Source organism: Nocardia aurantia (assembly GCF_009604425.1).
GTDB classification, from domain to species: Bacteria; Actinomycetota; Actinomycetes; order Mycobacteriales; family Mycobacteriaceae; genus Nocardia; species Nocardia aurantia.
Map to the genome: position 1 here is coordinate 402,387 of NZ_WEGI01000005.1, position 114,295 is coordinate 516,681.

Genomic DNA, 114,295 nt, shown 5'->3' on the forward strand with positions numbered 1-114,295 from the left:
GGTGCGCGACAACGCCGGGTCGGCGCCCGCCGCCCGCAATCGTTCAGGGCTGCTGAGCAATTCGGCCAGCAGGGTCCGCGGGGTGAGGATAGGCCACAGCTCGTCGAGCATCGCCTGGTACGCCTCGTCGCCCTCGAGTTCCGTGCGCAGATCCGTGCGCAGCCGCTCCCAGTCCTCCTTGTCGTCCCGCGTCAGCCAGCCGCGACCGACCCGTGCGGCGGTCCGCTCGGTGAGCACATACGCGATGATGTCGGCGAACACCGTGCGGGCCTCGTTGTGCGGCAATCCGCTCGCCCGCGCCTCCTCCCGGGCCCATGTCGCGATCTCGGCGTCGATCCGCGCCGGGACATCGGACAACTCGATCGTCACCGGTTGCCCGGGCAGCCGCTGCCGGTCGGCGACGGCCGCGGCGAGCACGTCCAGGATCCGCAGTGAACCCTTCAGCCGGGCGGCCTCCGGGGTGTCCTCCGCGGTGACGTGCAGGCCCGGTACCAGGTCGCCGGTGGTCGCGAACACCACATTCGACTCGCCCAGCGACGGCAGCACCCGGCCGATGTGATGCAGGAAGGCCGGATTCGGCCCGACCACCAGCACCCCGTCACGTTCCATCCGCTCCCGCTGGGTGTAGAGCAGATAGGCGACGCGATGCAGCGCCACCACCGTCTTCCCGGTGCCCGGTCCGCCCTCGATCACGAGGACACCCGGATGCTCCAGCCGGATGATCTCGTCCTGTTCGGCCTGGATCGTCGCGACGATATCGCGCATACCCTCCCCACGCGGCGCGTTCACCGCCGCGAGCAGCGCCGCGTCACCCCGGTCGCTGTCGCCGGGCCGGCCGAACACCTCGTCGGTGAAATCGACGACCCGACGGCCGCGGGAGTGGAACTGGCGCCTGCGCCGCATCCCCTCCGGGCTGGCGGCGGTCGCGACATAGAACGGGCGCGCCGCGGGCGCCCGCCAATCCAGCAGCAACGGCTCGAACTCGTTCGCCGCGTCGAACAGGCCGATCCGCCCGATGTACGACGGCTCACCCGTCACGGTGTCCAGGCGGCCGAAACACAGCCCGTTGTCCGCCACATCCAGCCGCTTCACCTCGCGGGCCAGCGCCCGCACCTCGGCGTCCCGATCCACCAGGGATCCGTCGTTCGCGCGCAGCGCCGCCCGGTACCGCTGGTTCGCACCCGCCCGCTCGGTGTCGAGCCGCGCGTACAGCCCGGCCACGTAATCGCCCTCCGACCGCAGTTCGTCCTGGTACTCGTGCACCGACATACCCCTCCCATATTCGCAGGTTCCGGCGTCGACCAGCGATTATGCGGGGTACACGGGGCCTTGCGGCAAGCCCCGGGTGGCGATATATGGTGGAAGGGGAAGGGGGCTCCGGAATCCCTCGCCGATCATGGCGAGCGTCTCGCCGACAGTCTGCGCAACCAGCGTGCCCGCCGCCGCGACATCCCGGCTTTCGGCCGGTGTTTCCCCACTCCTCTGTCGCGTTCCTGACGTGTGCCGGGTCGGCACCGCCGGAATGCCGTGGCCGTGCTGTCGCCATCGTTGCGGCACACCGCACTGTTGCCGTCGCGGGTGCCCGTGGCACGTCGGGTACGCATCGGCACCGTCATGCTGGGACGGCATGAATCGTTGCACCGCAACAGGTATCGACCGCGACCTGTCGAAAAGTGCTGCGGTCAAACGCCATCGGGGCGACGGTGGTGCAGAGTGGCGGCGCGGAGGGTGAGGTGGTCGCGTTCGGCGAGATTGGTCGCCTGTGCGGCGGCCCGGACATAGAGTTCGGCCGCGGTCCCGATGTCACCGGCCTGCTCGTGCAGGTAGGCGGCGGAAGCGGTGTAGCGCGGCAGTGCCGGATCGAGCTCGGCGAGTGCGGCGAGTCCCGCCCGCGGACCGTCCGCCGCACCGACCGCGACCGCGCGGTTCAACCGCGCGATCGGGCTGTCGGTGATCCGGACCAACTCGTCGTACCACTCGACGATCTGCACCCAGTCGGTCTCCTCGGCGGTCTGCGCGTCGGCGTGCAGCGCCGCGATCGCGGCTTGGGCCTGATACTCCCCGAGCCGATCCCGGGCCAGCGCCGCCTGCAATATGCCGACCCCCTCGGCGATCAGATCGACCCGCCACCGCCTGCGATCCTGCTCGGCCAGCGGCACCAGACTCCCATCGGCGCGGGTGCGCGCGTCGCGCCGCGCATGATGCAGCAGGAACAACGCGAGCAGCCCCGCGACCTCCGGATCGTCGGTCATCGCCGCCAACTGCCGGGCCAGCCGGATCGCCTCCGCGGCCAGATCGATATCCCCGCCGTATCCCTCGTTGAACACCAGATACAGCACCCGCAACACGGTGTGCGGATCCCCGGGCCGATCCAGCCGGACCTCGCTCACCGTGCGTTTGGCCCGGCTGATCCGCTGCGCCATCGTCGCCTCGGGCACGAGGTACGCCTGCGCGATCTGCCGGGTGGTGAGCCCGCCGACGGCCCGCAACGTCAGCGCCACCGCCGACGCCGACGACAACCGCGGATGCGCACACAGGAAATAGAGCCGCAGCGTCTCGTCCACCGCGACGGCCGGTCCCGGCGGCCGCTCATCCGCGACGAGCGACTCCCGCCGCCGGCGCGCGACATCCGCACGGGCGAGATCGAGAAAACACCGCCACGCCGTCGTGATCAGCCAGCCCTTCGGATCGGCCGGTGGCCGCGCCGGCCACGTCTCGACGGCCCGGATCAACGCCTCCTGCACGGCATCCTCCGCCGTCGCGAAGTCCGCCCCGCGGTGGACGAGGGCCGTCAGCACGCCCGGGATCAACTCCCGCAGCCGGCCCGCGTCCACCGCGTCGGCGGCCGTCATTCGGTGACGGTCGGCGGAGCGGTCAGGAACGGCCGGAGCTCCAGCCACTCGTGGATCGGCTCCCCGCCCGGACCCGGCGCCGCGGACAACTCCCCGGCGAGCTCCAGGGCCCGCTCGTACGAATCGACGTCGATGACCATCCACCCCGCGATCAGATCCTTGGTCTCCGCGAACGGCCCGTCCGTGACCGGCGGCTTACCCTCCCCGCCGTACTGGACCCACACACCCTCCGGCGCCAGCGCCTGGGCGTCGACGAATTCGCCGGTGCCCTCCAGCCGCTTCGCGAAATCGTGCATGAACCCGATGTGGGCCGCCACCTCGTCGGGCGTCCACTGATCCATCGGCGCGCAGTTCAGCGGTTCCAGCGCGCCACGGTAGTGCTTGAGCAGCAGGTACTTGGCCATGATGTTCTCCTGTCGAAGGTGCGATCCGGTCGATCGCTCACCCCTGGAACGGAGCCGTCACCGCATTCTCGACATCCCCGCCGAACTTTTCCGAACTTTTTTCTCGAGGGCTCGCCGGGTCGTCTTCCGAAGCAGCGGAGGCGTGGCGCGCTCGAAACCGTACCGCCGCGTCCGCACCCTGTCACCCTCGTGGCGCCCTTGACTTCAAGCGCTTCAAGTTTGTTTGACTTGCTGTATGGCAGGTCTCACCATCCGAGCCGTGTCCCGTCGCAGTGGGCTGAGCGAGCCCACGTTGCGCTACTACGAACAGGTCGGACTCCTCGGCCCGGTCGAGCGCGATCCGAGCAGCGGACACCGCCGCTACCGCGAGGACGACCTCGACACCGCGCAGGTCTTGGCGTGCCTGCGCGCGGCGGGCATGAGCATCGACGATATGCGCACCTATCAGGCCAACCGGGCGCGTGGACACGAAGCGGCGGGCGAGCAGCGCGATCTGCTGCTGCGACATGCCGAGAAGATCGAGGACCGGATCGCGGCGCTGCGTGTCCATCTCGAATACCTGCACGCCAAGGCGGCGCTGTGGGATGCCCGCGACCACGGCGACGCGGTCGCGGAAGACGAAGCGAATCAACGGGTGCAGAGGATGTATCCCCGGCTGGAAGAGGTGATCCTGGGATGAACCGGGTACTGGTGACCGGCGCGTCCGGTCTGTTGGGCACACACCTGACCGCCGCGCTGCTGCGGGAGGGGCGTCGGGTACGCGCACAGGTGCGTTCCCCGCAACGCGAGGCCGATGTGCGTGCGGCGGTGCGGCGCGGCGGCGCGGACGACGCCGCACTGGAAGTCGTCGCCGCCGAACTGACCACCGACGCGGGCTGGGCGGCCGCGGTGGCCGGCTGCGAGGAGATCCACCACACCGCCTCCCCGATGATCGAGAGCGACGACCCCGAGCAGGTACTCGTGCCCGCCCGCGACGGCACGGTCCGGGTGCTACGAGCCGCCCGCGACGCCGGCGCCCGGCGAGTCGTACTGACCTCCTCCTTCGCGGCGATCGGCTACACGCCCAAACCCGGTGGGGAGTACGACGAATCCGATTGGACCGACCCGGACATGCCCGGCCTGCCGCTCTATCCCCGGTCCAAGGTCGTCGCCGAGCGGGCCGCCTGGGACTTCATCGAAAGCGAGGGCGGCACAACCGAACTCGTCGTCGTCAACCCCACCTTCATCCTCGGCCCGACCCTGACCGCCTCCGTGCGTTCCTCGCTGGCCCTGATCAAGGCGATGCTCGACGGCGACATGCCCGTCGTCCGCCGCCAGCGCTTCGGCATCGCCGACGTACGCGACGTGGCCGACCTGCACCTCCGCGCGATGGCCACCCCCGAGGCAGCGGGCAACCGCTACCTCGCCCTGGCCGACGGCCCGACCCTCACCTTCCTGGAACTGGCCGGGATACTCCGCGACCGCCTGGGCCCGGCCGCCGAACGCGTCCCTACCGAGGAGGCCCCCGGTCCCGAACCGGCCCGCCTCGTCATCCACAACGACCGTGCCCGAGAGGAACTCGCCTGGAAACCCCGCGCCGCCGAGACCACGATCATCGATACCGCAGAGAATCTCCGCGATCTCGGCCTGCTGCGCTGAGACCGCGGGCTACCCCCGAGCCATATCGACGAACCGGCTCAGGTGCAGCTGGTGGGCGACGGTGATGGTCGCGGTCGGGCCGTTACGGTGTTTGCCGAGGATGAGGTCGGCCTCGCCGCCGCGGGGATCGTCCCGCTCGAACGCGTCGGGGCGGTGCAGCAGGATGACCATGTCGGCGTCCTGTTCCAGCGAGCCGGATTCGCGGAGGTCGGAGACCATGGGCCGCTTGTCGGTTCGCTGTTCCGGACCACGGTTCAGCTGACTGATCGCGACCACCGGGACCTCGAGCTCCTTGGCCAGCAGCTTGAGGCTTCGGGAGAATTCCGAGACTTCCTGCTGGCGGGATTCGACCTTCTTGCCGGAGGTCATCAGCTGGAGGTAGTCGACCACCACCAGCCGCAGGTCGGCGCGCTGCTTGAGCCGCCGCGCCTTCGCCCGGATCTCCATCATGGTCATGTTCGGCGAATCGTCCACGAACAGTGGGGCTTCGCTGATCTCGCTCATCCGCCGCGCCAGCTTGGTCCAGTCGTCGTCGCTCATCCGTCCGGCCCGCATGTCACCGAGCTTGATCTTCGCCTCCGCCGACAGCAGACGCATCACGATCTCGGTGCGGCTCATTTCCAGCGAGAAGATGACACTCGCCAGCCCGTGCTTGATCGAGCAACTCCGCATGAAATCCATTCCCAGCGTGGAGTTGTGGGTCGGGATCATGGCGCGACCGGCCAAGTACAGATGGTCGGGGTTGTCGACCTCGACGCAGCGCACGGGCACGCTCTCGACGCGTCGTACGTCGACCACGTACCGGGAGCCGGATCGCGCGGTGCTGCGTGTGGCGCGACGCTCCTTGTGCAGCAGGTGTTTCCGATGCAATCCGAAGACCTGGTCGTCGGTGGCGAAGGTCAGTGTGTACGCGGTCGACGACGCTTCGGATCGTCCTCGGACCCGTTTGGTCGTTCGGTGGCAGCGGTAGCCGAGACCGACGATCAACTCCTCGACGTCTCGTGCCAGCCGACGATTGGTGATGGTGAATTGCACGGAGCCACCGTGGGTCACGGTTCCGTCGGTGTCCAGTAGTCCGGCCAGCAAGGCCCTGCGTTGGCGCTCCGAGGACCGGAGATAGTGGATCGGAATGTGCTTGGCGCTCAGCACGCCCAGAGTTCGTAAGCGAGCTTGCACGGATCCCACAGCGTTCCGGCATCTCTGGCACAGCCGCAGCCCGATCGAGGCTTCGCCGCACTGCGGGCAGGTCGGAGCCGGAACCGGGGCCGATACGAATCGGGCCTTGCCGCCGCAACTTCGGCCGCAGGTCCGGATCTCGCTGGTGAAGGGAACGAATTCGGCACCGCAGACCACGCAGGATCGTGGGGCGACGGGTTCGTCGTCCGGTAATCGCAGGGAGTACCGCAAGGCGGTGGTTTCCGATGGGGCGGCGACTATGCCCTCGGCCTCGATGCGGGCCACGACCTCGGGGTCCGCCGTGGTCAGTTGGGCGGCGGCCGAGGTGCCGTCGCCCAGCCAGGCGCCGAGGGTGTACGGCGGTACGAGAAGGTGCTGATCCGGGAGTTGCAGGGGGGCGGTGTTCGCCACCGAATGGTTGAGGCGGCGGTCGGCCGTGGCACAGCGCAGTGTGGCGGCGATCTCGGCGGTGGTGCGGACCGCTGCGAACGTGCGCTGGGTGCGGTATCGGTGGTATCCGCTCGCGGCCTGCTGGGCCGATCGCCGTGATGCGCGGGTCTCGGTCAGCCATTGGTGCTGCTCGTCCGCGACGATGACTGTGCCGTCGGAGAATTCGACCTCGTAGCAGGGGCGGTCGAGGAGGACCTCGGTGGCGGCCACGACGCGGGTCGGGCGGCCGTGGGCATCGAGGAGCCGATCGCCCACGGCGACTTCGCCCATCGTGGTCCAGCCGGTGGGGGTGGGCAGGGGAGTGTCGAGGGCGAGGGCCTTGCCGACGCCGGGGCGGGCCGCGACGATGATCATCTGGCCGGGGTGGAGGCCGTTGGTGATCTCGTCGAGTTCGGTGAAGCCGGTGGGGACGCCGAGGGACATGCCGCCGCGGCTGGCGATGGAGTCGATCTCGTCCATCGTGGGTTGCAGCAGTTCTTCCAGGGGGCTGTAGTCCTCGCTGGAGCGGCGCTCGGTGACCTCGTAGATCTCGGCCTGGGCGCGGTCGACGACCTCGGCCACGTCCTGGCCGTCGGCGCCGGCGTAGCCGTATTGCACGATGCGGGTGCCGGCTTCGACGAGGCGGCGCAGGATCGCCTTCTCCGCAACGATTTCCGCGTAGTAGGAGGCGTTGGCGGCGGTGGGGACGGTCTGGGTGAGGGTGACCAGGTAGGGCGGGCCGCCGATGCGTTTGAGTTCGTTGCGGCGGTCGAGGGAGGCGGCCACGGTGACCGGGTCGGCCGGCTCGCCGCGGCCGTACAGGTCGAGGATCGAGTCGTAGACGGCCTGATGCGCGGGACGGTAGAAGTCGCCGGGGCGCAACACTTCCACGACGTCGGCGATGGCGTCCTTGCTGAGCAGCATGCCACCCAGCACCGACTGCTCGGCCGCCATGTCGTGCGGTGGTTGCCGGCCGAAATCCTCTCCGGGAGCATCCGAGTACTCCGAGTGCCCGCGATCATCGACGACTGCCACCAGACTCGACCGTCCTCTCTCCCCACGCCCGGCTTGCGGACCTTCCGATGCCATCGGCGATGAACGTTCGACGATGACCTCCGACGATGATGTTGTACGCCTGGGCACTGACATTCGCGGCGGTGCACCCCGCGTCACCTCGGCCGTTGCCGCATTCTCGCAGGGCGGTCGCAGCAAACCGAGGGTGCGCGGTGCGGGGCCGATCGAATGGGCTGTTCCGAGCGTCCGATCATCGCACCGGGGAAGAACCTAGGGGACCGGGCTGGGGACTACAAACGCTTGTGTGTGCAGACTTGTGGATAAACTGGGCACAGTTCACCTGCCGTTGTGCACCCCCTGTGTACTACTTGGGGACAACCGGATTCGATCCCGCACGAGCGGCAGGTAGATCTGTGTTCTGCGGGTTGCGCACTTGTGGATCAAATTCCCTACGGCGTGTCGTTCGAGGTGAACGGCCGGGCGTGTTGGGTTAACAAGTGTGCGCGCGCTGTGTGACCGGTGACACAATGCGATCGGTCGGTTCTCGAGTTGTCCACATATCCGCAGGACCTGCGGATAAATGCGGTATCGATGCGGCGTGGATCACAATTCGCCGGGCGTCGATCCGTGACCGATCACCTGCGAATCGCTGGCTAACTATTCGCAAATATCGAGAGCGCGCAGGAGAAAGCCACCCCCGTACCGAAATACGGAGGTGGCCTGTCCAGTGGGCTACGGCAGACGCCGCGGCGGCGGGCGGTACCCGGACGAGTACCGCCGCAGCATCACTCGGCGCCGAGAACCTGCAGGTCGAACTTCGCGACCACGTCGGGGTGCAGGTGCACCGCGACGGTGTGCTTGCCGGTGCTCTTGATGTGCGCCTTCGGCAGCTCGATGCTGCGCTTGTCGACGACCGGGCCGCCGGCCGACTTGAGCGCGGCGGCGACGTCGGACGGGGTGACCGAGCCGAACAGCTTGCCGGTACCCGCGGTCTTGACCGTCAGGGAGACCGAATCCAGGCCCTGGATGGCCTGCTTCAGCTCGTTGGCGTGGTCGAGGTCGCGCACGCGACGGGCCTCCTGGGCCCGGCGGATGCCCGCCACCTGCTTCTCCGCGCCCCGGGTGGCGGTGATCGCCAGGCCGCGCGGCAGCAGGTAGTTACGGCCGTAACCGTCCTTGACCTCCACGGTGTCGCCGGGCGCACCGAGGTTGTCCACATCAGCGGTCAGAATGAGCTTCATCGTGTGCCTCCCTCTCAGCGAGCCGTGGACACGTACGGCAGCAGCGCCACTTCGCGGCTGTTCTTGACCGCGATGGCGATGTCCCGCTGGTGCTGCACGCAGTTGCCGGTGACCCGACGGGCACGGATCTTGCCGCGGTCGCTGACGTACTTGCGCAGCAGTGCCGTGTCCTTGTAGTCGATCTCGACGACCTTGCCTTTGCCTTCTTTGCAGAAGGTGCAGGCCTTCTTCTTCAGCACCTTTTCGCGCGCCGGTGCTTTGGCCATTTTTCTTACTCCGTAATGTCTGGGAGCCGCATTCGCGGACCCGAGCGTGAGCCGTCTAGAACGGCGGTTCGTCGTCCATCTGGCCGCCCCCGAAGGAGCCGGCCGCGGGAGCGCTGCCCCACGGGTCGTCGCCGGCACTCTGGCCGCGACCACCACCGGAGCCGCTGAAGCCCCCACCTCCGCCACCGGAATTGGAGTTGGAGTTGCCGCCGCCGCCGAAGCCGCCGCCGCCACCACCTCCGCCGCCCCGCGTGGTCTTGTTGACCTTCGCGGTGGCATAACGCAGGGAAGGACCCACCTCGTCGACCTCGAGCTCGACGACCGAGCGCTTCTCACCCTCGCGGGTCTCGTACGAGCGCTGCTTCAGCCGTCCGCTGACGATGACGCGGGAGCCGCGAGTGAGGCTCTCGGCGACGTTCTCCGCCGCCTCGCGCCAGATGTTGCAGCGCAGGAACAGCGCCTCGCCGTCTTTCCACTCGTTGCTCTGCCGGTCGAACACGCGCGGGGTCGAGGCGACGGTGAAATTGGCCACCGCCGCGCCCGCGGGCGTGAATCGAAGCTCCGGGTCCGCCGTCAAATTGCCGATGACGGTGATGACCGTATCGCCTGCCATGGGTTCCTCCTGCTTTCCGGTGCAGTCCGCGTGCACTCGTCGGTTGCGCTAGAGCCTAGAGACAGGCTCGGACGTATACCGGCACGGTCACGCGAACACAGGGGATTTACTTGCCGTGGCGCAGGACCTTGGTGCGCAGCACGGTCTCGTTCAGCCCCAGCTGGCGGTCGAGCTCGCTCACGGTGGCCGGCTCGGCGGTCAGATCGACGACCGCGTAGATGCCTTCGCTCTGCTTGGCGATCTCGTAGGCCAGACGACGCCGGCCCCAGATGTCGACCTTGTCGATCTTGCCGCCTTGTTGCGGGACCACGGAGAGCAGCTTGTCCAGGTTCGGACCGACAGTGCGCTCGTCCAGGGTCGGATCGAGGATGACCATCACTTCATAATGACGCACGGGAACCCATCACCTCCTGTGGACTGGAAACGGCCACGGACGGTCCGTGGCAGGAGGGGTCGTTGCGTCAGCAACCCGACAAGGCTACCCGACCGCAGGTCCGTCCCCGAAATCGATCCCGCGGGAAATGAGAATGCGGCGCTGATCGGGTAGTCCACCTATCGTGGTGCCCATGTCGAGTCGACCTGCCGCCGGCGGTACCGTCCGCGCGGTGGGCCGGGGGCTCGCGGTGACCGCGGTCCTGCTCTGCGCGGTCACCCTGATATTCGCGTATCTGAACAAGGCTCGTTGTGCGGGAGCGCCTTTCACGGCCGACGGTCGCAGCCTGCTGTTCGACCGGTTCAAGGATTCCGAGGTCTGCTACTCGGACATCCAGTTCCTCTGGCTCGGCCGCGACATCAATATGCACGTCTTCCCGTATGTGAACGGCGACATCACGCCCGACGGCACGCTGATCGGCGGGGCCGTGGAGTATCCGGTGCTCAGCGGGCTGCTCATGTGGCTCGGCGCGGCGGGTGCGGACAACGACGCCGATTTCCTGTTGCACTCGGCGCTGCTGCTGGCGCCGTTCGCGCTGCTCATCGCCTGGATGCTGGGCCGGTTGTCGGGTTCGGCGGCGTTCCTGTGGGCGGTCGGGCCGCCGCTGGTGCTCTACGCCTTCCACAATTGGGAGTTGCCGGTGGTGTGCACGGCGGTCGGGGCGGTGTACGTGCTCGCGACGCTGACCCGATATTCGCTGCGGACCCGGGGGATCATCGCGGCTGTGTTGCTCGGGATCGGATTCTGTCTCAAGCTCTATCCGGGCATCTTCGTGCTGCCGCTGCTGGCCTATGTCCTGACCGGGGGCGAAGAGTTCGACGGTCCCGGCGACGGGCGCGGGCGGCGCTACGACCTCGGATCCGCCGCGGCGGTGGTGCTGGCCGCGGTGACGACGGTCGTGCTGATCAATCTGCCGTTCGCGCTGGCCGGGTATCACGGCTGGCGGGCCTCCATCACCTTTCAGCAGATGCGGCAGGCCGATATCACCACCAATTCCATCTGGTACTGGGGAGTGCGGCCGATGTTCGGCGATCTGCCGGGTAGCGAGCAGTCCTTCCAGGAAGTGGTGTCGGCGGCCTCGCCGGCGTTGATCCTGGTGTCGTTCGTGCTGGCGATGTGGTTGGGGTGGCGGCGTTTCCGGACCACCGGCGTCTTTCCGTGGGTCGGGGTGAGCGGGGCGATGCTGTGTGGATTCCTGCTTTTCCACAAGGTGCACTCGCCGCAGTACACGCTCTGGCTGCTGCCGTTCATGATCCTGCTGGACGTGCCCTGGACGGCGATCGGCCTGTATCTGCTGGCGGACCTGGCTATCGGCATCGGTGTATTCCGCTATTTCCATTCGCTCGGCACGACGGGCGAGGCGGATGTCGAGCAGAACGTCGTCCTGTTCGGGGTGTGGGGACGCGCGATCCTGCTGGTGTTCTTCTTCTTCGCCTTCATCCGGGCGCGGCCGCGCCACGGCGAACCGGAACCGCCGGCGGTCGGCCGTCCGGCGAGCGAACTCGTGGCGGTCGGTCACTGAGTGCGGCGCCGATCACGCTCCGTGCCGCTGCCGGAACGCCGCGCTCTTGGCCCGGTTGCCGCAACCGGCCATATCGCACCAGCGGCGTGAGCCGCCGCGCGAGGTGTCGACGTACAACCGGGTGCAGGTGTCCCGGCCGCACTGTTTGACGCGGGACCGGTCCGGGCTGCCGAGCAGTTCGATCGCCGACCGGGCGATCGCGGCGAGCGCGGCGTCGACGGTGCCGGTGCGCCGGACGACCCCGTCGGCGACCAGTTCCACCCGAGGCGGGCAGCCGCGGGCGACCTCGTTGAGCAGCGCCGAATCCGCGGGGTCGAACGGTTCGCCGTGCAGGGCGCCGACGCCGAGCCGGTAGATCGCCTCGCGGAGCTCCACGGCCGGTCGCAGCGCCTCGGCGTCGCCCGCCGGGACGGCATCGAGCAGTCCGGCGGCGACCAGCCAGTCCGCCAGATCGGCGGCGGTGACCAGCCGGTCGCGGTACTCCGTGGTGCGCGCCTCGACGGTACCGGCGTAGTCCAGGGCGAGATTCCCGCTGACGAAGGTGAACACCTCTCCGATCATAACCGCCTTGACAGGTTACTGTGGGCGATGTGACAGTAGTAACCAGTCAAGGTGGTTACTTTGGGAGGATCGATGCACACTCGGGCATTGACGGTGGCGGCGCCGACGGCCTTCGTCCTCATGTGGAGCAGCGCGTTCATCGCGGGAGTCGTCGGAGTCGGCGCGGCGCCTCCGATGTTGTTGCTGTTCGGCCGATTCGGCCTGGCCGGTCTGGCGCTCGCGGCGTATGCCGTTGTGGCGCATGCCGAATGGCCGCGCGGACGGCAGCTGGCCCATGCAATCGTGGCGGGTCTGCTGATGCAGATCGTCCAGTTCGGCGCCTTCTACACGGCCATGGCCGAACATGTCTCTGCGGCAGTGGTTTCCCTGGTGCAGGGCCTCAACCCGGTGGTGATCGCGCTGTTCGCCGGCCGGGTGCTGGGGGAGCGGGTGTCCCGCCGGCAGTGGCTGGGTTTCGCCGTTGGTGGCGTCGGCGTCGCGCTGGCGGTCGCCGATCAGTCGGCGTTGTCGATGGCCGGCCTGCTGCTCTGCGTCGTCGGCCTGCTGGGCCTGAGTCTGGGGACGGTGTACCAGAAACGATTCACTCCGGAGATCGACTCCCGATCGGCCACCGCGGTACACGCGCTGGCCAGCGCCCCGGTCGCGGGCCTGCTCGCCCTGGCCCACCACGATTTCCACGTGGCGGATCCCGCGCGCTTCGCGGGCGCCCTGGCGTGGATGGTGCTGGTGAATGCGATGGGCGCGTTCCTGTTGCTGAACGCCATGTTGCGCCGCTGGGACACCACCCGAGTCGGCAGACTGTTCTTCGCCACCCCGGCCGTCACCGCGCTGCTGGCCTGGCTGGTGGTGGGCCAGCCGCTGCACCCGCTGACCGTCGCGGGACTGGCCGTCGGTGTCGTCGGTCTGGTGCTGGCCGCTCGTCGCACCGCACCGTTTACCGAATCGGTTGTCTCCCAGCCTGTTCCGCTGGCGGCATCCGAGCCGCGCGCGCTCGCCACGCCCCGGCACGTCCGCGCGGCGAGCTGACCGCGTCGATGCAGTGTCGGCCCGCCCCTGCGGGGCAGGCCGACCATGCTGTCGTCACAGCCGGGGCGGTCGGCCACTCGACCGCGAGTGCCGAGACGCCGGTGCGCACTCATCGCTGAAATTGTTGGTACGCAAGCGGTTCCGCGCCCGTCGCGCGGAGCCGGGAAAGCCCGTCGGTTCGGCCGGTCGGCGGTCGCCCGTCCGCCGCGCCCTCACGCTGCGACGGGAACCCGCAGCATCGAGGTGAATTCGGGGCAGTCCACCAGCAGCGCGTGATCACAGGTAGCGGCGTGGTCCAGGGCGTCGCGCATCCGGATCAGCCGGGCGATGTCCTCGTCGACCTCGCGCGCCTTCGCCGAGAGTCGTTCGCGCAGTGCCGTATCGCCCGGTGTGGCGCGCAGGACCCGCTCGATCTCGGCGATGGTGAATCCCGCGCGGCGGGCGCAGGAGATCAACGCCAGGCGGGTGACCACCTCGGGGGCGTAACTGCGGCGCAGCCCGTTGCGGCCGGCGGGGACGATCAGGCCCTTCTTCTCGTAGAAGCGCAGGGCCGAGGGTGCGAGCCCGGATCGCGCCGCCACCTCGGCGATGTCGAGCAGATCGGAATCCATCGCGGCTCCTTGACTTGAAGTGCAGTTCAAGTCACAGACTAGCCGACATGACGATTCATCACCTCAACTGCGGATCCGTCCGGCGGATCGAAGCGACCTATTCCGGCCCGGAGCCCGCCGCGGCCGTCAACCACTGCCTGCTGGTCGAGACCGGCGACGGCCTGGTCCTGGTGGAGACGGGAATGGGCCTCGACGATGTGCGCGACCCGGACGGCACCCTCGGCGCGGAATGGGTGGCGATGGCGGGCCCGGTCCTGGACGAGGCCGAGACGGCGATCCAGCAGATCCGGCGGCTCGGCCACGACCCCGCGGACGTGCGGCACATCCTGCTGACCCACCTCGACGTCGACCACTGCGGCGGGCTACCGGACTTCCCGCAGGCCGACGTGCACGTGCTGACGGCCGAACTCGACGCCGCGCTGGCCGAGGCGCCGTCGCGGCGCTACCGACCGGCGCACTGGGCACACGGACCCAGGTGGGTCACCCACACCGCGCGGCGCGATCGTGACTGGTTCGGCTTCGACGCGATCGAACCGGCCGGCCTACCGCCGGAGTTCCTGTTGGTCCCACTGGGCGGGCACACCGCCGGACATACCGGTATCGCGGTGCGCGACGGCGACCGATGGCTGCTGCACTGCGGGGATGCCTACTACTACCACCGCGAACTGGACGAGGAGCACCATCCGCATCCGATCCTGGACATGGTCCAGACCGGCTTCGAGGTGCACCGGGACCTACGGCTCGGCACACAGGCGCGGCTGCGCGAACTGGTCCGGCGGCACGGCGACGAGGTGACCACGATCAGTGCCCATGATCCGTGGGAATGGCAACGGCTGGTTCGGGATTCGGTAGCGGCCTGAGCGATGGCGGGGTGGGTTGCGGTTGCAGGGCGAGCGGCAGCCAGGGCAGCAGCGGGTCGACCGCGTGGTCCAGGATGCCGCCCCCCGGATCGTCGACCCCGCCCCGTCGCACGGGATCGGTTGCGGGCCGGTAGATCTCCCGGATGATCAGGGCACACAGCCCGACGACGGCCAGATCCCGCAGCGCCACCGTGCCGGTGAACCACTGCTCCGGCACGCCCTTGCGGTCGGTGCCCAGGTAGTAGTACATCCGGGGGAACCACACCAGGGCGTCGATCGTCATCCACGCCAACAGGATTCGCCGATGCGGCAGCGCCAGCACGGCCAGCGGGACCAGCCACAGCGAATACTGCGGGCTCCACACCTTGTTGGTGATCAGGAAGGCCGCCACCACCAGGAATGCCAACTGCGCCAACCGCGGCCGGCGCGGCGCGGTGAGCCCGATGTAGGCGATGACCGCGCAGGCGACCAGGAACAGCAGCAGCGACACGGCATTCAGCAGGGTCGGTGTGTGCTCCGGATTCAGCGGACCGTCGAAACCCTGCCAGCCGGTGAACGAGGTCACCACGTTGTAGATCGAATCCGGGTCGGCGTGCCGTTCGGTGTTGAGTCGGAAGAACTCCCACCAGCCGCCCCGGAACGGCAGGGCGATGGGCAGATTCACCGCCAGCCACGCGACCGCGGCCCCGGCGACGGTCAGACCCGCGGCGCGCAACGGACGGATCCGCGCGCCGGCCAGATATTCGCGGATCGCATCGCCGGTGTCGATCCCGCGGTGCCACAACAGGTCTCGCAGGCCGGGCAGTCGTTGCCGACTGTCGGTGCGCAGGCACAGCAGCACGATCGGGCCGAGCAGCAGCAGCGGATACAGCTTCGCCGCCCCGCCCAGTCCGAGCAGGATCCCGGCCAGTACCGGCCGCCGGCGCGCCCAGGCCAGCATCCCGCCGGCCGCGAACGCCGTGGCCAGCGCGTCGAAATTGGTGAAGATGTGCACCAGGACCAGCGGCGAGAGCGCGACCAGCGCGGCATCCCACACCCGCCGCCCGGCCAGCTGCGACGAGGCCCACACGGTCACCAGCCAGGCCATCGCCAGACCCAGTGCGGCGGTGTCGAAGTACAGCACCACCGGCAGCGCCTTGGGCGTCAGCCGGATCCGGCTCCAGGCGTACGAGACCTCCGCGGCGCCGTACTGATAGAGCCCGGACAACACCGGATATTCCATGTACCGGGTGTGCGGGCGGCCGTCGCCGTCGAAGTCGGTCCACTGTTTGCGGTACGGGAACGCGAGTTCGTTGAGATGTTCGGCGCCGTAGAGCGGGACGGTGTCCGAATAGCACATCGCCACGTACTGCCGGCCGTTGGACCAGTCCAGCGTGAGCTGGCCGGAACTGTCCGTGGTCTGCTGGATGCAGGCGGCCTTGCCGGCCCAGCCCAGCGCCAGGAACACCAGGGCGAAGGCCAGCAGGACGCGCAGCGGCGTCCAGAACCGGACCCGGCCGATGAGGGCGTGCTCACCGACCGGCCCGCCCACGATCGGGGACAGTTGCGCGGCCAGCGTGTCGGTGCGACTCGGCTTGTCCCGGCGGTCCACCGACCGCAGGTTCGCCGCCAGCGGCACCGGCGACGTCTCCCCCGACACCGGCGCGTCGCTCACGGCCGGTGTCCGCACCAGTTGCTGCTCGGTCACGGGACCAGAGGCTACCGTTGCCGAGTCGGATAGGTCCCGGTCCCGGCGCCGCCCTGGGAGTATCCGCCGCCGCCACCACCGCTGGTGGTCGGCGCCGCGCCCTCCGAGGTGGCCATCGGCTGACCGGGCAACGGGCCCGGCCCCGACTCCTGCTGCTCGTCCGGTTGCTGCTGTTGCTGCGGCTGCTGCCGCGGGTTGGGCGCGAGCCCGGGGACCGGGATCTTCACGCCGGGCAGGATCTCCACCTGCGACGGGGTGACCACCACCGGCGGCTCGAACGGCGCACGCGGGGTCGTCGACGCCGGCGTGTACGGCGCGGACCAGGACGGCACACCGGCCTGGCCGCCGATCGCGGCGGGCTTCGGGAAGTCCTCGTTCGGCGTGCCCTTCAGCGCGCCGTCCATGGTGTCCTTCCAGATGTTGGACGGCAGGTTGGAGCCGTACATGATCGCGCCGCCCGGTGTCTTCAATGCGACACCCTGTTCGGTACCGGCCCAGACGGCGGTCGCGAGCGAGGGGGTGAAGCCGATCATCCAGGCGTCGCGGTTCTGGCCGGTGTCGCCGAGCTGGGTGGTACCGGTCTTGGCGCCGGACTTACGCCCCCCGGCGAGGTTGTGGTTGAGCGACCAGCCGGCGATCGGCTCCATCGCGGCGACCACGTTGTCGGCCACCGCGGCCGCGACCCGCTGCTCGCCGGGCACCTGGCCGCGGTCGAGCAGGACGGTGCCGTCCGCGGCCACGACCTTCTGCACGAAGTGCGGCTTGTGGTAGACGCCGGAGGCGGCGATCGTCGCGTACGCCGACGCCATGTCCAGCGGGCGGACCTGGTACTGGCCCAGGATGATGCCGTTGTTGGGGCCGTTGCCGTCGGGCTCGGTCAGGGTCTTGCCGACGCCCTGGATGGTGTCCGGGATGCCGAGCTTGTGCGCCATCGCGGCGATCTTCTCCGGGCCGTTCGGCATGTCCAGCTCCATGCGGTAGAAGCTGGTGTTCAGCGAGCGCTTGAGGGCCTCGGCGATGGTGCAGGTGCCACAGGTCTCGCCCTCGGCGTTGGTGATCTTGATGCCGTTCACGGTGAGATCCGCGCTGTCGTACATCGTCGACAGCGGCTTGCCCAGCTCCAGATTCTCCGCCAGGCCGAACACCTTGAACGTCGAACCGGACATCAGGCCGGCGTTGGCGAAGTCGAAGCCCTGACCGTTGTCGCCGCCGTAGTACGCCTTCACGGCGCCCGTCTTCGGGTCGATCGACACCGCGGCGGTACGCACCTCGGGCCGCTGGCCGTCCATGTTCTTGTTCACCGCGTCGATCATGGCCTGCTGAGCCTTGGCGTCGATGGTGGTGGTGATGGTCAGGCCCTGCGTGTTGAGCTGGTGCTCGTTGATGCCGGCGGCGGACAGCTCGTCCAGCACCTGGGTCTTGATCAGGCCCTCCGGGCCGCTGCCCAGGCCGCCGTCGTTCTCGCGCTGAGCGGCCGTGACGACCTGCGGGTACTCCAGCTTCTGCCGGTCGGGCGCGGCCAGGTTGCCCCCGGCGACCATGCCGTCCAGCACGTAGTTCCAGCGGGCCTGCGCACCCTTCGGGTTCTTCTCCGGATCGAGGTTGGACGGCTGCTGGATGGTGGCCGCCAGCACCGCGCCCTCGGCGACCGTCAGGTCCTGCACCTTCTTGTCGAAGTACGCCTTGGACGCCGCGTCGATGCCGTACGCGCCACGGCCGAAGTAGATGGTGTTCAGGTACGCGGTGAGGATCTGGTCCTTGCTCCACTGCTGCGCCATCTTGGACGAGATCACCAGCTCGCGCACCTTGCGGGAGAGCGAATGCTCGTTACCGACCATGGCATTCTTGACGTACTGCTGGGTGATCGTGGAACCACCGCCGGCGTCGTCCTGGCCGGTGGCGTTGCGGTACAGCGCGCGACCGAAGCCGGAGATGGAGAAGCCCGGGTTGGTGTAGAAGGTGCGGTCCTCGGCCGCGATCACCGCGTTACGCACGTGCGGCGGGATCTGGTCGATGGTGACATCGGTGCGGTTGCCCTGCGGCGGCACCACTTTACCGAGCACACTCGTGCCGTCGGCGGCGAAGATGGTCGCCACCTGGTTGGTCTTCAGATCGTCCGGCTGCGGCACCTTCACCGTGCTGTACGACAGCAGGAACATCGCGCTGGGCGCGATGAACATCAGCGCGATGAAGACGTAACACACTCGGCGGACGATCCGCCAGGTCGAGCGGCGTCTGCCCGGGGGTCTGCCACCCGGGCCGCGGCCACCGCGGCCCGGACCGCTCGGCGGGGCGCCGGAACCGGCCGGGCGCATCGCGCGCTGCACCCGCCGGGTGGGGCTGTCGAGCGCGTCCTTCGGGATCTTCTGGGTGGCCTGGGATTCGTTCGGGACCCCGGGCCGCCCGGGTGGTTCGGTCCGGCGGTTCGGGCCGGTCGGCGGGCGGTTCGGATCGCGCGGGGGCTGCCCCCCGCGCGGCGGCTGCCCGTTGGGCCCGCGCGGTGGCTCGTTCGGGCCGCGCGGCGGCGGGGGACGCCGGGGATCGCCGTCGGCGGGGCCGCGGCGGATCGTCGGATCACCGGGCTGCGGCGGCCGGCCGGGGGCGCGCGGCGGCTGACCGCCCTGGGGCCCGGGACCCTGCCCTGGACGAACCGGCGGCAGCGGACGTCCCGGCGGCGGCCCGGCCGGCCGGGGCGGCGGATAGCCCCCCGGGCCCGGTTGTGGGCCCCGCGGGGGGCGTCCGCCTTGCGGTCCATCGTCGTAGGGCGAAGTCACAGGCTGGATCTCCATTACTCGAAGTCGGTCCGGGTGGCGCTGGGTACGGGCACGCAGGTGCCCCCCGTCTCAGCCGAAGGTCCCCATCATTCGGCGGCGGTCCGACGATTGCCGGCCCGGCGACGAGTCGACGTCGGAGCGCGACCGAGGAGGTAGGACTGCACCAGATGGTTCCAGCTACAGGTCCGACACACCTCGACGACATGCACCGAAAACTCCTCGCGGGTTTCGGCCATCCGGGCCAACTCCTCGGGGGTTCGCGCGGAGCCGGCCATCGGACCCAGTCCGTCGCCGTAGACCCACGATACGAGGGTCAGTTGCTCCTTGCGGCAGATGGGACAAGTGGAGTCACTCGGCCGGCCGTGAAACTTCGCCGCTCGCAACAGATACGGATTCGCGTCGCAGACCTCGGCCATGGCGACGCGGCCCGCATAGACATCGGACAGCAGCAACCGGCGCCGGAGCGCGTAGTCGACCACCTGCCGCTGGATTTGCACGCCACCCAGAGTAGCCGCCCGCGCTGAGGCCGGGTGTGGCGCTTTGAGGCCGCTGGGCGGTGGTCTCGAACACCCTGCGCGAAGATGTATCGCTCCGATATAGTGGGTAATCGCATCGACGGTTAGGTCTGTACAACAGTCAGGAGGTGAGGCCCGATGCTCGAACTGGCGATTCTCGGGCTGCTCCTGGAGTCGCCCATGCACGGCTACGAGCTGCGCAAGCGGCTCACCGGCCTGCTGGGGCCGTTCCGGGCCTTCTCCTACGGATCGCTGTATCCGACCCTGCGACGTATGCAGGAGGACGGACTACTCGCCGAGGAGAGCCCGGTCGGGGCGATCACCCGCCGCGCCCGCCGGGTCTATCAACTGACCGAGCTCGGCCGGGAGCGGTTCGGTGAACTGCTCGCCGACACCGGCCCGCAGAACTACACGGACGACGGCTTCGGCGTCCACCTCGCCTTCTTCAACCGCACGCCCGCCGAGGCGCGCATGCGGATTCTCGAGGGCAGGCGACGGCAGGTCGAGGAGCGCCGGGAGGGACTGCGCGAGGCGATCAAACGGGCCAGCGGAACCCTGGATCGCTATACCCGCCAGCTCCACCAACTCGGCCTCGAATCGAGCGAGCGCGAAGTGCGCTGGCTCAACGAGTTGATTGCAGCAGAGCAATCACTGAACGCGGCACCACAGAAAGAGGGAAATATCGGCCATGAGTGATGTCAACACGGCTGAACACGCGAACCAGATTCGCGTCGCCATCGTAGGTGTGGGTAACTGCGCGTCGTCGCTGATCCAGGGCGTCCAGTACTACAAGGACGCGGACGAGACCTCGACCGTGCCCGGCCTCATGCACGTCAAGTTCGGCCCCTACCACGTCCGCGATGTGAAGTTCGTCGCCGCGTTCGACGTCGACGCCAAGAAGGTCGGTTTCGACCTGTCGGACGCGATCTTCGCCAGCGAGAACAACACCATCAAGATCTCCGACGTGCCGCCCACCGGCGTGACCGTGCTGCGCGGCCCGACGCTGGACGGTATCGGCAAGTACTACGCGGAGACCATCGAGCTGTCCGAGGCCGACCCCGCCGACGTGGTGCAGACGCTGAAGGACGCGAAGGTCGACGTGATGGTGTCCTACCTGCCGGTGGGCTCCGAGGAGGCCGACAAGTTCTACGCGCAGTGCGCGATCGACGCGGGCGTCGCGTTCGTCAACGCGCTGCCGGTGTTCATCGCCTCCGACCCGGTGTGGGCGCAGAAGTTCGCCGACGCCGGTGTCCCGATCGTCGGCGACGACATCAAGAGCCAGGTCGGCGCGACCATCACCCACCGGGTGATGGCGAAGCTGTTCGAGGATCGCGGCGTCCAGCTCGATCGCACCATGCAGCTGAACGTCGGCGGCAACATGGACTTCAAGAACATGCTCGAGCGCGAGCGGCTGGAGTCCAAGAAGATCTCCAAGACCCAGGCTGTCACCAGCAACCTGAAGAAGGAGATGAGCGCCAACGACGTGCACATCGGCCCGTCCGATCACGTCGGCTGGCTGGACGACCGCAAGTGGGCCTACGTGCGGCTCGAGGGCCGCGCCTTCGGCGACGTGCCGCTGAACCTGGAGTACAAGCTCGAGGTGTGGGATTCGCCGAACTCGGCGGGCATCATCATCGACGCGATCCGCGCCGCGAAGATTGCCAAGGACCGCGGCCTCGGCGGCCCGATCCTGCCGGCCTCGGCCTACCTGATGAAGTCGCCCCCGAAGCAGCTGGCCGACGACGTCGCCCGCACCCAGCTCGAGGCGTTCATCATAGGCGCTTGACCGCCTCTCCGCGATTCAGGCCATACCGCCTCTCCGCGATTCAGGCCATGTCGTAGGTGCCTCGGGAGTTGGTTCCAGGTCCCACCCGGGCGCCGCTCGGGTGGGAGTTTCCCGGGGAGTTACCCATGTCCTCGCCAGATCAGCCGGTCACCCCTGCACTCTCGGCGCTGAGCCGAGAGTGCAGGGGTGCTTCGTCTCAGTCCAGGGAGACGTAGACCTCGACCGAGGCCGGGCCGGTGTACCGCTCGATCTCGGCGGTGTGCGAGCGGGTGATGGTGCCCGCGTTCTCGGCGCGCGCCACCGCGGCCCAGGCCGTGCGCAGCAGGTCGTACGGCTTGTCGGTGACCACGAAGCGGGCGTAGCGGCCGGCCGGGATGCGGGTCAGCACGTCGCCGGTGTCCAGATCGTCGAGGCCGGCCAGCTCGTAGCCGAGGACGGCGACGGCATGGTCGTTCTGGCCGATGTAGGCGGCGACGCGGGGCGCGTCCTTCTGCCGGGCCAGGTACCGGTCCCAGGTGAAGTTCACCAGATCCAGATCGCGTGCGGTGACCTCACGGCCGGCCAGGGGGACCGTGAGCCCGCCGACCAGGCTCTCCGCCAATCGCACGATTTCGAAATCCACGCGTACCCCTCTACCTGTTCCCGGTCGCGGTCTCGTCGGCCAGGGCGACGAACACCTCGACGGTGTGCGAATCCGGATAGTGCTCGAAATCACCGGTGTACGACCGCACCAGCGTGCCGGCGGCCTCGAGATCCCACACCGCCCGCCAGATCGACACGATGATGTCGCCCAGATTGTCGCCGGTGCTCTGGAAGCGGGCGAAACGTCCGGCGGGGACCCGCGCGAGCACGTCGCCGGGCTGCAACTCGGCGAGGCTCTCACAGCGGTAGCCGACGATATGGGTGAGGTACGAGCCGATCTCCGGCGCGTGGTCCACGTACGCGGTGGCCGGTGGGCCGGGGAGGGTGCGGGCGAGATTTCGTTTCCACGCCTCCTCCACCTTCAGCCGGCGCGGTCCCTCGACCGCCAGGGCCGGGCTGCGCAGCACCGTCCCGGCTACCAGCGTCTCGTGGCGCTCAACGACATTGAAGTCCATCGGTGTCGCCCCTATGTCTCGTGCTGTATGGAATCCCACCCGGCTCCCTGGTCCATCACTTTCGCGCACATCCTTCCGCATCCTGCCACCGTCGCGCCGTATCGGCCCATCGCAGCGCGCGGCGGCCGCCTCGGAGTAGCACCGAGAATCCCAGGCGCACCGCGCTTCACGCTTCCCACCCTATCGGCGCGCCGGGCGCGATGGTCGGATACCGGATTCGCGCTGTGCCTACCTTAGGCCGGGGACGTGGAGTCCGGGGAAGATCTCCCCGGGGAACGGCTCGGGTTGCGGCTCCGGCGCGGGCGCCGGTTCCGGGGCGGGCGGGAAGCTGATCACCGGCGGCGGCGAACTCGGCGGCGCCAGCACGTCGAACGGGCCCTGACCGGGTGCGGAGGACGAACTCGGCGCGGGCGCTCCGGAGACCGCGGGCGCGCTGGGGGTCGCGGGCGCGATCGACCAGAACGGCCCGGACGCGATCGACGGTTCGGGCGGCGCCGGGAACTCCTCGACCGGGGTGCCGCGCAGCGCGCCGTCCATCGTGTGCTTCCAGATGTCGGCGGGCACGGTGGACCCCCAGATCGCCGCGCCGTGGGCCCGGATGGCCTCGGACTGCGCGGTGCCGATCCACACCGCCGTCGACAGCGAGGGGGTGAAGCCGATCATCCAGGCGTCCTTGTTGGCACCGGTGTCGCCGAGCTGGGTGGTGCCGGTCTTGGCGGCGACCGGCCGCCCGCCGGCGAGCACATGCCCGTTGGAGTATCCGGCGATCGGCAGCATCGCCTGGATGGTGGTGTCGGCGATGGTCCGCGGCAGCCGCTGCTGGCCCGGCGGCAGTACGCCCTTCGCGCCCTCGGTGCCACGATCCAGCAGAACCCGGCCGTCGCCCGCGACGACCTGCTGCACGAAGTACGGCTTGTGATAGATGCCGTCCGCGGCGATCGTGGCGTACGCCGACGCCATATCGATCGGCCGCACCGAATACGAACCCAGCACGATCGAGGGCGTGGGCATGCCGTCCGGTTCGGTCAGGGTGCGGCCGGGCACGCCCGGAATCTGTTCCGGGATACCGGCCATATGGGCCGCGTCGGCGACCGCCTTCGGTCCGACCGCCTCGGTGAGCCGGTAGAAGCTGGTGTTCAGCGAGCGCTTGAAGGCCTCGGCCATGGAGCACACCCCGCAGGAGTCGCCCTCGGCGTTGGTGACCTTGGTGTCGTTGACGGTGACCGGTGAGCTGTCCAGCTGATACGACAGCGGCATGCCCTGCTGCAGTGCGGCGATCACCGCGAAGGTCTTGAACGCGGAACCGGTCTGCAACGGCGCCTGCGCGAAATCGAAGCCGACTCCGTCCTCGCCGCCGTAATACGCGCGGACCGCGCCGGTGTGCGGATCGATCGACACCACCGCGCTGCGCAGATCGGCGGACTGGCCGTCGAGCGAGTTGTGCACGGCGTCGAGGGCGGCCTGCTGGGCGCGGGCGTCGATCGTGGTGACGATCCGCAGCGCGCCCGTGTCGACCTCCTGGTCGCTGATGCCCGCGTCCTTCAACTCGCGCAGCACCGCGGTGCGGATCAGGCCCGCCGGTCCCTGGGCGCCGTCGTCGGCGGGCGGCGCGATCGGCGCGATGGGCGGGAACACCAGGGCGTCGCGATTGCCGGGCGCGAGCCAGTTCATCTCCACCATGCCGTCGAGCACATAGGCCCAGCGCGCCTTCAACTGGTTGAGGTGGGTCTCCGGATCCAGCAGCGCCGGCGTGCGGACGACTGCGGCCAGCACTGCGCCCTCGGCGAGGGTCAGTTCCGGCACCGACTTGCCGAAGTACGCGCGCGCGGCGGCCGCGATGCCGTACGCGCCGCGGCCGTAGTAGATGGTGTTGAAGTAGGCGGCGAGGATGTCGTCCTTGTTCCACTGCCGGGCCATCTTGGCGGAGATGATCAGCTCGCGCATCTTGCGTGACAGGGTGCGATCCGAGGTGAGGAACGCGTTCTTCACGTACTGCTGGGTGATGGTGGAACCGCCCCCGGCGTCGTCGTGACCGAACAGGTTGTCCCGCGCGGCACGCAGATAGGCGCTGGTGTCGTAGCCGGGATTGGTGTAGAAATGCCGGTCCTCGGCCGAGAGCATCGCGTAGCGGACCGGCTGCGGCACATCGGACAGCGGGACCGGGGTGCGGTTGCCCTTCGGCGGCACCACCGTCGCCAGCACGGTACTGCCGTCGGCGGTGAGGACGGTAGCGATCTGGTTGCTGCGGACCGCCGACGGATCCGGGATCTCCGCACTCCAATAGGCCAGGGCCAGCAGCAGCGACGGGATCACCACGAAGAGGAGGAACACGGCCGCCACCGCTCGCAGAATGCGCTGGTTGCGGGTCCGTTTCGGCCGTGGCGCCGAGGGATCCCGGGGCGACGGCCGGAGGCGGCGCTGCAACGGGGTGCGGGCACGACGGGCGGCGGCCGCCCGGCGGCGCGCGGTGACGGATTCGATCTCTTTCCAGCCGGCGATCGTCGAGACGACCGGTGGCTCGGCCGGCGGCGGCTGTTCCCCGGCCGGTATGGCATCACCGGATGCACCCTCCGAAAGCCGAGAACCCTCCGACCGTGCGCGCGAGTCTTCGCGATCCTGCGGGCCGGGGCGGCGCCGCTTGCGATTCGAGCTCACGGTCATCTCCTCCCGGAGAAATCGGTGAACCTGTACGAGCTACCGGTGGAATAGCACCACGAACGAAGAATAACCCAGCCTTCATGCCCGCGACCGGGCACACAACCCCACCGCGCCAAGATGATTCGTGATCGTAGCAGCGGGGTCCGACAGCGAGCCGGGCTCAGCTCTTGACGCCGCCCGCGGTCAGACCGGCGATGATGCGACGCTGGAAGATCAGCACCATGATCACCAGCGGCACCGTGACCAGGGTGCCCGCCGCCATGATCTCCACGTACGGCGGCACCTTCGGATCGTTGCCGGAGAACCGGGAGATGGCGACGGTGACCGGCTCGGTCTTGTCCGACGACAGCAGTCGCGCCAGCAGGTACTCGTTGACCGCGGCGATGAACGCCAGGATGGCCGTGGTGAACACGGCGGGTGCGGCCAGCGGCAGCATCACCAGCCGGAAGGCCTGGAACCGGCCGGCGCCGTCGATGCGGGCCGCCTCCTCCAGTTCCCAGGGCAGTTCGGTGAAGAACGACGCCAGCGTGTACACCGTCATCGGCAGCACGAAGGAGATGTTCGGGATGATCATCGCCTGGTAGTGGCCGATCCAGCCCAGATCGGTGAACAGCTGGAACAGCGGCGTCACCAGCACCACGACCGGGAACATCGAGGCCGACAGGATCAGTCCGGACACCACGCCCTTGCCGCGGAAGTTCACCCGGGCGAGCGTGTACGCGGCGAGCATGCCGAGCAGCAGCGCGATCACCATGGTGGCCGCGCCGATGATGACGCTGTTGATCAGCGCCCGGCCGAAGTCGTTACCGCGGGTGGTGTCGAACACGTGCTGGAAGTTGGCCAGCGTGACGTGGGTGGGCCACGGGGTGCTGTCGAAGGTGTACGCCGGATCCCGGAACGCGGTGACCGCCATCCAGTAGAACGGGCCCAGCCCCCAGACGAGCACGATCAGCGCGGCGACGTAGATCCGCGCGGATTTCAGGCGTTTCGTCATCAGTGCGCCTTCCGCTGGTCTTCCTGAGTGGCGACGGCATTCGCGCCGAGCACCTTCACCAGCAGGAACGCGACCGCGAAGATCATCAGGAAGGTGATGACCGACAGTGCCGAGGCGCTGTTGGGACCCTGGCGCACCTGGTCGACGACCAGCATCGAGATCGTCCGGGTGGACGGATTGCCACCCATCATGATCGCGGGCAGGTCGTACAGCCGCAGTGCGTCCATGGTCCGGAACAGCACGGCCACCAGCAGCGCGGGTTTCAGCAACGGCAGCGTGATCTTGGTGAACCGCTGCCAGGCCGAGGCGCCGTCGACCCGGGCCGCCTCGTAGACGTCACCGGGGATCACCTGGAGTCCGGCCAGCAGCAGCAGCGCCATGAACGGGGTGGTCTTCCAGACGTCGGCGATGATCACGGCGAACCGTGACGGCCACGGATCGGTCTTCCACAGGATGTGGGTGCCGAACAGGTGGTTCACCACGCCGTCGTACTGGAACATGTACTCCCACAACCGGGCCGTCACCGCGGTCGGGATCGCCCACGGGATCAGCACCGCGGCGCGCAGCACCGCGCGGCCGCGGAAGGTCTTGCCCATCACCGCCGCCATGCCGAGCCCGAGCGCGGTCTCCAGCAGGACGGTCACCACGGTGAACAGCAGGGTGATGCCGATCGCCGCCCAGAACTGCGAACCGAGGTTGCCGGTCGGGCAGGTTTCGATGCTGCCGCCGGGCAACTGACACTGCTGCAGCAGCCAGTGTGTGTAGTTGTCGAAGCCCGCGCCGCCGCCCTGGACGAACATGCCGCTGGCGGCGTCGAGCCCGGAGTCCTTCTGGAAGGACATCACCACCGCCCGGACCACCGGGTAGCCGATGACCACGGCCAGCGCCAGCAGCACGGGCGCGACGAACACCCAGGCCCGGCCCGAACCGGGAAGCAGGCTGCGGCCGGCGCGTGCCGGTTTCGCGGGCGCGGCCGACTCGGTGGTTCCCGAAGGATCTGACACCGTGACTCTCTCCTACGGGAACGACTCGACGGGATCGGGGACGGCGGTTACGAACCGGCGGCCTCGATGCCCTTCTGCATGCCGGTGATCGCGTCGTCGACCGACTTGGTCCCGGTCAGGGCAGCATATGCGTTCTCCGAGATGGCCTTCGACACCGCCGGGTAGAACGGGGTGACCGGCCGCGGCACCGCGCTGGCGATGGAATCCTTCAGCGCGGGCAGGTACGGCATCTTCGCGATCAGCGCCGGATCGTCGTACAGCGAGGCCCGCACCGACGGCAGGGCGCCGTCGGCCACGATGTGCTGGGCGTCCTCACTGATCAGGAAGCGCAGGAAGTCCAGCGCGGTCGCCTTGTTCTTGGAGTAGGCGCTGATCGCCGCGTTGTAGCCACCGAGGGTGGAGGCGCCGATGCCGTCCTTACCGGGCAGCGGCGCGACCCCGGTGTTGCCCTTGGTCGCGGCGGAGTCGGCGTTGGCCGGACCGTAGAAGCTCGGCCAGGTGCGCAGGAACAGCAGTTTGCCCTGGGCGAAGGCGTTCTGGCTCTCGGTCTCGGTGAAGGAGGTGGACTCCTTCGGGATGTCGCCGTCCTTGAACGAGTCGACGAGCACCTGCAGGCCGGCGCGCGACTGCGGGCTGTTGACGGTGGGGGTCTTGCCGTCCGGGCCGACGAAGGTGCCGCCGTAGGCGTTGATCACCTCGGCCGCGTTCACGGTGAGACCTTCGTAGTTCTTGAACTGCCCGGTGTAGCAGTCGATCCCGTGCGACTTGGCGACATTGCAGTCGGCCAGCAGCTCGGACCAGGTCTTGGGCGGGCTCTGGATCAGGTCCTTGCGGTAGAACAGCAGGCCGCCGTTGGTGTTGCGCGGCGCGGCGTACAGCGTGCCCTTGTAGGTGGCGCTGGCGACCGTCGGCGACAGCAGCGTCGACGTGTCGATCGAGAACGAGTCCTTCAGCGGCTGGATCCAGCCCTTGGCCGCGAATTCGGCGGTCCACGGGACGTCCAGCGCCATCACGTCGTAGTCCGGCTGCTTGGCGCCGAGGTGCTGGGCCAGGTCGTCGTACTGCGCGGAGGCGTCGTTGGACTGTTCCTTGAAGGTGACCTTCTCGTCCGCGTGCGCGGCGTTCCAGCGCTCGACCAGCTGCTTCACCACGCCCGTCTCGGTGGTGTCCTTGCCCTCCACGTAGGTGATGGGCCCACGGCCGGACAGGTTCTCGCTCAGCGGATTGCTGCTGCCGGAACTGGAACAGGCGCTGGTGAACGCCGCGGTCAGCAGAGCGGCCGACGCTGCCGCCAGCGCGGCTCGGGACACGAGAGATCGACGCCGGGGCGCCATCTTGTTCAAAGCCATCGCGGATACTCCAGGGTCGAGACGTGAGCGCCAGCACACTCAGCCGGTTGCCCTTGGGAAGATACATGGTCGTCACTTCTCCTGCCCGAGGAGTGTCGGTCCGTTCTCGTATCCTGGCCGCCATGTCCACCCAGACCGGCGCCCCGACCCAGGACAAGCTGCTGACCCGAATCGGCGGCCTGTTGCGGCAGGCCGAGTCGACCGACAACGAGCACGAGGCCGAGGCCTTCCTCGCCGCCGCACAACGCCTGGCCACGCGTTCCTCGATCGATCTGGCGGTGGCGCGGGCACATGTGGCCGGGCGCGAGCGGCGCGCCACCCCGGTCCAGCGGATGATCCCGATCGGTGAGCCCGGCAAGCGCGGTTTACGCACCTATGTGCAACTTTTCGTGGCGATAGCCGCCGCCAACGACGTTCGTTGTGATGTGGCACGAACCTCCACCCAGGTCTACGCCTACGGATTCGACACCGACATCGCCACCTGCGAGGCGCTGTACGCGAGCCTGCTGGTGCAGATGGTGCGGGCCTCCGACCAGTACATCAAGTCGGGCGCGTACAAGACGGCGACCGTGGAGAAGATCGTGGTCGAATCCCGCTGGGGCCGTAAGGTGCAGCGCCGCGTACAGGCCCCGGTCGCCGCGGTGACGGCCCGGCTGAACTTCCAGATGGCGTTCGCTGCCCGCGTCGGCCGGCGGCTGGCGACGGTGCAGGCCGACGTCCGGGAAGAGATCCTGCGCGAGGAGGATTCGGCCCCGGGCACCGCGATCGCCCTGCGCGACAAGGACGTGGAGCTGACCGACTTCTATTCCCGCACGTCACAGGCGCGCGGGGCCTGGCGTGGCCCGCAGGAGTCGGCGAGCTATTCGCCCGCCGCCCGCCGCGCCGGCGACCGCGCGGGCCGCGCCGCCCGCCTGGGCACCGCCCCCGAATTGGGCGCCGCCCGGGGGCAGTTGGACGAGAGCCGGTGAACATCGGCTGTCCCGGATACGCCACCGGCATTCGTGTGCGGCGGTGCGAGCGGGTATCCGGTACGAGTGGTCGGCGGAACGGACGTACCGGCCGCAGGGGTCGACCGTTGATGCCCGCCCAGCTGTGCGGCGGGCCGATGACCGGGCCGGTGCGAACCCGATGAGCGGCGGGCGCGACGGTCAACGGTCGCGGGTGTACGACGCGGAAGGGTTGGTGCGCAGGATCTTCGACCGCGCCGACGAGCACGGCGCCCGCGCGGTGGAACTGCACGGCTCGCACCTGACCCTGCCGATCGAGCGGAAATTCGCCTCGGTGGACTCGGTGCAGACCTACGCCGACAAGGTGCTGTCCCTGAATTGGGTTCGCGCGCAATGGGACCGCGCCGCCGCACCGATCAGGGTGCGGTCCCGCGCCGGAGCCGCCGCGGCGCACTACGAATTCGAGAACGCGGTCCTCGCGGTCCCGTTGCACACCGGCGAAACCGCCTGGGCCCTGCGCGAATTGGTGATCCTGCACGAACTGGCCCACCATCTGGAGCCGTCCGGCGCGGACCTGGCCCCGCACGGTCCCGAATTCTGCTCCCGCTACGTCGATCTGGTCGACGGCATCGTCGGCCCGGAAGCCGCCCTGGTTTTGCGCACCACCTTGCTGGGCTGCGGTGTCCGGCTGGGCTGACCTCGGCACGTGACGGCGAGTGGCATCGGCCCGAGGATCGCGCCGCCGAAACCATGGTGTTGCCGACCTGCCGGGGCGTCCGGGACGGGAAGCCGGATTCGGCGACCTCTCGGTGAACCGGGCATCTCGGTTCAGGGCAGCAGTAGCCGCACCCGCTCCAGCCGGGTGCGCCACCATTCCACGCGGTCCGGATCCGGATGCCGGAAGCGTTGCAGCCGTGCGGGATCCGGAGCCGGTGGGGTGTTGAGAACCGGGAGATGGCCGTCGACCGGCCGGAGCGAGTCGGCCACCACATCCCCCTCGAACAGGTTCACGGTCCCCAGGCCGCAGGCGAAATCGAGTTCCGGCAGCGCGCCGGCCAGCGCGAGCTGGGCCGAGAGGCCGATGCTGGTCTCCAGTGCGGAGGACACCACGCACGGCAGCCCGACCGCCTCGGCGACCCGCAGGGCGCGCCGCACCCCACCGAGCGGGGTGCATTTCAGCACGGCGATGTCGGCGGCCTCGGTGACGGCCGCGCGGAGCGGATCCGCCGCGCGGCGGATGGATTCGTCGGCGGCGATCCGGACATCGATGCGGCGTCGGACGGCCGCCAGTTCCTCGACATCGCGGCAGGGCTGTTCGACGTATTCCAGTCCGCCGGCGGCCTTCTCGATGAGCTGGATGTGGTGGACCGCGGTCTCGATGTCCCAGATCGCGTTGGCGTCCACCCGGATCGCGCCGCCGGGCCCGAGCGCGTCCCGGACCGCCTCCACCCGGGCCAGATCCTCGGGCAGCGAGCCGGGATGATCGGCGATCTTCACTTTGGCTGTCCGGCAACCGGATTCGGTCACGATCGCGTGCGCACGGACCGGATCCACCGCCGGCACGATGCAATTCACCGGAATCCGGTCGCGCACGGGAGCGGGCCAGCCGACGGTGATCTGCTCCACCGTGGTGGCCAGCCAGCCGGCGGCCTCCCGATCGTCGTATTCGGCGAACGGGCAGAACTCGCCCCACCCGTGCGGGCCCTCGATCAGGACGCCCTCCCGGACGGTGATCCCCCGGAACCGGGTGCGCAGCGGGATCGCATAGACGAACGCGGCCCGGGGATCCAGCAGATCGTTCATGAAGTCAGAGTAGATCTCGAGCGGTCCGGCCGACCCGAGAGGAGACCCCGTCGATGTACCCCACCGGCACGCCTCCGCAACCGGGCGCCGTAACGCGCGTGTCTCCCGCTTACCGCCGCAGCCACGGTGCCACGGCTTGCGCGATCGGTGCTACCCGCCTGCCGTGTACTCGGTATCGAGGCAGCGGGTGCGGCCGGTTATGTGTGTCGCGGCGAATTCGCCGGCACCGCTGCCGAGGCGGCCGGGACGCGTCCGACCCAGCGCGTCAGCGCCGTTTCCAGCCCGGAGAGGTCGCCGGACGCGGCCGCCCACGCGACGAAGCCGTCGGGACGAATCAGCAACGCGTCCGATCCGGCGCCGGCCGAGCGGCCCTGGATCAGGTCCAGGTCTCCGGGGTAGGCGGCGGCCAGGGCCGGCAATCGGGCGTCGCCCGCGAGGTCGACCAGCAAGGTGCGGCCGGAGCGGGCGTGCTCGGTCAGGCGGGTGCCGTCGTCCAGCCGGAGTTCGGGCATCGTCATCCCGACCAGTGGATGGCCGCCGCCGAGCTCGTACCGCTGCCCCAGCCCGGAGACCTGCTGCGCGTAGTAGGTGGATCCGTCCCGGGTGCCGAGGAAATCGGTGACCACGTGGCGTAGCGCGCGGCTGTCGGCGTCGCCGCGCATGACGGCGACCTGCGCGCGCGTCCAGTCGAGCACCCGGGCGCCGACCGGATGCCGTTCGGCGGTATAGGTGTCGAGCAGGCCCTCGGGCGCTCCGCCCCGAACCGTGGCGGCGAGCTTCCAGCCCAGGTTGACGGCGTCGCCGATGCCGAGGTTCAGGCCCTGACCGCTGAACGGCGAATGCACGTGCGCGGCGTCCCCGCACAGCAGAACGCGACCGCGGCGGTAGGTCGTCGCCTGCCTGGCGTTGTCGGTGAAACGCGTGCCGCCGTGGATCTCGCTGACGTGGACGTCGGCCCCGCTGACCCGCCGCAGGCTCGCCTCGATCTCGGCGGCGGTGACCGGTGCGTCGCGATCCGCCGGCGGACCGTCGAATTCGACGGTCCGGACCCGGCCCGGCATCGGTCCGTGCACGTACACCCCGGTCGGCGTGTGCTGCCAGCCCGCCCCCAGACCTTCGGCCCCGGTCATGACCACGACCGCCTGCCGGCCGGTGATCCCGGGATCGGTGCCGGTGAATTCGAAACCGCCCAGCCGCCGGACCGTACTGCGGCCGCCGTCGCATCCGACCAGCCAGGCCGCGCGCACATCGCCGTCGTCCAACTGCACCGTGACGCCGTCCTCGTCCGCCCGGAATCCGCGCAGTTCGACCCCGCGCCGCACCTCGGCGCCGAGTTCCACCGCGCGTGCGCCGAGAACCCGTTCCACCTCGAGCTGTGGGATCTCCATGAACCAGCCGTTCGCGCCGCGACCGCGGAGGACGGGATCGTCGCGATCCACCGGATCCGCGGGCACGAGGATCCCGCCGAAATGACCGGCGAAGGCGGGTCGCCGCGCCGCCGCCGGCGCCAGGGCGGACAGCTGTCCTCGTCGATCGAGTGCGGCGGCGGTGGCGGTGTTGATCCCGCCCGCTTTCACCGCGGTGTCGGGTTCGTGCCGCCGCTCGACGACGAGCACCCGCGCGCCGGCCAGTTGCAGCTCCGCGGCGAGCATCAGCCCGACCGGTCCGGCGCCGGCCACGAGCACGTCGCAGTCGATTCGCGGTGTCGGTGTGAACTTCTCGAACATGGAATTCTCTCTTCGCTGTGGATACCGGATCGCTTGCACCGCAACCGGTCTCGACTACGAGATCCGGCTGGACGGTCGCTGTGGTTCCGGGGTCGAGCCGACCCGGCGGCAATGGCGTGCCGGGGTGAGTGCCGACCACATTCCATGGGCCGAAACCGTCGCCTGTGGCCGGTCGAGGTGTGGATGTCCGGTCACTGTCGGTGTTCGACGTGCCGAGCTTCCGGCTTCGTCGGACGATGCGGCAGCGGGCGGGCACGGATGAAGCGCGGAAACCCGATCGAACTCTTACGAACATTGTTCTACAGACGAACAGTGTTCGTGTCAACAAGAACTATGCTCGTTCACCACTAGACTGCCCCTCATGGCCTCGCCCCCGCAGCGACGACGTGCCGCACGGCATCAGCAACCCCTCGCCGAGGACACCGGCGTGACCAGGCGCGGCGCGTCCGCGGGCCGCAAACAGCCCATCACCGTCGACGTCATCGTCGAGACCGCGCTCGGCATCGTCGAACGAGAGGGTTACGCCGCGCTCACCATGCGGCGAGTGGCCGCCGCCCTGGAAACGGGTCCGGCGTCGCTCTACGCCCACGTCGTCAACAAGGAGGATCTGGACGACCTCCTGGTAGGCCGGCTGTGCGCGGAAATCGAACTCCCCGAACCGGATCCGCGCACCTGGCGTACCCAGCTCATCGACGTCTGCACGCGCATCCGTGACCGATACCGGCGCTATCCGGGTACCTCCCTCGCGGCGCTGGCGGTGGTCCCGACGAATCTGGAGACCCTGCGCGTCAGCGAGGGCATGCTGGCCATCGTGCTGTCCGGCGGCATCGATCCGCAGACGGCGGCCTGGGCGATCGACGCCCTGTTCCTCTACATCAACGCCTTCTGCCTGGAGAATTCGCTTACCGACCGCTCGGCGCTCGACCGGGACGAACTCCCGCACCGCTTCGCCGCCCTCCCCGACTCCCTGCCCAACACCAAGCGCTACGCCGCCGAGCTGACCGCGGGCACCCCCGAGGACCGTTTCGAGTTCACCCTCGGCCTCATCCTGGACGGCCTCGGCGCACGCAACCTTTGACGGGCCGGCCGTGATTCACCCCTGCCACGCCTGAATCACCTGGCCCGGCCCCCAGATGATTTCGTCGCCACCCAGCACGACGTTCTCGGCGAGTCCCGACAGCGAGGCGATGACCAGCCCGTTGCCGTCGAATCCCGGAATTTGTGCGGCCGAGCGGCGAAGTTCGTGTAGATCGTGTTTGTCGAAGGCGGTGCCCAGCCATTTCACCGAGCCCGCGAAATGGATCCGGCTCGCCACGGGTGCTCGATCGGCGCCGACCAGATCCACTTCGGGGTTGAACTGACGATTCCACCAACCTCCGACGTTCTGTACATCCGGCCACGGTAGCCGGCCCGACAGCGCGGCCAACTCCAGTGATTGCCGCACCATCGGTTCGACCGCTCTGCCGCGCCAGGTATGCCATTGCCGGTCGACAACCGTCATGGCCGCATCGGGGCGTCCCCGTCGCGCCAGTTCGTGAACAGTCCGCAGGAAAGCGAGATACAGCCGCAGGTTGCTGTCGTCCACGCGGTACAGAGCGGGTTTTCCCGGCGACGTGGACAACGGTTCGTCGACCGCCAGGACCCGCTTCTCCGTGACAAGTCGTTGCAGCAGCGGCGAGAGCGACCCGGATGGAATCGCGCCGGCCCGGCTGCCGGCCGCGGCGGCGATATTGGCATGCGTCCGCTCACCACTGCCGACGGCTTCGAGCACACGGCGTGATTGGTCGGGTGCGGGGAATTCCGCGAGCAGCGTGGATTCCGGTATGCCGAAGACCGGCGCCGCCGGATCGAGACATTCTTGCCGGAGGAAATCAGCGGCGGACATCCCTGGTGGCCAACTGCGGAGAATTCCGGGAATACCACCGGACACGAGATGCGCGTCGATGGCGTCGGCGGGGGGCAACGTCAAGGCGTCTCCGACCTCGGCCGGATTCAGCGGACCCAGTACCAAATTGTCGGCTCGCCCGAAGAACGGCCGGTCGTACGCGGTCAGCCGCTCCATCATGTGAATATCACTGCCGAGCAGTAGAAGCAGTACGGGCCGACGCGAAAGCAGGCGATCCCACGCAGTCTGTAATGCGCCGTCGAACAGATCATCCTGCTCGGCCAGCCAGGGCAGCTCATCGATCACCATGATCGAAGGGGTATCGGGAAGCGCTGCGGCGAGGATGCGGAACGCGTCCGGCCAGCCGCCGGCGGCGTGCGTCGGTACGAGTTCACGATCGGCCGGCAAGCTCGATTCGCGAATCGAGCCGACGAACCAATCGACGGATTCGACCGGGGAGGCTCCCTTCGTCGCCGTGAAGTAGCAGTAGGGGACCTGGGCGCGATCGCAGAATTCCTGGATCAACCGGGACTTACCCACTTGGCGGCGGCCGCGGACGGCTACGGCGACTCCGGCCGCTGCCGCATACTCCAGCCGCTTTCCCAGCACCGCGAGTTCTGTCCTGCGCCCGATGAACCCGACTGTCACGTTGCTCCCATCTATGTAGATCCGATCTACATAGATGATAGGACAACGATCCCGGGTCCGGTGAACACCCGATCCCGGGAATCGCCTCGGAGATGTCCTTACAAGCGTTCGAAGATGGTGGCGTTGGCCAGTCCACCGGCCTCACACATGGTCTGCAGCCCGAACCGGGCGCCGCGCTCGGCCATGGCGTGGACCAAGGTGGTGGCCAGCCGCGCGCCCGACGCGCCGAGCGGGTGGCCGATCGCGATCGCGCCGCCGTGCACGTTGACCTTCGACAGGTCGGCGCCGGTGTCCTGGGCCCAGGCCAGCACCACCGCGGCGAACGCCTCGTTCACCTCGAACAGATCGATGTCGGACAGTCGCAGCCCGGCGCGTTGCAGCACCTTGCGGGTGGCGGGGATGACCGCGGTCAGCATCAGCAGCGGGTCGTCGCCGGCGACGGCGAAGCTGTGCAGCCGGGCCAGCGGCCGCAGGCCGAGCTCCTTCGCCTTCTCGCTGGTGGTGATCAGCACCGCGGCGCTGCCGTCGTTGATCTGGCTGGAGTTGGCGGCGGTGATGTTCCAGCCGATCTCCGGGAAGCGGGCCGCGTAGCCCTCGTGGTAGAACGCGGGCCGCAGGCCGCCGAGGGTCTCGAGCGAACTGCCGACCCGGATGCCCTCGTCGGTGGCGAGTCCGGCCAGCGGTGCGAGCTGCGCCTCGAACAGGCCGTTCTTCGTTGCGGCCGCGGCCTTCTCGTGGCTGGCGAGGGAGAACTCGTCCATCGCGGTGCGGCCGATGCCCCAGCGGGACGCGATCAGTTCGGCGCTGATGCCTTGCGGCACAAGCTCTTCCGGATAGCGTTCGGCGAAGGCGACGCCGTTGAGGTCGGTGGCGCCGATGGTGCTGGAGCCCATCGGGATTCGGCTCATCGACTCCAGGCCGGCGGCGACCACGACGTCGTAGGCGCCGGCGATCACGCCCTGCGCCGCGAAGTGGATGGCCTGCTGACTGCTGCCGCACTGCCGGTCGACAGTGGTCGCGGGGACCGATTCCGGATAGCCCGCAGCCAGCGCCGCACGGCGGGTCACATTGACCGACTGCTCGCCGACCTGGGTGACCACACCGCCGATCACATCGTCGATGAGACCCGCGTCGATCCCGCTGCGGTCGACCACCTCGCGCAGGCTGTGCGCGAGCAGGTCCACCGGGTGTACCTCGTGCAGGGCGCCGGTCGCCTTGCCCTTGCCGACGGGAGTGCGCACGGCTTCGACGATCACTGCGTCTCTCATGGCCAGTCCTTCCGATTGTCGCAATCGGCCGGCTACCTAACTCGGCCGATCTATAGTCAGAGTAGGCGCTGGCAATAGTTGTCACAAGTCAGATGGGCTATGATGTCGGTCATGGCCGTAGTTCTGGAAGGTCCGTTACGCGATCTCGCGTCCTGGCAGCCCGCCGAATGCTCCATCGCCAAGGCGTTGGACGTCATCGGCACGCGCTCGGCGATCCTGATCCTGCGAGAGGCGCTGTACGGCACCACGCGATTCGACGGATTCGCCGCCCGGGTCGGCATCACCGACGCCGCCGCGGCCACCGCGCTGCGGCGGCTCACCGAGGCCGGACTGCTGCGCAAACAGCCCTACCGCGAGGAGGGCAAACGCACTCGCCACGAATACGTGCTCACCGAATGCGGGCGCGACGCGCTCCCGGTCGTGCTGGCGTTGTGGCAGTGGGGCGACAAGTACCTGCAGGACGGGGTGCCGCCGCTGGAGCGGGTCGAGAACGACACCGGCGAGCCGGTGCGCCTGGACCTGCGCGCTCCCGACGGCACCGAGGTCCCGCTGGAGAACGTGCGGGTGCGGGTGAATCGATCCTGGCGCCGCCGCTGACTCGCGGGCCCGCGGCGGCGACCGGTCAGGCCAGCCGGCGGCCGCTGGCCGGATCGAAGAAGTAGGTGTGCTCGGTGTCGGTGCCCAGCGTCAACCGCTCGCCCTTCGCGGGCGGATTACGCCAATCCACCCGGGACACAATGGTTTCGCCGTCGCCGGCCGTGCGGCCGTAGACGTAGGCATCGGAGCCCAGCTCCTCCACCACGTCCACCTCGATCGCGACACCGTCCGCCGCGATCTCGAAATGCTCGGGCCGAATCCCGACCACGACCGAAGCACCCCCGGCGGCATCGGTGACACTGCGCGGCACCGGCAGCGCGTGCCCACCGAGCGTCACCGCACCGTCGCGCACCGGCAGCGTGAACAGGTTCATCGCCGGCGAACCCATGAATCCCGCCACGAACAGATTCGCCGGATTCCGGTACAGATCACGCGGACTCGCGCACTGCTGCAACATCCCGTCCTTCAGCACCGCGACCCGATCACCCATCGTCATGGCCTCGACCTGATCGTGCGTGACGTACACGGTGGTCGTGCCCAACTGCCGCTGCAACTGCGCGATCTGCGTCCGAGTCTGCACCCGCAGCTTCGCGTCCAGATTCGACAACGGCTCGTCCATCAGGAACACCTGCGGTTCCCGCACGATGGCCCGCCCCATCGCGACCCGCTGCCGCTGCCCACCGGACAACGCTTTCGGCTTCCGATCGAGATACTGCTCCAGATCCAGCAACTTCGCGGCCTTCAGCACCCGCTCGTCCTTCTCCGCCTTCGGCACCTTCGCCATCTTCAGCGCGAACCCCATGTTCTCCGCCACCGTCATGTGCGGATACAACGCGTAGTTCTGGAACACCATCGCGATATCCCGCTGCTTGGGCTCGGCATGGGTGACATCCCGATCCCCGATCAGGATCCGCCCCCCATCGACCTCCTCCAATCCTGCGAGCATCCGCAACGAGGTCGACTTCCCGCACCCCGACGGCCCGACGAGAACCAGGAACTCGCCGGCGGCGATCTCCAGGTCCAGTTTGTCGACAGCCGGTGTGTCCGAGCCCGGGTACAACCGGGTCGCGTGGTCGAACGTGACCGTAGCCATGCTGAATCAATCCCTTCACCGGCAGGAACGTGCCGGACGATCCGAGTAGAGGGTGTGCGGCGGCACCGCAGACGGCATCTTACTCAGCGTGATCACGCGGTCGGCGTCGTCGGTCGGTGATGAGGTGTCGCGGAGCTCGGCGGCCTACCGGGAGGACGGTGCCTCGAGGACATGGGCGGACCGGTCGGCGAAATGGTCTGTGCGACCGGGATGCGGGTGCGGATCGGAAGGTGTTGAGTGAGGACTCATGTCGGCCTTTCAGGGACGTTGCCGGATAACCGTCACCTCTGTCGCGGCGCTGTTTCCGCAGCGGGTGGTGGTGCGGATGCACGGCCATGTTCTCGCGGCCGTGCTGGACGGTGTGGCGGGGGCGTCCTGTCTGGTCGATGAGGACGACTGGGAGGTGCTGCCGCAGCATTGGGTCGGCGGGCAGTGGCGGGCCAATGTGCGCAATCTGGTGAGTGATTGGGCCCTCGACGGGGATGTGGAGCGCCTCGTGATCCGCAGCAAGGACCGGGATTGGCCGAATGATCGGGACGAGCGCAACTTGATCCTGATGTTGGAGCGGACGGCTGGGCGGGATCGTGAGGACACTCGCGACCGTGAGGGCGTGCGGAATGCGGAAGGCTCCCGGAGCCGTGCCATGGCCGTGCGGTCGGAACGGTTCGTGGTACCGGATATCGGTCCGGTGGGCTCGGGGCCGTCGATCGGCCGGCCGGTGCCGGTGGCGGAGCCGGTTCGGCGTGCGCAGCCTGGGGTGGGGTGACATCGGGGGGATGAGTGGGCGGTGCGGATCGGGCGCGGTGGGTGGGGCGCGGGTAACGTCGGGCGGGCAGCCACCCGAGAACGAGGAGAGCCGGATATGACGAGTCGGCAGGTTCGTGTCGGCGTTCAGATGCAGCCGCAGCAGGCACCCGATTACGGGTTGATCAGGGATGCTGTGCGGCGGTCCGAGGACGCGGGCGTGGACGTCGTGTTCAACTGGGATCACTTCTATCCGCTGTACGGGGATCCGGACGGGGCGCACTTCGAGTGCTGGACCATGCTCGGGGCGATCGCCGAGCAGACCGAGCGGATCGAGTTGGGGGCGCTGGTCACCGGGACCGGGTATCGGAATCCGGATCTGCTGGCGGATATGGCGCGGACCGTCGATCACATCTCCGGGGGGCGGTTGATCCTCGGGATCGGGGCGGGGTGGTTCGAGCGGGACTATCAGGAGTACGGGTACGAATTCGGTACGGCCGGTTCGCGTCTGGCGTTGCTGAAGGAACATCTGGGGCGGATCGACGCTCGGCTGAAGAAGTTGAATCCGGCTCCGCTGCGGGAGATTCCGATCCTGATCGGTGGGGGTGGCGAGAAGAAGACGTTGCGGCTGGTCGCCGAATACGCCGACATCTGGCATTCGTTCGCGGAACTCGATGTGCTGGAGCACAAATCGAAGATCCTCGCGGATCATTGCGCGGCGGTCGGCACCGATCCGGCGGGCATCGAGCGGTCGGTGGCGTGGCCGGGGCCGGAGCAGGCGGCGGAATTCGTCGCGGCGGGGGCGACGTTGTTCACTGTGGGCACGGGTGGCCCGGACTACGACCTGTCGAAGGTGCTCGAGGCGGTGCGCTGGCGGGACGAGTTCAACGCGCGCTGAGCGCGGTGGCATCGTAGAGCCGATTCTGCAGGCTGTCCGGGCAATTCGGACATGTGCTCACCGTGATTCCATCCGTTCCGCACCGTGATGGCCGGCCCCATCATTGCGGCTGACCATCACGGATGAGGAGTCGGTCATGAGTAGTCCGGGCCCCGAGCCCACGCAGCGACAATCCGTATTCGCGCGGATCGGCGTCGACTGGTGGGCGGTCATCGTGACCGGCGTGTTCGTCGTGCTCGCCGTCGCCGGCGTGCTGCCGAGAATTCCGTGGTGACGCCGTGGCAACCGAAACAGCTTCTGTCGCCGCTGAATCCGGCGACTCGTCCGAGTCCCCGGTGCGGGGGGTTCTGGCGTACATGCCGGGGATCCTGCTGTTGATCGTGATCGGCCTGCTCGGCAAGTACACCGAGATCTGGGTGAACAGTTTCGCCAAACATCACCACTGGCGGTTCCCGGATATCGAATTCGTGTTGTGGGCCATCGTCTTCGGTTTGATCATCGCGAATACCGTGGGGGTGCACCGGATCTTCAAGCCGGGTATCGGCACGTACGAATTCTGGTTGAAGGCCGGTATCGTCGCGCTCGGGTCGCGATTCGTGCTCGGTGACGTGGCGAAGCTGGGCGGGACCAGTTTCGTGATCATCCTGATCGATATGACCGTGGCCGGTGCGATCATTCTGGGAGCCGCACGGCTGCTGGGGTTGTCCGGCAAGCTCGGTTCGCTGCTCGCGATCGGCACCTCCATCTGCGGGGTGTCGGCGATCGTGGCCTCGCGCGGGGCGATTCGCGCGCGCAACGAGGATGTCGGTTATGCGATCGCGGCGATCCTGACGCTGGGGGCGGTGTCGCTGTTCCTGTTTCCGGTGATCGGGCACGGAATCGGGCTCAGCAACCACGAATTCGGGTTGTGGGCCGGTCTCGCGGTGGACAACACGGCCGAGACCACCGCGACCGGATACGCGTATTCCGATGCGGCGGGCAAGGTCGCGGTACTGGTGAAGTCGACGCGCAACGCGCTCATCGGTTTCGTGGTGCTCGGTTTCGGTCTGTACTGGTCGTCGCGCGGCGAGGCCGATGCGATCGCGCCGGGGGTGCGGGCGAAGGCGTCGTTCGTATGGGAGAAGTTCCCGAAGTTCGTGCTCGGGTTTCTGGCGGTTTCGGCGCTGGCGACGGTGCATTGGATCAGCGCGAAGCAGATCACCAACCTGGCCAACGTGTCGCGCTGGGCCTTCCTGCTAACCTTTGCCGGGGTCGGCCTGAACACCAACTTCCGGGAGTTGGGTCGCACCGGTTGGCGGCCGCTGGTCGTCGCGGTGGTCGGCCTGGCCGTGGTGGCGACGGTGTCGCTGGGCCTGGTCCTGTTCACCTCCCGGGTCCTGCACTGGGGTTTGGTCGACTGATCGGAATACTTTTCGATCGGTAATCGCCGTGTGGTCTCCGGACCGCGCGGCGTTGGCGTTCGCTCCCCCGGGACCGGGTCATCACATGCATGAGTACTAATATTTTTTTCGGCTCCACCTGTCCGTACCGCTGGAAAATCCGCTGGAAAAGGAGAGGTTCGATGACTACTGCACACGCGGTTCACGCCGATCACGACCATATTCACGGGCCGGGTTGTGGACACGAGTCGTTCCACCACGGTGATCATGTGGACTACGTCCACGACGGTCATCTGCATCGGGAGCACGAGGGACATTTCGACGAATGCGAGCCCGCCGCGCACGTCGAGCACACCGCCGCACACGATCATGTGCACGGTGAGGGGTGCGGCCACGCGGCCATTCCGCACGGCGACCATGTGGACTACCTGCACGACGGGCACCGGCACGCCGTGCACGACGGGCACTACGACGAGCACTGATGGGTGTCGACGGTGGCGAAAGCCGCCCACAGCAGCGGTGAGTCCACCACCTGCCGGGTGTCGCGCCACGCGGCGAGCCGCTCCCGCTGCCAGCGCAGCAACGCCTCGACCGGATCCGGTCGCTCGTGGGCCGCATCGATCGCGCACACCGCGTCCTGCAGCGGCCGCGTCCCCGATCCCGCCGCGCCGAAGCGCTGAAAGGCCAGATCGGTCGGCAGCGTCCACCGGCTGGCGGTGACCAGCTCGGCGCCACCGTGAATCATTGCCGCGAGCAGTCCGAGGGCCTCACCGAAGCGCAGGTCCCCGCCGCTCTCGCAGGCGATCAGCGCGACCCGGGCGGGGATCGGCCATCGCGTTGCCCCGTCGACCGGATCGGCTGCCGCCGCATGTGTGCCCAGGATCAGATCCTTGGCGGACAGCGGCCGGTGGATCCGGTCGATGGGGGCGAATCCCGTGGTGGCGTCGGTGCAGGCCAGGTGCAGCCGGGCCTCCTCGCTGCGCCCGGACTCCGGCGTCGCCGCCGTCACATGCCCGACGTACAACAGCCGCGCGGCGCCGGCCCGCAGCGCCCGGCCGAGCCAGTCGCGATCCACATCGGTGCGCCGGAAGGCGTCGACCGGATCGGTGACGGCGGGCGCCAGCCGGTCACCGTACTCGGCGACCCGGCGCGCCAGCGGAGCCTGCCCGTCCATCCGGCCCAGTACCGAACCCAGCGCCGAATCCGCCCGGAAACCGGGCACCCGTGGATCGAGGACGGCGACCACCGGCAACGCGCGATCCGCCGACCAGGACCGTGCCACCCGCCCCGGCGCGTGCACCAGCCCGGCGGGCGCGAGCGTGCCGACGTCGGCGATGTCCAGTAGCCGCAATTCCGGATCGGGCGCGAGCAACTCCCACGGAATCCGGGCCACCCGTGGCGACGGCTGTATCCGTACATACGGCCGCACCCCACCGGTCCACAGCCGATACAACTGCTCCGCCAGCCGAAACGGGAGAAATACTCGCGAAAGATACTGGGCCAGTTCATTTTCCGCGTCGAACGTGGCCAACTCACCGGTGGTGAAAGCGGCTTCGAGCCCGCCGGGTACCTCCGGCCGCGGCAGCGCCGCCGCGAACCGCGCGACCGCCGCCGCCACCTGGTCCTCGGGAATCACCGCCACCCCGGGCGCGTCCACCTCCCCGGCCCAATACCAGGACAGGTACAGATCGCCCGCGTCTGCCATCCGCACGAATACGGTGGGCTGTCCGCCGGCCCCGACGGTGCGCCCATCCGCCGAGTTCGGCAGCGACCGAGAGTGCGGCGAGGAAGGGCCGGATGCCGATGCGGTGCGGATCCTCATCGCGGCTGTCGCACTCCCCGCACCCGCGGACGGACGAGCGGGTGGCACCACGCTTCCGGCAGGTGTGATCGCAGTGCTGCCGGGCGGTGTGCTCGTCGCGTCGCCGTGCGGTGTCACCGTTGCGTCGCGCGGGAGCGCGCTGCCGGGTGTCGTGTCCGCCGGGCGCCCGGGCCCTGCGGTCGCCGAGTTGTGTTCAGGTGGAATGGCTTCGGAGCTGTCCGGCGATGCGGCACCCGATGTGGCCGCCCCGTTCGGCAGGGGGATTCCCGGACCGTGAGGCGTTGCCGCGGGCCTCGTCCCGGCCGGAGACGGCGACGTGCGCGCCCGCGCCGGCGAAGGCCAGGGCGATGGCCCGTCCGATCGTGCTGGTGGGACGGCCACCGCACTGTCTGCTGAGGTGGCTTCCGCGCCGATCGGCGGCGTGACGGCGAGTGAATCGGCCGGTTCCGTGATGGCGGGGAGGATTCGGGCGTCGCGGACGACGCGGTGGTAGCGGGTCTCCGCGGCGGCGATGTGATCGGCCAGTGCGATCCGGCCGTCCGGCGCGACCCGCACACGCGGTGGCGGGCCGACGGCGAGGCCCGCGCTCGCCGCAAGGTCGGACAGGGCGGTGCCGAGGGTGGCGGCCGCCGGAGCCGAAGGCGCCGTGCGTGATTCGGGTGGCGCTTCCGGGATGGTGAGCGGGATGCCGGTGACTCGTTCCGCGGGTTGCCGGCCGGGGGCCGGTATCGCACCCGCACAACAGGTTTCGACGAGGTCCGCGATCACCCGGGCGTCGCGGGCGTCGGTGGCAAAGCGGAATGCCAGGCGTACGGCGGGTTCGGCGAGGCGAGCATGCCATTGCTGCCGGTGGTAGCCGTCGGCGAAGGTGTGGCGGACGGCGTCGATGGCGAGTGCCGCCGGCACCACCAGATCCAGCCCGGTGCGGGCCGGATCGGCACCGGTCGGGTGTTCGGCGAGCAGTGTCGCGCGCCAGAAGTCGATGTGTGCGCAGTCGAGGCCGCGGCCGTGCCGGGCGTAGGTGTCGAAGGCCTCGGACAGCAGGCGTTCCGCCGCGTCGGGGCGGCCGGATCGTGCTTCCGCCACGGCCGTCCGGAGTTGGACCTCCGCGGCCTCCAGTACCGCACCGGAGGCGCGGAAGTGGTCCGAACTGCGCTGATACCACTCGCGTGCCGCGTCGGGGTCACCGGTGCCGTCGGCGAGGAAACCCCGCAACTTCCAGCCGATCGCGGCGCGCGGGCCGAGATCGTTTTCCTCGAACCACTCCTGGCTCGCGTCGAGCAGCGGCCGCGCTTCGTCGAATTCCCCGGCCCGCAGGTGCATCATCGCGAGATTCTGCTGAGTCTCGGCGATTCCGTTGCGGTCACCGGCCTTGGTGAAGGCGTCCAGTGCCTGACGCGCGAAATCGATGGCGAGCGTGTCCCGTCCGGTCTCGAAGTAGACCGCGGCCAGATTCATCAGCGGATGGCCGAGCAGTTCCGGGGCGGAAACCACGGCGACGTCGAGGGATTCGGTGGCGTGCGCGAGCGCCTCCGACCAGCGCCGGCCGTGGATCGCAACCGCGGTGATCGACAGCAGGCAGGCGACCCGTAGGTGACCGAACTCCGGATCGTCGCCGAGCAGATCCCGTGCCTCGGTGAGCGCGGACTGCGCGGCCTCGAGATCACCGAGATGCTGCATCGTCTGCGACATGTCGACCAGCGCGGTGGCCCGCATCCGGATCGCGTCACCGGGGATGTCCGGCAGCGCGGTGCGATACCAGTCCAGCGCTGCGATGTGCTCGCCGAGTCGATCGCACATGGCGGCCGCATTGACCATGGCCGCCAACCGAACCCGGCCGCCGGCCGTGCCCACCGCCGCCTCGAACATCCGCCGCGCCTGTGCCACGTCACCGGTCTGATAGACCGCCGCGGCCTCGTGCAGCGGTGCCCAGTCGTCGTCCGTACCGGCCTCACTCATCCGGCCGACCCGCTCTCCTGTTGTGGTGGTATGCCGCCGGTCCGCAGCCCACGCTGCCGGACCGACAGTGCCGCAGACGATTCCGGCGACGCCGGTACTGTCGTCGGTTGCCGGGTGGAGCGGCCATCGGGGCGGAATTCGCCGTCGCCGTTCCCGATGCGTTCGCGGCGGCGACGGACATGCCTGGGATCGGCGATCATCCTGTCCGTGAGCTGGACGCCAACGGGAGGACCGAATTCCGAAACCGTGCGGCGGCAAATCGATGGCGATCCGCCGTATTCCGGTACGCCGGGCGACCGACGACAGCCGATCGAACGCGATGGCGGCCGAGGAACCGTCGGGCCTCGGCCGGCCCGGCGGATATGTCCGCGGCACAGCGAGCCCGGTGCGAGTCCGGCTCGCCGGCGGTCGAGCATTCGCCGGCCGCGCGTCGATTCGCTCGGCTCGGGACACAGTGGGTGAATCGAAGTCGGCCGATTCCGGAACCACGCCGATCGGAGCAAGTGCGACAGCGAATGCATAATGTCAGTAATCCGCCTCGGCCGCCGCGATTTCGGCGAGCAGGGGAGTGTCGTACGGATCGTCGTGCGCCTGTGCCGCGCGGCGCAGGCGGGTGGTGGCGAAGTCCCGGATACGGTGCCGGAGTTCCTCCGCCGGAACGGATTCGGCCGGGCCCATGCCGGGGACCCGTACGGTCACCGTGACGGGGGCGGCCGGGTCGACCAGCGGTGCGAGCCCCTGCCAGTGGTCGCCGCTGAGGACCAGCGGAGTCGGGGGGATTGCCGCGCCGAAGGCGGTGGGCCGCAGGTGTTCCGGCACAAGTCCGCGCAACCCGGGGGCCGCGACGGCACGGACACGGACGTCGGTGGCGCCGTCGGCGCGCACGACCTCCCACGAGACGGCGCGTTCGGAGGCGTCGAGGATGCCGGGTGGGCACCGGTACCAGTCCCAGCCGGTGACGCCGCGCGCCAGCACCGTCGCATCGCGTGCCGTGGCATCCACGTCGGCGGCTCCGACGGCGAGGGCGTAGTCGTCGGCGCGTCCGAGAGTCGGCACGGTGCCGAATTCGCCGGCGTCCGCGAGGGCGCGCATCGTGCCGAATTCGCCGGCGTCCGCGACGGTGCGCATCGTGCCGAATTCGTCGTCCGGATCCGCTTCGTCCAGTGCGTCGGCACCGTCCACCAGCATCTCGCATTCGCCGGTCAGCGTGGTGATCTCGGTGGCGAGCAGCCGGTCGTCCAGTGCCGCGATGGCATCGATCGCCGAGGCCGGCCACCAGCGGGCTGCCCAGTGCGCGTAGGCGAGACGCCGGGCGGCGGCCGCGAGCAAAGGCCGGGCCGGCCGGGCGATCGCGCGCCGGGGCACTCCGTCGAAGTCGGCGACCGCCAATGCCACCTCCTCGCCGTACACGGCCCAGATCCACTGCTGGGCGAGATCCGGATCGTCGAGTACTGCCGCCGGAATGTAGTTGTCGGAGAACAAATTCCAGGTCAGGTGGGCACCGGCGGCGGCCAGCACGAGAGTGTCGGGCCCGGCCGCTCCCTCGGCGAGGGCGGCGATCGCGGGCGGGGCGACCACGACGGTGCCGTCGGGACCGGAACGCACCTCGACTTCGCCTGTGCCGGGCGCGAGTTCGGGATTCATCAGCTCGCCCTCGATTCGGCCGGGACGGCATCCGGATCGGTCGCGAGGGCGCCGAGGGCCTGCTTCACCCGCATCCGGTGGTCGAGGACGACCGAGCGGGCGACCCCGTCGAGGATGTCCCACAGTTCGTCGGTGGCGGTCAGCGGTAGTTCCCGCACGTCCCGGCCGTGCAGGCGGACCCAGAGGCGGCGCAGGTACGGCTGCCAGGGGGCCTGTAGTTCGGTGGCGACGGCGGCGAGCGGGCCGGTGGCCGCCGGATCCCGATGCAGGGACATCCGCCGTGCCTGCAGGACGTAGGCCTCGCGTTGCCAGCGGCCGTTGATCACCTGTTGCGCGGCGGTTTCCGGTTCGGCGCCGGAGCCGGTGGGGCGCAGGCCGAGGGCCAGTTCGGCGCCGGCGGTCGCGGCGACCCGCAGCGATTCGTCGAGCAGGGCCCAGGGCGCGCAGCTGCGGGCGATCTCGGCGTCGACCAGTTCCGGGATCTCGGGCAGGTCGGCGCGTTCGGCGGCGGCCTGCAGCACGGTGAACACCCGTTCGTGGACGGTGCGGTCGAAGGGCCGGGCGAGGGTGGCCTTGGACGCGGTCGTGCCGAGTTCCGGGCGGCGAGGAGCGGGATGCTCGGTGAGGCCGAGATGCTGTGCGGTGGGCGATGTTCCGGTGGCGGACCAGAGCCGGATGCCGAAATGTGTTCCCGCGCGGGCGGTCAGCAGGGTGCTGAAGATGGCGTGGCCGTCGGGGGGTGTGCGGCGCAGCCGGGCGGTCGCGCAGATCTCCAGCAGCGCACCGATTTCCGCGGTGTGTGAACTGCTCGGGCCGCCGCTGCTGGGGCGACGGCGCCAGGCCAGGTCGAGCAGTTCCGTGAGGGCGCGGGCCCGGGCCGGGTCGGTGAGGTGTTCCTTCAGGGCGCGGGTGGTCCGGCCCGCGGTGAACTCGTGCAGTTCGCGCACGGCGGCCTCGGCGAACTGGTTGCCGCGCAACGGATCCGGCGCGCCGACGGTGCTCGCCAGCTCGAAACAGCGCTGGAAGTACAGGTCCTGCGGATTGCCCTCGGTGATGCGCAGCGAGCGCCGCACCTGTTTGCAGACGGTGAACCAGGCGGCGGTGGCGCGCAGCACCTCGGCGGCGGCGGTGAGCCGGACCGTCACCTCGATCACGCCCTCGGCGCTGAGGATCGGGCCGGCGCAGAGCGGATGTTGCACCGGGCGTAGCACCAGGGGGTCGAGGATCAGCTTGACGGTGCGGCTGAGCGGGCCGCCCTGGGGACCGGAAAGCGGTTCGACGCCCTCGATCCGGCGCCAAACCTCGTCCAGCACCATCGCGCGCGGGCGTCGCATTCGACCAGGTTAACCAACCCGAGCCCGGATCGGCCAGGGGAAAACCTGGGATCGGTAGGGCGCGAACGCTTCCTACCTTCATGACATCGGTTCCACCACGGAGCCGGAAGTTCGAAAGCGAGCGGCAACGCTCCCGACACGAGGGAATTCCGATGAGCACTGCGACCATTCGTCTCTGCACCGCCGCCGTCGCCGCGTCCGCCGCGCTGGCCCTGGTCCTCACCGGCTGTGGCGACAGCAAGCCCGCGGCCGCGCCGGCCACCCCGGCGCCCGGCTCGTCCGCCCCGGCGGGGCCGGCGGGACCGGCCGCGTCGTCCGGCAAGTCGACCGTCAGCGTCGACGGCGCCGCCCTGACCGGCACGTTCGACACCACCTGCGCCAAGCAGGGCGACGTGCTCGCACTGGCCCTGACCGACAACGCGAACGGCGCCTACGGCACCCTCGCGGTGGCCGCCACGGTCACCGGCACCGGGACCGTGCAGGCGGTCGGGATCACCGGCAGCAAGGGGGGATCCAGCGGCCTGCCCTACGCGGTCGGCTTCGGCAAGGGCCAGCCGGGCGGTTTGGCCCAGTCCACCAAGAGCGGCAACACCTTCCACGTCACCGGTGAGGGTGTCGGCGCGCCGGATATGACCAACCCGACCGCCGGCCCGAAGACCTCGAAGTTCGACATCACCTTCGCCTGCTCGACCATCGTGGGTGGGTGATCGCAGATGCGGACCGCGATCCGGGCCGGGGCGGCGGCGTTCTTCGCCGCCGCCGTGGGCTGGTACCTCTGGCACGGGCTCACCTACCGATCGGATGCCCTGACCGGCGACGTCTTCGGCTGGGTGGGCTGGCAACTGGCGCTGCCGATCGCCGCGGTGTCGGTGCTGCCGGTGGCCTTCGTGCTCACCAGCGGCCTCGTGACCGGGGGCAACAGCCCCCGGTTCCGGGACGGGCAGTTGGGCATCGGCACCGTGGAGTCGTTCGCGCAGACCGGGCTCTACATCAACGACCAGCCGCAGCTGCGCATCGAATTGCAGGTCGAGGGTGCCGGCGGCGAGGTCTTCCGGTCGCACGCGAAGATGATCGTGCCGCTGGCCGAGCTGGCGCTGCTGCGGCCGGGCGTGGTGCTTCCGGTGCGCTATCTGCCGGACCGCACCGACCGGGTCGAGATCGACCGTTCCGGCGATCGCTCGGCGGTGCAGCGGGCCGTGAACGAGACCATGATCCGCAAGGGTCTGACCACTCGCGCCGCCCTGGACGTGGCCGAACGAGGGGTGGCCGCGCAGGCGGTGGTGCAGACGCTGTCGGTGCCGGGCGAGACCCGCGAGGACAGCACCGCGGTGGATCTGGGACTGCTGATCACCCGGCCGGACGGCAGTACCTTCACGGCCGCGGTGCGGAAGTTCGTCCCGCAGCGCAACATCGGGCAGGTCCAGGTCGGCCGGATCGTGCAGGTCCGCTATCTCGCCGCGGACGAGCGGGAGGTGGTGCTCGCCCTGCCGGTCAACACCTGATCGTTCGGCGAACGTGCGCCGCCGGCCTCGGAATCGAGGCCGGCGGCGCACTCGTGCACGGAGCGGGAATCACATGTTGGCGAAGCGGGCGAAGGTGCCCTGCGCGCCGCTGTAGACGTTCATATCGGTCTTCCCGCTGATCCCGGGGATGTATCCGGAGTCGGTGGTCTGCCAGAACGTCCAGGCGGGCCAGCCGCCGGGGACCTCCGGCTGCTCGTTGCCCCGATAGTCGGCGATCCACAGCGGGTAGCGGGTGAACTCGGTCGAGTTCGCCATCGCCGACTTCCAGAAGTTCGGATAGGTGTAGACGATCGGCAGCCGGCCGGTCAGCGCCTGCACGGTGTTCAGATACCGATGGGTCCAGTCGATGAGTGCGGCCGGGCCCAGCCCGTCGGATTCCTCGAGGTCGAGCACCGGTGGCAGGTCCAGCGGGCCGTTCTGCCCGAGCACCACCGCCGCGTACAGCGCGGCCTGCTGCTCCGGCGACTGGTTCGGGTGGGCGTAGTGGTAGGTGCCCCGCGCGATGCCGGCGTTGCGCATCAGCACGCTGTCCGCGACGAAATACGGGTTGAGGTAGGTCACGCCCTCGGTGGCCTTCAACATGGCGAAGTTGTGCCCGGCCGAGCGCACATCACTCCAGTTGATCATCCGGCCGTCGACATGCTGCCAGGACGAGACGTCGGGTCCGGTGGGGTCGGCAGCTGCCGTACCGGTTGCCGAAAATATGCCTGAGACCGAGATTGCGAGCAAGGCAACCAGGATGCGGCGCAGTTTCGGGCTGATAACGGGAAGCTCACGCATGGTTAACCAGCATATTCGAAAGTTAAACCTGGTACCACAGCCGTGCCTGTGATTCGTTGCAAAAAAGTAGCTGACTCTGCCGAAAATTGGCGTGACGACGCCGCCCGGCCCAACGGTGACGCAGGGTTCAGCCCAGCCAGTCCAGGACCGAGGCCGCCGTCCAGGACTGCTGCATGCTGCCCAGCGGCTCCCCGGTGAACGGCTCGTAGTACTCGGCGAAGCTGCCGTCGCTGGCCTGCCGCAGCCCCTCGGCCCGCAGCATGAACGAACGCTCGGCCCAGCCGCGACGGGCGAACACCCAGGAGAACAGCCAGCTCATCACCGGCCACACCGGTCCCCGCCAGTATTCGCGGGACCGGAAATCCTTCGACACCGGCGACGTGGACGGCGGCAGCGCGTACCGCAGGTCGGGGTGCCCGCAGAAGCGAGGACCCTCGAACAACCGCAACAGGCTGCGCTCGCCGTCGCGGGGCAACCCGCCGCACAGCAGCGGCGCGAACATCGCCAGCGTCTCCGTGGTGATCCACCGGCCCAGCCGCACGTCGTAGTCGCGCGCGGCGCCCGTGCGCGGATCCGTGGTGGCGATCACCCCGGCCCGGAAGTAGTCGGCCCATTCGTACAGTTCCCGCACATCGGCGCGCGGCATCCGGCAGTCCTCGCCGATGCCGGCCAGCACCTCGTTGGCCAGCGCGAAGATGGCGGTGACGAAGACGTCCTCGACCGCGAAACTCATCGTGGAGGCCAACTGGAAATCGTCGTATCCACATCGGCGCATCTGCTCGACCAGCCACAGGTAGCGGTCGTATTCGCGATCGCTGGGCCGCTCGGTGGGGTCCACCAGCTGGATGTCGGCCCGCTCGTAGGCCGGGAGATCACCGGGCACGACGTTCTCGTAGGCCCGGTCCCAGCGCGGCGAGTTGTCCATCCCGGACTCCCAGCCGTGGTACAGGGTGATCCGGCCGTTGTGTTTCGTGTCGCGGGCGTTGGCCAGCCAGCGATGCCAGCGCATCAGATCCGGCCAGCGCCGGTCGAGGAATTCCGCCGCGGTGGCCCGGGTGCTGCGGCCGTGCCGGCGGGAATGGTCGAGGATCCGCTGCACCGCGATGGCGTGCACGGGCGGCTGGGTGATACCGGAGGTGTCCGGGCCGGCCGGCGCGTCGGCGGCCAACCGGCGGCACTCCCAGCGGGCCGGTCCCGGAAAATAGCCGTCCACGCCGTTGGCGAAGACGATGTGCGGGATCATCCCGTTGCGCCACTGCGCCGACAACAACGTGTCCAGTTCCATCACCGCGCGCTCCACGCTGAGCGGCGCCAGGCCGACCGCGACGAAGGCGGCGTCCCAGCTCCACATGTGTGGATACAACTTCGGCGCCGCCGTGGTCATCGTCCCCAGGTCGTTGCCGCGCAGCAGATACGCGGCGCGGGCCGCCAGTTGCGTAGGCGTGAAGCCGGGCCCGTTCATCCCCCCATTGTGCGATGACACCCGCAAGTACGCGCGCCGCCCGAAATCCCCACCCTCGGTCCGGCGTGGCGCCGGCAGCTTCTCGGCAGTGCTCACCTGTGCTCGCCCTCGCTTCGTGGTACCGGATGCGGTCACTCGTGCATCGCCGGACAAGGGTTTCCGGTTACCGTGATGCGCATGGTGACCAGCCCCGAACCGCTTGCCTTGATCACCGGCGCCAGCCGGGGCCTGGGGGCGGCGATCGCCCGCGAACTGTCGGGCACCCACCGTCTGCTGCTCGGCGCCCGCACGCCCGCCGCGCTCACCGGGATACTCGGCGAACTGCCGGACGCCCGTCCCTGGCCGGTGGACCTCACCGACTACGACGAGGTGGCCCGCGCCACCGCCTCGATCGATCGCCTGGAAGTCCTGGTCCACAACGCCGGGATCGCCGAACTGGGCACCGTCGCAGCGTCTTCCGCTACTTTGTGGCGAAATGTCATGGAGGCCAATCTGATCGCGGTGGCCGAACTGACCCGCCTGCTGCTCCCTGCCCTGCGTGCCGCGAAAGGCCACGTGGTGCTGATCAATTCGGGCGCCGGCCTCCGGGCCGCCGCGGGCTGGGGCGCCTACGCCGCCAGCAAGTTCGCCCTGCGAGCCTTCGGCGACTCGCTCCGCCAGGAGGAACTCGACCTGCGCGTGACCTCGATCCACCCGGGCCGCATCGACACCGAGATGCAGCAGGCGATCGTCGCCGGGGAACACCGCGACTACCGGCCCGAGGACTTCCTCACCGCCGAAACTGTCGCGCAGGCGGTCAGGCAGGCCGTGCAGACCCCGCGCGACGCCCACCCCGTCGAGATCGTGCTGCGCCCGATCCCGCGCTGACCCGGCCCGGCCGCCGCGCCGCCCAACCCGTGGTCGTCGTGCCGTGCCGAATCCGTGGCTGTCCGCCGCGCCGCATCCGTCGCTGCCATGACGCCACCGAAACCCACCGTCGTCGCAGCATCGCCGACGTCGTCTCGAACCATCGCGACCCGCCGAGCGGACCGAAGCGATGTCGTTTCACGTCCGTTTCACCCGTTTCCTGCGATAGGTTCCCAGCGACAGGTTCGACCCGCCGACACGGTAGGTGCGACATGAGAACCGATCCGACGCGGCGGCAGTGGCTGATGCTGCTGGCCGCCGGCACCGTGGCAAGCCTGACCGCCTGTTCCGAAGCGAAGCCGACCGTGAGCGATCCGCCCACGTTGGGCGCGTCCGCCGGCGGCAGTTCATCCGCCGGCGGCGGTTCCTCCGCCCCGGCCCGCCCGCCGCTGCTGCCACCCCCGCCGCGCGGCCCGCGGACGCCGATCGCGGCGGAAACCCTCAGCGGCCTGCCCGGCGACAGCACGAGCCTCGCACTCACCGTCGACGACGGCGCCAACCCCGACGTGGTCGCCGCCTACATCCAGTTCGCCCGCGACACCGGCGCCCGCTTCACCTTCTTCGTCACCGGCTGCTACGACTCGTGGACGATCAACCGCGACGCGCTACGCCCCCTGGTGGATTCGGGGCAGATCCAACTCGGCAACCACACCTGGGACCACCCGTCCCTGACCCGGCTGTCCGCGAACAACGTCGCCGAACAGCTGAACCGCACCAAACAGTTCCTGCTGGACAACTTCGGCGTCGACGGCACCCCCTACTTCCGCCCGCCCTACGGTTATCACAACGCGGCCGTGGACCGGATAGCCGCCGACTGCGGCTACACCGTCCCGACCATGTGGTACGGCTCCCTGTCCGACGCCGGCCTGGTCACCGAGGACTATATCGTCCAGATGGCCGACCAGTGGTTCAACAACCAGGCGATCGTCATCGGCCACGCCAACCACGCACCGGTGACCCACGTCTACGGCCAACTGGTAGATATCATCCGCGCCCGCAAACTATCGATGGTCACCCTCAACGACGTCCTGCTCCCCCCGGGCGGCATCGCCTGACCGCCAAAGCCGGTCACCAATTCGCAGCCCCGACAAGCAAGTTCGCGGCCCGTCTCGATCCTGGACTGACGGAGGGAGGGAGCGCAGCGACTGACCGGAGGAGGGAAGGATCGAGACTCAGGGGCCGCGAACCCGCCGGAGCGAAGCGGAGGCCAAAAACACAGCCTGTCACCAATACGCAGCCTCGGCAATCAAGTTCACGCACGCAGCCCCCACAAGCAAGTTCACGCACGCAGCCCCCACAAGCAAGTTCACGCACGCAGCCCCGACAATCAAGTTCACGCGCCGCCCCGACAAGCACGTTCGAGACCAGGCCCCCGCGAACCCGCCGAAGCGAACGCCAAACTCACAGCACGACATTCACCAGACGGCCCGGAACAACGATGACCTTACGAGGTTGCTTGTCGCCCAAGTATTCTCGCAGTTTGCCGTCGGCCAGTGCGGCGCTCTCGATGGCCTTCGCATCGGCGTCGGCGGCAACGCTGATCCGGCTGCGCACCTTGCCGTTGACCTGAATCGGGTATTCGACCGAATCCGCCACCAGCAGAGCCGGATCCGCGATCGGGAACGGGCCGTGAGCCAGTGCGGCGGTGTGCCCCAAACGTTCCCACAGTTCCTCGGTGATGTGCGGGGCCATCGGCGCCAGCATCAGGACCAGCGGCTCCACCACCGCGCGCGGCGCGCCCTGGGGATATTCCTTGGTCAAGTGGTTGGTCAGCTCGATCAGTTTGGCACCGGCGGTGTTGTCGCGCAGCGCGGCGTAGTCGCCGTCGACACCGTCGATGGTGCGATGCAGCAAGCGCAGGGTCGCGTCGGCCGGCTCGGCCTCGGTGACGCGCACGCCGCCGGACTCCTCGTCCACGACCAGCCGCCACACCCGCTGCAGGAAGCGGTGCGCGCCGACGACATCCTTGGTCGACCAGGGCCGGGAGGTGTCCAGCGGACCCATCGACATCTCGTAGAACCGGAAGGTGTCCGCGCCGTACAGGTCGTACATCTCGTCCGGGGAGACGGCGTTCTTCAGCGACTTGCCGATCTTGCCGTACTCCTGAAACACCTCCTGCTCTACGCCGTCACCGTCGGTCCAGAAGAATTTGCCCAGCCGCTCCCGCACCTCGGCCGCGGGCACGTAAGCGCCGCGTTTGTCGGTATAGGCGTAAGCCTGGATGTAGCCCTGATTGAACAGCCGCCGATACGGTTCGGGCCCGGACACATCGCCCAGATCGAACAGCACCTTCTGCCAGAACCGCGCGTACAGCAGGTGCAGCACCGCGTGTTCGACACCGCCGACGTACAGGTCGACGCCGCCGGGATCGTTCGCGCCGTGCTCGGCGGGTCGCGGCCCCAGCCAGTACCGCTCGTTCGCCGGATCGGCCAGGGCCTCGGAGTTGGTCGGATCGGTGTAGCGCAGCTGGTACCAGGAGCTGCCCGCCCATTGCGGCATCACGTTGGTGTCGCGGCGGTAGGTCTTCGGCCCGTCGCCCAGATCCAGTTCCACGGTGACCCAGTCGGTGGCCTTGGCCAGCGGCGGCGACGGTTCGGAATCGGCGTCGTCGGCGTCGAAGGTGACCGGAGCGAAGTCCTTCACCTCGGGCAGCTGCACCGGCAGCATCTCCACGGGCAGCGGATGCGCGACGCCGTCCTCGTCGTAAACGATCGGGAACGGCTCGCCCCAGTACCGCTGCCGGGCGAACAGCCAGTCGCGCAGCTTGAACTGCACGGTGCCGATGCCGTGTCCGTCGGCTTCCAGGCGTTCGACGACCTTCGCCTTGGCGGCCTCGACGTCCAGGCCGTTCAGATAGTCCGAGTTGACCAGGACGCCGTCGCCGGACCAGGCCGATTCGGTGATGTCCCCGCCGGAGATGACCTCGATGATCGGCAGGCCGAAGGCGGTCGCGAACTCCCAGTCGCGCTGGTCGTGGCCGGGGACCGCCATGATCGCGCCGGTGCCGTAGCCGATCAGCACGTAGTCGGCGACGAAGATCGGCAGCCGCGCGCCGTTGACCGGGTCGATGGCGTACGCGCCGGTGAAGACGCCGGTCTTCACCTTGTTCTCCTGGCGCTCCAGGTCGGATTTCGCCGCGATCGAACGCCGGTAGGCCGCAACGGCTTCCGTAGGGGTGGCCGCGCCGGAGGTCCAGCGCGAGTCGACCCCCGCGGGCCACTGCGTGGTAACCAGGCGGTCCACCAGTTCGTGCTCCGGCGCCAGCACCACATAGGTCGCGCCGAAGAGAGTGTCGGGCCGAGTGGTGAACACCTCGACCGTACCCACCGGATCATCCGAATCCGACTGCACCGCAGGAAATTTCACCCGCGCACCACGCGAACGGCCGATCCAGTTGCGCTGCATGGCCTTCACGTTGTCCGGCCAGTCCAGCCGATCCAGATCGTCGATCAGTCGATCGGAGTAGGCGGTGATGCGCATCATCCACTGCCGCAAGCGCTTCCGGAAGACCGGGAAGTTACCGCGCTCGCTGCGGCCGTCGGCGGTGACCTCCTCGTTGGCCAGCACCGTACCCAGGCCGGGACACCAGTTGACGATCGACTCCGACTGGTACACCAGGCGATACGAGTCCAGCACGCCCGCGCGTTCGGCGGCGGACAGTGCGGACCAGTCCCGGCCGTCCGCGATCGGCCGTGCGCCGGAAGCGAATTCGGCCTCCAGCTCGGCGATCGGGCGGGCCCGCTGCGCGGCCTCGTCGTACCAGGCGTTGTAGATGCGCAGGAAGATCCACTGCGTCCACTTGTAGAACGCGGGGTCGGTGGTGGCGAACGAACGCCGCCGGTCGTGCCCCAGGCCCAGCCGGTCCAGCTGGCGCCGCATGTTCTTGATGTTCGCCTCGGTGGTCACCGCCGGGTGCGCGCCGGTCTGCACCGCGTACTGCTCGGCGGGCAGGCCGAAGGCGTCGTAGCCCAGCGCGTGCAGCACGTTGCGGCCGCGCATCCGGTGATAGCGCGCGAACACGTCGGTGGCGATGTAGCCCAGCGGGTGGCCGACGTGCAGGCCGGCACCCGACGGGTAGGGGAACATGTCCTGGATGAACAGCTTGTCGGCGGGGATGTCGCCGTGCAGCGGCCCCACCGGATTCGGCGCGAAGAAGGTGCCGCGCTCGGCCCAGGCCTGCTGCCACTTGCGCTCGATCCGACCGGCCAGCTCGGCGTTGTAGCGGTGCGCGGGCACATCGTCGCCGACTGCGACGGTGGCATCGGTTGCGCGAGTGTCCTGCACGGTCCTGCCTTCTGTTTGGGCCCAGTTCCCCGGATCGACGTCGCCCATCAGGGTAGAACCTGGTCGTCCCGGGACCCAAAAGGGGTGACGCCGCCCGCGCCGCGCTCGGGGGCCGGTGACCCGCGTCATCCGCGGGCCACGTGCCGGGGACGCCCGGCGCGAGGTAGCGTGGACGTCGTGTTCGTGGTAGCGCTGGTCCTGTTCATGCTGGCGGCGGTGTCCGTCGTCACCGGGGTACTCGGGTTCACCGGGACGCTGCCCCGCAATCGTTTCGTGGGTGTACACACCGACGATGCCCTCAGCTCCGAGGAAACCTTCCGCGTCGCCAACCGGGTGGCGGCCCCGACGAGCTTCGGGGCCGGCCTGCTGCTGGCCGTCGGCGGCGCGATCGCGCTGACCGCCGGGCCGCTCGCCGGGCTCGCCGCCGCCGCGGTGGCCATGGTGATCGCGCTGTTCACCCTGGGCGCCGGGGTGAACGCGGCAAGTGCGGCCATCGCCGCGCTGGTGCCGGTGCGGGAATCCTGCGGCAGCTCCTGCGGGGCCTGCTCGCTGCGCGGCGCCTGCGAGTCGGCGAACTGATCGCCGACTCGGCCGTCGCGCTGATTGCCCGCCCCAGCCGTCGCACTGATCGCCGCCCGACGATCGCACCGGCCGCGGCTCGGCGGGTCCCCGCTCAGCGGGACTTGCGGCGGAACTGCGTCCTCGACCACCAGTAGCCGACCGCCGCGAAGCCGAGACACCAGGCGACCGCGACGATCCCGTTGTGGCCGATCGAGGTGCCGGACAGCAGTCCGCGCAGCGTCTCGGTCATCGGCGTGAAGGGCTGATATTCGGCGAACTGCCGGAGCCCCGTGGGCATGGTGCCGGTCGGCACCAGCCCGCTGCCCAGGAAGGGCAGGAACAGGATCGGAGCGGGGAGATTACTGGCGCTCTCCGGCGTCGAGGCGGCCAGGCCGAAGCCGACACCGAGCCAGGCCAGGCCGAAGATCACCAGCCCGACCAGGCCGAAGGCCGCGAGCCATTCGAGCGGGTTCGCGCCCGAACGGAATCCGATCAGCACGCCGACGGCGACCATCAGGACCACTCCGAGCAGGCCCTGGATCAGCGTGCCCAGCACCTGCCCGGTGAGGATGGCCGGATGGGACATGGGCATGGTCCGGAAGCGGTTGACGATGCCCTTGGTCATATCCGAGGCCACCCCCACCGCCACCCCGGCGACCAGGTACGCGGGGATCATCAACATCATCCCGGGCACCACGTAGTCGATGTATTCCACGCCGCCGGTGGCCTTGCCGAGCGCGCCACCGAAGATGCCGTCGAACAGCAGCAGCAACAGCACCGGCATGACGATCACGCCGATGGTCATGCCGGGATATCGCTTGGCGTGCACCAGGTTCCGGCGCAGCATGGTGACCGTGTCGGTCGCCGGGGCGGTGGTCGTGCGCATGGGTCGATCCGCTCTCTCGTGGGTGGTCATCGGGTGGTCGCGGGGGTCCGGCCGGGGTCGCCGGTGAGGGTGAGGAAGACGTCGTCGAGGTCGGGGGTGTGCACGGAGAGGCCGGCGGGTTCGAGGCCCGCGGCGTCCAGGCGGTCGAGGACCGAGCGCAGCGTGGCCACGCCGCCGTCACTGGGTACGGCGAGGGTCAGATCCTCGGCCCGGGGGACGCCGCCGAGCAGTTCCGCGGCCCGGTCCAGGTCGGGGCGACTGTCGAAGTCCAGCCGGATGTGCCCGCCGGGGACCAGGCGTTTCAGCTGGTCCGCGGTGCCCTCGGCGACGATGCGGCCGTGGTCGAGCACCGCGATCCGATGGGCCAGCGCGTCGGCCTCCTCCAGATACTGCGTGGTGAGGAAGATGGTGACGCCGCCGGCGACCAGATCGCGGATGACGTCCCACATGGCCCGTCGGCTGCGCGGATCCAGGCCGACGGTGGGTTCGTCCAGGAAGATGATCCGTGGCTCGCCGACCAGCGTCATCGCCAGGTCCAGGCGGCGCTGCATACCGCCGGAGTAGGCGCTCGCCACCTTGTTCCCGGCCTCGGCCAGGTCGAATCGGGCCAGCAGGTCGTCGGCGCGCCGGGCGCGGTCGCGGCGCGGCAGGTGCCACAGATCGCCCATCAGCAGCAGGTTCTCCCGGCCGGTGAGCAGCTCGTCGATCGCCGAGAACTGACCGGTGACGCCGATCAGTTCGCGGACCGCGCCGGGATCGGCGGTGACGTCGTGGCCGCCCACGCGGATATCGCCGCTGTCGGCGGCCGACAGCGTCGAGAGGATCTGCACGGTGGTGGTCTTGCCGGCGCCGTTGGGCCCGAGCATGGAATAGATGGTGCCCGCCGGCACGGTGAGGTCGATGCCGTCGAGCACGACGTGGTCGCCGAAGGATTTCCGCAGGCCGGTGGCCGAGATTGCGGGGGCGTTCGGGATGTCGGACATGATTCCTCTGCTTCGAAATCGATAAATAGATCGTTATGAATGCATGGGTCCAGCGCGCCGCGACCACTGGGTGGCCGAGGTGGACGATGTGCGGTTGTGCGCCGGGCACGGGCCCGGCGGATCAGATGTCGAGATCCTCGATGTGCGGATGCGATTCGAGGTCGGCCACCCGGCGGTACAGCTTCTCCGGGATGTGGTCGCGGAGGTCGTCGAGGGAGTCGAAGACCCGCATGTCGAAGTCGCCCCAGTCCTCCATCGGGGCGATGCCGAGCATCTTGCGCCAGTTGGTCAGGTCCTTGAGCCAGTTGGCGTCGGTGGGATAGTCCTTCCAGTCCGAGAGCTGGGTGTGCAGCGCGAATTTGCCCTTCCGCGTGCGGTATACGCGATATTGCTCGAGTCGCGCGCCGTCGAGATCGCGCAACTCGGCCAGCAGCTTCCCGGAGAACCGGATCTGCCGGACGCCGTCGTGACCGACCCGCAGCACCACTTCGTCGAATCCGGCCATCCGCCCCTCCTCGAGTTCGATGAATCGGCGCAGCGCCGCGAGGATCGCGCCCGACAGATTGCCCCCCACGAGTTCCTGCGCGCGATCGAACAGCGGCAGATCCTCGTCCTTCACGTAGACCGTCTTGTTGGGCATGCCTCCAATATACGTATATGTATACGTATAAGGCAAGGAAGGCGCCGACCTGCGTATTCGGCTCCGTTCCGGACTCGGCGCCGGAAAATCCGGGCCGTACTGAACCGATGCTCCACGTGGCTCGTGGACGGGGTGTACGAGCGGCCCGGATGTGCACGAACGTCGAGGTGTGCGTGCACAGGAAGGAGTGCCCATGCCGACGCGAGCGGTGGACTACCTGGTGCAGGCCGTCGCGGCCCTGGACGTGCATCACGTCTTCGGCGTCGACGGCGCGAATATTGAGGATCTCTACGACGCCGTGTTCGACACGGACTGTGACGTCACCGGCGTGGTGGCCAAGCACGAATTCTCCGCGGCCACCATGGCCGACGGTTATGCCCGATCCACTGCCGGGCTCGGCGTGGTGGTCGCCACTTCGGGCGGTGGATCGATGAATCTCGTTGCCGGACTGGCGGAATCGTTCGCCTCCCGGGTTCCGGTGCTGGCACTGGTCGGGCAGGCCCCGACCGTACTGGAAGGCAAAGGGGCCTTTCAGGATACCAGCGGACTGGCCGGAACCTTCGATGCCGCAAGGCTTTACGAGCCGATCAGCTACTACTGCGCGCGGGTGAACAGCGCGGCGGAGCTGCCGGCCCATCTGGCCCGGGCGGTCCTCGCGACCCGGCGGGGCGGCCCAGCGGTGTTGCTGTTGCCCAAGGATGTGCAACAGGCGGACATGGGGGAGATCGAACCCTTCCGGGTACCGGCAACGGCGGGCACGGCGGACGCGGCCGGAGCGGATCCGGTCCGCGCCGCGCTGTGGACCGCACGGTCCACCGGCAAGGTCGTGATCATCGCCGGTGATCAGGTGGCGCGCGACGACGCCCGCGCCGGACTCCAGCGACTGGCCACGGCCCTCGAGGCCTCGGTGGGTGTGGCGCCGGACGCCAAGGATGTCTACGACCACGATCTGCCCGGTTTCTGCGGGGTAGCCGGGAGCATGGGCCACGCGGAGCTCGTCGACGCCGTGCGCGGCGCCGCGCTGTGCGTCCTGGTCGGCACCCGGCTGCCGGTCACCGCGCGCACCGGACTCGACGAGGCGCTGGCGCACGTGCCGGTGGTGAGCGTGGGCTCCGAGGAGCCCTATCTGCCCGCGCTGCACTTCACCAGCACGGATCTGGCCACCACGCTGGCGGTGCTCGCCGCACCGGAGGAGGGCCCCGCGGATGTCGGGACGGACGGTGAGCCGCCGCGGCGGACGAAACAGCTCACGCCGCTGTCGGTGCCGGAGACCGAAGGGCCGGGGCTGCGCTATCGCGATATCGTCGAAACCCTCAACGGCGCAATCGAACCCGGTACCGATGTGTTCGCCGATGCCGGTAACACCGGCGCCGCCGTGGTGCACCACCTGCGATTGCCGCGCGACGGACGGTTCGTCGTGGCGCTCGGCATGGGCGGTATGGGATACGCGTTCGGGGCGGGAATCGGCTCGGCCTTCGCCCGCCGGGAACTGCCCGGCGGCGGTGAGCGCCGCACATTCGTCGTCGCGGGGGACGGCGCATTCTTCATGCACGGCATGGAGATTCACACCGCGATCGAATACGCACTGCCGATCACATTCGTGGTGTGCAACAACAATGCACACGCCATGTGCATCACCCGGGAGCAACTGTATTATGGGGACAGATACAGTTTCAATCGCTTCCAACCCACCGACATCGGCGCCGGTGTGGCGGCCATGTTCCCGGAACTGCCGGCCTACTCTCCGCGAAGCATCGAAGAATTGGCCGACGCTCTGCGACTCTGCCTGGACAATTCAGGTCCCTCGTTCGTCTGCATCGACTGCGATCCCGACGAGATCCCGCCGTTCGTTCCGTTTCTGTCGGTTCCCAGGAGGCATCCGTGACAACCAGTGCCCTGCCCGCGCTCAGCGATATTCCCGAGGCGCTGCCCGGCGTGCTGCGCATCGAGAATTCCGATCGCGAGGCCACCACGCCGATCATCGTCGACATGCTGCGCTCGGTGTATCCGCACGACCAGATCTTCGGTGAGTTCTGCCCGGTGCAGGCGTACATCGCCGCGCCGCCGCGTGAGGTGTTCGAGTACCTGGCCGACACCCGATGCCTGGAGGAATGGACCTACAGCCTGCGCGGATTCGTCGAGACGGCCGAGCCCGGACTGTGGCTGGCCTACGACCGGCTGGGCAAGGAGACCGAGATCTACACGCGCACCGTCGCGCACGCCGATGCCATGACCGTCGATTACCACTGCGCCTGGGACCAGGGTTCGCACCTGTGGATGATCTATCTGATGCGCGTGGTCGATGCGCAATTGGTATTCAACAAGCCGGGTTCCGTGGTGATCTGGGTGAACTGTCATCACCCGTTCTACGACGAGAATCCCTATCCCGAGACCGCGCCGCCGAAGCGGCCGGTGTGGGTCGGCGATTTCTGGGACATGTTCTCCGCCGGACATCAGCTGGAAATGGACAACCTGAAGGCCATCTGTGAATATCGGGCGTCGCACGGCCTCGCCATCAAGCCCGACTGGATGAAGTGAGGACGGTGTCACCCATGGAATTGGCCGATACGGCCGCGCCGGCGCATGCCCCGGTGAGTCTGGTCGATGTATCCAGTTATCTTCCCGGTGACCCGGTGGGCACCGAATACTTCACCCAATTCGCTCGTTCCGATCGGATGGCGAAGAACGTCATGTTCCGCGCCCCGCGCGGCCGTCATCACGTCTCGCGCGACGAGACCGCGGTGGACATGGTCGAGCGCGCCGCCGCACCGCTGCGCGAGCGGCACGGCACGGATCTGTTCCGGGATATCGACATCCTGATCACGCACACCCAGCTGCCGGACAATCCGGTGATGGGCTGCGGACCGGAGGTGGCCCGGCGGCTGGACATGCGCCCGAACTGGGTCCTCGACGTGCACAACGGTGGCTGCGGGGCGTTCGTGCACATGATGGCGATGGCCCGGATGATCATGCAGACCACCGACGCGCGCACCGCGCTGATCGCCGCCACCCAGAACACCGCCGGTCAGGTCTTCACCCAGACCGATATCCGCAAACTCGCCCAGGCCCCGGTGCCCGGCGACGGCTGCGGCGTCGGACTGCTGGTGAAGAACGACGAGGCGCCGATCCTGGACATCGAATGTCGCAGTTATCCCGAATTCGCCGGTGACATGGATTTCAGCAGCGGATCCGAGCGGAAGTACTGGGAGCCGGGCGAGGGACAGGGTTGCGTCAGCTTCACCGAATCCAAGGTCACCAAGGTGTTCGCGCGCGGTAACCGGCTGGTGCCGGAGGTGGCGCTGGCGGTGTGCGATCGGATCGGGGTGAAGGGCCGCGACGTCGACACCTTCGTCACCAATCAGCCGAACCGGTTGTTCCTGCGGAACTGGCACGACGCGCTGGAGTTGCCGGCGGAGCGGCATCCGGACACCTTCGATCGGTGCGGAAACCTCTTCGCCGCAGGCATTCCCGTCACCCTGGACACCGAGAACCAGGCCGGGCGACTGCGCAACGGTTCGGTGGTGCTGATGGCCGCCTTCGCGCACGCGGGCGATTTCGCGGCGGCCGCGGCGGTGCGCTGGGGGGCCGGGCGATGAGCGCCCGCACCGCGTCGTTCCGCCGCCGGCCGGAGGGCGCTCGATTCGACCTGACGCTCAGCGAGAATCCTTTCCCGCCCCTACCTTCGGTCATGTCCGCGTTGAATCACTCTCTGGCGCAGGCGAATCGGTATCCGGAGTTTCTGCCTTCCCGTCTGCCACAGGTGATCTCGGCGCATCTGGGTATCGATCCCGACCGGATCGTGGTCGGGGCCGGTGGCACCGGAGTGGTGCTGCAGGTCATGCAGGCGCTCACCGTGCCGGGGCAGCGGATGGTGTACGCGGCGCCGACCTTCGACGGCTATCCGATCATGGCCGGCATGGTCGGCCTGGAAACCGTGGGCGTGCGGCTGGATTCGTCCGGGCGGCAGGATCTCTGGGCGATGGCGCGGGCCGTCGACGAATGCACCGGGCTGATCGCCGTGTGCCGTCCGCACAATCCGACCGGCACCGTCGTCCCGGCCAGCGAGCTGAAGGCGTTCCTCTTCGGCCTGCCCCGGCACATTCCGGTGATCCTGGACGAGGCGTACGTCGAATTCCTCAGCGACGGCGATCCGCTGGACGCGGTGCAGCTGACCGACCGGTACCCGAACCTGCTGGTGCTGCGCACCTTCTCGAAGGCGTACGGTCTCGCCGGTCTGCGCATCGGATACGCCTTCGGGCAGCCGGAACTGGTCCGCCGGGTCCGCCGGCTGCAACTGCCGTTCGGCACCCCGGAGTACTCGGTGGCCGCGGTCGTCGCCTGTTACGCGGCCGGCGCGGAGCTCACCGAGCGCATCGCGCGGATCGGCACCGAGCGGGACCTGTTGCGAACGATGTTGCGCGCCAGGGGTATCCGGGTACCGCGCAGCCGCGCCAACTTCCTCTACCTGCCCGGGCCCGGGGTCGCCGAGACCCTGGCCCGCGCCGGGATCGCCGCCAAGGCGTATCCGGACGGCAGCGCCCGCATCACCGTCGGCGACCCCGCCGCGGGCGCCGCGGTACTGAGCGCGCTGGGATTCCCGGCGGCGCCGCTCCCGGTCCGCCGCGGTCCGGCGATCCCGGAGATCCTGCCGGAGGACACCGGCGTGCGCGCCCGCACCGTCGACTGCGAACCCAGCCTCTCGCGCTGAAATCGGCACGGAACCCACCGGTCTGCTCGCATCCCGGTGGGTTCCGTGTGTCCGCCCCACCCGGCGAACTCGGTCCCTCGTACTACAGCGTCCCGACCAGGATGGTCTTCCCGCCCGCCCCGCGGATCTCCACGCTGCGCACCCGATCCGGATTCAGATCGGTGGTGCGGGAGAGGGTCAGGGCGTCGCCGGGGCCGGACCACCAGCCCGCGAGTCGTTGCGGTGGTCCGGACCGCTCGTTCAGCCACAGTTCGAAGGCGGTCTGATAGGGGGCGCCCCCGGACGCGTAGTTGCACGACATCTCCACGGTGGCCTTGCCGTGCATGTCGATCACCTTGAAGCTGGCCGAGACCGGGGTCGGGACGACCGGGTCCATCTGGCGTTCGGCCACCACCTGGGCGGCGGCGGGCGGCGCGGACCGCTCGGTCAGCGTGGCCGTGATCGGTACCGCGATCGCCACGGCCGCCGCGGCGGCGGCGATCGCGCCGGCGACCGCTGTCGCGCGGCGCCGGACCGGACGGTGTGGCACCTGGCGGTGTGGCAGCGGGATCACGGGGGCGGGAGCGGTGACGGCCGGTTCGGGCAGGGGGGCGGCGTCGAGCAGCGCCAAGGCCACATCGGCGTCGACGCGGCCCAGCAGGCCCGGCAGGCCGGACAGCTCGGCCACGGCCGCGCGACAGTCCGGACAGCCGGCCAGATGCTCCTCGTACTCCAGCCGATCCGCGCGGCCGAGGGCGCCGAGCAGGTACGGGCCGTCCCAGGTCGCATAGCGGTCGCCCGACTCCGGATCCGCCACGGGCGCGGTCTCTGTCACTTCGTCACCCCCATCTCCTGTAGTACCGAGCGCAGAGCCCGCATACCGTAATGCATACGTGACTTCACGGTGCCCTCGGGGATGGCCAATTCGGTCGCGATCTGCTGGGTGGACAGACCACGGTAGTAAGCCCGCACGATCACCGCGCGGTGATCGCCGCTCAATCGCGCCAGCGCGTCCGCGATGAGCCAGCCGTCGACGGCCCGGTCCGCCTGATCGGGTTCTGCCTGCTCGGGTGGGTTGTCCATTCGGTACTCGCGCCGGTGCCGGGCGCTGCGATGCTCGTCCACGGCCAGGTTGCGGGCGACGGTGAACAACCAGGCCCGCGCCGAGGAGGTGGACTGATCCAGCACGTGCGGCCGCTGCCAGGCGCGCAGGAGGGTCTCCTGCACGATGTCCTCGGCCCGTCCCGCGTCGCCGACCAGGCTGTAGGTGTAGCGCCACAGCGGGGTCGCGTGTTCGTCGTACAGTGCCCGCAACAGCCGCGCCTCCTCGGGCGAGGCGCCGGTCTCCGGGGGGTTCCGGGAACCGGGGAAGACGCCTGCCGCGTGGGTGGCCCGGTCGCCGGGCGAATGGGTCGGGACGCCCATCTCACCGTGTCGATCGGCGAGCTGGGAGCCCGTGGGGCTCGCGCACGACGGCGGAGTTCACCGTCGGCAGGTCCGGGGACGCCGCTTCGACACAGTTCGTGGCCACACTAGGCGTATACGAATTCAATTGCGTTCTAGTTCGATCGGATGGGTGGCCAACAGCGACAGCGGCAGCGGTTGCCGGCGCAACACCTGGGCCCAGAGGTCGGTGCGGCCGGCGATCGGGTCCGTCGGCAGGGCCGACAGCACGATCCAATCGCCGCGTTCCAGTTCGCCGGCCAGCTGACCGAAGGTCCAGCCGGCATATCCGGCGAAGACGCGAATGCCCTCGACCAGCGGGCCGATGACATCCGGATCCGAATCGAGATCCAGCAGCGCGACCCGGCCGTCGACCCGGCGCAACCCCCGCACCTTTTCGACGGCGGTCCCGGCCTTGACCGTGGCCAGGCACAGCGCGGCGTCCCGCTTGACCGGTCCGCCCAGATAGAGCGCGCGCGGCGCGGCGGCCAGATCGGACCAGCGGGGCAGCACGTCCCGCAGCGCGGTGTCGCTGGGGCGGTTCAGCACCACACCCAGGCTGCCGGCGTCGTTGTGCTCCACGATGTACACCACCGTGCGCCGGAACGAGGATTCCACCAGGTCGGTCGCCGAAACCAGCAGCGTTCCCGGTCGTACCGCCTGTTCGTCGTGCCGGGATTCGCGTCTGGAGCGGTCACCGTGTTCCTCTGCGCGTGCCACGCAGCCATCATCGCACCGCGAGGGAAACCGTGTGCGGCCAAGCGTCGAGTTGGAATGTTCGCATTCGGCGAATCCGATGCGAAATACAAGCTTTCCGACTCCGGAATCGGGCAATTGTTACCGGACCGCTACTGGAGCCCGAATGATTCCCGGGCCCAGTGCGGCACCAGCGCGCCGTATTCCGGATGACTTTCGATGAAATGCCGGACCACCGCGCACATCGGCAGAATTTGGGCGCCGTCGTCGCGGGTGTCGTCGAGTGCGGTCCGGACCAGCAGGCGATCGTGACCCTGTCCGGCCCAGCGCGCATCGATCTCGGTGTGCACGAAGGCCCGTTCGGCGGCGGTCTCCTGATATTCGGCGGTGCCCGCGAGTTCGCCGCCGATATACAGCTCGAAACGGCTCGACGCGGGGTTGTTGCGCACGGAGGGAGCCTCCGCGGTGTCGAGCTCGATGTGCCTGGTCACCCGACGAGCCTAGGGCCTGGCACTCCCGACCGCCGATCGAAACATGATCATGTCTGTTTCTCGCCCGGACCGGGCCTGTGCACACCTGTGGACAACTTCGCGAATCGAGTTCCGCTGGCGCACATGCGCTGTGGAGATTGTGGACAGCCGGCTCGCGCACCGGCGCGCATGTGCCCGGCATCGGGCACGGATCACGGGGAATGTGCACAATATCGGCATGGTGCACGGGAATCCGGGCGTGGTGCTGGCGCCGGACAAGTTCAAGGGTTCGCTGTCCGCGCCGCGGGTGGCGGAGGCCCTGGCCGCCGGAATCCACCGGGTGCTGCCCGCCGCGGACATCCGCCTGCTGCCGGTCGCCGACGGCGGCGACGGTACGGTCGACGCCTTCGTGGCGGCGGGCTGGGAACCGGTGCCGCTCACGGTGTTCGGACCCACCGGCGAACCCGTGAGCACCTCCTATGCCGTGCACGACGGCACCGCGGTGATCGAATTGGCCACCGCGACAGGGCTGGAGCGGCTGCCCGGCGGCCGGCTCGATCCATTGCGCGCCGGTACCCACGGACTGGGACTCGCGATCCGGCACGCTCTCGATCACGGCATCCGTTCGGTCGTGCTGGGACTGGGCGGCAGCGCCTCCACCGACGGCGGCGCGGGCATGCTGCAAGCCCTGGGCCTGCGCATCCTGGATGCGGATGGTCGCGAGATTCCTTCCGGCGGTGCGGCTCTCGTGGAGGCGGTACGGGTGGACCGGTCCGGGCTGCACCCGGCGCTGGCCGAGACCAGCGTGACCCTCGCCTCCGATGTCGACCATCCGTTGCTCGGAACGCGGGGAGCGGCAGCCGTTTTCGGCCCGCAGAAGGGTGCGGATCCCGGGCAGATCGCCGTCCTGGAGACCGGATTGCGGCGCTGGGCCGAACTGATCGGCCCGGAGTTCGCCGACCGTCCCGGCGGGGGTGCGGCCGGCGGCACCGGATTCGGCGCGATGGCGGTGCTCGGCGCCGTCGCGCGGTCCGGGATCGAGCTGATCCTGGACCTGATCGACTTCCACACCCTGGTCCGGGACGCGGCGCTGGTCGTGACCGGCGAGGGGTCGCTGGACGAGCAGAGCCTGCACGGTAAGGCGCCGATCGGCGTCTGTACCGCCGCTCGGACGGCGGGGGTGCCGGTCGTGGCCGTGGCCGGCCGCTGCCTGCTCGACGCCGAGCGGCTGCGGGAGGCCGGATTCACGGCCTGCTACCCACTGTCCGCCCTCGAGCCGGACCCGGCCCGCTCGATGGCTCGTGCCGCGGAGTTGTTGTCGGAACTGGGGTTTCGGATAGCCACCGACCACCTCGTGGGGTCGACCGCTCGCTGAGAGTGCGCGGTCGAATCAGCCGCGGGTGCAGAGGAATTCGACGGCGGCGGCGTAACCCTGAACACCCATGCCCGCGATCACCGCGGTGGCGATCGGGGAGATGTAGGAATGGTGCCGGAATTCCTCGCGGGCATGCACATTCGAGATGTGCACCTCGACGATCGGCACCTCCGGGATCACCAGGGCGTCGCGCAGCGCCACCGACGTGTGGGTGAGGCCGCCGGGATTGATCACGAGGCCGGATGCCACGCCACGGGCGGCGTGGATCCGATCGATCAGCGCCCCTTCGGAATTCGACTGGAACGCCACGATCTCCCGATCGAAGCGGGCGGCCGTCCGCTCGCACAGTGCGACGATGTCGTCGAGGGTGTCCGAGCCGTACACCTCGGGCTGCCGGGTGCCCAGCATGTTCAGATTCGGGCCGTTGAGCACGAGGATCGGTGACATGCCGGACACCCTAGCGGGACCGGGCGCGGCGGGATCAGAGCCCCTTCGGGCCCTCGGCGCGCAGATCGTCGACCTTGGTCATGGCGGCGCGGAGTTCCTCGAGCCATTCCTCGGCGTGTTCACCGGCCAGCCGCACGGTCCAGGCCAGCGCGTCGGCGCGGGACCGGGCGACGCCGGCGTCGACGAGGGTGTCGAGCACCCTGCGTTCCGGCTGGCGCAGCCGGGTCATCACCGGAACGGCCAGGTGGGTGAACATGATTCGCTCGGCGGTCGCCGTGGCGGGCGCCCCGATCGTCACGCCCCAGGCCACGCTGCGGCCGTACCGGGCCTGCGCCTCCTGCGCGATCTGCATCCGCGCCGGGCGGGTGCTCTCCCGGAATCGCGACACCAGGCCCTCCCGGGTGGCCGCCGGGACCTCGGCGTCCGCGGGCGTCCCGGCCGGCGGTTCGGCGTCGGCCGGCGTTTCCTCGTCCTGCGGTTCGCCGGTGGCGGGCAGCGGCAGCCGGCCGATCACCACGATCTCGTCGCGGTCGATCTCGATGGTGGGCGCCTCGACGAACCACTCGGCGGGCAATCGTCCGGCGAACCAGTCCGGCGCATCCTTCGGGTCCGGGAGATCCGCCTGCTGCCAACCGCCCGGGCGGCCGAATCCGCGCCCTCGATGTCCGTGTCTCATTTTCGTACCTCACTGAGTTTCGGAGTGACACGTTGTAACTGTGATTACAAGATTACGCGGGTACGGCGGTAACGAATTACGCCGTCGGAGAACGGTCCCTCGGGCCCGAAAGTGATGACCGCCGCTAACTAACGATTGCGCGACCGATCCGGCGAAAGTTGCGATCCGGGCACTATGGTGGTCGTCGAGTATGGCGCTGAACATTCAGAATGCGGGTCGGCGCGCCCCCGTCCCGACCGGACGGTGCGGCGGAATCGTGGACGCTGCCTCGGGTACCGTTGGGCTGTTGCCGGAGTGACGAGGGTGAAGAGTGGGGCCGATATGGATGTGTGGGGATCCCGCCGCATTCGGGTACGCGGCGCACTGACAGTGCTGAGCGCGGCCCTCGTGGCCATGGCGACCGGTTCGTGCGCGCTGCCCAGCAAACCCAGCGGTCCGGAGGGCGTGGTCGAGCACTTCACCCAGTTGCTCGACAAACGGGATGCGACCAACGCGGCGGGCCTGACCTCGTATCCCAGTGGCGCCGAGGCCACGTTGAAGCAGATGTTCGACGGTCTCGGTGCCGGCAAGCCCGATTATCAGCTGGCCCAGTACATCAACCTCGACGCCGATTCCGGCATGTTCAACCTCAGGGCCAACTGGAATTTCGGGCCCGGCAAGGACTGGAGTTACGACCTTCAGGGCAGTATCCGGAAGCTGGCTATCGGATGGCGAATCTCCTGGGATCCCGGTGTCGTGATGCCCGCGCTGGACAATCAGCACACGGTGAAGTTCGTCCGTACCGACCCGACCCCGCCGCCGAAGGTCAACGACAACGCCGGTGAGGCGTTGATGACCCAGCAGACCGTCAATGTGGTCAAGGTGGATCCGACCAGGACTTCCGACCTGATCGCGACGACGAATGCCCTCGCCGACGCAATCAAGCCGGTGGCTCCTTTGATCACCGGCGGCTCGCTGATGCAGGACATCTCGGCGGCCCAGGGCAAGCCGATCACCGCGGTGACCCTGCGCGACGACGACTTCGCGGTACTCCAGCCGCGCATGGCGGCGATCCCGGGCGTGGTGATGGAGCAGCAGCCGAAGGTGATCGCGACCGATCGCCGAGTCTGGTCACCGCTGCTGGACGCGCTGCGCAACGTGTGGCAGGAGGACCGCGATCAGCACGCCGGATGGGGCGTGCAGTTGCTGGAGCCGAACGGCCACCTGGTCACCCAGCTCGCCGGGCAGCCGGGCCCGCCCGCACCCGATGTCGCCTCCACCCTGGACCCGCGGCTGCAGCGCGCCGCCGAGGACGCGGTGGTCAGCGCCGGCACCGCGGCCTCGATCGTCGCCATCCAGCCGTCCACCGGCGCGGTGGTCGCCACCGCGCAGAACACCTATGCCAGCGAACAGGGTTCGCCCGCCTTCACCGCCGCCTATCCGGTCGGCGGGGTCGCCGATCTGTTCAAGGCCGTCGCCGCGGTGGTGAAGAAGAAAGCGCCGCAGGACGTCTCGCTGCAGGACACCGCCGAGGCGGCGACCATGCTCGGCGTCGGCGTCGGGTACCGGGTGGCCGGGCTCGACCAGACCACCGGCCGGTTGCCGATCTCCGGCAAGGGCGTGGAGCAGGTCAACAAGGGCAGCAGCGATCCGATCCTGGCCAGCCCGTTCGGTATGGCGATCGCCGCCGCGGCCATCGCGCACGGCGGCCTGATCCCCCCGATGATCGAGATCGGCCGGCCCGCCACCACCGACGCGCAGATCAACCCGCTGCCCGGTGAGGCGGTGGACAGGTTGCGCGCGATGCTGCACGACGAGGCCGACCGCGGGCCGGATCTGGCGGCCGTGCGGCATTACGCGGGCGTCACCGCCTTCTCCGCGAAGGGGGGCACCGGCGGCTGGCTGCTCGCCACCATGGGCGATCTGGCTTTCGCGGTGCACATCGATGATGTCGATTCCGGCGACGCCACCGCCCGCATGGCGGCCCGGCTGCTGCAATCGCTCGCATCCCCCGACAGCAAGTAGGCCCGGACCGGGCCGTCGTCCGGCCGTCGCGGTATGCGCCCGATGGCATCGCAGACGCAGCGCACGGCGGGCCTGGCCGGACCCTTGCGGGCCGGGCATGCGCGGAACGGCCGTCAGCGCAAAGCTTTCCAGGCCGCGCGCCAGCCCAGCAGGAACAGTGCCAGCACGGTGGCCGCCACGACGATGAAGCTGGGTTCGGTGCCCTGCCCGCTGATCACCCGCAGCACCATGCCGCCCGCGACCGTGCAGAACCACACCACGACCCCCGTCGGCCACAGTGGGCGCGCATCGAAACGTCGTATCGCCGAACCGAATTCGCCGTCGGCGCGCAGCACCGCCGCCACTGCCCAGCCGAGCAGCAGACCGGCGCCGAACGGCCAGAAGGTGCGCAGGAGGCCGGGGAACACCGCCTCGTGATGGCTTTGCCGGCCGATCAGGCAGAACAGGATCACCAGCACGGCGTCGATCACCAACGGCACCAGTCTCTTCACGCCGCTCAGGTTAACCGGGAATCCGGCCGGATCGGTCGTGAACCCGATGCGCGGCTATTCGCCCGGCGCGCTGTCGGCGGCCTCCGGTCCGGGCGGCGTGAGCGGCCGGTTGGTCTCACCCAGCAGCCGCTGCTCGGCCAGGATCGCCGAGCGCCGCTCGAACTCCTGCTCGTATTCCGCGTCCCCGGCGTGCGGCGTGCGGAACAGGAAGGCGAACACGATCCAGCCCACCACCGCCACCAGGATGAAGCTGACCAGCCGGTACACGAAGGCCGCCGCCACCGCCTGAGCCGCCGGCAGTCCCGCGGCGGCGGTGAGGCTGTAGATGAGGGTGGCGTCCACGTAGACGATGCCGCCCGGCGCGAACGGGATGGTCCCGACCGCCTTGCCGACGCTGAACGCGATCATCAGCCCGGCCAGCCGCGGCTCGCCGCCCACCGCGTAGCAGGCCGCGCCGAGACAGGCCACGTCACCGAGCCGATGCATCAGTGCCCACAGCCCCACCAGAGCGCCGTCGCGGCGGCCCAGATCCACCGATTCCAGCTGATGGATCAGCTCGTCGACCTGGTCGAGGCCCTCGTCGAGCGGGCGGCTCTTATCCCACAGCAGCCGGATCCGGTTGGACAGCCGGAGCAGGCGGCGCAGGATCGCCTGGATCGAGCCGGGATTGGCGGACACGTAATTGCCGCCGGCGATCAGCAGCACCACCGCGCCCAGGGACAGGATCAGTTGCCACGGCCCGATCCGGTCGCCGACCAGCACCGCACCGCCGACGCCGAGCAGCACCATGCCGACCGCGGCCACCACGCCCGACATCACCAGCTGCCAGGACGCCACGATCGCGCTCGCGCCCCAGCGCCGGGTGTGCCGATAGGTGAAGGCGGTCGAGAACACCTGACCGGCGGGGAGCGTCACCGACATCGCGGTCGAGCCCAACACCACGGCCAGCGACTTGCGCTGACTCACCTCGACGCCGCCGGCGCGCAGCAACTGCTTCTGGATCCGGCCGAAGCCGCTCATCGAGACCGCCTGCATCAGGATGCAGGCGGCGACCCAGCCCCAGTGCACCTCGGAGAGGTTCTTCCAGGACTCGTGCAGGCGTGGCCAGAGATAGACGCCCTCGGTGATCAGGAGTGCGGACAGCAGAATGCCCAGCACCCACTTGACCCAGCGGAACCGTCCCTTCCCGCCGGACCGCGGGAGCGGTGCCGAAGCACCGGCAGGTTCACCTCGGGCCGTCACTCCGTCAGAGTAACGAATTCGACGCCTATCGCGCCGCTCCCGTCGGCGGCTCCCCGGCGGCACCCGGATCGACGCGCGGCCAGGCCAGCCGGGTCTTGCGGCGGCGGCCCCGCAACTGCACCTCGTCGCCGGATTCCCAGCACCGCTGTTCCTGCTCGTCGGCGAAGTACAGCGCGCTGCCGGAGGTGAGTACCCGGCCGGGATACTCCTTCGCCAGTTCGGTGAGCCGGGACGCCTCGTTCACCGGATCGCCGATCACCGTGTACTCGAACCGATTCGCGGCGCCGATGTTCCCGGCCACCGCCAGTCCCGCCGACACCCCGATGCCGACATCCAGATCGGGCAGCGCTCGCAGCGCCCCGCGCAGGTCCCGGGCCGCCGCCAGCGCGGCGGTCGGCGCGTCCGGACGATCCAGCGGCGCACCGAAGATGGCCAGCGCGGCATCGCCGACGAACTTGTTGATCAGGCCGTTGTGCCGGTCGACGACATCGACGACGATCCGGAAGAACTCGTTGAGCAGGGCCACCACCTCGGTCGGCGGGCGTTCCGCCGCCGTCGCGGTCGAGCCGACCATGTCGACGAACAGCACCGCCACGAACCGGGTCTCGCCGCCGAGTTCGGTACCGTACTCCAGGGCCCGGCGGGCGACCTCCTCGCCGACGTGCTGGCCGAACAGCTCCTGCAGTTCGCGGCGCTGCGCGGCCTCCTCCATCATCCGGTTGAAACCGACCTGCAGCAGGCCGATCTCGCTGCCGTCGAACACCTCCACCTGGACATCGCGGGCGCCCTCCTGCACCCGTGCGATCGCCCGCGACAGCTGCCGCACCGGATCGGAGATGCTGGAACCGGTCAGCATGGACAGCGCCAGCGCCTGCAGGATCACCACCCCGCACAGCAGCAGGATCGCCACCGCCATCGACTGGGCCGAGAACTTCACCTGCGAGGAGATCTCGGTGACGCACAGCAGCACGATCGCGATGGTCGGCGCGAAGGTGCCCATGCCCCAGGTCATCGCCATCCGGGTGCCGACGCCGGGGGTCAGATGGTGGTCGAACATGCCGGTGGTCAACGCCTGTGCGGCCACCGGGCGCAGAATCCGCTCGCCGAGCATGTACGTGAAGCCGAAGACGATGGTGGCGGCCATGATCTCGGTCACGACCACCGCGCCGGCCAGCCGCGGGGTGTCCACTACGGTCACCGCCAGTACGGCGCCGCCGATCAGCCACAGCCCGAGATGCACGATCGCCTGCCGCAGCGGCGCGTGCAGGGCCGCCATCTGTTCCTGCCGGCTGGGCGGGCCGCCACGCACCTGCCAGCGCATCACCGGGCGGAGCATCAGTGCGGCGGCCGCCACGCTCAGCACCCCGCCGATGACGAAGATCAGTACGGGGACCAGCAGTCCCGCGCGCCGGACCCCGCTCGGCGCACCCTCGGGCGCGGGAAGTCCGTACTGGATGAAGGCCCAGACCAGAACCGCACCGAACGCGTTGGCCGCCAGCATCGAGGCGAGATACAACGGCCAACGGGTGTGCATGGTCTGTTTGACCGCTTCCAGCGATGTGGTTCCGGTCATGTAGGTACGGAGTCCGGTCTTGCTTGCAGGGGCGGCGGCACGATCACCAATCTATCGTTCCGGGCGATTCCGGGCAGGTGGCGCTCCCGGATCTGTGCGCGCCGCCGTCCGCACCACATTCCGCCGGGAGCAACCGCCCACCCCGCCCGATTCCGGTTAGGCTCGCGGGCATGAGCGGCAAGGGCCGGAGGCGGCAGCGGAGCATCACCACGGAGGCCCTCCGCTCGTGCCCCGGTGGATACGGCATGAGCGGCAAGGGCCGGAGGCGGCAGCGGACCATCACCACGGAGGCCCTCACCACGGAGGCCCTCCGCGCATGCTCCGTCGAATCGGCATGAGCGGGGAGGGGCCGGAAGTGGCAGCGGAGCGAGTGCCGGACCGGGACATCACGATCGACGAGGGGGCCGAGGCTACCGTGGCACACGATTACGGGAGTTCGCCGCCGGCGCCCAGGGGACGGCTGGTGGCCGGTAGCCGGGTCTACCGTGATCCCGCCGACGCGGTGCACCCCTTGGTACGGCAGACCGCGGAGTGGTGCTGGCGGCTGCTGGTCATCCTGATCTCGGTGCTGGTGATGGCCTATCTGGCGCACCGGCTGACCACGGTCGTGATCCCGCTGGCCATCGGGCTGCTGGCCGCGGCGCTGTTGTCGCCGCTGGTGGATCTGCTGCAGCGGTTCGGATTACCGCGCGGCGTCGGGGTTTTCGTGGCGCTGGTCGGTTCGCTCGGTCTGCTGGCCGGCATCTTCACCTTCGTGATCGAGCAGTTCATCACCGGCGTGCCGCAACTGACCGACGAATTCAAGACCAGCATCAACAGCGTGCAGGACTGGCTGATCAACGGTCCGCTGCATATGAGCAACGACCAGATCCGCAACGCGGGCAACACGATCATCAAGACCCTGGAGTCGAACCAGCAGTCGCTGACCAGCGGCGCGCTGACCACGGCGACGGTGATCGGGGAATTTCTCACCGGCACCTTCCTCACCCTGTTCATCACCATTTTCTTCATCTACGGCGGCGACCAGATCTGGCATTTCGTCACCCGGATCGTTCCGACCCCGCACCGGGATCGGGTCCGCGTCGCCGGGCGGCTGGGTTTCGGCACGCTGATCGGCTTCGTGCGGGCGACGGTGGTGGTCGCCGGGGTGGACGCCATCGGTATCGGTGCGGGTCTGGCGATCCTCAATGTGCCACTCGCGCTGCCGCTGGCCTCGCTGGTGTTCATCGGCGCGTTCATTCCGATCATCGGGTCGTTGCTGGCCGGCACCATCGCGGTCTTCCTCGCGCTCATGACGAAGGGCATGGTCACGGCGCTGATCGTGCTGGGTATCACGATCGCGGTGATGCAGTTGGAAAGTCATGTGCTGCAGCCGCTTCTGCTCGGCCGCGCGGTGCGGATCCATCCGCTGGCGGTGATTCTCGCGATCACCGCGGGTGTGGTGCTGGCCGGCATCGCGGGCGGCCTGCTGGCGGTGCCGTTCGTGGCCGTCATGAACACGGCCGTGCGGTCGCTGCTGGCCAGCAGCCCGACCGTCCTCCTCGAGGAGTTGACCAGCGGCAAGCCCGGCGAACCGATGTTCCACGCGGATCCGGACGAACCGACCCCCGGCCGATATGAGATGCCGGGAGCCGAATCCGACGCGGCCACCGAGGGCTGACGGATACCGATTCGGGGTTTGCCCTGATGTGCGGGACCCCCGCCGTCGGTAACTTGGATGCCATGGGTGAGGCAATGTCCACCTCCGGAATGCGCCCGACGGCGACCGGGGGCGCGGTGGGTGACCGGGACCTTCGAGTGTCGGACGCCGAACGCGAACACGTCGGAACGCTGCTGCAACGGGCCGTCGGCCTGGGGATGCTGTCGCTGGGGGAATTCACCGAGCGGATGGACACCGCGCTGGCGGCCAAGACCCGCGGCGAGCTGAACGCCGTCCTGGTCGATCTGCCGGGCATCCGGCTGAACGGGCAGCCGCAACCGGCGCCGGCGAGCTACGGCCGCCCGCGGCCGGCCCCGGCTCCCGCCGGGAACGTGATCCGCTCCCGACTGTCCTCGGTGAACCGGCGTGGCCGCTGGCAGGTGCCGTCCTCGCTGTATCTGAGCAACCACATGTCCAGCGTGACCCTCGACTTCACCGAGGCGATCATGTCCACCCAGGTCGTCGAGCTCCGCATGGACGATTTCTGCTCGTCGCTGACCCTGATCGTGCCCGGCGAGGCCACGGTCGACCTGGACGGCCTGGAGCTCACCGGTTCCAGCATCACCAACAAGGTCCGCGGCGGCAGCACCACCATCGGTCCACTGCATCTGGTGGTCCACGGCAAGCTGCGCTTCGGCTCGGTCACCGCCAAGTACCCGTTCGGCGTCCAGTGGCGCCGCCTGGTGTCCGGGGCCTGAACCGAACCACAGCCGACGAACGGCGCGGTAACCGGCCGACAGCTGCACGTAGCAGGCGGACCGTCCGGCTTTCCGGGTGCGGCTCGAAACCGCACCCGGGTGTCAGTTGTCGCCGTTGCGGCGACGCAGCAGTTCGTTGACGCTCACCGTCCGGCCCGTGCCGGGGGTTTTCGCGCCGTCGCCCGGACCGGGCCGTGACGAGCGCAGGTTGGCCATCCACTGTTCGATGGTGTCCCGGTCGGGATTCTCGGGGTCGGCGGGGGCCGCCTCGTCCGAGACCGCCTGGGCGGTGGGTCGCGCCGGGACCGGCATGGTCGGGGCGTCCAGCGATTCACCGTTGTCCGCGGGGGCGGCATGCGCCGGACCCGAGGCCGACCGGTCCGATTCCCCGAATGCGGATTCGGCCTCCGCGGCACCGATATCGGCCGGATCGTCCTCGTACGGCTGATACAGCTGGGCGCGCACCGCCGGATGCGGTGGCACCTTCGATCCGCCGGCCGGTTGGGGCGGCAGCACCCGCGGGGTGGCGCCGATCGGGGCCACAGGGGTGGCCTCCGGGATGTCGGCGGGCTGGTTCACCGTGCGCGGCGGTACGCCGGGCAGCGGTGCCTGCGGCGTGACCGTGCTGGTCACCACGGGGAATGGCGTGGCGGTCGGGGCCGGTGGAGTGGGCGGCGCCGGTGTGGGAGCCGGATCCGGCTGCGGCGCCGGGGTTTCGGCGACCGGCGTCTCGCTCGCGGGCGATTCGGCCTGTTTGCCCCAGCGGCTCATGAACCGTGGGCCGATCCGCTCGGTCGGCGCATCACCGTCCACTCCGCCGATGAAGCGCGCCCGGCGCGGTTTCCGCGCGGGTTTGGCGGGGGTGCCGTCGGCCAGCATCGGAATCTGCATGGTGACCGGATCCGTGACCGGGGTGGCCTTGATCAGGTCCACCACCTCGCCCTTGCGCGGGCGTTCGTCGTGCAGCCCCGGCTCGCCGAGGCCCACCCGCTGCTGGATGCGCTGCATCCAGCGCGGCGCCCACCAGCAGTCGTCGCCGAGCAGCTTCATGATCGCCGGGACGAGCAGCATGCGCAGCACGGTGGCGTCGATGAACAGCGCCGCGATCATGCCGTAGGCGATGTACTGCATCATCACCAGATCGGAGAAGGCGAACGCGCCGGTCACCACCAGCAGGATCAGCGCGGCCGCGGTGATGATGCGGCCGGTCTGCGCGGTGCCGATCCGGACCGCCTCGGTGGTACTCGCACCCGTACTTCGGGCCTCGACCATCCGGGAGAGCAGGAACACCTCGTAATCGGTGGACAGACCGTAGATCACGGCGATGATCAGCACCAGGACCGGTGACATGATCGGCTGTGGCGTGAAGTTGAGCAGTCCGGCGCCGTGACCGTCGACGAAGATCCAGGTCAGGATGCCCAGTGTCGAACCCAGTCCGAGCGCGCTCATCAACGCGGCCTTGATCGGCAGCACCAGTGAGCCGAAGGTCAGGAACATCAGGATCGTGGTGACCAATACGCCCAGCAGGATCATCAACGGCATCCGCGACAACAGCGCGTCGATGCTGTCCTTCTGGATCGCGGGCTGGCCGCCCACATAGAGCTTCACATCGTCCGGGACGTTCATCGAACGCAGATAGTCGATGGTGGCGTCGGCGGTGTCGGTGTCGCCGTCCTTCAGCGTGCTCGAGGTCTGCCAGACATTCGACCCGCTCGGCGGCTTACCGGGGGTGGAGAAGGTGCTCGTCAGCCCGGGAGCCTGACTCGCCTTCTTGATGACGGCGCCGATCTCCGAGGTGTTGTCGGTGACGAGCACGAGCTGGATCGGGTTCGACTTCCGCAGCGGGAACAGCTTGTCGAAGTCGGCCTGCGCCACGCGGGTCGGATTGTCCGGGGGCAGATAGGTTTCGCTGATCCCGCCGAACTTCAGATTCTTCACCGGGATGATCAGCAGCAGCAGGATGATGCACAGCGGGATCGCGACCTTCAGCGGATGTCGCATCACCCACTGCGGCAGGCGGCCCCAGAAGCCGCTCTCGATCTCCTCGGCGGTCTTGTTCTTGCGGAACCACTTCAGTCCGAGCATGTCGACGCGGTGGCCGAGGATGCTCAGCATGGCCGGCAGCACCGTCACGGCGCTGACCGCCGCGAGCAGCACCGTCGCGATGGTCCCGTACGCCACCGATTTCAGGAAGCCCTGCGGGAACAGCAACATGCCCGCACTGGCCGCGATGATCATCGTCGCCGAGAACAGCACGGTCCGGCCCGCGGTCATGACCGACCGCCGCACCGCCACCCCGGTGTCGTAGCCCTCGGCCATCTCCTCGCGGAACCGGCTCACGATGAACAGGCCGTAGTCGATCGCGAGACCCAGGCCGATCATCGACACCACCGGGGACACGAACGAGTTCACGTCGGTGAAGTTGGTGATGATCCGCACGATGCCGTTGGCGCCGACGACGGTCAGACCACCGACGATCAGCGGCAGCGCGGCCGCGACCACACCACCGAAGATGAAGAACAGCAGCACCGCCACCGCCGGGATCGCGATGATCTCCATCCGGCGCTGGTCGGCGGACATGGTGTCGTTGAGGGTGCCCGAGACCGTCTGCAGGCCGGCGACCTGGACCTGCACTCCCGGAACGGTGAAGGCGTCCTTCACCTTCCGATAGTTCTTCACCTGGTCGGTGTCGTTGTCGCCCTTGATGGCCACCGACACGAACGCCGACTTCTTGTCCTTGGTGGCCAGCGCCGCCGTCGGCGCGGTGTTGCCGACCCTCCAGTACGAGTAGTTCAGCCCGGTGATCTCCGGATACCGGGTCAGCCCGGCGAGGCTGGTGGTGACCTTGTCGGCGAACGCCGGATCGTCGACGGTGCTGCCCTCGGGCGCGGTGTACAGCACGATGACGTCACTCGAGTGATCGCGCCCGTAGATGCGGTCCAGCATCTGCGCCGCCTGCGAGGACTCCGAATTCGGGTCGTCCCACCCGCTGGAGCTGAGATGATCCTCGAGACCGAACCCGTAGCCGCCCAGCGCGAGCAGCGCCGCCACCACCACACCGAGCACGGTGTAGCGGAGGCGATAGACCAGATCGCCCCAGCGGGTGAACACTAAGCGACTCCTTGTGCGGGGCGGGAGGTGAGCAGGGCGGACAGCGGCCGGAACGGCTGCAGCCAGGCTCCCTCTTCGGGCAGCGAGTCGAGGCTGACCCGCGGTAGTGGTTCGCGGAATACGCCGGGAATGTCCTCGAGATCGATGAACTCGAGGATATCGGACGTCACCGCCCAACTGGCGTGCTCGCGGAATCCCAGCACCTGCACCGGAACCCCGGCGGCCGCGATCTCCTCGAGCGGTTCCCGGAATGCCTGGCCGTCTGCGGAGGCGACCATGATGCCCGCGAGACCGGCGCCGCGGCGCCGTAACTCGATGTGCGCGAGCATATCGCTGTCGACGTCCGAATCCTCGTCGATCTTGGGCTTGGCGAAGACGGCGTAGCCGACGTTGCGCAGCGCCTCGACCCAGGGTCGCACCACGTCGGCGGTGCCCGGGGCGATGTTGGTGAAGACCGTGGCCTCCGCCTCCACCCGGTGCACGCTGCCGACCGAGAGTTCGGCGGACCGCGCGAGCAGCCAGCGGCCGAGCGCGTCGAAACGCGGGCGATAAGCGGCGGTGGGCCGGCCGCCGAGGATGGCGCCGAGGCCCATGTCCAGATTGGGCGCGTCCCACACCAGCAGCACTCGCCGGACGTCCGAGGTGCCGGCGGGCAGTGGGGAAGACACGTCACCGTGGCCGGGTGTGGCGCTGCCGGGGGCCGGGGCCGGGGCGGAACCGCCGTGCGGTTCGTCGCCGGTGCCGCGCATTATTTCGGCAACATCCATGGCCACGGTGGCCATCTCACTGACGCTCATGGATTGATCTTCCCCCAAATGAGCTCCGTGATCGCGCTACCGGCGCGATGTGCCTTGCTTTCGAACTTGGTCACGGGGCGTTCGAAGCCGATCGGCGCGTCGCGCCGGAATTGCTCCGGATCGCCGCCGGTGGCCTCGTTCATGCCGATGAACTGGGGTTCTTCCGCGCCGACGGCGGCGATGTGCTCGGCGTACTCGGCATGGTCGGTGGCGACGTGCAACACGCCGCCCGGAATCAGCCGACTCGCGATCAGGCTCATCGTGGGTGCCTGCAGCAACCGCCGTTTGTGGTGCCGGGCCTTCGGCCACGGGTCCGGGAAGAACACTCGGACACCAGTCAGCGAATTCTCGGCAATCATGTGTTCGAGGACATCGACGGCGTCACCGCGCAGCAACCGGATGTTGCCGATCTCCTCGCGCTCGACGCGCTGCACCAACTGGGCCAGACCCGGCCGGTAGACCTCGATCCCGATCAGGTCGAACTGCGGCTCGTCCACGGCCATCGCGGCGGTCGCGGTGCCGGTACCACAGCCGATCTCGACGATCAGCGGGGCCGTGCGGCCGAACCAGGCGGCGGCGTCGAGCCGGTCGTCGGACACCTCGCGGCCGATGCGCGGCCAGGTCCGCTCCCAGGACGACTGCTGGCTCGGCGTGAGGGCGCCCCGGCGGGACCGGAAACTGGTGACCCGGGGATAGAGACGGGAGCCCGTCCGCTGGCCCGGACCCGGGGCGGACGCGATCGCCCGCCGCCCGGGGACGGACTCGGTGGCGGGGTGTGCGGCGTCGTTCACGGGCTCCATTGTCCATATTCGATGATGAGCCCAAGTAACCGACCGGTCGTGCCGATCGGGCGCCGGGTTCACGCCGCCAGGGTGGGAGCGGCCGGCACGGGCGGCTCGGACTCCTGTCGCAGGGGCTGTCCGAGCACGATCCGGGCGGCGGTGGCGGCCATGTCGAGCAGTCCCCGCCAGCGGGCCGGCGCCGCGGCCACCGACCAGACCGTCCGGGTCTCCTCCTGCTCCGGCACGGGCCGGCCCGCGATCCGATCCGCCAGCCAGTCCAGCGCCAGCGGGGTGGCCAGCGGCAGCAGCGAGAAGTGCTCGCTGAGCCGATCGCGGATGTAGGTCACCGAGGCGCCGCCGCGGCGGTAACGCGCCACCTGGTCGTCCACCCCGTCGGCGTGGATGACCTGGTCGTGCACCGGCTGCACGACCAGCAGCGGACAGGCCGGGGTGGAATCGCCCAGGCGCAGGTCGTCGAACATCGCCTGCATGCCGGGTTCGGCCAGCACCTCGGCCAGCGGCCGCGACAGATGTTCGTCGATGCTGTGGAAGGCCATGCGGACCAGTACGGCCAGCGGTGCCGACCGCGTGGCCATCGCCAGCCGGCGGCGGCCGTCGTCGGTCAGATCCGCGTCGATCACCCGGGCCAGCGCCGGATACGAGCGGGCCAGCGCCGCGATCACGAGTGCGGGGAAGCCGGAATAACAGCCCCCGTTCAGCCGGGCGAACACCCGGCCCGGATCGCCGACCGGCGCGCCGAGCACCGCGCCCGTGAGGTCGATCTCCGGGGCGTAGGTGGGCGCCATCTCGACCATCCAGGACGTCGCCATCCCGCCACCGGAGTAACCCCACGCCGCGACCGGCGTATCGGATCGCAGTCCCAGCGGCGTGAAATGCAGTGCGGCCCGGACGCCGTCGAGCGCGCGGTAACCGGGTTCGCGCGGGGCGCCGAAATTCCCGTGCGAGCCACCGTGATCCGCGATGCTCACCGCCCAGCCGCGGCGCAGCGCGTTCGCGACCAGCAGCCATTCCAGCTGGGTGATGGAACCGGGCGCCCAGGCGCCGCGGCGCAGCGCGTACGAGGGCGCGCATCGGTCGGTGACCGAGTCGATCGCCGACTGGAAGGCCAGCAGCGGCCGGTCGGACGGCTCCGGGCCGTCCGCGCCGGGGGTGGGCAGCAGCACCGTGGTGACGACGGCCTCGGCCCGGCCGTGCAGGTCGTTGCTGCGATACAGCAACTGCCAGGCCGAGACCTGTTGCGGTACGACGCCGAACAGCGCCACCTCGATCGGCCGGCTGCGCAGCACGGTGCCCGGGGCGTATCCGTCCAGCCCGGAAGGCGGGTAATAGAACGGATCCTCGGACGGTGGTCGGGGTGTGGTGGTGCCGGGCGCGAGTACCGCGCCGGTGGCCCCCACTCGGCCGATGACGTCGCCGTTGACGGTCATCGCTTCCTCCTCGGTCTTTCCGGTCGGCACCCGTCGGCCCGTCGTGGGCCCTGGGGCACCCTGCCGGACGACCGAACGTGATCCGTCCCCACCGGCCGGTGTCGATGATGTCGATTCGGAACAGGATAGGGTCCTGGACGTTTGTCCGGGAAGGGTGCGGCCGACGCGCTGTGGCGCCCCACAGCCTGAACCGGTCCGCGGTACCCGTTTGTCCGAAGCCGATTCCATCCCGTCGACCTGCATGATCGATTATCGCGATTGATGTGACATGGTTAACAGGTATCGTCGATCCCCCTTGAATTGTGATCGATTGCACAGCGGCTCGGACCCGCTCAGCTGCGGCGATCCGCTCGGCGAGTGGCTCGGAGAGCGAGCCTGTGGACAACTGGGGACAACCTCCCGGTGCGCGTCGTACCGCGAGGGTGCGCCCGTACGCCGTGTGGGTGCGCCCCGTGCGCCGTGTGACCGCGCCCCGTACGCCGTGTGGGTGTGCTCAGCGCCGGACCGGCCGCCGGTGACAGGCCGCGCACCCATTCATCGGATGGGGCAAACCTCGTCGGCCGGGCTGCCGACGCGGAACACGACCGAGCCGACCATATGAACGATCGACGAGGGGATACGAGCCGTCGCCGACCCGGGCCGCAGCGACGGGTGCGAGAAATACGGCACGGACACCACGAGGGCGGTGGCGATGAAAGAATGCGCGCCGGAAGGGGGTGCATCGGTGACGAAGGACGTTGCGGAGGGCGAGAGCGGGGAGGTGCGGACCGCGCTCGCCTCGAGTGACGTCGCACCCGGACCGAGCGGCGCCACGCCGGAACTCGACAGCCTGGTGGCGACCTTGCGAGAGAACGCGGAACCATCGATCGCCGACGCCGCGGCCCAGGCTTCCGCCGCCTGGCGTCGGCCGCCGCGTATCCGCGTCACCGGCCGAGCTCGCACCGGGAAGAGCACGCTCATCCGGGCGCTGGCGCTGATGTCGGCCCGAGAGACCGCGCCCGTCGACGAGCCCGGTGTACCCGATCCCGACCTCGGCGGCGATCTCGTGCTCTATGTCCTCTCCGGCACACCGCAATCGGCCGACCACCGGGTCCTGGCCGGGCTCCCACCGGAACGCGTCCTGGTCGTCCTCAACAAGGCGGACACGATCGGCACCCGCTGGTCCGACGCCGTCGCCGCGGCCGAACAGTACGGCCACGACCTGCGACTCCCGGTGCTGCCGGTGGCGGCGGAACTGGCCGCGCACACCCGCGACGGCGTTCCCGCCGACGCCGACCTGCGCACTCTCCGGCGGCATCGCGACCGGGCGGGCACGGCGTTCACGCTGTCCCCGGAGCTGTTCACCGCCGCCACGGTGGGTGCGGACACGGCGGATCGCGCGGCGGTGCTGGAGCGCTGGGGTCTGCACGGCGTGGCCGTGGCGGCGATCGCCCTGCGGCACGAACCCGACCTCGGCCCGCGACCGATGCTGCAGATACTGCACGCCGCTTCGGGTATCGACGCGGTCCATCTGCACCTGCACCGCCGCTACGAACGCCTGGCCGACCGCCGTGGCGGCGAACTGATCGACGAGCTGACCAGACTGGCCGCCCGGGCGGTCCGGACCGGCGACCGTTCCCGCGACCGCATCGAGGACTACCTGGCGAGCCCCGAGGCCCACCGGCTGGGCCTGCGCGCGGGCCAGGCCCATCCCGATCTCGCACACCTCGCCGCCGGCTATTCGGCGACCCCACCGACCGATCCCGACGAGGCCCTCACCCGCGCGCGCCGATGGCGAGCGGTCGCGGGCGGCGACCTCTCCGCCTCCGCCCGCCGGGCCGCACTGCGCGTGCACCACGGCTACGTCCAGCTCTGGGAGCAGTTGACCCATGCCGGCCTCTGAGGCGAATCCCGCCCTCGCCGCGCCGCGGTCCGAGGACTCGCTGGACAACCCCCGGACCATGCCGTCGGCCACCGACAGACCCGCATCGAATCCTCAGTGCCCGCCGAATGTTTTGCCGAGCGCGGGAAGACCGTGGACGGCTTCACAGGATCCACCGGGTGTTTCGCCGCTCGGGGAGCAGCCGTGCGCCGCTTCTCAAGGCCCGCCGAATGTTTCGCCGAGTGCGGGAAAATCGTGGACGGCTTCACAAGATCCACTGGGTGTTTCGCCGCTCGGGGAGCAGCCGTTGGCCGCTTCCCAAGGCCCGCCGGACGTTTCGCCGAGCGCGGGGAAGCCGTGGACCGCTCCTCAGGATCCTGTGGGTGTTTCGTCTCGTGCGGAGGAACCGTGGGACGGTCGCCATGATCCGCCGGATGACCCACCGCATGTGGCGGAACCCTGGGCGGCGGTGGTGGCGCGCTGGAATCCGCAGGGCAGCGCGCTGTTGCGGGCCGTGGCGGACGGAAGCTCGTCCGCCGCACTCCTGATCGGCGCCGACGACGCGAACACGCTGCTGCTGCGCACCGAACTCGCCCGGCTCGAGCCGAGGGTGGAACTCGGCGGGCCGGTCGCCGAGCCGGAACGGCCGTCCGCCGCGATGACGGCGGTGGTGGTGCTCGACGCGGGGAGTCCGCTCGGTGTGGGCACGCTCACCGTCGTCGAGCGGTTGCATGTGGCGGGGTCGCGGCTGGTGTTCGTCCTGAACGGCACCCACGCCCATCCGGACTGGCGGGCCGTCGCCGATCGCAACCGCGAACTGCTGGCCCCGGTGCTGGGCGGGCCCCCGGAACTGATTCCGGTGTCGCCGAGGCTCGCGGTGGCGGCCCGGACCGCCGGGGACGCGGCCCTGCTGGACCGGTCCGGGCTGGGCGCGCTGCACGGCCGGTTGATCGCCGCGACCGGTGCGGCCGGCCATTCATCCGAGACCGTGGACCGCGTGCTGGCCGAGACCAGGCAGCGCATCCGGGACCAGATCGCCGTGCTGCGGTCCGGTGCGGAGGAAGCCCGGCTGCGCGCGGAACGGGCCGCGCTGACGACGGATCGCGACGGCGACCGCACCCGGGCCATGGCCGCCCTGCGCAACCGGCTGCAACTCGCCCGGGTCGAACTGCTGCACGAGATCGGCGCCCGGGTGCGTTCGCTGCACACCGCCGCCCGGACCGAACTCGACAAGTACGGCGTACCCGAGTGCCCGGATCGGTTGCAGCGGTCCGTCGAACAGCTCACCGTCGAACTGGACGAGGTGGTGCGGGCGCGCCTGGCCGAACTGGATCGGCAGCTGAACCCACTGATCGACGCCGTTTCCGGCCCGGCGGCCGGCACACCGCCGCGCCCCGATCCGCCGCCCCCGATCGGCCCGGATCCCGAACCGCGGCACCGTGGTGTCGAGGATCACCTCATGGTGGCGCTCGGCGCCTCGGCCGGATTCGGCCTGGGCAGGTGGGTGGTAGCGCCATTGACAGCTCTGCCCGCACTGCACTACGCCTCGGTTCCCGCCACGCTGCTCCTCGGCGGCGGGGTGGCCTATTGGGTCGTGCGGGCCCGTGCGCAGGTCGCCGACCGGGCGCATATGCGCCAGTGGATTGCGGACACGGTGGTGAACGTGCGGGCCCAGTTGGAACAGCGGGTCGCGACGGCATTGGTCGTGGCCGAATCCGAACTCACTGACCAGGTGGTGCGAGCGGGCACCGCACGGGCGGTCGAGGCGGACCGCCGCGCCGCCGAGATCGCGGCGCAGTTGCGCCGCCTCGCCACCGAGTCGCAGGCCCGATCCGCGGCGTGTGACCGGGATCTCGCCGCACTGATGTAACACATCCTGAGGGATCGATGGTGCAGGTCGCGACCGAATACCGAGTGAGATACCCCATGCCGTTCCAGGGGTCACATGGCGTTAACCTTTTCTCAAGGAACCTGGTCGTCCGTTTCGTTTCTGTATGCTGCCCGAGCCAGGGCGAGCTGCCGATTTCCGATCCGGGCGTCCATCGCCAACGGTGGCAGCCCGGTGTCGCGAGCCGCCGGGTGCCGCCCTTCTAGGGAGAGTTTTATGACCTCAGCGACCATTTCAGGTCTTCAGGGATCCGATGGCACCGCCCCTACCGAGCACACCGGGCTGCTCGCATGGGTGCAGGAGGTCGCAGAACTCACCCAACCCGATCGGGTGGTCTGGGCCGACGGCTCCGACGAGGAATGGGACCGCCTGACCGAACAGCTGGTGGCGGCCGGCACGTTCCAGCGGCTCAACGACGCGAAGAAGCCGAACTCGTTCCTGGCGCTCTCCGATCCCTCCGACGTCGCCCGCGTCGAGTCGCGCACCTACATCTGCTCCCGGCAGCAGGACGACGCCGGCCCGACCAACAACTGGGTCGATCCCGCCGAGATGCGCGCCACCATGACCGAGCTGTACCGCGGCTCGATGAAGGGCCGCACGATGTACGTGGTGCCCTTCTGTATGGGCCCGCTCGGCGCCGAGGATCCGAAGCTGGGCGTCGAGCTCACCGATTCGGAGTACGTCGTGGTCTCCATGCGCGTGATGACCCGGATGGGCACCGCCGCGCTGGACAAGCTGGGCAAGGACAAGCCGTTCGTGAAGGCGCTGCACTCCGTCGGCGCGCCGCTGGCGAAGGGCCAGGCCGATGTGCCGTGGCCGTGCAACGACACCAAGTACATCACCCACTTCCCCGAGGATCGGGAGATCTGGAGCTACGGCTCCGGCTACGGCGGCAACGCGCTGCTGGGCAAGAAGTGCTACTCGCTGCGGATCGCCTCGGCGATGGCCCACGACGAGGGCTGGCTGGCCGAGCACATGCTGATCCTCAAGCTGATCTCGCCCGAGAACAAGAACTACTACATCGCCGCCGCCTTCCCGAGCGCCTGCGGCAAGACCAACCTCGCGATGATCCAGCCGACCGTGCCGGGCTGGCGCGCCGAGACCCTCGGCGACGACATCGCCTGGATGCGGTTCGGCGAGGACGGCCGCCTGTACGCGGTGAATCCGGAGTTCGGTTTCTTCGGCGTCGCGCCGGGCACCAACCACAAGTCCAACCCGAACGCCATGGCGACCGTGGAAGCCGGCAACACCGTCTACACCAATGTCGCCAAGACCGACGACGGCGACGTGTGGTGGGAGGGCCTGGAGAGCGAGCCCGATCACCTGATCGACTGGAAGGGCAACGACTGGTTCCTCCGGGAGACGGAGACCCTCGCCGCCCACCCGAATTCGCGCTACTGCACCCCGATGTCGCAGTGCCCGACCCTCGCCCCCGAATGGGACGACCCGCAGGGCGTGCCGATCTCGGCCATCCTGTTCGGCGGTCGTCGCAAGACCACGGTGCCGCTGGTGACCGAGTCCTTCGACTGGCAGCACGGCGTGTTCATGGGCGCCACGCTGTCCTCGGAGCAGACCGCCGCGGCCGAGGGCAAGGTCGGTTCGGTGCGCCGCGACCCGATGGCGATGCTGCCCTTCCTGGGCTACCACGTCGGCGACTACCTGGGCCACTGGATCAACCTCGGCAAGAACGCCGACGCGCAGAAGCTGCCGAAGATCTTCTACGTCAACTGGTTCCGCCGCGGCGCGGACGGCCGTTTCCTGTGGCCCGGCTTCGGCGAGAACTCGCGCGTGCTGGAGTGGATCGTCAATCGCATCGAGGGCACCGCCCAGGCGGTCGAGACGTCGGTCGGCCGGGTGCCCACCGCCGCCGATCTCGATCTGGAGGGTCTGGATGTCGCCCTCGCCGACGTCGACGAGGCGCTGAAGGTCGACGCTGACGAGTGGCGCAAGGAGATCCCGCTGATCGAGGAGTGGTTCGAATTCATCGGTGACAAGCTGCCCTCGGGTGTGCGCGACGAATTCGAGGCGCTGAAGCAGCGGCTCGCGTAAATATCCCGCTTTTTCCGGATTGCCCACATCGGACGATGTTCCGATGTGGGCAATTCTTATTGACGGTCGGTTTGTTTCGCGCCGAATGTCCGTCTCGATTCGCCGCAGCCGGGTGTGCCGACCCTCGATGCGCGATGTTTGCCGAGCGGTGCTTTAATCTGGACTTGTTCTACCGTCTCATGACTCCACAGTCCGATTGCAAGCGATTAGCTGGTCGACTCCGAGAGCCTCGCCGACGTTCGCGCACGCCGTTTCGCCGCGGCCGGTCGGGCCCGATGTGTGGGAGGTGGCATGACCGATGTGACGTTCGGTGCACGGAAGACTCCCCGGCCGAACGATTTCGGGCCGTCAACGACGAGTACCCCCCTGCACCGCGCCGCGGGCCGGCTGCAGGCCGTGTTGCCGCCGGGTTGGCTGGTGGACGTGGTGGATATCGCGAAACGCCGTGACGAGGCCCCGCAGCCCATTCTGCGGGTGCGGATGCCGGAAAATCGCCCTGCCGCTTCGTGATCGCGAGGTGATCTCGGGTAGCGCGAATGCGAAACCCTACCTGCCGGTTCGCTTTTCGGCAAACGCACTATTGCGTTTCGTGCCGAACCGGAGCATGCTGATAGCAACCTTCAGCTCCCGTTATTTCAAATGCAATTGCAGGGGAGGCGGCAGTCGCATGGCGGTGCAAGTGGTCGATCGATCGTTGATGACCAGTGATCAAACTCCACATCAAGCCCGGTGCGTGGGCGGTGGTGGCTGGGTGGTCTCCTATCTGCCCGGCCGCACACTGACCCTGGAACAGGCCACCGCGGCATTGCAGGCCGCCGAGGCGGTGTCCGCGGTGCGGGCGCTGGCCGACCGGGTGGGGCTGACCCCGCTCGAAACCATCGGCCTGGCAATGCAGGAGCCACCGTGGAGCGAACCGGCCCGCCTGGGCGGGCAGCGGTTCTGGCGGCGGGGGCGGCTGGAACGGTGACGGAGGGTCGCGGCAGCGGGGAAGCCGTCGCGACTATCCGGCCGGGTGCCGCTTGGCGACGACCACGACCAGGTTGCTGACCAGCAGTTCGCGTATCACCGGAATCCGGACCAGCCACCACGCCCACCGCGGGTGATACCGCGGGAAGGCCGCGAGCACGCGTGCTCGCGGCCGCACCCGCTCGGCCCAGCGCAGCCCATCGGCGGCCCGGACCGGAAACAGCGAGACGCCGAAGCGGTTCTTCGGTTCCCGGCCGTGGCGCCGGCGATATCGCCGCGCGGCGAACTCGCCGCCCAGGTAGTGCCACGGGCCGGTCTCGTGCCCGCCGAACGGCCCGAGCCAGACCGTGTACGAAAAGACAACCAGCCCACCGGGTCTGGTGACGCGCAGCATCTCCTCGGCCATCAGCCACGGATCCGAGACGTGCTCGGCCACATTCGAGGAGACGCACACGTCCACCGCGTCGTCGCGGAACGGCAGCGCCATGCCCGAGCCCCGGACCGCGCCGGTCAGCACGCGTCCGGCGGCGTGCATCTCGGCCGGATCCGGTTCCACCGGCAGATAGCGGGCGCCGCGCGCGCTGAATTCGTCGGCGAAATAGCCGGGCCCGCCGCCGACGTCCAGCACCGTGACGCCGGACAGGTCACGGCCGGTGCGATCCCGGTGGAAATCGGCGACCAGATCCGCGGTGTCCGCGGCGATACCGCCGTAGAACCGCGCGGGATCGGTCTGTTCGAAACGGAAGCTGCCCAGCAGGCGCAGCGAGCGGGCCAGAGTGGCCCGGCGCGCGAAACTCGGCGGGGGTGGTGTGGCGGCGGGTCGAAGCATGGCGAATCAGTTTTACACAGCGGTACCGGGTTGGATCGCCGCCGCGTCGGGGGGTCGCGGCGGACACACGCGGCGGCGGTGACCGGATCGCGAGGGTCGGCGGTTAGGGTTTATTCGCTGTCGTCCGCTGTCCGTCCGAGCGCAATCGGGAGATGCTTGCCGTGCGTGAAGTACTACTACTGTGCTGGCGCGATTCCGGGCATCCCCAGGGCGGCGGTAGTGAACGGTATCTCGAACGGGTGGGGGAGCAGCTGGCCGAGCGCGGTGTGCGCGTGACGCTGCGCACCGCGCGCTATCCCGGTTCGGCGAAGCGCGAACGCGTCGGCGGGCTGGAGATCAGCCGGGCCGGTGGCCGATTCACGGTGTACCCGCGAGCGCTCGCCGCGATCGCGGCGGCCCGGCTCGGGCTGGGCCCGTTGCGCGGAATCCGGCCGGACGCGGTGATCGACACCCAGAACGGCATCCCCTTCTTCGCCCGGCTCGCCTCGGCCGCGCCCGTCGTGGTGCTGGTGCACCACGGCCACCGCGAACAGTGGCCGGTCGCCGGTCGTCTGGTGGGCCGGATCGGCTGGTGGATCGAATCGCGGCTGTCCCCGCGGGTGCACCGGCGCAGCCAGTACCTGACCGTGTCGCTGCCGTCGGCGGAGGAGCTGGCTGTCCTCGGCGTCGAGCGCTCTCGGATCGCGGTGGTGCGCAACGGTATCGATCCGGTGCCCGAGCCCGTACCGGTCGGCGGTCCGCCGACCCGGTCCGCCGCACCCCGTCTGGTGGTGTTGTCGAGGCTGGTGCCGCACAAGCAGATCGAGGACGCCTTCGCGGCGACGGCGGCGCTGCGCGCGCACATCCCCGACCTGGAACTGGACGTCGTCGGCGACGGCTGGTGGGCCGGCAACCTGAGAAACCATGCGCGACAGCTCGGTATCGCCGACGCCGTCACCTTCCACGGCCACGTCGACGAGGCCCGCAAGCACGAACTGCTGGCCCGCGCCTGGGTGCACATCCTGCCCTCACGCAAGGAGGGCTGGGGTCTGGCGGTGGTGGAGGCCGCCCAGCACGGCGTCGCGACCGTCGGTTACCGGCATTCGCGGGGTCTCACCGATTCCGTCGTGGACGGCGTCACCGGAATGCTGGTCGACGATGTCGACGGACTCACCGCCGCCGTCGGTGAGCTGCTCACCGAGCACGGCGTCCGCGCGGTGATGGGAGAGAAGGCGCGGGCCCGCGCGCGGGAATTCTCTTGGCAGCACACCGGTTACGGCGTGCACCGGGTACTCACCGCGGCGATGCGCGATGAATACGTCACCGGCCTGGTCGCCGGTCGCGCGGGCGAATCCTGATCGACCCCGCTCCGCGCAGCGCGCTCCCGGCCGCGGCCACCGCCCCGGCGAGCACCAGCAGGGCCCACAGCAGATGCGCCGCGATGGCGCTGTCGCGTTGCAGCGCGGTCGGTGTCGCCGTGGCGAGGACCGGCCCCGGCACCCGGTACAACGCCAGGTCGCCGTCGGTGTAGACCGAATCCAGTTGTGCGAGTGTGCCGGCCGACTCGCCGACCGGTCCGGGCGAGGTGCGTTCCACCAGCACCCAGCGCACGCCGCGCTCGGCCAGCCGCGCGGGCGGATCGCCGCGCAACAACGCCTCCTCCACCTCCCGCGCCCGGCTGCCCTCCCCGGCCACCACCCGGCCGCGCACCGGAAGCTCGCCGGTCTGCAGGACATCGCCGGGCAGCAGCCGCGGCGCCGGATCCAGTACCGGCACCCGGCCGCTGAAGGGGAATTCGCGGAACATCCCGCCCGGCAGCACCGCGACGTCGCCGGGCCCGTCGATCAGGGCGGCGACCTGCGGCCAGCCCGCCGGGTACCGCACCGGCCGCAACTCGTCGCCGGCGCCCCAGGCCAGATCCGGCAGCGTCGCGAGCAGCAGGATGATGAAAAGTATTGCGGCCAAGGGTGTTCCGCGCAGCTCTTCGCGCGGCTTCGGTTGCGACGAGGGAAGTTCGTTGTCGCCGTGCTCATCCGGTCCGCCGAGCGCCGGGATCAACCGGCAGCCGCTCGCGGCGCACAGCGCGTAGGCGGGCATCGCCAGCGCCACGTACTTCTGGGTGTCCCGCAGCAGCCCGGCCCCCGGCACATGCTCGACCAGGAACACCCCGGCCGAGATCCCCCATCCGGTCGCGCCCAGCGCGGGGAGGACGACAGCCACCGCCGCGAGCACGAGCAGAGATCGCCGGTCCCGCAACGTGTCCCGATCGCCACCGGCGGCCACCCACCGCAGCCCCGCCGCCACCATCACGAGCAGCGCGAGCGTACCGGCGAGAGCGAAAAGTGTTGTGCGGGAACCGGGTACGGCCGCGGAATTCCAGATGCCGCCCAGTCCGGCGAGGCTGCCGAGCGTTCCCAGACCGGGTTCGGCGCGCGCCGCGAAGGCCGCGACGCCCGCCGGATCCGAGGTGTCGGACCCGGTCCCCGCCAGCGCGGCGGCGGCCAGCCACGGCAGGGCGCCCAGACCCCACAACGCCAGCACCCCCATCACACGTCGCCCCGCCAGCACCAGCGCCACGATCCCCGACAGCAGCGCACCGGTCGGGGTCAGTCCGGCCGCCGCCAGGCAACCACCCAGCATCGCCCACTGCGACACCGACGGCCCCGCCACGGGATCGGCCAGGCGGATCCGCCGCGCCGCCAGCGCCGTCCACGGCAGCGCGGCATACCCGGTCAGCAGGCTCCAATGTCCCTGCAACAGCCGTTCCGCCACGAACGGATTCCACAGCGCCACTGTCGCCGCCACCAATTGCGGGCCGAGTGTGGCCCCCAGCAACTCCCGCGCCAGCGCCGCCGCACCCCAACCGGCCGCCCACAGCGCCCCCACCAGGATCACCTTGACCGCCACCCCGCCGTCGGTCACCGCCGACACCGCCGCCAGCAGCGCGTCCTGCGGCACGGCCCGCGGCGCCGCGTCGCCGAGCCCGAGCGCCGCATCGGTGAGATACGACCGCGGCGTGCTCACCGCATCGCGGAACAGCAGATACCCCCGCCCCAGCAACGGACCCACGATGACCAGCGCCACCACCAGGCTGTAGAGGGCGGGAACCGGCCGCGCCCACCCCGTCTCCCGCCGCCGTCCGCCGCCAGTCACGATCAGCCACCCTACGTGCTCACGCCATCCGCACGGTGGATCGCGCGCTCACGGGTCGCGCCCCGCACCGGCGCCCCCGAACGCGCAATTCGATTCGCCGCCAACAGCACTGCCGGTGCGCTTGTGGCCGGCGCGGGAATGCCCGGCGCTGCCCCTGCCGTCGGCGTCGTGGGCAGTACCGTGCCGCACCGTCATTGCTGCGATGTGTCGGTCCGCCGTCGCTCCGTATCGGCTCACATTGCTCGGCACCGCCGATGATCCTTCGCCATGCCGTCGGCCCCTCGGACCGCAACGACGACGACCTGCGCCCCCGGCGGCCGAATCCGCATCACGGTCCGGACCGATACGCCGAGTTGCCGCAGCAGTTGGATGCCTGGGTTCGGTCGCGGCGGACAAGCTTCCCGCGCGAAGGTGAGGTGCTGTGGTGGCTGCGCCAGCCGGTCGGCCTCGCCGATGCGGCGGCCGGGCTGGGGATCAATTCCGCGACACACTGGTGGGCCGACCGGCGATCGACTCTCGCCTGGCTGGCGGGCCGGTTCGGTCAGAAGCGCTCTTATCAGTCTGGGATCAGATTGGCCTGCGGTGCAGCATATCTGGACCTTCTCTGCACCAACGCGTCAGCGTGTTGTCTAGGCGCCGTCCCCGTCTCCGTCGATGAACTTCATGGTCTCCACCTCGATGCCTGTAGCGAGGAAGTGTGCGAGGATTTCTGCGAGCTGGGGGCAGGCTCGGAGGGTTTGTCGTGGCCATGGAGCGCCGGAGATCTTGCTGCCGGATCCGAACGGTGGGTGACAACCGAGCACGATGGGCTTGGACAAGTCCTCGCGCATGAGGCCGACGGACATCCTCCGGTAATAGTCCTCGACGGGTCGGAAGTAGTCGTTGGCGGGTGGATGGTTGTCTCGGTTGGCGTCGTAGACGTTGCCTGGTTCGGTGATGACGAGGTTCCATCCGGAGTGTCGAGCGACGACCCATCCTGCTTCATCGAGTGGATGTTCCACGGGCCAGGCTTTTCTCTTGAATGTGCCGCGTTCCTGGGTGGTCAGGTAGAGCACGGGCCGCGGCGAGATCCCGCGCCGGCGGCATTCGGCGGCGAACTCGCGGATCATCGATGCCGCGGTGCGGCGCGATTGTTCCGCATCGGCTGTACGTTTCCGCTGCTGGGCGGCTTGCCGATCGGCGTCCGACCGATAGTTGCGCAGTGCGCTGTCGAGGTCGCTCGGGTTGGATCGAGCGGCATCGCGCGCCTGCTGTTGAGGGTCATCCCAGATGGACGGCATGGTGATGTCCTAGAGGTAACGCGACGTCACGGTGCCCTCGAGGAACGTGACCACGCGCGTTGCCTGCTGTTCGGGAGCGTTGCCGATTTCGCGGAGCAGGTCGAGGGCGATCTGCTGAACCTGATGGGGTGGTACGCGGTCGGCGTGGAAAGGGATACCGATTCCCAGGCGGGTGGTGTCGGTCCAGATCGCGACGTGCTGGTTCTGGACCGCCTGGATCTTGACGATCATGTCCGCATTGAGGAACTCGTCTCCCCGGCCGGTCTCGATGTACGTGCGCACCTACCCATGGTCGCAGAACACGATCGTGCGCACGCCGATTCAGTGCACGAACGGCTCGAACTTCTCTGCACCAATGCCCGGGTGGCGGTGGCGGCGTGAGCACTGATCCAGTGGCGAAGGCGCTGGCGGTCTTCGCGGTGCTGCAGGCGACGTTCAGCGACGTGCATCCCTTCTGCGATCAGATCGTGCAGAATTCACGAGACGCGGCGGACAAGGGCAAGCCGGGATGGACCGGGAGGCGGGCGTGTGCCCGGCATGTGACGACGTACTCGGTTGGTCAGCTGGTCGCCTCGGTCGGCGTGACGAGGGCACTGGGGTTGCGGCTGCCATGGTCCGGGTTGCTGGCGGGGACTGCGGTCAACGCGGCGACACACTTCGTGATAGACCGCCGTGAGCCCTTGCGAAAGTTCCTGCGTAGCAGATGGATTGGCAAGGGCGGCTATCTCGACCACGCGACCGTGCAGCGCCGACCCGGCGTGGTGGGCGCGGCCGGGCCCGGGACGGCGTTGATGGAGTGCGACCAAGCGGCGCATCGGGTGATCAGTGTGTTCGCGTCGGTGGTGACGACGTGGCTGGCGGTGCGGGGTGCCCAGCGGTGACGCGGGTGGAAGACCGCGGCGCGAGTGCCGGCATGCGCAGGCCGGCCTGGGCCGACTGGTTGGCCATCTGTGTATTACGTTGGGCCTGAGCGCGTTTGCCACGCAGGTCGTCAGCTTGAGATCGATGCCCTCGGACCTCACCGAGACAGCTCTCCGCGACCGCGCGGGCACGGCACGACAATGGACAAGGTCCTGGCGATCTCGTCCGGAGCTGTGAACGAACGGGACGGGTGCACTTTCGAGGGTGCGGTGTCAGACCACGACGACGCAGCCGTCGCCGGCCTGACCCTGCCCTACAACAAGGGACCGATCGAAGGCGTCAACACGAAACCATTCTGAGCAAACGACAAATGTATGGTCGGGCAGGCATCGAACTACTCCGGCACCGGATCTGTCGCCTGACACCGTCCCCTCGAAAGTGCACCAGAGCGCGTGAAATTGACAGTCCCATGAGCGACGCCATCCGGGGTCGAGGTTGCAGATCGGCACGGATCAGAATTCAATTGCGGGAGGCGCCGTGCCGGGCGATCTGCAGTTGTTCGTATGGTCGTATGGGTTGTACCGGTTGCGAAAAGCGGTAGGTGTACTGTTCTGTGTTGCCGGTGTGTGGATTTCGCACCAGGACGGTGTCGTCCTCGGCTTCGGCTTTTGTGAGGTCGGTGGCGAAGAATCGGGTGAAATGCCGCGGTGACTGCGTGTAGCAGGAATTGAAGATCTCGTCGAGCCGCTGTTGGGTCATCAGGCCCGGACCCATGACCGCAGAAGGAACACCAGGCGCGTCGCGACGGTTGCCCAGTCGGCCAGCAGGTTGCGTGCCGGTGCGGTCATGACCCATTCCACCAGGTTCGCAGGTCGGAGTGCGGTCGGATCGGCCGGCGCGAGGTCCGGCAGGATGCGCCGTGCGGTGGTGTTGGCTGCCAGAACGTCGAAGCTCGGGAAACCGAGGTAATAGGCGGGGCCGATATACATTTCGAGGTGGTCGAGGTCGCCGGTGTCGAATGTCGGCGGCCAGTGGCCGACGTGGAGTGTGTCGATTCCGCCGACGATCATCGAGATGATTTTGCGGAGTGTCCAACCCGGGAGATCCAAGGCGCGGCACCAGGCAGTCAGGCTGTCGATGCCCGGATTCCGTTGACCGGCCTCCCATTTCCGGAGAGACGACACCGTCGCCGCCGCGGTCGCCACTTGTTCCAGCGTGAGACCCAGTGCTTCACGTCGCCGCCGCAGATATATCCCGACTTCGGGCCGATCACCGATCCACGACAGACCGGCACCGGTACGGCGCTGCCGGACCGGCTGCGGCGGCCGCATCGTGGTGGTGAGGACCGGCTGGTCGCCGGAAGGGGCGAGTGAGGATAGTGCGCTCGGCACGAGTGGCCTTCCTATCGAACCTGCGTGCTCGAAACCAGACGAGGGACCGCCGATTCCTACTCGGGCCGAGCAGCTTTCGGCGATCCCGAGGCGAATCTCTAGCAACGCAAACTAACTACGCCGTGCAACATATACCCACTCGCCCGGCAATGCGGCTGTTATCAACATCACACAAGGCCGCAGGCGGCTGCTCGGCGCCGGTGCAAGGCGACAAGCCGCGCCGCTCGGCACGGGGGTGCCGGGCCCGAAAGCCGCCGCCTTCCGGAGATCGGCGCGGTGGCTGGGACAAAATGTGTCGCTTCGAGCGTCGGATCGACCACCGCCGAGCCGTCGAATATCGCGTGTGAGCAGGACATTCACCGACGGGCGCGTCATTCCGCGGAAGGGGCGCACGGCGACAGCAAAGAATATTGCTTGAAGTTTCCTGGGATTGCCCGGGAGGATGCGTGCGTCAACGCATCGTTCGGTCGGACAAAATGCCGCAGTCGCTGTGGTAGGACCGCCCTAGAGTTGCGGAGTCCAGGAGCCGGATTGGTATTGCGACGAGGTCTTTCCCGGGCTGGTCGAGGTGGACGTGGTCCACGAGACGGAGCACGTCCTGGCTTTCCGTCCACCAATTCTCGGGTTCGGGATCGATCATGTGATCGTGGTTCCGCCCTTGCGGCCCGCCAGCGGTCGCCACGATGAGGCCCTCGACCGCTCCGAGGGCGTTGCCGCCACCTGGTGCTACGCAGGTCCGGGCTGTACCGAATGCCTCGGCTGGCGTGTTCCAGCCGAGCACGCGGCTGGGCTGGTCGTCCTGAGTGAACGAGGTCCATCGGCAGGGATTCGGAGGTGGCGGCCTTGTAGATGTCGCCTGACTGTGGGGTCCTTATCACCCGCATCCTGTAGGACCGGTCGGTTCTTTGCGACGAGGTGCGACCGGGCTGTCCGTGTGGCTGGTGCTGCAGGGAAGTCGGGGCTTGGCGATCACGTATCGGTGGGTTCGATGACGAAGGCGTACTGCGCGCAGGCGTTCCATGCGCGTTCGGTGATGAGGGCGTGTCCCTGTTGTCCCCATGTCGGGCCCCAGCTGTTGCGCACGCAGACGAGGTGGTGGCCGGCGGGAACTGTGCCGACGTCACTGTTGAGTTGCGCGACAGCGACGACGGTAACGGCATGGCCGCCGCTGCCAATGTCGGTGCCGTCGACGACGCCACCGGCAGGTTTCAGGAACGTTGCGGTAACGCGGAGGACGGCCACGGGTAGTAGTCCGTCGTCGAGCTGTTTGACCAAGCGTTTCGGGTCACGGGTGATCGCGCGCGGCACGGCGTGGTGGAAGGGACCGGTGACGGTGTCGGGCGGTTGGTAGTGGCCGTCTTCGGTGAGCGCGGGGTCGTAGGGCCATTGCTCGTCGGCGGGCTGGCCGGCGTCGCGTAGTCCGCGCCGCAGTCCGGGGCGGGTACCGCGGCCGGTGCGTCCGCATGCCCAGTGCAGGTATTCGACGCTGAGCGCGAGATCGCGATGGCGGTCGTGGGCGGTTGTCGTGGCCCACGACAGGCAGGTGGGCCGTGTTCCCTGGTTGCCGACGGCTGGCATATCGTCACGCAGGTCTGCCAGCCAACTGAGCGCCTGGGTCATGCGGCGGCCAGTTCCTGGATTCGTCGTTCGATCTGCCGCGGGGCGAGTCCTTGTTCGGGCAGTGTCTTCCGGGGACCGGCTGTTACGAGCAGACGGCGCTGAGCCGCCGGTTCGGAGGTGGTGTCCCATGCCGGGCGCAGCGATACCCGGACGGTGTGCTCGCCGGTCGTGTGCGGTGAGACGACGATGATCCGGATGCCAGGCGCGGGCAGGATAAAGTCGTCGAAATCGCGGTCCTCACCGGCCGAATCAAGGTCGAACAGGGAGTAGTCCTGGGTTCCCGCGGCGGGCTGTGGCCGCGTGGCGGGCTGGTGGATGTCGGTGAGGATGTCCAGCCCCGCCGAGCGCGGGCGGACGGCGGCGGGGGCCGCAGGGGTCATGCCGAGGCCGGTCCCGCCGTCCCATTGCAGGTGCATGCCCAAGGCGCTGGGTGCCGGCGCTGGTTCAGTGTCGTGGTCGATGGTCCAGGTGTGGCCGGTGCTGAGGTCTTCGGGCAGGTGGAGGTGGATCTCGTCACCGACGCGGCAGTGCACGGCATCACGGTCTGTGTTGTCGACGATCCAGACATCGGCGCGGGCGTCGGTGACCGCGGGGCCGCCGCGTAGGGCGTCTTTCGCCGACTTGGCGCCGCTTTTCTCCAGGGCGCGAAGGAGGCCGAAGTCGAGTTTCTTCAGTTGGGCCAGGCCCCAGAGGGCGGCGGTGTAGCTGACGGCCATGTCGCGGCTGGCGGCGTAGATGTCGGGGGCTCCGGGGACGCCGGTGATGCCGAGGCGCTGCAGGGTCCGGTTCACCAGTGGTGCCGGCATCAGCAGCGCTGCGGCGAACACCTGCGCCTGGAGTTCTTTCAATGCCAGGTCGTCGGAGTTGCGGTCCACGGTGTTGCTGTCGTCGGTGCGGCTGCCGTGCCCGAGGAGGTGGTGGCCGAGTTCGTGAGCACAGGTGTAGCGCTGCAGCGTTTCGGGGTGATTGCTGTTGAGCACGATGCCGGCGCTGGGGCCTTCGCTGAGGTAGAACCCGTAGGTGTGGTCCAGCGGCTGGGTGGCCAGCCACAGGCCGAGGCGCTGGGTGAGGCCGAAGACGTCCACCGGCCGGTCGTAGGGCGTGTGCATCTGCTGGTGGAGTCGTGCGGCCTGCATGCTGGCTATCGCGACGGCGTCGCGGCGCACGTGAGGGGGCATGAATGCACCTGGCCTATCTCGGATTCGGTTGGCTGGCGTCACCCTCGTCGAGCTGGGGTGCCGGGCCGGCGTTGCGGAGGAACTCGGCGAATCGCAGTACCTGCATACGGTCGCGCTCGGACAGGGTCCGGGCGGTGCGGAACAGCGCCGTCGTCGTTTCGTCCTCGTCCGGATCCGCGCCCAAGAGCCGGTCGACGCTGGTGCCGAACAGTCGGGCCAGTCGTTTCAGTTCGGGTGCGTGTACCTTGCGCCGACCGGTCTCGATGGCGCTGACGGCGGCTCGCGAAATCTTCAATACCTCGGCTACCTGCTCCTGAGTGAGGTTCAGGTACTCACGTTCGGTGCGGATTCGCTCGGCAACCCGGAGCCCTTCGGCGTCGACTCGGATGTCGTCGCGGCCGTTGTCCTCGGCAGTCATTGCCAGCTTCCTCCTCGCGTGGGTGGCCCGGGCGGCGGCTGAGGAACGACGGCGATCGCAGCAGCGATCGCCAGATCGGCGTCGTGACTCAGCGATACCGACCATGCCCAGGTGTGGGCACGATACGGCCACGGCTGTTCGGTGGCGGCACAGACCCAGGGCATACCGCCGTCGTCACGGCGGATCTCGACCTGGATCGGCGTCAGCTCTCGGAATCCGGTCCCGATGGCCTTGGCCACCGCTTCCTTGGCGGCCCATCGGGCACCGAGCCGATCGGCGCGGCCCTGGCAGTAACGCAGTTCCTCCTCGGTGAACGTGTTGGCCAGGAACCGTGCGCTGCTCGGCAGCGCGAGTTGCCGCCGCAAGACGGCGAGATCGCACACGTCGACACCGATACGCGTCGCCGGACCCGGCAGTTGCTCCAGACAGTCATCGAGCAGGCGCGCCGCGACGCGCGCGCCTGGAGAGTCACGCAGCATTGTGGTGCAGGGGTCCGGTTCGGGCCCAGCGGCGGGCGGCGGCGTCATCGTTGTGCGGTCGGGCGGTCGGGCTCGGGAAGTTCCAGATCGGCCCAGCTGGCGCCGAGCCTGCGGGTGGACACCTCGATCTGGTGGATATCACCTTGGGCGTCGCCGGCGCGCTCGAGCAGCTTCTTGTTGTGTGCGAGGTTCCCGGTTTCGAGCTGTGCATGGGTGCCGACCACCAGCATCCCGCCGACGTCCCGGCCGCTCTCGGTGGCCAGGAAATGTTGCAGGCGGGCCAGCCCGAGGAAGTTGCCGTAGGCACGGGCCAGGTAGTAGTGCCGACGGTACAAGGCGGTCAGGTGCAGCATTCCGTCGAGGACGGTGAAACTCACGTGTGCCAGGCAGGGGCCGCCGCGTGAGCGACGATCCTGGGGGCCGATCACCAGTGCGTCCGCGCAGATCGCCTCGACGGTTTCTCCGGGCAGGGTCAGCGGTGCTTCGTAGCGGTCGGCCCATTTCCTGTCCTCGGCGAGCACGGCCAGGAACCTCTCCAGCTGATTGACCTCGCCGCCACCCGGGTCCGGGTAGGCGACCAGCCGCCCGAAGTAGGTCCCCCACTCGTTGTGACGTCCGTGGTGGTGCAGGCGGGCGGTGTCGCGGGCACGGTCGAAGAACAGTTGCGCGGACTGTTCGTGCGCGGGGTTGTACAGCGAGATCGGGAAGATCGTGTTGGCCACGGTGTGCACGCTGTACACCGGATCGGCCGGTTTGTCGCGGGCCAGCCCGGCGAGGGCGTATTCCAGCTCGCGGCGCACGCCAAGATCCTCGTGCAGCGGATCGGCGATGCTGACCGCCAGATTGACGAGAGTGCGGCCGGGGGCGTCGACGAGCGCGCGGGCGGCCTGCAACCACGCGTCGCCGATGTCCCGGGCCTCGATATGAGTGGCCATGCGCCTCATCATTGTCGGCCTTCCAGCGCGCCGGCGATCGCGGTGCCCAATGCGCCGAGGGTGGCGAACTGGTTGCGGGGCAGATCCGCGGGCTTGGGTAGCGGCGTCACCAGCTTCAGCAGGTACTCGACGCGCGCGATCACCCACTCGGCCTGCCTGCTGTCCAGTTCGAACAGGAAATCGCCTCCGGCTGCGGCGATCGCGGCCTCGGCCTCGTCGACGGTGACCGCCGCACATTCGGCGATCCCCTCGACCAGCGCGTCGCGAAGGGTCTCCTCGTCGATCACGCCACCTCCTACTGCTTGACTTCCTGCCATGCTAGTGGGACGGTGATTGAAAATCAATCATAGGCGGGGTGGATGATGAATTTCGACGAGTACCAGGCCGAGGCGTGGGCCTACGACCAGCAGCGCGACGGCGACCCGGACCGGGCGTTGACGATCGCGCTGCTCGGGCTGGGCGGCGAAGTCGGCACCCTGCAGACCAGTCAGAAGAAACTGGTCCGGGACGGGGCGATCCATCTGGATCGCCACGCGGTCCTGGTCGAGGACCTGGGTGACATCCTGTGGTATGTCGCCGACGCTGCGACCTGGCTGGAGGTGAACCTGGACGAGGTGGCCCGGGCGAACCTGTCGAAGATCGCCGCCCGGTGGCCGCGTCACACCGGCGCGCTGCCAGTGGAGCCGTGGCCGCGGCCCGCGGCGGTGCCGTCGCCGCCGACGCACCGGATCGGTCCGGCGCGGCTGTTCGACGGAGCTGGGGTACCCGTCGCACAGCGTCTGCCGCGGCGCCTGGAAGTTCACATCGCCGCGTTCCCCCAGGCCGACGACGACGGCCGCCCGCCACGGGTGCTACCGGTCTGCGACGGTGTGCCGTGCGGAGATCCTCTGGGCGACAACGCGTATCGCGAAGACGGCTACCGCTACCACGACGTGTTCCATCTCGCCTACGCCACCGTCCTCGGGTGGAGCCCGGTGATGCGGGCGCTGCTGAAACGGAAACGGAAAGCCAGTCCGGTGATCGACGACGTCGAGGACGGCGGGCGCGCGATCGCGATCGAGGAGGGACTGTCGGCGTTCGTGTTCGAAGCGGCCGGGCGCGCCAGCTACTTCAGTGGAGCCCCGCTCGTCGACGGTGAGATCCTGCGCCTGTGCCGGCGGATGACGGCGAACCTGGAAGTGGGGGCGTGCACCGAGATGGAATGGGAACGTGCGATTCTCGACGGTTTCCGGGTCTGGCGTGCGGTACGCGACCACGGTGACGGCGCGATCACCTGCGACCTGGACGGGAGAACGCTGACGGTCCGGCCGCTGACTGCCGCCGAACACACCCGGCACGCGCAGGTGTGGGCCGACGCGGTCACCGGCCGCCGCACTGGCGACCAGGCGGGCGCCTGAGGTTCAGCCGAGATCCCATTTCGGGGGAAACCAGGCACCGACACGTTCGGGCACGGGCGCGAACAGCTGCTTGATGCGGGTGCGGCCGCTGTGACCGGCGATGTCCGGATGCATCACCCGCGCATACTTGTCCACCTCGCAGAACAGGTTCTGGCAGTCGATCAGCTGCAACGGCCGGCGCCCGCGCAAACCGTTGAAGGTCAGCCCGAGCCGCGCGAAATGCTCGACCTGGTGCTCGGCCATGTACCGGATCACCTCCGCCTCGATACCGTCGGCCTCCGGGCCGAAGCACTTACGGATACCGTCACGCGCACCGGGCCCGGGCACGACGAACTCCATCTCGTCGAAGTCCAATGCGCTCGAATAGTTCAGGTCGATCGCGAACTGGTAGGCCAGGAAGTCACCCATCGCCGGGTAGCCGAGCAAGGCGGCGAACACCTGCTGCAGCGACGTGCACGCGGCCAGGCTGTCGGCCAGTCCGCTGGTCATCATGTGCTGCAGCAACCGCAGATGGTTGGTGTGCTTGCGGTCGGCACCCAACCGCGGTGGCGGCACCACATACGCTGCCGAATACAGTTTCGTACCACCGGCGAACGCGGCGGTCAGGACCTCGTCGTACGCGCGCAGATCGAATTCGCGCCAGCTCACCGTACCGAAGGCCGCGGTCAGTAACTGCCAGGTCGACACCCGGTTGAACAGCTTGAACAACAAGGTCCGGAACACCACCTCGTCGAGGTCCTGCGCCCCGCGGTAGGAGACCTCCCGGATCAGGTACTGGCTCACCCGATCCGCCGCACGGTAGCAGTTGGTGAACCGATGCCGCCGCAGCACCGGATCGTCGGTCCACGGCCCCGGCTTCCCGGCCAGCCGCGCCTCGTAAATGGACTGACGGTGCGCCGCGAAATGCCAGTACGTGTCGAATACCGGCGTCGGGTGCAGCGTCCGGCCGGCGATCCGCAGCCCACCAGGCATTACCGCACGGTACGTGCCGCGCGACGGCGCAGCACTGTTCGCCGAGACACCGAGGTCGAACTCGCCCTGCGTGGCGACCGCCGCCGCGACCATTCGCATTCGCTCCTTATGCGTTACGTGATTTGCGTAACGGGTTACATTATAGAGGTGTCACAGGCCGAGCGGGGTGCGTTCCGTGAACGATCGGCAGCGATCTTCGGTAACCGCTACATGGCCGACGTTGTCGCTGTGGTCGCCGACCTCGCGGCACACTCACCGGACGGCGTCACCGTGCGGATGGTCAACAAGCAGACACAGATCCCCGATGGCCTGATCAAGCAGGTCATGAAACGGCTGGTCGGCGCCAGGCTGCTACGGGAACTACCGCGCAATGGTCCCCGCGCGCCTCTACACCACACGATCGAGGACACCGACGGCGTCTGGACAGTCCTGGTCGATATCTGCCGAAACCTGTAAGCCCCGTAGAACGATCCATATCCGGCCGAATGTGCCCGAACGGTCCTCGCATCGTTTCCCCCGCGGCAATCGCCCAACGTCCACCGTCGTTTTCCGTGCGCGGCGCATAGTGCCCCTTCACCCGGGCATGTGAGGGAAACCGCTGATGGCTCGTCGCACCGAGCCGTTTTCACGAGCGCCTATGTCCATCGCTCCTGCTACTCGGTACGGCACCCGTGTCGCTCGGCTTCGGCGCCGATGCCGAGCGGCGATCCTGCCGAAAATGCCAGGGCGAGGCCGATGTTCGAGGTTCGGCGCACGCTGTGCGGAACCGATCTACTCGGCGCATTTGTGCACATGTTGCGTAGTTGTGCACAGATCGCGAGCGGCAGTATTCGACGACAGTTGTGCACAGACATCACGTATCGCCTGTGTACAAGCGTGGTCGGACGCGCACGCCGGCGCTCACGCGTGGGGTGTTGCCGAGGCACGCCCACCGAGCTCCGGGGTGCCGAGGCCGCTTGTGGCGCCTGACGTGCGTGGGGCGGCTGAAGCGTGTGGGGCCGCTGAAGTGTGTGGGGCGGCCGAAGTGTGTGTGCGGCTGAAGTGTGCGGGGCCGCTGAAGCGTGTGGGGCCGCTGAAGCGTGTGGGGCGGCTGAAGTGTGTGCGGCGGCCGAAGTGCGTGTGCGGCTGAAGCGTGCGGGGCCGCTGAAGCGTGTGGGGGCGGCCGAAGTGTGTGGGGCGGCGGAGTGTGTGGGGCGGCTGAAGTGTGTGGGGCGGTCGATGGGCTGCGGTGATCGTCCGGAGATCGGGGCGGCTTCGGTCCGAGTCGTGTGTTCTCGTCGGGGCGCGCTGATGGCAGCATGGGCGGGGTGTCTGTAACTCGCCGCCTCCCCGTCATCGCGGACATGACGTTGGTGACGGCGGGCGCGATGACGGCCAATGCCGCCGGCTACCTGCTGCAACTGCTGGCGGGCCGCTGGCTGGGGGTGACCGGTTACGGCGAATTCGCGAGCCTGCTGGCCGTCCAATTGATGTGCGCTGTACCGGCTCTGGCCTTACAGAATGTCGTGGCGCGGGAACTCGTCCGGGGCGCGTCGGCCGCGACGCTGTGGCGGCTGGTGTGGCGGTGCGCGGCGCTGGCCGCGCTGGCCGCGACGGCGCTGGTGCCGGTGGTGATCTGGCTGCTCCAGGTCGGTGTCGCCGCGGCAGCGGGTGCGCTGGGCGCGGCGCCGTTGCTGGTGCTCATCTCGGGTGGGCAGGGGATGATGCAGGGCGGTGACCGCTTTCGGGCGCTGGCGTTCGTGCTGGCGGTGACCGGCATCGCTCGCGTCGTGCCCGCGGTCTTCGCTCTGGCCGCCGGCGCCGGGGCGGCCGCGGCGCTGTGGGCCACCGCGGCCGGTTACGGTGTCGCCGCCATCGGCGCCTGCGCCGCCGCGCAACCGGCTCGGCCTCTCGCGCAACTGTGGGAATCCTTCCGGACCGCCCCGGCCCCGACGGAGTTCGGGGTCGGTACCGTGCTGCGGGCCGCACAGGTACAGGCCGCGTTGATGGCGCTGTCCTCGGCGGACCTCATCGTCGCGCGGGTGGTGCTCGACAACTCGGACGCCGGGCGCTACGCGCTGGGCTCCATCGCCGCGAAGATCGCGTTCTGGCTGCCGCAGGCGATCGGTGTGGTGCTGTATCCCCGGATGGCACAGCCACATTCGTCGGCCCGCGCGATCCGTGACGCGCTGGGAGTGCTGTCCGCGGTCGGCGCGGTGGCGGTCGTGGGCGCGGCGGCCCTGGCTCCCCTGGCGCCTCTGCTGGCCGGCCACGACTACGCCCCGATCGTCGATCTGCTCTGGCTGTTCGCGCTCGACGGCGCCCTGCTCGCCCTGTTGCAAGGGGCGTTGTTGTCGGCCATCGCGGTCGACCGCACGGCGCTCGCCACGGCCACCTGGGTCGGCCTGATCGTCGAGGTCACGGCCCAGCTGATCCTCGCCCGGTCGCCCTCGGCCCTGATCGGCATCGCGACCGGCGTGGCCGCCGCCGTCACCGCCGTGATCGTCGTGACGGTCCTGCGCTCGGCCCGCCACCCGGAGTTGTCCGCGTAGCGGATCCGCCGCAGTCCTGTGCACAGAACCGCCGCACGTCTGCGCAGATCGGGGACGTCCCACTGGTACGACGTCGTGCCCGGCGCCCGCACAAGCCCCCTGGCAACGCCTGCACCGGCGCGCCGACGGCCCGCACGATCGTCTGCCGCCACCTGTGGACAACTCGGGCCGTATGCTGCCCGGAACCGGGGCGCTGTGGACCGACGGCACCGAGGGTGTGGACAAATGCAGTGGCCCCCGGGAAATCCCGGGGGCCACTGAGAATTCGAGGTGCGCGGATCAGCGCTGTTCGCGGAAGTCGATCTGCTGGGTGGGGGCGTCGGAGTACTCGTCGCCGGTCGCGGTGCGCGGGGTGTGGCGACCCGCCGGGACCGCCCGGCCGGTGCGGCCCCCGCGCTCGCCGAGCAGGCCCAGGACGATGCCGGCGATCAGGGCGATCGCGCCGACGATGCCGAAGATGATCGGCAGGATCCGGCTGTACAGCGACAGCTTGTCGATGTTGTCCTTGGCGACCTTGATCTGCGAGTCGATGGTGTTCTCGTCGAACTTCAGGGTCGACTTCAGCGCGGTGACCTCGGGCTTGTCGGCGCTGCGGGCGTAGAAGAAGTTCAGCGCCTCGGAGCCGTCGATGATGGTGCCGGTCTGCGGCTCCACCCACACCTCACGGGTGTTGGCGTAGAAGCGGCTCATCGTGACGTCGCCCTCTTCGTCCAGGCCCCACTTGGCGGCCGGCAGGGTCAGCTTGTTGGTCGGCGAGTTCACGACCTTGGACAGATCGGTGGCCGGCACCTGCTGGTGGAAGTGGTAGACCTTGGTGTTGTTGATCTCCGTTTCCTCGACGAACTCCATGTCGTACGACTTGCGAGTGTTGCTGTCGAAGTACGGGTAGGTCTTCTTCTCGGTGCCGATCGGGAACCGGTACTCGAGGCCGGTGTGCTGCACCGGGTCGGCGATGCTGTTGCCCTTGGCGTCGACGTTCGCGGCGATCGAGCCGTTGGGATCGGTGTCCACCGGCATGCCGCTCTTGCGGTCGATGGTGACCCGGTCGACGATCGCGGAGAGCAGGCCGGTGTCGCCCTGCTTATCGATGCGGCGCAGCGTCTGACCGTTCTGGATGGTCATCTTGTTCTTGTCCGACGGGTCCTCGACGGTGAGGAAGCGCTGCGAGATCAGCGGCACCTTGGTGTCGACCTTCGCGGGACCGGTACCGGAGGTCAGCGATTTCGCGTCCAAGACCTCGCTGGTCACATCCGCCGGATTCTTACCGACGGTGGTGATTTCGAGGTCGAGAGGAGTTTTGGCCACCTTCGAGACGGTGAACGTAGGGATCAGAATGGCTGCGACGATCAGCAGCGCGCCGATTCCTACGAGCAGGCAGGCCAGCGTCCTCCTGGTACCGGCACTGAGTGCCATGCGAAATCTCCTCGTCGTCGAACAGGTTTGTCCCGGGTGAACCCTACGGCCCTCGGTACGGCACGCGTGAGCCCCGACACTAACAGCCCGGCTCCGCAAACACGCCAGGTGCGCGGCCGGAAACGCCGACAAACCCGCCACAAATGCCACCCGCCGCTGTATACGGCAGACTGAAACGCGATGACCACAACCGTGACACCGCAGGCCGGCCCGGTGTCGGCCCTGTCGACGATCCCGGTTCCGGTCGAATCGACCACACCGGACACCACCGGAATCCGCGACCCGAGCGGGGAATCCGGCACGTCACCCGGCTTCGTCGCCGCCCTGGAGGGCATGCGCGGCCTGGCCGCGCTGGGCGTGGTCGTCACCCACGTCGCCTTCGAGACCGGGGCGACCGGGATACCGATGCTGGGCCGGATCCTGGATCGCTTCGGGATGGCGGTCGCGGTGTTCTTCGCGCTGTCGGGATTCCTGCTGTGGCGGCCGCACGCGACGGCGGCCCGCGATGGCGACCCGGCGCCCGCGACCAGGCGATATCTGCTGCATCGCGCCGCCCGGATCCTGCCCGCGTACTGGGTAGTGGTGTGCGCGGTCCTGATTCTGCTGCCGACCGCCGTCCACCCCGGCAGCGTCAAACTGTGGCTGGCCAACCTGGCTCTGGTGCAGGTGTTCGTGCCGCTGGCCCTCACCGACGGCCTCACCCAGATGTGGAGCCTGTCGGTCGAGGCCGCGTTCTACCTGGCCCTGCCGGTATTCGCGCTCATCCTGCGACGGATGTGCGGCCCGGCGGCCCGATGGCGGGTGCCGGTGCTGCTGACCCTCGCGGTGCTGAGCCTGAGCTGGAACTTCCTGCCCATCCCCACCCCGGCGGGCACTTACACCGACAACTGGCTGCCGGCCTACCTGCCCTGGTTCACCGCCGGGATGCTGCTGGCGGAACTGGCTGATATCGCGCATCGCGCGCCCGCGCCGCCGCGCTGGCAGCGCGTCCTCGGCAACCGATGGCCGATGTCGGCCGCGGCATTGACCGCATTCCTGTTGTCGGCCACCGTGATCGCGGGCCCGCCCGGCTTGCAGCGCGCGGCCCCCGGGCAGTACGCGACGAAGATGGCACTGGGCGCCGTCGTCGGCTTCGGCCTGCTGGCGCCGCTGGTTCTCGGCTCCGGACGGCACCGCTGGCTCGGCGGCCGGATCGCGGCCGCCGTGGGCCGCTGGTCGTACGGCATCTTCATCTGGCATCTGGCCGTGCTGACCATGATGTTCCCGATGTTCGGCTTCCTGCCCTTCTCGGGCGGTTTCCTGCACGTGCTCGCCCTGACCGTCGGCTTCACCCTCCCGCTGGCCGCGGTCAGCTACGCCCTGGTCGAGGAACCCGTCCGCCGCTGGGTCCGCCGCCGCTTCGGCTGAGTCGCAAATAGATTCGGCGGAGTCGAGCCGCGCGGTGCGGACTACCGGCACGGACGGCCTACGATTCACAACGTTGATGTCGATTGAGCTGCACTGCAATCACTTTCGAGCCGCGCGGGAGGACGAGCCGTCCGGCGGTGGTGTGCCGCGCCGCGCTACCGGCGGAATCGCGGTCTTGGGGCATCGTTTCGGGCGCTGAGAAGCGGCCCGCTGGGAAGCGACCCGGATCGGGCCCGCGCCGCACCGCGATCACAGTCGATTCGAATGCTCGACCGGCGGCTGCCGAGCCTCCGGCTGCGGATCAGTCGCGGTCGCGGCGGCGGGGTGGCAGCGCCGCCAGGCCGACCGCGATCACACCCAGTACGGCGGGCAACTGCACCCAGAGTGAGCCGCCCAGGTAGCCGCCGGGGGAGCGCCAGGTTCCGGTGGACAGCGCCGCCTCGGCGACGCAGACCCCGAGCCCGGCGATCAGCGGCAGAGCGCGGGTGTAGCGCGGTGCGACGTGCTGCGCGACGAGTCCGGCGATCGTGGCCGCCATCGCGAACGGGCCCGCGACCAGCAGCATGGCGACGCTCAGGCCGGCCGCGGCGAGGAGGCGGCTGCGCTGGGCGCGGACCGGGTCGCTGTCGGTCGTGGCGCCGAACCAGCGGCGGCGCCGCGGAATCACCAACAGCGCCAACGGGATCAGTAGCACCAGACCGTCGCGGATCGCGGTGCGGTACCACTTGTCGGCCGGGAACTCGACGGTGATGGGACCCCGCGCGTCGGCGGGCACCACCCAGCCCTGCTCCCAGCCGTCCACCACCACCGGCGCCAGCGCCCGGCCGTCGGCGGTGCGGGCGTGCCAGTCCACGTTGGTGCTGAGCGGCAGGACCAGCAGCCGGGTCCCGGGGTCGGTGGTGATCGCGTGCGGTGTGACGTCGGTGTTGCGCAGGGTGAGCCGGTCGACGGTGAACAGCTCGGAGGGGGCGACGGTCACATCGACCCGGCCGGCCGGCAGCGGGATCGACTCGGGCCGTTGGTTTCCGGCGGCGCAGTCGCCACCGTCCGGGCCGGCCACCAGGGTCGGGTCGCCGGCACAAGGACGGGCCCGGTTCACGGAACCGCTCGCCGCCATACCGATTCGGGCCGGACTGTCGATACGGTTCGGTGCGGCCTCGAAGGTGTCGTCGGAATCGGAAGTGTCCGTGCCGTTTTCGTCGGCTGCGGGGTCCGTTGTGAGCGGGGTGGTTGCGCCGGCATCGGCGTCCGGATCGCAGACCTGTGCGGGAACCGGTGCGCCGGTGCGCAATTCGTCCAGGGTGCCGGTGACCGTGGTGTGCACGATCCGGCCGGCGAGGCTGACGACCGGCCCGTGCGCGCAGTCGACGGTGACGGGGGTGTCGCCGGGCAGCGGCGGCGGGTAGTCGGGTCCGAGGATCGTCACCTCGGCCAGACCCGGCGGTGGCTGCTGCGCGAAGCCGAGGCCGTTGCGGTCGAGCAGCGTCCGCCAGGCGTCGATGCTGATCTGGATCCGATCGGTGACATGCGGATGCAGCTCCAGCCAGATCGGGAAACCGCCCGGCACATCGGGATTCAGTTCCTGGACCTGCGGCCCGTCGCCGAGGTTCACGGTGAGCGAGGTGGGCCGGGCGGGGACGTCGCCGATCGGTGGCGTCACCATCAACCCGGTCACCAGGGTCGGGTGCGGCAGTTCGACGGTGAGGGTCGGTTTCGCGCCGGTCCGGTCGCGGACCGTCTCCTCGGGGGCGATCCAGCTGGTGGCGTTGTTGTCGTCGGTGGCGGCGAAGGCCGCGCCGCGCACGTCGCCGACGTCGGCGCGGCCGCGGGCGACCGGCCGATCGCGATCGGTGAGCAGGGCCGCCAGCGCCGGCCCCTGCCGGGTGCGAACGGTCAGCTGCGGGGTCACATCGGCCGCCGCGGGCACCTGCAGGGTGCGCTCGAAGGTGCCCGGCTCCTCCGGGGACAGGGCCAGGCCCTTGCTGCAGCGCACTCGGCCGGGAGTGTCGAAACATCCGTTGCGGCCGGGGAATTCCTGTCCGAGGTCCCAGCCCTGGACCACGGTGCCGGGCGGCGGCGCGGGCAGCACGGTGCGGTGCCGGATGTCGACGGCCACCGGAGCGTCGCGGTCGCTGTAATCGTCCAGACTCAGCTCGCTGACGCCGAATTGCCCACCGGGAGTGCCGCTCTCGGTGCGGGTGGCGGTGACGGTGAGCCAGTCGGTGCGGCCGACCGGCAGCGAAACCTGCACGGGCACACCGGGTGCGGTGATCCGGGCGGCGACGGTGCCGTTGGCGGTGCGGACCTCGACCCACTTCACCGGATCGCCCGCCGCCGCCGCGGTGGTGGTCACGTGCAGGACACCGGCCGTGACCGGATGCCGCAGGTCCAGCCGCAGCCATTGACCGAGCGCGGTCTGCGCGCTGTTGCTCAGCCAGGCGGTCGCGGGGTTGCCGTCGACCGCGGCGGCCGTCGAGTTGGCGGGCGACGCGGCGCCGAGCTGGGTGGCGTCACCGGCGGAACTGGAGGCGGTGACCGTCGCCCCGGACCATTCGCCCTGCACCAGCTCGGCATCCGGCACCGGATAATCCGGCACGAGATTGTGGGTGCGCCGGGGATCGGTGGGTGCGCGCAGCGCGGAGCTGTGGTTGTCGACGCGCCCGAAGTCGGTCTCGCGGTTCATGGGTGTGTCGGTGACCGTGGTGGTGGCCCCCGACGGACCGGTATCCACCAGCCCGGCCCGGGTGGTATCCACCAGCCCGGCCCGGGCGGCGTCGGCGGTGAGCAGCATCGGCCCGCGCGCGGTGGCGGGATCGCGGCGCAGGCGCTCGAGCACCTCCGGCCCGCCCTGCACGACCGGCACCGAATCCAGCGGGACGGTGTAGGCGCCGGGGAAGGCGCTCGGCGCTCCCGGCCCGCCGCGCAGCTCCGCCGGCGTGCCCGGTCGCGGCGCCTCGACCCGGAAGATCTCGATCGCCGGATAGGGCGGGCGGAGGTCGCCGTCGACCACGATGTCGTCGGGGTGCCCGATCGATTGCAGCCCACCGAATTCCGCCACCCGAGTCAGCCCCGGCGAATGCTCGATGGCCTGATGCGCCAGCAGCGGCCGGGTCGACCGGGAGGTGTCGGGGTCGAGATCGTTGCGCAGCACCAGGATTCCGATGCCCTGGTCGACGAGCGCGGGGGCCAGGCCCGCCGAGGGCCGGCCGTCCGCGATCAGTCGCTGGATCGCGTCCATGGCCCGGATCGCACCGGGCGGCACGAGCGGAATCGCGTCGCGCACAGCCCATTCGGTGCGGGCGAGCGCCTGCAGCGGTTCGTCGCGGGTGAGTCCCCAGATCTGACTGCCGAACGGCGCGCCCGGCACCACCAGCGCACGGGTGTCGGACGCGTTGTGCGCCAGCCAATCCGCGGTCTGCTGCCAGTAGACCGGCACCCGATCGTAGGCGCCGCGCGGGGCGAGCTTACTGGTCCAGGCCAGCGAGGTGGACAACACCAGCGCGGTCAGCACCAGCATCGTCACCGCCACCATGCGATCGCGTTCCGGATGTGCGAACGCCTGCCGCCACCGCACGAACGGTACCGAGGCGGGCAGCGGGACCCGGCGCAGCAGGTGCGCGATTCCGATCACCAGCGGCATCCGGATCAGCGGTTCCAGCTTGTGCACGTTGCGCATCGGCGCACCCGTGGAGTCGAGGAAGATCCGCACGGTGTCGGCGAACGGGCCGCCGAGCTGTCCCTGGTATCCGGCGCAGATACCGATCAG

102 protein-coding genes and 1 pseudogene (2 of these 103 only partly in view) are annotated in these 114,295 nt (G+C 69.1%); 41 read left to right on the forward strand and 62 right to left on the reverse strand.

The annotated features are described in order from the left end of the window. The 3 genes from helR to NRB56_RS13560 form a co-directional block, all read right to left on the reverse strand. A protein-coding gene (gene helR / locus NRB56_RS13550; RefSeq protein WP_194290837.1) for an RNA polymerase recycling motor ATPase HelR crosses the window boundary here: on the reverse strand, positions 1-1,269 show its 5' portion. It extends 921 nt beyond the left edge of the window; 1,269 of the gene's 2,190 nt are visible here — the first part of the coding sequence; the start codon lies at positions 1,267-1,269; its stop codon lies beyond the left edge, outside the window. A gap of 413 nt (positions 1,270-1,682) precedes the next feature. Then, on the reverse strand, positions 1,683-2,852 hold the full coding sequence (locus NRB56_RS13555) for an RNA polymerase sigma factor (protein ID WP_153341884.1): 1,170 nt from the start codon (positions 2,850-2,852) through the stop codon (positions 1,683-1,685). Next, a complete protein-coding gene (locus tag NRB56_RS13560) occupies positions 2,849-3,256 on the reverse strand; it encodes a YciI family protein (RefSeq protein WP_153341886.1) in 408 nt (135 codons plus the stop codon). The genes NRB56_RS13555 and NRB56_RS13560 overlap by 4 nt, the downstream gene beginning before the upstream one ends. A 259-nt stretch (positions 3,257-3,515) precedes the next feature. On the opposite strand from NRB56_RS13560, the gene NRB56_RS13565 reads away from it, so the two are divergent. Both NRB56_RS13565 and NRB56_RS13570 read left to right on the forward strand, forming a co-directional pair. Continuing rightward, the gene (locus tag NRB56_RS13565) at positions 3,516-3,935 is read left to right on the forward strand and encodes a MerR family transcriptional regulator (RefSeq protein ID WP_319942958.1); all 420 of its coding nucleotides are present in this window, start codon (positions 3,516-3,518) and stop codon (positions 3,933-3,935) included. Further along, positions 3,932-4,894, forward strand: a complete 963-nt coding sequence (locus NRB56_RS13570) for an NAD-dependent epimerase/dehydratase family protein (RefSeq protein WP_153341890.1) — start codon at positions 3,932-3,934, stop codon at positions 4,892-4,894. Before NRB56_RS13565 ends, NRB56_RS13570 begins: the two co-directional genes overlap by 4 nt. Positions 4,895-4,903: 9 nt before the next feature. Here NRB56_RS13570 and dnaB read toward each other — a convergent pair whose 3' ends face one another. From dnaB to rpsF, 5 genes are all read right to left on the reverse strand, one after another. After that, positions 4,904-7,534 carry a replicative DNA helicase gene (gene dnaB / locus NRB56_RS13575; protein WP_319942959.1) on the reverse strand — a complete coding sequence of 877 codons (2,631 nt, stop codon included), beginning with the start codon at positions 7,532-7,534 and terminating at the stop codon, positions 4,904-4,906. Between the two features lie 764 nt (positions 7,535-8,298). Continuing rightward, positions 8,299-8,754, reverse strand: coding sequence for a 50S ribosomal protein L9 (gene rplI / locus NRB56_RS13580; RefSeq protein WP_153341893.1), 456 nt, complete (start codon positions 8,752-8,754; stop codon positions 8,299-8,301). Positions 8,755-8,768: 14 nt separating this feature from the next. Next, on the reverse strand, positions 8,769-9,020 hold the full coding sequence (gene rpsR / locus NRB56_RS13585; protein WP_153341895.1) for a 30S ribosomal protein S18: 252 nt from the start codon (positions 9,018-9,020) through the stop codon (positions 8,769-8,771). A gap of 55 nt (positions 9,021-9,075) precedes the next feature. Then, the gene (locus NRB56_RS13590; protein WP_153341897.1) at positions 9,076-9,633 is read right to left on the reverse strand and encodes a single-stranded DNA-binding protein; all 558 of its coding nucleotides are present in this window, start codon (positions 9,631-9,633) and stop codon (positions 9,076-9,078) included. A 106-nt stretch (positions 9,634-9,739) separates the two neighbouring features. Continuing rightward, positions 9,740-10,027, reverse strand: coding sequence for a 30S ribosomal protein S6 (gene rpsF, locus NRB56_RS13595; protein ID WP_026343947.1), 288 nt, complete (start codon positions 10,025-10,027; stop codon positions 9,740-9,742). A 172-nt stretch (positions 10,028-10,199) separates the two neighbouring features. Between rpsF and NRB56_RS13600 the strand changes: the two genes are divergently transcribed. After that, positions 10,200-11,588, forward strand: coding sequence for a glycosyltransferase 87 family protein (locus NRB56_RS13600; protein WP_153341899.1), 1,389 nt, complete (start codon positions 10,200-10,202; stop codon positions 11,586-11,588). A 12-nt stretch (positions 11,589-11,600) separates the two neighbouring features. Here NRB56_RS13600 and NRB56_RS13605 read toward each other — a convergent pair whose 3' ends face one another. Further along, positions 11,601-12,137 carry a CGNR zinc finger domain-containing protein gene (locus NRB56_RS13605; RefSeq protein WP_319942960.1) on the reverse strand — a complete coding sequence of 179 codons (537 nt, stop codon included), beginning with the start codon at positions 12,135-12,137 and terminating at the stop codon, positions 11,601-11,603. 84 nt (positions 12,138-12,221) lie between these two features. Here NRB56_RS13605 and NRB56_RS13610 point away from each other — a divergent pair, with 84 nt between their 5' ends. After that, entirely contained in the window at positions 12,222-13,175 is a 954-nt protein-coding gene (locus NRB56_RS13610) for a DMT family transporter (protein ID WP_153341903.1), read from the forward strand. Positions 13,176-13,387: 212 nt separating this feature from the next. Here NRB56_RS13610 and NRB56_RS13615 read toward each other — a convergent pair whose 3' ends face one another. Continuing rightward, positions 13,388-13,786, reverse strand: a complete 399-nt coding sequence (locus NRB56_RS13615) for a MerR family transcriptional regulator (protein WP_153341905.1) — start codon at positions 13,784-13,786, stop codon at positions 13,388-13,390. Between the two features lie 47 nt (positions 13,787-13,833). Between NRB56_RS13615 and NRB56_RS13620 the strand changes: the two genes are divergently transcribed. Continuing rightward, complete coding sequence (locus tag NRB56_RS13620) at positions 13,834-14,646, forward strand: MBL fold metallo-hydrolase (protein WP_153341907.1); 813 nt, start codon at positions 13,834-13,836, stop codon at positions 14,644-14,646. Here NRB56_RS13620 and NRB56_RS13625 read toward each other — a convergent pair. The 3 genes from NRB56_RS13625 to NRB56_RS13635 all read right to left on the reverse strand — a co-directional run bounded on the left by NRB56_RS13625 (position 14,588) and on the right by NRB56_RS13635 (position 19,604). Further along, positions 14,588-16,333, reverse strand: a complete 1,746-nt coding sequence (locus NRB56_RS13625; RefSeq protein WP_406603473.1) for a glycosyltransferase family 87 protein — start codon at positions 16,331-16,333, stop codon at positions 14,588-14,590. The genes NRB56_RS13620 and NRB56_RS13625 overlap by 59 nt on opposite strands. An 11-nt stretch (positions 16,334-16,344) precedes the next feature. Next, positions 16,345-18,513, reverse strand: a complete 2,169-nt coding sequence (locus tag NRB56_RS13630) for a transglycosylase domain-containing protein (RefSeq protein WP_406603478.1) — start codon at positions 18,511-18,513, stop codon at positions 16,345-16,347. 680 nt (positions 18,514-19,193) lie between these two features. Next, positions 19,194-19,604, reverse strand: a complete 411-nt coding sequence (locus NRB56_RS13635) for a DUF5318 domain-containing protein (RefSeq protein ID WP_319942961.1) — start codon at positions 19,602-19,604, stop codon at positions 19,194-19,196. 156 nt (positions 19,605-19,760) lie between these two features. Between NRB56_RS13635 and NRB56_RS13640 the strand changes: the two genes are divergently transcribed. Beyond that, positions 19,761-20,318: a PadR family transcriptional regulator gene (locus NRB56_RS13640; protein WP_153341909.1), complete on the forward strand. Its 558-nt coding sequence runs from the start codon at positions 19,761-19,763 to the stop codon at positions 20,316-20,318. Continuing rightward, complete coding sequence (locus NRB56_RS13645; RefSeq protein ID WP_153341911.1) at positions 20,311-21,408, forward strand: inositol-3-phosphate synthase; 1,098 nt, start codon at positions 20,311-20,313, stop codon at positions 21,406-21,408. Before NRB56_RS13640 ends, NRB56_RS13645 begins: the two co-directional genes overlap by 8 nt. Positions 21,409-21,604: 196 nt before the next feature. Here NRB56_RS13645 and NRB56_RS13650 read toward each other — a convergent pair whose 3' ends face one another. The 6 genes from NRB56_RS13650 to NRB56_RS13675 all read right to left on the reverse strand — a co-directional run bounded on the left by NRB56_RS13650 (position 21,605) and on the right by NRB56_RS13675 (position 28,510). Further along, on the reverse strand, positions 21,605-22,030 hold the full coding sequence (locus NRB56_RS13650) for a GyrI-like domain-containing protein (protein WP_319942962.1): 426 nt from the start codon (positions 22,028-22,030) through the stop codon (positions 21,605-21,607). A gap of 10 nt (positions 22,031-22,040) precedes the next feature. Next, positions 22,041-22,505, reverse strand: coding sequence for a GyrI-like domain-containing protein (locus tag NRB56_RS13655; RefSeq protein ID WP_153341913.1), 465 nt, complete (start codon positions 22,503-22,505; stop codon positions 22,041-22,043). 228 nt (positions 22,506-22,733) lie between these two features. Next, positions 22,734-25,166 carry a transglycosylase domain-containing protein gene (locus NRB56_RS13660; protein WP_153341915.1) on the reverse strand — a complete coding sequence of 811 codons (2,433 nt, stop codon included), beginning with the start codon at positions 25,164-25,166 and terminating at the stop codon, positions 22,734-22,736. Positions 25,167-25,323: 157 nt separating this feature from the next. Beyond that, the gene (locus tag NRB56_RS13665) at positions 25,324-26,157 is read right to left on the reverse strand and encodes a carbohydrate ABC transporter permease (protein WP_194290838.1); all 834 of its coding nucleotides are present in this window, start codon (positions 26,155-26,157) and stop codon (positions 25,324-25,326) included. Beyond that, positions 26,157-27,161, reverse strand: coding sequence for a carbohydrate ABC transporter permease (locus tag NRB56_RS13670; protein WP_319942963.1), 1,005 nt, complete (start codon positions 27,159-27,161; stop codon positions 26,157-26,159). Before NRB56_RS13670 ends, NRB56_RS13665 begins: the two co-directional genes overlap by 1 nt. A gap of 47 nt (positions 27,162-27,208) precedes the next feature. Then, positions 27,209-28,510: an ABC transporter substrate-binding protein gene (locus tag NRB56_RS13675; RefSeq protein WP_153341917.1), complete on the reverse strand. Its 1,302-nt coding sequence runs from the start codon at positions 28,508-28,510 to the stop codon at positions 27,209-27,211. A 122-nt stretch (positions 28,511-28,632) separates the two neighbouring features. Between NRB56_RS13675 and NRB56_RS13680 the strand changes: the two genes are divergently transcribed. Both NRB56_RS13680 and NRB56_RS13685 read left to right on the forward strand, forming a co-directional pair. Continuing rightward, complete coding sequence (locus NRB56_RS13680; protein ID WP_153341919.1) at positions 28,633-29,478, forward strand: DUF2786 domain-containing protein; 846 nt, start codon at positions 28,633-28,635, stop codon at positions 29,476-29,478. A gap of 160 nt (positions 29,479-29,638) precedes the next feature. Then, positions 29,639-30,154, forward strand: coding sequence for a TIGR04338 family metallohydrolase (locus tag NRB56_RS13685; protein ID WP_153341921.1), 516 nt, complete (start codon positions 29,639-29,641; stop codon positions 30,152-30,154). A 131-nt stretch (positions 30,155-30,285) separates the two neighbouring features. Here the strand turns inward: NRB56_RS13685 and NRB56_RS13690 are convergent, their stop codons facing one another. Both NRB56_RS13690 and NRB56_RS13695 read right to left on the reverse strand, forming a co-directional pair. Beyond that, positions 30,286-31,260: an o-succinylbenzoate synthase gene (locus NRB56_RS13690; protein ID WP_153341923.1), complete on the reverse strand. Its 975-nt coding sequence runs from the start codon at positions 31,258-31,260 to the stop codon at positions 30,286-30,288. A 197-nt stretch (positions 31,261-31,457) separates the two neighbouring features. Beyond that, a complete protein-coding gene (locus NRB56_RS13695; protein WP_153341925.1) occupies positions 31,458-32,987 on the reverse strand; it encodes an FAD-dependent monooxygenase in 1,530 nt (509 codons plus the stop codon). A gap of 361 nt (positions 32,988-33,348) precedes the next feature. Between NRB56_RS13695 and NRB56_RS13700 the strand changes: the two genes are divergently transcribed. Then, positions 33,349-34,065 (forward strand): TetR/AcrR family transcriptional regulator, encoded by a 717-nt coding sequence (locus tag NRB56_RS13700; protein WP_153341927.1) that lies wholly within the window; start codon positions 33,349-33,351, stop codon positions 34,063-34,065. Between the two features lie 15 nt (positions 34,066-34,080). On the opposite strand, the gene NRB56_RS13705 is transcribed toward NRB56_RS13700, so the two are convergent. Further along, positions 34,081-35,520, reverse strand: coding sequence for an ATP-binding protein (locus NRB56_RS13705; protein WP_319942964.1), 1,440 nt, complete (start codon positions 35,518-35,520; stop codon positions 34,081-34,083). 98 nt (positions 35,521-35,618) lie between these two features. Continuing rightward, positions 35,619-36,788, reverse strand: coding sequence for a thiolase family protein (locus tag NRB56_RS13710; protein WP_153341929.1), 1,170 nt, complete (start codon positions 36,786-36,788; stop codon positions 35,619-35,621). Between the two features lie 99 nt (positions 36,789-36,887). On the opposite strand from NRB56_RS13710, the gene NRB56_RS13715 reads away from it, so the two are divergent. Further along, complete coding sequence (locus tag NRB56_RS13715) at positions 36,888-37,385, forward strand: winged helix-turn-helix transcriptional regulator (protein ID WP_153341931.1); 498 nt, start codon at positions 36,888-36,890, stop codon at positions 37,383-37,385. 25 nt (positions 37,386-37,410) lie between these two features. On the opposite strand, the gene NRB56_RS13720 is transcribed toward NRB56_RS13715, so the two are convergent. After that, positions 37,411-38,478, reverse strand: a complete 1,068-nt coding sequence (locus NRB56_RS13720; RefSeq protein WP_153341933.1) for an ABC transporter ATP-binding protein — start codon at positions 38,476-38,478, stop codon at positions 37,411-37,413. Positions 38,479-38,725: 247 nt separating this feature from the next. Here NRB56_RS13720 and NRB56_RS13725 point away from each other — a divergent pair, with 247 nt between their 5' ends. The 5 genes from NRB56_RS13725 to NRB56_RS13740 all read left to right on the forward strand — a co-directional run bounded on the left by NRB56_RS13725 (position 38,726) and on the right by NRB56_RS13740 (position 41,981). Next, positions 38,726-39,244 (forward strand): hypothetical protein, encoded by a 519-nt coding sequence (locus tag NRB56_RS13725; protein ID WP_153341935.1) that lies wholly within the window; start codon positions 38,726-38,728, stop codon positions 39,242-39,244. A 96-nt stretch (positions 39,245-39,340) separates the two neighbouring features. Beyond that, entirely contained in the window at positions 39,341-40,120 is a 780-nt protein-coding gene (locus tag NRB56_RS13730; RefSeq protein ID WP_153341937.1) for an LLM class F420-dependent oxidoreductase, read from the forward strand. 136 nt (positions 40,121-40,256) lie between these two features. Then, a complete protein-coding gene (locus tag NRB56_RS38320; protein WP_194290839.1) occupies positions 40,257-40,394 on the forward strand; it encodes a hypothetical protein in 138 nt (45 codons plus the stop codon). Positions 40,395-40,455: 61 nt separating this feature from the next. After that, positions 40,456-41,520, forward strand: a complete 1,065-nt coding sequence (locus NRB56_RS13735; protein ID WP_406603479.1) for a YeiH family protein — start codon at positions 40,456-40,458, stop codon at positions 41,518-41,520. Positions 41,521-41,681: 161 nt separating this feature from the next. Continuing rightward, the gene (locus NRB56_RS13740; protein ID WP_153341939.1) at positions 41,682-41,981 is read left to right on the forward strand and encodes a hypothetical protein; all 300 of its coding nucleotides are present in this window, start codon (positions 41,682-41,684) and stop codon (positions 41,979-41,981) included. Here NRB56_RS13740 and NRB56_RS13745 read toward each other — a convergent pair. The 4 genes and pseudogenes from NRB56_RS13745 to NRB56_RS13760 all read right to left on the reverse strand — a co-directional run bounded on the left by NRB56_RS13745 (position 41,966) and on the right by NRB56_RS13760 (position 48,240). Beyond that, positions 41,966-43,204, reverse strand: a complete 1,239-nt coding sequence (locus NRB56_RS13745; RefSeq protein ID WP_153342245.1) for a CHAT domain-containing protein — start codon at positions 43,202-43,204, stop codon at positions 41,966-41,968. The two genes, NRB56_RS13740 and NRB56_RS13745, sit on opposite strands and share 16 nt — an antisense overlap. A 1,281-nt stretch (positions 43,205-44,485) precedes the next feature. Next, a pseudogene (locus tag NRB56_RS38935) lies at positions 44,486-45,280 on the reverse strand (tetratricopeptide repeat protein); the annotation flags it as partial. Positions 45,281-45,805: 525 nt separating this feature from the next. Further along, a complete protein-coding gene (locus NRB56_RS13755; RefSeq protein WP_153341941.1) occupies positions 45,806-46,924 on the reverse strand; it encodes a hypothetical protein in 1,119 nt (372 codons plus the stop codon). Continuing rightward, positions 46,924-48,240 carry a hypothetical protein gene (locus NRB56_RS13760; RefSeq protein WP_153342247.1) on the reverse strand — a complete coding sequence of 439 codons (1,317 nt, stop codon included), beginning with the start codon at positions 48,238-48,240 and terminating at the stop codon, positions 46,924-46,926. Before NRB56_RS13760 ends, NRB56_RS13755 begins: the two co-directional genes overlap by 1 nt. 170 nt (positions 48,241-48,410) lie before the next feature. On the opposite strand from NRB56_RS13760, the gene NRB56_RS13765 reads away from it, so the two are divergent. Both NRB56_RS13765 and NRB56_RS13770 read left to right on the forward strand, forming a co-directional pair. Then, positions 48,411-48,965: a lipoprotein LpqH gene (locus tag NRB56_RS13765; protein ID WP_153341943.1), complete on the forward strand. Its 555-nt coding sequence runs from the start codon at positions 48,411-48,413 to the stop codon at positions 48,963-48,965. A 6-nt stretch (positions 48,966-48,971) separates the two neighbouring features. Beyond that, positions 48,972-49,760 carry a hypothetical protein gene (locus NRB56_RS13770; protein ID WP_153341945.1) on the forward strand — a complete coding sequence of 263 codons (789 nt, stop codon included), beginning with the start codon at positions 48,972-48,974 and terminating at the stop codon, positions 49,758-49,760. A 69-nt stretch (positions 49,761-49,829) separates the two neighbouring features. Here the strand turns inward: NRB56_RS13770 and NRB56_RS13775 are convergent, their stop codons facing one another. Both NRB56_RS13775 and ggh read right to left on the reverse strand, forming a co-directional pair. Further along, a complete protein-coding gene (locus NRB56_RS13775) occupies positions 49,830-50,561 on the reverse strand; it encodes a glycoside hydrolase family 25 protein (protein WP_153341946.1) in 732 nt (243 codons plus the stop codon). A gap of 127 nt (positions 50,562-50,688) precedes the next feature. Next, positions 50,689-52,023, reverse strand: coding sequence for a glucosylglycerate hydrolase (ggh, locus tag NRB56_RS13780; RefSeq protein WP_153341948.1), 1,335 nt, complete (start codon positions 52,021-52,023; stop codon positions 50,689-50,691). A 177-nt stretch (positions 52,024-52,200) separates the two neighbouring features. Between ggh and NRB56_RS13785 the strand changes: the two genes are divergently transcribed. Continuing rightward, on the forward strand, positions 52,201-52,890 hold the full coding sequence (locus NRB56_RS13785; protein ID WP_153341950.1) for an SDR family oxidoreductase: 690 nt from the start codon (positions 52,201-52,203) through the stop codon (positions 52,888-52,890). Between the two features lie 251 nt (positions 52,891-53,141). Next, complete coding sequence (locus tag NRB56_RS13790; protein WP_153341952.1) at positions 53,142-53,984, forward strand: polysaccharide deacetylase family protein; 843 nt, start codon at positions 53,142-53,144, stop codon at positions 53,982-53,984. 346 nt (positions 53,985-54,330) lie between these two features. Here NRB56_RS13790 and leuS read toward each other — a convergent pair whose 3' ends face one another. Further along, positions 54,331-57,213, reverse strand: coding sequence for a leucine--tRNA ligase (leuS, locus tag NRB56_RS13795; RefSeq protein ID WP_319942988.1), 2,883 nt, complete (start codon positions 57,211-57,213; stop codon positions 54,331-54,333). A 177-nt stretch (positions 57,214-57,390) separates the two neighbouring features. On the opposite strand from leuS, the gene NRB56_RS13800 reads away from it, so the two are divergent. Then, on the forward strand, positions 57,391-57,792 hold the full coding sequence (locus tag NRB56_RS13800) for an SdpI family protein (RefSeq protein WP_319942966.1): 402 nt from the start codon (positions 57,391-57,393) through the stop codon (positions 57,790-57,792). A gap of 94 nt (positions 57,793-57,886) precedes the next feature. Here NRB56_RS13800 and NRB56_RS13805 read toward each other — a convergent pair whose 3' ends face one another. From NRB56_RS13805 to NRB56_RS13815, 3 genes are all read right to left on the reverse strand, one after another. After that, a complete protein-coding gene (locus NRB56_RS13805; protein ID WP_194290841.1) occupies positions 57,887-58,660 on the reverse strand; it encodes an ABC transporter permease in 774 nt (257 codons plus the stop codon). Positions 58,661-58,686: 26 nt separating this feature from the next. Then, on the reverse strand, positions 58,687-59,643 hold the full coding sequence (locus NRB56_RS13810; protein WP_153341956.1) for an ATP-binding cassette domain-containing protein: 957 nt from the start codon (positions 59,641-59,643) through the stop codon (positions 58,687-58,689). Positions 59,644-59,764: 121 nt separating this feature from the next. Then, positions 59,765-60,283, reverse strand: a complete 519-nt coding sequence (locus tag NRB56_RS13815; protein ID WP_153341958.1) for an EXLDI protein — start codon at positions 60,281-60,283, stop codon at positions 59,765-59,767. Positions 60,284-60,476: 193 nt separating this feature from the next. Here NRB56_RS13815 and NRB56_RS13820 point away from each other — a divergent pair, with 193 nt between their 5' ends. From NRB56_RS13820 to NRB56_RS13835, 4 genes are read left to right on the forward strand one after another with little or no spacing between them, the layout of a single operon-like run. Continuing rightward, positions 60,477-62,168, forward strand: a complete 1,692-nt coding sequence (locus NRB56_RS13820; protein ID WP_153341960.1) for a thiamine pyrophosphate-binding protein — start codon at positions 60,477-60,479, stop codon at positions 62,166-62,168. Continuing rightward, positions 62,165-62,821 carry an SRPBCC family protein gene (locus NRB56_RS13825; RefSeq protein WP_319942967.1) on the forward strand — a complete coding sequence of 219 codons (657 nt, stop codon included), beginning with the start codon at positions 62,165-62,167 and terminating at the stop codon, positions 62,819-62,821. Before NRB56_RS13820 ends, NRB56_RS13825 begins: the two co-directional genes overlap by 4 nt. 14 nt (positions 62,822-62,835) lie before the next feature. Continuing rightward, on the forward strand, positions 62,836-63,879 hold the full coding sequence (locus tag NRB56_RS13830; protein ID WP_153341962.1) for a 3-oxoacyl-ACP synthase III family protein: 1,044 nt from the start codon (positions 62,836-62,838) through the stop codon (positions 63,877-63,879). Beyond that, complete coding sequence (locus tag NRB56_RS13835) at positions 63,876-64,991, forward strand: aminotransferase class I/II-fold pyridoxal phosphate-dependent enzyme (protein ID WP_153341964.1); 1,116 nt, start codon at positions 63,876-63,878, stop codon at positions 64,989-64,991. The genes NRB56_RS13830 and NRB56_RS13835 overlap by 4 nt, the downstream gene beginning before the upstream one ends. A gap of 82 nt (positions 64,992-65,073) precedes the next feature. On the opposite strand, the gene NRB56_RS13840 is transcribed toward NRB56_RS13835, so the two are convergent. From NRB56_RS13840 to NRB56_RS13855, 4 genes are all read right to left on the reverse strand, one after another. Next, positions 65,074-65,805, reverse strand: coding sequence for an anti-sigma factor family protein (locus tag NRB56_RS13840; RefSeq protein WP_319942968.1), 732 nt, complete (start codon positions 65,803-65,805; stop codon positions 65,074-65,076). Further along, positions 65,802-66,395, reverse strand: a complete 594-nt coding sequence (locus NRB56_RS13845; RefSeq protein ID WP_227837633.1) for a sigma-70 family RNA polymerase sigma factor — start codon at positions 66,393-66,395, stop codon at positions 65,802-65,804. The genes NRB56_RS13840 and NRB56_RS13845 overlap by 4 nt, the downstream gene beginning before the upstream one ends. Before the next feature lie 123 nt (positions 66,396-66,518). Beyond that, a complete protein-coding gene (locus tag NRB56_RS13850; RefSeq protein ID WP_319942969.1) occupies positions 66,519-67,133 on the reverse strand; it encodes a YqgE/AlgH family protein in 615 nt (204 codons plus the stop codon). Positions 67,134-67,261: 128 nt separating this feature from the next. Further along, a complete protein-coding gene (locus NRB56_RS13855; RefSeq protein ID WP_319942970.1) occupies positions 67,262-67,600 on the reverse strand; it encodes a GNAT family N-acetyltransferase in 339 nt (112 codons plus the stop codon). Between the two features lie 217 nt (positions 67,601-67,817). On the opposite strand from NRB56_RS13855, the gene NRB56_RS13860 reads away from it, so the two are divergent. Then, positions 67,818-68,954, forward strand: coding sequence for a glycerate kinase (locus tag NRB56_RS13860; RefSeq protein ID WP_153341966.1), 1,137 nt, complete (start codon positions 67,818-67,820; stop codon positions 68,952-68,954). A 15-nt stretch (positions 68,955-68,969) separates the two neighbouring features. On the opposite strand, the gene aroQ is transcribed toward NRB56_RS13860, so the two are convergent. Then, complete coding sequence (gene aroQ, locus NRB56_RS13865) at positions 68,970-69,401, reverse strand: type II 3-dehydroquinate dehydratase (protein WP_153341968.1); 432 nt, start codon at positions 69,399-69,401, stop codon at positions 68,970-68,972. A gap of 34 nt (positions 69,402-69,435) precedes the next feature. Next, positions 69,436-70,077, reverse strand: a complete 642-nt coding sequence (locus NRB56_RS13870; RefSeq protein WP_153341970.1) for a hypothetical protein — start codon at positions 70,075-70,077, stop codon at positions 69,436-69,438. 321 nt (positions 70,078-70,398) lie between these two features. Between NRB56_RS13870 and NRB56_RS13875 the strand changes: the two genes are divergently transcribed. After that, entirely contained in the window at positions 70,399-72,081 is a 1,683-nt protein-coding gene (locus NRB56_RS13875; RefSeq protein ID WP_153341972.1) for an NTF2-like N-terminal transpeptidase domain-containing protein, read from the forward strand. A gap of 113 nt (positions 72,082-72,194) precedes the next feature. Here NRB56_RS13875 and NRB56_RS13880 read toward each other — a convergent pair whose 3' ends face one another. The 3 genes from NRB56_RS13880 to NRB56_RS13890 are packed head-to-tail and all read right to left on the reverse strand — an operon-like array spanning position 72,195 to position 75,387. Beyond that, on the reverse strand, positions 72,195-72,572 hold the full coding sequence (locus NRB56_RS13880; protein ID WP_319942971.1) for a DUF3054 domain-containing protein: 378 nt from the start codon (positions 72,570-72,572) through the stop codon (positions 72,195-72,197). A 54-nt stretch (positions 72,573-72,626) separates the two neighbouring features. Then, entirely contained in the window at positions 72,627-73,814 is a 1,188-nt protein-coding gene (locus NRB56_RS13885; protein WP_319942972.1) for a lysylphosphatidylglycerol synthase transmembrane domain-containing protein, read from the reverse strand. Between the two features lie 25 nt (positions 73,815-73,839). Continuing rightward, on the reverse strand, positions 73,840-75,387 hold the full coding sequence (locus NRB56_RS13890) for an adenylate/guanylate cyclase domain-containing protein (protein WP_227837635.1): 1,548 nt from the start codon (positions 75,385-75,387) through the stop codon (positions 73,840-73,842). Positions 75,388-75,889: 502 nt separating this feature from the next. On the opposite strand from NRB56_RS13890, the gene NRB56_RS13895 reads away from it, so the two are divergent. Both NRB56_RS13895 and NRB56_RS13900 read left to right on the forward strand, forming a co-directional pair. Then, positions 75,890-77,047: an AI-2E family transporter gene (locus NRB56_RS13895; protein ID WP_319942989.1), complete on the forward strand. Its 1,158-nt coding sequence runs from the start codon at positions 75,890-75,892 to the stop codon at positions 77,045-77,047. A gap of 116 nt (positions 77,048-77,163) precedes the next feature. Then, positions 77,164-77,784, forward strand: a complete 621-nt coding sequence (locus NRB56_RS13900) for a DUF1707 SHOCT-like domain-containing protein (RefSeq protein ID WP_319942990.1) — start codon at positions 77,164-77,166, stop codon at positions 77,782-77,784. A gap of 102 nt (positions 77,785-77,886) precedes the next feature. Here the strand turns inward: NRB56_RS13900 and NRB56_RS13905 are convergent, their stop codons facing one another. The 4 genes from NRB56_RS13905 to NRB56_RS13920 are packed head-to-tail and all read right to left on the reverse strand — an operon-like array spanning position 77,887 to position 83,922. After that, positions 77,887-80,895, reverse strand: a complete 3,009-nt coding sequence (locus NRB56_RS13905; RefSeq protein ID WP_319942973.1) for an MMPL family transporter — start codon at positions 80,893-80,895, stop codon at positions 77,887-77,889. Then, complete coding sequence (locus tag NRB56_RS13910; protein ID WP_406603480.1) at positions 80,895-81,644, reverse strand: NYN domain-containing protein; 750 nt, start codon at positions 81,642-81,644, stop codon at positions 80,895-80,897. Before NRB56_RS13910 ends, NRB56_RS13905 begins: the two co-directional genes overlap by 1 nt. A gap of 44 nt (positions 81,645-81,688) precedes the next feature. Next, complete coding sequence (gene trmB, locus NRB56_RS13915; RefSeq protein ID WP_153341978.1) at positions 81,689-82,492, reverse strand: tRNA (guanosine(46)-N7)-methyltransferase TrmB; 804 nt, start codon at positions 82,490-82,492, stop codon at positions 81,689-81,691. 59 nt (positions 82,493-82,551) lie between these two features. After that, positions 82,552-83,922 carry a lipase family protein gene (locus tag NRB56_RS13920; RefSeq protein ID WP_153341980.1) on the reverse strand — a complete coding sequence of 457 codons (1,371 nt, stop codon included), beginning with the start codon at positions 83,920-83,922 and terminating at the stop codon, positions 82,552-82,554. A 724-nt stretch (positions 83,923-84,646) separates the two neighbouring features. Here NRB56_RS13920 and NRB56_RS13925 point away from each other — a divergent pair. The 5 genes from NRB56_RS13925 to NRB56_RS13945 all read left to right on the forward strand — a co-directional run bounded on the left by NRB56_RS13925 (position 84,647) and on the right by NRB56_RS13945 (position 90,687). Then, positions 84,647-85,804, forward strand: a complete 1,158-nt coding sequence (locus tag NRB56_RS13925; protein ID WP_319942974.1) for a hypothetical protein — start codon at positions 84,647-84,649, stop codon at positions 85,802-85,804. Between the two features lie 427 nt (positions 85,805-86,231). Further along, positions 86,232-87,653 carry a hypothetical protein gene (locus tag NRB56_RS13930; RefSeq protein WP_319942975.1) on the forward strand — a complete coding sequence of 474 codons (1,422 nt, stop codon included), beginning with the start codon at positions 86,232-86,234 and terminating at the stop codon, positions 87,651-87,653. 234 nt (positions 87,654-87,887) lie between these two features. Continuing rightward, complete coding sequence (locus NRB56_RS13935) at positions 87,888-89,720, forward strand: phosphoenolpyruvate carboxykinase (GTP) (RefSeq protein ID WP_153341982.1); 1,833 nt, start codon at positions 87,888-87,890, stop codon at positions 89,718-89,720. A gap of 291 nt (positions 89,721-90,011) precedes the next feature. Next, entirely contained in the window at positions 90,012-90,230 is a 219-nt protein-coding gene (locus NRB56_RS13940; RefSeq protein WP_153341984.1) for a hypothetical protein, read from the forward strand. Positions 90,231-90,387: 157 nt separating this feature from the next. Further along, positions 90,388-90,687 carry a hypothetical protein gene (locus tag NRB56_RS13945; protein ID WP_019932221.1) on the forward strand — a complete coding sequence of 100 codons (300 nt, stop codon included), beginning with the start codon at positions 90,388-90,390 and terminating at the stop codon, positions 90,685-90,687. 33 nt (positions 90,688-90,720) lie between these two features. Here NRB56_RS13945 and NRB56_RS13950 read toward each other — a convergent pair whose 3' ends face one another. After that, a complete protein-coding gene (locus tag NRB56_RS13950) occupies positions 90,721-91,515 on the reverse strand; it encodes a class I SAM-dependent methyltransferase (RefSeq protein ID WP_153341986.1) in 795 nt (264 codons plus the stop codon). A 161-nt stretch (positions 91,516-91,676) separates the two neighbouring features. Between NRB56_RS13950 and NRB56_RS13955 the strand changes: the two genes are divergently transcribed. Beyond that, positions 91,677-92,852, forward strand: coding sequence for a glycosyltransferase family 4 protein (locus NRB56_RS13955; protein ID WP_319942976.1), 1,176 nt, complete (start codon positions 91,677-91,679; stop codon positions 92,850-92,852). Here NRB56_RS13955 and NRB56_RS13960 read toward each other — a convergent pair. The 3 genes from NRB56_RS13960 to NRB56_RS13970 form a co-directional block, all read right to left on the reverse strand. After that, on the reverse strand, positions 92,815-94,647 hold the full coding sequence (locus NRB56_RS13960; RefSeq protein ID WP_319942977.1) for a hypothetical protein: 1,833 nt from the start codon (positions 94,645-94,647) through the stop codon (positions 92,815-92,817). The genes NRB56_RS13955 and NRB56_RS13960 overlap by 38 nt on opposite strands. A 629-nt stretch (positions 94,648-95,276) precedes the next feature. Continuing rightward, positions 95,277-95,927, reverse strand: coding sequence for a hypothetical protein (locus NRB56_RS13965; protein ID WP_153341991.1), 651 nt, complete (start codon positions 95,925-95,927; stop codon positions 95,277-95,279). Positions 95,928-95,936: 9 nt separating this feature from the next. Continuing rightward, on the reverse strand, positions 95,937-96,209 hold the full coding sequence (locus NRB56_RS13970) for a hypothetical protein (protein WP_153341993.1): 273 nt from the start codon (positions 96,207-96,209) through the stop codon (positions 95,937-95,939). Between the two features lie 95 nt (positions 96,210-96,304). On the opposite strand from NRB56_RS13970, the gene NRB56_RS13975 reads away from it, so the two are divergent. Continuing rightward, positions 96,305-96,808 (forward strand): hypothetical protein, encoded by a 504-nt coding sequence (locus tag NRB56_RS13975; RefSeq protein WP_227837636.1) that lies wholly within the window; start codon positions 96,305-96,307, stop codon positions 96,806-96,808. A gap of 180 nt (positions 96,809-96,988) precedes the next feature. After that, positions 96,989-97,147 (forward strand): hypothetical protein, encoded by a 159-nt coding sequence (locus NRB56_RS13980; RefSeq protein ID WP_153341997.1) that lies wholly within the window; start codon positions 96,989-96,991, stop codon positions 97,145-97,147. 160 nt (positions 97,148-97,307) lie between these two features. Here the strand turns inward: NRB56_RS13980 and NRB56_RS13985 are convergent, their stop codons facing one another. From NRB56_RS13985 to NRB56_RS14020, 8 genes are all read right to left on the reverse strand, one after another. After that, positions 97,308-97,562 (reverse strand): hypothetical protein, encoded by a 255-nt coding sequence (locus NRB56_RS13985; RefSeq protein ID WP_153341998.1) that lies wholly within the window; start codon positions 97,560-97,562, stop codon positions 97,308-97,310. Beyond that, positions 97,547-98,119, reverse strand: a complete 573-nt coding sequence (locus NRB56_RS13990) for a helix-turn-helix domain-containing protein (protein ID WP_153342000.1) — start codon at positions 98,117-98,119, stop codon at positions 97,547-97,549. Before NRB56_RS13990 ends, NRB56_RS13985 begins: the two co-directional genes overlap by 16 nt. Before the next feature lie 1,029 nt (positions 98,120-99,148). Further along, positions 99,149-99,799 (reverse strand): C1 family peptidase, encoded by a 651-nt coding sequence (locus NRB56_RS13995; protein WP_194290843.1) that lies wholly within the window; start codon positions 99,797-99,799, stop codon positions 99,149-99,151. Then, on the reverse strand, positions 99,796-100,977 hold the full coding sequence (locus NRB56_RS14000; RefSeq protein ID WP_153342004.1) for an ImmA/IrrE family metallo-endopeptidase: 1,182 nt from the start codon (positions 100,975-100,977) through the stop codon (positions 99,796-99,798). The genes NRB56_RS13995 and NRB56_RS14000 overlap by 4 nt, the downstream gene beginning before the upstream one ends. Positions 100,978-100,990: 13 nt before the next feature. Then, positions 100,991-101,395, reverse strand: coding sequence for a helix-turn-helix domain-containing protein (locus NRB56_RS14005; RefSeq protein ID WP_153342006.1), 405 nt, complete (start codon positions 101,393-101,395; stop codon positions 100,991-100,993). Continuing rightward, the gene (locus NRB56_RS14010) at positions 101,392-101,922 is read right to left on the reverse strand and encodes a holo-ACP synthase (protein ID WP_227837638.1); all 531 of its coding nucleotides are present in this window, start codon (positions 101,920-101,922) and stop codon (positions 101,392-101,394) included. The genes NRB56_RS14005 and NRB56_RS14010 overlap by 4 nt, the downstream gene beginning before the upstream one ends. After that, positions 101,919-102,809 (reverse strand): thymidylate synthase family protein, encoded by an 891-nt coding sequence (locus tag NRB56_RS14015; RefSeq protein ID WP_153342008.1) that lies wholly within the window; start codon positions 102,807-102,809, stop codon positions 101,919-101,921. The genes NRB56_RS14010 and NRB56_RS14015 overlap by 4 nt, the downstream gene beginning before the upstream one ends. A gap of 8 nt (positions 102,810-102,817) precedes the next feature. After that, positions 102,818-103,096 carry a hypothetical protein gene (locus NRB56_RS14020; RefSeq protein WP_153342010.1) on the reverse strand — a complete coding sequence of 93 codons (279 nt, stop codon included), beginning with the start codon at positions 103,094-103,096 and terminating at the stop codon, positions 102,818-102,820. A 72-nt stretch (positions 103,097-103,168) separates the two neighbouring features. On the opposite strand from NRB56_RS14020, the gene NRB56_RS14025 reads away from it, so the two are divergent. After that, complete coding sequence (locus NRB56_RS14025) at positions 103,169-104,206, forward strand: nucleoside triphosphate pyrophosphohydrolase family protein (protein WP_227837639.1); 1,038 nt, start codon at positions 103,169-103,171, stop codon at positions 104,204-104,206. A gap of 3 nt (positions 104,207-104,209) precedes the next feature. Here the strand turns inward: NRB56_RS14025 and NRB56_RS14030 are convergent, their stop codons facing one another. Further along, positions 104,210-105,178, reverse strand: a complete 969-nt coding sequence (locus NRB56_RS14030) for a nucleotide kinase domain-containing protein (RefSeq protein ID WP_153342012.1) — start codon at positions 105,176-105,178, stop codon at positions 104,210-104,212. Here NRB56_RS14030 and NRB56_RS14035 point away from each other — a divergent pair. After that, the gene (locus NRB56_RS14035) at positions 105,140-105,634 is read left to right on the forward strand and encodes a hypothetical protein (protein WP_153342014.1); all 495 of its coding nucleotides are present in this window, start codon (positions 105,140-105,142) and stop codon (positions 105,632-105,634) included. The two genes, NRB56_RS14030 and NRB56_RS14035, sit on opposite strands and share 39 nt — an antisense overlap. Before the next feature lie 887 nt (positions 105,635-106,521). Continuing rightward, positions 106,522-107,709, forward strand: coding sequence for a polysaccharide biosynthesis protein (locus NRB56_RS14040; RefSeq protein ID WP_194290844.1), 1,188 nt, complete (start codon positions 106,522-106,524; stop codon positions 107,707-107,709). Between the two features lie 279 nt (positions 107,710-107,988). Here NRB56_RS14040 and NRB56_RS14045 read toward each other — a convergent pair whose 3' ends face one another. Next, positions 107,989-109,122: a DUF3068 domain-containing protein gene (locus NRB56_RS14045; RefSeq protein ID WP_153342018.1), complete on the reverse strand. Its 1,134-nt coding sequence runs from the start codon at positions 109,120-109,122 to the stop codon at positions 107,989-107,991. Positions 109,123-109,302: 180 nt separating this feature from the next. Between NRB56_RS14045 and NRB56_RS14050 the strand changes: the two genes are divergently transcribed. After that, a complete protein-coding gene (locus NRB56_RS14050) occupies positions 109,303-110,529 on the forward strand; it encodes an acyltransferase family protein (protein ID WP_153342020.1) in 1,227 nt (408 codons plus the stop codon). Positions 110,530-110,830: 301 nt separating this feature from the next. On the opposite strand, the gene NRB56_RS14055 is transcribed toward NRB56_RS14050, so the two are convergent. Then, positions 110,831-114,295: the 3' portion of an alpha-(1->3)-arabinofuranosyltransferase gene (locus NRB56_RS14055; RefSeq protein ID WP_456320177.1), read on the reverse strand. The gene runs 1,098 nt beyond the window's last position; only the last 3,465 of its 4,563 coding nucleotides appear in the window; its start codon lies off the right edge, out of view — the gene reads right to left on this strand; its stop codon occupies positions 110,831-110,833.

Coding starts and splice junctions, on each gene's coding strand:
- NRB56_RS13555 (WP_153341884.1), bottom strand. CDS start 2,852: ATGACGGCCGCCGACGCGGTGGACGCGGGCCGGCTGCGGGAGTTGATC.
- NRB56_RS13560 (WP_153341886.1), bottom strand. CDS start 3,256: ATGGCCAAGTACCTGCTGCTCAAGCACTACCGTGGCGCGCTGGAACCG.
- NRB56_RS13570 (WP_153341890.1), top strand. CDS start 3,932: ATGAACCGGGTACTGGTGACCGGCGCGTCCGGTCTGTTGGGCACACAC.
- rplI (WP_153341893.1), bottom strand. CDS start 8,754: ATGAAGCTCATTCTGACCGCTGATGTGGACAACCTCGGTGCGCCCGGC.
- rpsR (WP_153341895.1), bottom strand. CDS start 9,020: ATGGCCAAAGCACCGGCGCGCGAAAAGGTGCTGAAGAAGAAGGCCTGC.
- NRB56_RS13590 (WP_153341897.1), bottom strand. CDS start 9,633: ATGGCAGGCGATACGGTCATCACCGTCATCGGCAATTTGACGGCGGAC.
- NRB56_RS13600 (WP_153341899.1), top strand. CDS start 10,200: ATGTCGAGTCGACCTGCCGCCGGCGGTACCGTCCGCGCGGTGGGCCGG.
- NRB56_RS13610 (WP_153341903.1), top strand. CDS start 12,222: ATGCACACTCGGGCATTGACGGTGGCGGCGCCGACGGCCTTCGTCCTC.
- NRB56_RS13615 (WP_153341905.1), bottom strand. CDS start 13,786: ATGGATTCCGATCTGCTCGACATCGCCGAGGTGGCGGCGCGATCCGGG.
- NRB56_RS13620 (WP_153341907.1), top strand. CDS start 13,834: ATGACGATTCATCACCTCAACTGCGGATCCGTCCGGCGGATCGAAGCG.
- NRB56_RS13630 (WP_406603478.1), bottom strand. CDS start 18,513: ATGTTCATCGCGCCCAGCGCGATGTTCCTGCTGTCGTACAGCACGGTG.
- NRB56_RS13640 (WP_153341909.1), top strand. CDS start 19,761: ATGCTCGAACTGGCGATTCTCGGGCTGCTCCTGGAGTCGCCCATGCAC.
- NRB56_RS13645 (WP_153341911.1), top strand. CDS start 20,311: ATGAGTGATGTCAACACGGCTGAACACGCGAACCAGATTCGCGTCGCC.
- NRB56_RS13655 (WP_153341913.1), bottom strand. CDS start 22,505: ATGGACTTCAATGTCGTTGAGCGCCACGAGACGCTGGTAGCCGGGACG.
- NRB56_RS13660 (WP_153341915.1), bottom strand. CDS start 25,166: ATGACCGTGAGCTCGAATCGCAAGCGGCGCCGCCCCGGCCCGCAGGAT.
- NRB56_RS13665 (WP_194290838.1), bottom strand. CDS start 26,157: ATGACGAAACGCCTGAAATCCGCGCGGATCTACGTCGCCGCGCTGATC.
- NRB56_RS13675 (WP_153341917.1), bottom strand. CDS start 28,510: ATGGCTTTGAACAAGATGGCGCCCCGGCGTCGATCTCTCGTGTCCCGA.
- NRB56_RS13680 (WP_153341919.1), top strand. CDS start 28,633: ATGTCCACCCAGACCGGCGCCCCGACCCAGGACAAGCTGCTGACCCGA.
- NRB56_RS13685 (WP_153341921.1), top strand. CDS start 29,639: ATGAGCGGCGGGCGCGACGGTCAACGGTCGCGGGTGTACGACGCGGAA.
- NRB56_RS13690 (WP_153341923.1), bottom strand. CDS start 31,260: ATGAACGATCTGCTGGATCCCCGGGCCGCGTTCGTCTATGCGATCCCG.
- NRB56_RS13695 (WP_153341925.1), bottom strand. CDS start 32,987: ATGTTCGAGAAGTTCACACCGACACCGCGAATCGACTGCGACGTGCTC.
- NRB56_RS13700 (WP_153341927.1), top strand. CDS start 33,349: ATGGCCTCGCCCCCGCAGCGACGACGTGCCGCACGGCATCAGCAACCC.
- NRB56_RS13710 (WP_153341929.1), bottom strand. CDS start 36,788: ATGAGAGACGCAGTGATCGTCGAAGCCGTGCGCACTCCCGTCGGCAAG.
- NRB56_RS13715 (WP_153341931.1), top strand. CDS start 36,888: ATGATGTCGGTCATGGCCGTAGTTCTGGAAGGTCCGTTACGCGATCTC.
- NRB56_RS13720 (WP_153341933.1), bottom strand. CDS start 38,478: ATGGCTACGGTCACGTTCGACCACGCGACCCGGTTGTACCCGGGCTCG.
- NRB56_RS13725 (WP_153341935.1), top strand. CDS start 38,726: ATGTCGGCCTTTCAGGGACGTTGCCGGATAACCGTCACCTCTGTCGCG.
- NRB56_RS13730 (WP_153341937.1), top strand. CDS start 39,341: ATGACGAGTCGGCAGGTTCGTGTCGGCGTTCAGATGCAGCCGCAGCAG.
- NRB56_RS38320 (WP_194290839.1), top strand. CDS start 40,257: ATGAGTAGTCCGGGCCCCGAGCCCACGCAGCGACAATCCGTATTCGCG.
- NRB56_RS13740 (WP_153341939.1), top strand. CDS start 41,682: ATGACTACTGCACACGCGGTTCACGCCGATCACGACCATATTCACGGG.
- NRB56_RS13745 (WP_153342245.1), bottom strand. CDS start 43,204: ATGGCAGACGCGGGCGATCTGTACCTGTCCTGGTATTGGGCCGGGGAG.
- NRB56_RS13755 (WP_153341941.1), bottom strand. CDS start 46,924: ATGAATCCCGAACTCGCGCCCGGCACAGGCGAAGTCGAGGTGCGTTCC.
- NRB56_RS13760 (WP_153342247.1), bottom strand. CDS start 48,240: ATGGTGCTGGACGAGGTTTGGCGCCGGATCGAGGGCGTCGAACCGCTT.
- NRB56_RS13765 (WP_153341943.1), top strand. CDS start 48,411: ATGAGCACTGCGACCATTCGTCTCTGCACCGCCGCCGTCGCCGCGTCC.
- NRB56_RS13770 (WP_153341945.1), top strand. CDS start 48,972: ATGCGGACCGCGATCCGGGCCGGGGCGGCGGCGTTCTTCGCCGCCGCC.
- NRB56_RS13775 (WP_153341946.1), bottom strand. CDS start 50,561: ATGCGTGAGCTTCCCGTTATCAGCCCGAAACTGCGCCGCATCCTGGTT.
- ggh (WP_153341948.1), bottom strand. CDS start 52,023: ATGAACGGGCCCGGCTTCACGCCTACGCAACTGGCGGCCCGCGCCGCG.
- NRB56_RS13785 (WP_153341950.1), top strand. CDS start 52,201: ATGGTGACCAGCCCCGAACCGCTTGCCTTGATCACCGGCGCCAGCCGG.
- NRB56_RS13790 (WP_153341952.1), top strand. CDS start 53,142: ATGAGAACCGATCCGACGCGGCGGCAGTGGCTGATGCTGCTGGCCGCC.
- NRB56_RS13805 (WP_194290841.1), bottom strand. CDS start 58,660: ATGCGCACGACCACCGCCCCGGCGACCGACACGGTCACCATGCTGCGC.
- NRB56_RS13810 (WP_153341956.1), bottom strand. CDS start 59,643: ATGTCCGACATCCCGAACGCCCCCGCAATCTCGGCCACCGGCCTGCGG.
- NRB56_RS13815 (WP_153341958.1), bottom strand. CDS start 60,283: ATGCCCAACAAGACGGTCTACGTGAAGGACGAGGATCTGCCGCTGTTC.
- NRB56_RS13820 (WP_153341960.1), top strand. CDS start 60,477: ATGCCGACGCGAGCGGTGGACTACCTGGTGCAGGCCGTCGCGGCCCTG.
- NRB56_RS13830 (WP_153341962.1), top strand. CDS start 62,836: ATGGAATTGGCCGATACGGCCGCGCCGGCGCATGCCCCGGTGAGTCTG.
- NRB56_RS13835 (WP_153341964.1), top strand. CDS start 63,876: ATGAGCGCCCGCACCGCGTCGTTCCGCCGCCGGCCGGAGGGCGCTCGA.
- NRB56_RS13845 (WP_227837633.1), bottom strand. CDS start 66,395: ATGGGCGTCCCGACCCATTCGCCCGGCGACCGGGCCACCCACGCGGCA.
- NRB56_RS13860 (WP_153341966.1), top strand. CDS start 67,818: ATGGTGCACGGGAATCCGGGCGTGGTGCTGGCGCCGGACAAGTTCAAG.
- aroQ (WP_153341968.1), bottom strand. CDS start 69,401: ATGTCACCGATCCTCGTGCTCAACGGCCCGAATCTGAACATGCTGGGC.
- NRB56_RS13870 (WP_153341970.1), bottom strand. CDS start 70,077: ATGAGACACGGACATCGAGGGCGCGGATTCGGCCGCCCGGGCGGTTGG.
- NRB56_RS13875 (WP_153341972.1), top strand. CDS start 70,399: ATGGATGTGTGGGGATCCCGCCGCATTCGGGTACGCGGCGCACTGACA.
- NRB56_RS13890 (WP_227837635.1), bottom strand. CDS start 75,387: ATGACCGGAACCACATCGCTGGAAGCGGTCAAACAGACCATGCACACC.
- NRB56_RS13910 (WP_406603480.1), bottom strand. CDS start 81,644: ATGCGCGGCACCGGCGACGAACCGCACGGCGGTTCCGCCCCGGCCCCG.
- trmB (WP_153341978.1), bottom strand. CDS start 82,492: ATGGAGCCCGTGAACGACGCCGCACACCCCGCCACCGAGTCCGTCCCC.
- NRB56_RS13920 (WP_153341980.1), bottom strand. CDS start 83,922: ATGACCGTCAACGGCGACGTCATCGGCCGAGTGGGGGCCACCGGCGCG.
- NRB56_RS13935 (WP_153341982.1), top strand. CDS start 87,888: ATGACCTCAGCGACCATTTCAGGTCTTCAGGGATCCGATGGCACCGCC.
- NRB56_RS13940 (WP_153341984.1), top strand. CDS start 90,012: ATGACCGATGTGACGTTCGGTGCACGGAAGACTCCCCGGCCGAACGAT.
- NRB56_RS13945 (WP_019932221.1), top strand. CDS start 90,388: ATGGCGGTGCAAGTGGTCGATCGATCGTTGATGACCAGTGATCAAACT.
- NRB56_RS13950 (WP_153341986.1), bottom strand. CDS start 91,515: ATGCTTCGACCCGCCGCCACACCACCCCCGCCGAGTTTCGCGCGCCGG.
- NRB56_RS13965 (WP_153341991.1), bottom strand. CDS start 95,927: ATGCCGTCCATCTGGGATGACCCTCAACAGCAGGCGCGCGATGCCGCT.
- NRB56_RS13980 (WP_153341997.1), top strand. CDS start 96,989: ATGGACAAGGTCCTGGCGATCTCGTCCGGAGCTGTGAACGAACGGGAC.
- NRB56_RS13985 (WP_153341998.1), bottom strand. CDS start 97,562: ATGGGTCCGGGCCTGATGACCCAACAGCGGCTCGACGAGATCTTCAAT.
- NRB56_RS13990 (WP_153342000.1), bottom strand. CDS start 98,119: ATGCGGCCGCCGCAGCCGGTCCGGCAGCGCCGTACCGGTGCCGGTCTG.
- NRB56_RS13995 (WP_194290843.1), bottom strand. CDS start 99,799: ATGACCCAGGCGCTCAGTTGGCTGGCAGACCTGCGTGACGATATGCCA.
- NRB56_RS14000 (WP_153342004.1), bottom strand. CDS start 100,977: ATGCCCCCTCACGTGCGCCGCGACGCCGTCGCGATAGCCAGCATGCAG.
- NRB56_RS14005 (WP_153342006.1), bottom strand. CDS start 101,395: ATGACTGCCGAGGACAACGGCCGCGACGACATCCGAGTCGACGCCGAA.
- NRB56_RS14010 (WP_227837638.1), bottom strand. CDS start 101,922: ATGACGCCGCCGCCCGCCGCTGGGCCCGAACCGGACCCCTGCACCACA.
- NRB56_RS14015 (WP_153342008.1), bottom strand. CDS start 102,809: ATGGCCACTCATATCGAGGCCCGGGACATCGGCGACGCGTGGTTGCAG.
- NRB56_RS14025 (WP_227837639.1), top strand. CDS start 103,169: ATGATGAATTTCGACGAGTACCAGGCCGAGGCGTGGGCCTACGACCAG.
- NRB56_RS14030 (WP_153342012.1), bottom strand. CDS start 105,178: ATGCCTGGTGGGCTGCGGATCGCCGGCCGGACGCTGCACCCGACGCCG.
- NRB56_RS14040 (WP_194290844.1), top strand. CDS start 106,522: ATGACGTTGGTGACGGCGGGCGCGATGACGGCCAATGCCGCCGGCTAC.
- NRB56_RS14045 (WP_153342018.1), bottom strand. CDS start 109,122: ATGGCACTCAGTGCCGGTACCAGGAGGACGCTGGCCTGCCTGCTCGTA.
- NRB56_RS14050 (WP_153342020.1), top strand. CDS start 109,303: ATGACCACAACCGTGACACCGCAGGCCGGCCCGGTGTCGGCCCTGTCG.